Raw genomic sequence first — 112,531 nt, 5'->3', positions numbered from 1 at the left:
CTACGCGACCGGTACGGGCCGCCCGCCCCACACCGAGTGGTCCGAGCAGCGGTCCCCTCACCTTCGCGGGTTGGCAGCTTGGTGGCCGGGAACCCCGGAAGTCACCGCAATCGCGCGGAGAGGACGGAACGCGTATGGCCGTGAAGCATCTGCGTGAGGGACGGGACCTGGAGATCAACCCGGTGTTCCGCCCGGGGACCCATCCGTGTGCCCCTGGTACGCGTCGCCTGACGGCAGGATGAAACCGGACACCACCTGTCAGGTCGTCCCGGCCTGGGCCGAACCCCAGGCCCGCCGGCTCCGGCACGAACCTCTCCGCGACGACGGGGCCGGTGGCTCTGACCGCGGTGCCGAGACCAGGAATCCCCGCACGCCGGGACGCCACCGACCACCAACGACCACCCATTGCCGGGCACCGGCCCGTGCGCGTCTTCGCGGGAGACGGGCCGGCCGCCCGGCGAGCAAGGAGGAGAACGATGTGCCGTCTGTTCGGTCTCAGCGGTGCTCCGCGGCGCACCACCGCGACGTTCTGGCTGTTGGACGCCCCCGACAGCCTCAGTCGGCAAAGCCACAAGGACCCCGACGGCACCGGTCTGGGCTACTTCACGGCGGACGGTGCCCCGCACGTCGACAAAGCACCGATCGCCGCCTACCAGGACCGCGCCTTCGCCGAAGAGGCCCGACAGGTGGAATCGGCCACCTTCGTCGCCCACATACGCTACGCCTCCACCGGCAGTCTGGACTCCCGCAACACCCACCCCTTCGAACAGGACGGGCGGTTGTTCGCGCACAACGGCGTCATCCAAGGCCTCGACGGACTCGACGACCATCTGGGCCAGGACCGCTCCCTGGTCAAGGGCGACACCGACTCCGAACGGTTCTTCGCCCTGATCACGCGGGAGACGAGGGAACGCGGCGGTGACGTCGCCGCCGGCATCGAGCACGCCGCCCGGTGGATCTCCCAGAACCTGCCGGTCTACGCCCTCAACCTCGTCCTCATCACTCCCGAGCATCTGTGGGCGCTGCGCTACCCGGACACCCACGAGTTGTATGTCCTCCAGCGCCCGGCCGGCGGTCAGCACGGCAGCAGGCATCTCGATCACAGCGGCAGTCAGGGGCGCATGCGGGTGCACTCCGCGCACCTGGCCGACCACCCGGCCGTCGTCGTCGCCAGCGAATGCCTGGACGACAATCCTCACTGGCGCCGGATGGAGCCGGGGGAACTTCTCCACGTCGGTCCCGACCTGCACACCACTCACCGTGTGGTCCTGCCCGACGCCCCGGCGCACCGGCTCGGCCTCGACGACTTGGACCCCGGCGCCGCTGCCTCCCAGAAGGCCGCCTGATGCGGCTCGCCCGGCATTGAACGCCGTCCAGCAGGACGAAGTCCACCCCGGTCCCGCGTAGTACCTCCAGCAGGCCCGGCACTCGTTCGGCGAGCGGGTGGACGACCGCGCTGGTGCAGGCGTGGACGGTGGACTCGCCGGCCCCGAACCCGGCAGCGATCTTCGCCGGGGTGGTGTGCCCGCGCGGGTACACCAGCGCCGCCATCGCGCCGAGACGGGCGGAGCTTGCAGCACCGGTCGCCCCACGGGTGGCGATGAGCATGATGGTCCGCTCCACGAGCACACCGGACAGACCGACTGCGGCAGGACGGACGACCGACGAGGCCCCCAGGCAGCGTGATCGAGACGTCGGACATCTCGGTCGACGAGCCCGGGGACCTCGCTCGTTGCGGCTCGCGGACCGTCACCTGATCGGTGACCGGCGGTGGAACGGCCGAGGGCCGGCTCCCCGGGTGGGGAGCCGGCCCTCGGCGCGCTGTGCGGCGATGGTGCCGAGCTGGACGGTGGCCGGGCTGCCGGTCACTTCTGCGGGTCGAGCACGACGGGCAGTTCCGCCAGGCCGCGGAAGGCCGGGAAGGGGACTTCCAACCACTTCGGCCCGGCTTCGGGAGCGGCCGGAGCGATCCTGGGGAACCGGCCGAACAGGCTGGTGAGGGCCAGGTGCATCTCCAGCCGCGCCAGTGGCGCGCCGAGGCAGTAGTGGCTGCCGTGGCCGAAGCCCAGATGCGTGCTTTCCGGCCGGTTCACGTCGAATTCGTCCGGGGCGTCGAACTTCCGCGGGTCGCGATTCGCCGAGAGGAGCGAGATCTGCACCAGTGCGCCCTTGGGGATCCGCGTGCCGCCGATCTCCACGTCCTCGGTCGCGAACCGGAACGTAGCGCTTTCCACCGACCCCTCGTAGCGCACCAGTTCCTCCACCGCGGGGCCGATCAGTTCCGGGTTCTCCTGAACGGCCTGCAGCTGTGCGGGATGGGCCAGGAAGTGGTGGACGGCGTTGCCGATGAGGTACGCGGTCGTCTTGTGGCCGGCGAACATCAGCAGGAACGCCGTCGAGATCAGCTCGTTCTCCGTGAGACCGCCGTCCTTGTCCTGGGCCTCGGCGAGCGCGCTGAGCAGGTCGTCACCGGGGCGTTCGCGCTTGCGCGCGACGAGTTCGGTGAAGTAGGCGTGCAGGTCCTCCTCCGCCTTCTGCTGAGCCTGTCTGGCTTCCTCGGTGAAGCCTGTCTGCGCCACCGTGGTGGACAGGTGCTGCATGTGGTCCTGTTCCTCGGGCGGCACGCCGAGCAGTTCGCAGATCACGGTGATCGGCAGGGGGAACGCGAACGTGGGCAGCAGGTCCAGCGGTTCGCGGGTGGGGCAGGCGTCGAGGAGCCGGTCGACGATCGCCTGGATCTTCGGCCGCAGCGCCTCGACGCGGCGCGGGGTGAACTCGGCGCTGACGAGTTTGCGCAGCCGGGTGTGTTTGGGCGCGTCGGCGTTGAGCATGTTGTCGTCCAGCGAGACCGACGAGTCGCCGAAGATTCTCCGGTAGGCGTCCATGGCCCCGTACATGTCCTTGCCCAGCCGGGGGTCGGAGAGTGCCGCCCGGGCGTCCTCGTACCGGGTGATCAGGTACGTCTCGATGCCGTGCGGCGGCCTCATCGGACAGACGGGCGCCGTGTCCCGGAGGGCGGCGTAGACCGGGTGCGGGTTGCGCCGGAAGTCGGCGGTGCACTTCTCGGCCAGGGTGACGGGGTCCTGTGTGGTGGTCACGGGCGGCTCCTGAGATCGAAGAGGGCCTCGGCGTTGCCGCCGAGGATGAGCTGCTGGGACGCCTTGTCCAGGGGCAGCTTCTCGACCATGCGGATGAGGTCCCCCAGCGGCGCGGACAACGGCGGCGAGTCGCTGCCGAACAGCATCCGCTCGGGCCCCAGGACCTCCGCGTTGAGACTTAGGTGCGCGGGGCTGGACGGGCTGGTGTCGACGTACATGCGCCGCAGGGCCGCGACGGGGTCGGCCGACGGCGGGACGGAGGGCGGCGCGGCGGGGGCCGCCGGCCGGGCGGCCGGGGCGGCGGAGGGCGGCGCTCCGCCGCCCCAGTGCCGAGGGCTCGCCGCCGTCTGCAGGCGCTCCGGCAGCAGCGCCATCGCGCCGCCGCCGGTCGCGCCGATCAGCCGCAGGTCCGGGTACTTGTCCAGCCATCCCGCGAACGCGATCATGGCCATGCCCAGGGTGACGTCGCCGAACCGGCCGATCTGCTCGACGAAGCCGATGGTGTCCACCTTCTCCGTGCCGGCCGGTTCGGCCGGTGCGTGCACCAGGACCGGGACTCCCGCCTCCGCGGCCAGCGCGAAGAAGGAGTCCGCCCGCGGCGAGCCGAGCAGCTCGCCGTGGACGCTGGACGTGGTGATCAGACCGACGAACGCGGGGTCCGCCAGGGTCTCCCGCACCCCTTCCAGGTGATCGTCGTCACCGAACGGGTTGGCGTAGACGTACCCGCGCAGCTGGTCCGGGAACTGGGAGATCAGTCCCGACATCCAGGCGTGGAAACCACGCAGCCGGTCACGCGGCTGCTTGTAGTTGTCCACGCCCGGGACCCGCGCCATCGCGCCGGCGCCCACCGGGCTGCCGATGATCGTGAGGTCGATCCCGGCCTCGGCGCGGGCCGCGAGCATGCCGTCGACGTCGGTCAGGCTCGGGGGCATGGGGAAGCGGCCGGCCGCCTGGGGCGGGGACAGATGCCCGTGGATGTCGATGATCATGTGTGGGTTCCCGGTTCCGGTGTGAGCGCGCGGATCACCGCGGCACAGTCCTCGTCGCCGAGCCCCTGTTCGGTGGCACGGGTGTGGGTCTGTGCGGCCGCGCTGGTGAGCGGAAGGCGCAGGCCTGCCGCGGTCGCCTGTTCTGTGGCGAGCATGAGGTCCTTCGCCATCAGGCGCAGCCGGAAGTCCGGCTCGTCGAAGTGCTCGGTGGCCAGGCGCCGCGACTTGAACGACATGACCGGCGAGGCGAAGCCACTGCCCGCGATCGCCTTGAGGACGAGCTGCTTGTCCAGGCCGCAGGCGGCCGCCAGTTCGGCGGCCTCGGCCATGGCCTGCACCTCTATCCCCATGAGGAGATTGAGGAGGAGCTTCATCCGCATGCCGGAGCCGAGTGCGCCCAGATGGACGACCTCCTTGCCCAGCATCTCCAGCAGGGGCCGGCCGGCGGTGAAGACCCGCTCCTCGCCACCGACGAACAGCCGCAGTTCGCCGTCGCGGGCGTGGTCGCGGTTGCCGAGCATGCCGACGTCCATGACGGAGGGCGCGTCGTCGGCGAGGCGGACGACTTCCTCGGGAGCGACGGTGCTGGCGCAGATCAGCGCGCCGGGGTAGGTGCCTCTGGACAGGACGCCGTCCGGGCCGCGCAGCACGGTTTTGAGGGCGTCTCCGTCGGCGACGGTGCAGATGACGGCGCTTGTGCCTTCGGCGGCCTCGCTGGGGCGGCCGGCGCCGACGGCGCCGGCCCGGACGAGTGGTTCGGCCCGCTCGGGGGTACGGTTCCAGACCCGCACGGGTATGCCTTTCGCGAGCAGGCGTGAGGCGAGGCCGGCTCCCATCGTGCCGAGGCCGAGGACGGCGACGGGGCCGTCGGTGGTGTGCGTCATGACGTCTCCTTCACGGTCTCCTTGACGACCCGGAAGCGCAGTGACTGCGTCGAGTCGACCCAGTTGCGGAGCGGGGCCACCAGTTCCTGGTGGTCAGCGCTCTGCTGCCAGGCGAAGAAGTGTTCGGGGGTCTCCCACTCGCTGGTGATCACCCAGTGGCGGGAGCCGTCGACCGGCTCTCCCAGTCGTTCGACGATGTGCCCGGGGGTACGAGCGACGGATTTCCGCATCTGCTCGTACATCTCCAGGAACCCTTGCTCGCCGCCCTCGATCACACGGACCGCGAAAACGACGGACAGCCTCTCGGCCGTCTGGCTGCTTTGAGCAGTGCCCATGTCTCCTCCTGATGGTGAGATCTGGTAGGACACGCTTTCCAAGAACTCATGGGCCGAGTGACGACGCAACTCCAATGGGTGCACGGGCCAGGCGGGAGAAGGGCCGTGCTCTGTCGGTTGACCCATCCGGGTGTACGGGGAAGGGCTCCGGGCGAGGCGGATCCGAACGCGCGCGTGGAGACGGTGGATCGACGGGCCGCAGTTGTTCCCGATGCGGGCCGTCTCCTCCTCGGCACCGTGCCGACGGTGCGCTCGCTCGGACCGGTCCGTGGCCGGTGTGCACGAGCCGGGCAGGGCTTCACCGCTGCCGCCCCGGCACCGTCCGGATCAGTCGCATCACCTGTCCGCCGGTCGTCGAGGTCCGGACGGACTCCCCGTCACCTGCTGGAGGTGTGGCGAGAACCGGTGGCGCGACACTCGCCTGAGCGCCGTCACCGACCCGTGATCGTCAGGCAGGTGGAGTGCGGAGCACGGAGACGACCGCGACTGGCGTAGCAGCTCATGCGCCGCAGGGCTCCTCGCACAGCACCGCAGGATGAGCGACAACGCGAAGCCGGCCGTGTCTTCCTGGAACTGCTCCGCACCCTCTTCATGTCGTCCTCGGGCGGCGTCCGGACCTCGATCGGGTCTTCCGGTTCCCGGTCCGTCCGTCAGATGCCGGTGCGGTCCGGTCAGGAGGGGCGGAGACGTGACCGCGTGCGTGGTCCGCTGTCCGGCCGGGCCTGAATGCGCGGCGGACGAGCGTGATCAGGGACGGGCCTCCACGGAAGCACCACAGGGCGATGACCGGATCACAGATGGCACATGCCAGGGATGAGTCGTGGTGGAACGGCAGGATCGCATTGCCCTTGAGGTGGTGGGCCACGTCCCAGGCCGTGTGGAGCAGCCAGCCGACGCCGATGAAGGTCCAGGAGCCCAGGCCGCGGTAGGCGACGTAGGCCATGAGTGCGACGAACGGGAGTTCCCACGGGCCGAACCCGCCCCCGCTCAAATAGGCGGCGCCGGCTCCGCTCACCATGATCGCGTTGAAGTGGCGTCGGTGCGGTTCTTCGATCAGGGACATCAGCAGGCAGTAGACGATGCCGACGATCACCGGTGACACGAGGTTCATGAGGAGATGACTCCTTCCTCCCGGGGGCGGGCCGGGTCGCCCCGGTCGAGCCGTCGCAGCGCGAGCAGCCCGCCGGCGCCCGGCACGAGGACCAGGGCCTTGACGGCGGCCCGGGCCTGCTTGAGGCGCCAGGTCGTGATCACGACGAACAGATAGGCGCAGCCGTGGGTGGGGCCCGTCAGGGACGAGACGGGCTTGAGGTGGACGGTGAACACGTTGGCCAGCATCACGATCAGGGAGATCAGCTCGGCGTGGGCCGCGATGCGCAGGTGAGGCGCGGATCCAAGGTGCATGATCACGCCCCGGTGGTGGAGCCGGGACGGATGACCATCAGTACGGTGACGGTGGCCCAGAGGAGGTTGAAGATGCCGGTGACCATGGCAAGGCGGCCCGGGGGCAGGGAAGTCGGCGCCGGCGGCTGCGAGGCTGAACCCGTCGTCTCGGCCAGAGCGCTTTCCTGGGCGGGCAGGATCAGGAGGGCCAGTACGCCGGCGGCCGTCGCGGTCAGCAGGATCGAGGCGATCAGCCAGGCGTCGCCGAGGACACCGAGACTGCCGGCTGTGGCGAAGCCGAAGAGGGGGACCGCGATGCCGACGCCCGCGTAGATCCGGCAGATGCGGTGCAGCGTCCGCAGAGTGGTGCGGGCGTCGTTGTCGTCGGAGTCGCCGTGGGCGCGGCGCAGCGTTGCGGGAAACATGCTCGCGGCGACGGTGACCGGGCCGACGGCGATGATGGCGGCCAGGACGTGCAAGGACAGGAGAATCTTGGTCACGCCTGGTGCTCCAGAGTGGTCCGGTGTCCGCCGGTGCTCTTCGAAGACGGAAGACGGCCGGCCTCGGAGGTGCCCTGAAGGGGGTCGCCGTTCACTGTCACGTCGCCTGCCGTGTTCAGCCGCACGGGCTCGGCGGTGTCCTGCTTCCAGGTGGGTCGATCGCCGGCGCGGGCGAGGTCGGCGGGTGTTACTTCCTCGTCGGCTCCGTGAGTGACGCCGGCCAGGACGCCGTCCTGCCCACGGAGTTCGACCACGGCCTTGATCTTGTCGACCGGGGCGGAGACGGACAGCTTCCAGGTGCCTTCGACGGGCATGCTGATGTTCTTCCTGACTGTGCAAGAGGGGAAAAGGGGGGAGGGATTGATCTGCGAAAGGCCGGGGCCCGGAGGGGGGCGGGCGTCAGTCCCCGCGCGCGCCGGACGGCGCCGCGCCGCTCGTGGGAGAAGAGCTCTTCGACGGCGTGCGCGACGCGGGGCCCCTCTCGCGCTCCAGTGGGTACGGGCCCAGAACGAGACCGGAGATCACGCCGACGCCGGTGGTCTGGTCGTCGTTCACGATGCGGGCGCGGACCGCGTGGGTGCCGTTGGCGTGCAGCGTCAGTCCTCCGGCGCCGCTGACCGTCCCACGGGGCCCTCCGTGGTGACCGGTTCGGCGGTCACCGCGCCGCCCGACGCCGAGCCGCCGGCGTGCGGCACCTCGTAGGGGCGGCGGCATCGAGCGGGTCGACGCCGTCGAGCAGGGCGACCTGGATGTGCATGGATGTTCCTTCGGGGCCGTTCTCTCTCGGGACGCTCCGAAGTCAACCGGCTTTCCGCGAGCTCGCCCAGTGGCACTAGTGACAGGCTTCAACGGGATAGTGCCAATGCCTTCTCGGCGGGGGTGGACTGCGGTGACATGGGACTTCCGGAGTACCGGTCCGGATCCGCCAAGGTGATGGAGAGGTAGGTTCTGGCCATGCATACGGTTGCCGTTCTCGCGTTGGATCAGGTGATCCCGTTCGACCTGTCCACCCCGATCGAGGTCTTCTCCCGGACCCGCCTGCCCGACGGGCGGCCCGGTTACCAGGTCCGCGTGTGCGCGGAGCGCGACGAGGTCGACGCCGGAGCCTTCACCCTGCGCACCCCCTGGGGACTGGAGGGCCTTCAGGGCGCGGACACGATCATCGTGCCGGGCGTCACGGATCTCACTGCCCCGCTCCCTCCCGCCGTGCGCGACGCGCTGCGGTCGGCCGCTGCCGACGGCACCCGGATCGCCTCCGTCTGCGTGGGCACGTTCCCCTTGGCCGCCACCGGGCTCCTCGACGGGCTGCGCGTCACCACCCACTGGCGCGCGGCCGGACTTCTGGCCGCCACCCACCCGGACGTCGACGTCGACCCGGACGTCCTCTACGTCGACAACGGCCAGTTCCTCACCTCGGCCGGCGCTGCCGCGGGTATGGACCTGTGTCTGCACATGATCCGCCGTGACTACGGCTCGGCCGTCGCCGCCGACGCCGCCCGCCTGTCAGTGATGCCTCTGGAACGGGAAGGAGGACAGGCGCAGTTCATCCTCCACGACCACACGCCCACACCGCAGGGCTCCGAGCTTGAGGTGCTGCACACATGGCTACGGGAGAACCTGGCCCGCGACCTCACCCTCGCCGACATCGCCGAGCGGGCCGGGACCAGCACCCGAACCCTGATCCGACGCTTCCGCGACCAGACCGGTACCACCCCGCTCCAGTGGCTCCACCGGGCCCGCGTCCGCCAGGCGCAGCACCTGCTGGAAACCACGGAGCACTCCGTGGAGCGCATCGGCCATCAGGTCGGCTTCGGCTCAGCCACCGCCTTCCGTGACCGCTTCAAACGCACCACCGGCGTCAGCCCGCAGACCTACCGGCGCACGTTCAGCTGAACCGGTTGCCCGGAGCCGATGCCCACCCGGTCACCGAGGTTCTCGGGTTGTCGTCGGGTGGTGACGGTTCATGATCCCCGCGGTGTGCCGGTGGTGTGCGTCGCCCGGAGGGCGGGGGCCTGACCGTCGGGTGCCGGGCATTTCGGGAGCAGGCCCGGTCCCGGGCCGGTGAGAGGTTCGCGGCGGGCCGGAAGACCGCGGTGGCCGCGAGGGACCTGCGGGTGAGTGTCCGGTCGGTGGAACGCCGGCGCCGCGCCTGACGCGGGGACGGCACGGATGCCTTGCGTTCTGCGGACCCGGCCCGCCCTCCGACCGTCCCCCCATGCCCAGTCCGCCGTAGTCGAGGAGGTACTCGGCAGGGGCCCGGCAGCGCGCGGTTCCACCGCTGAGCGTCGGACTTCTGCCCGGGTCCCACCGCCGGGACGGCGCGAGCGGCTGCTGTCCTGCCCCGGAGCGGCACGCCCGCCTGGCCCTGAACGGTGATCGGCCTACCGTCGGCCGAGAGAGGGCTCGGTCTCGCGCTCGATGTCCCCGCCGTGCGACTGCGTCGGCGACGAGGGCCCCGCCCGCGCGGGAAGCGATCCGCCGCGACTCCAGCTGTCGGTCGCTGTGATCACCTGCGCGGCATGACGGCAGGTCACAGGGGTCTCGGTGGAGTCGCGTTGTCAGTGGTGAGCGCTACGTTCGAGGTCTTGGAACCGCTGTTGCACGACAGGAGTGGATGATGACCGAGAGCAGTGTGCTGCCCGCGTTCAGGGTGGTGCTGACGGACGTCAACGAGCGTGTGGTGGAGGCGTGGCGCGCCGCGTTCGCCGACACGCCTGGCATCGAGATCCGCAAGGGCTCGATCCTCGACGAGGACGTCGATGCCTGGGTCACCCCCACGAACTCCCGGGGCCGGATGGACGGCGGGGTCGACGCCGTCATCAAGCGGTACCTGGGGTCCGGCATCCAGGTGCGCGTCCAGCGGGCGATCCGCGACCGGTTCGCCGGACCCATGCCGGTGGGCAGCGCGGTCTGCGTGCCGTCCGGCGCAACCGTCCCCCGGTACCTGATATCGACGCCGACGATGGTGCGGTCCTCACAGAACGTGAGCGCCACGCTGAACGTGGCGCTGGCGTGCGCCGCGGCTTTCCAGGCCGTCCACCGGCAGAACCGGAAGAAGCCGGGCAGCATCCGGTCCGTGGCGCTGGTCGGGATGGGAGCGCAGACCGGCCAGGTACCGGCCCGGGTGTGCGCCAATCTGATGTGGACCGGCTACACGCTCTTCCACGACCACTGGTTCGAGGACGACGACGAGCTCCGGTCCACGATCATCTCCCAGCTCCACGGGATCGAGGACGCGCCCGTCGACCAGCGGGTGCGCATCGTGCCGCCCGCGGCCGCCGTACCCGTCGTCCCCGCACCGGTACCCGAACCCGCCGCTGCCGCTCCCTCCACCACCCCCTCCTCTCCTTCTGCCACGACGAGCGAAAGCGCCTCCGCCATGACCGGATCGACGACCGGCGTCCCGGCTGCGGCCCATCCGCCGCAGCCCCTCCCCGACACGAACGATCCCCTCGCCCTGACCGAACTCTTCGACGGCGGCGGCGAGGCCTGGCTCCCGCTGCTGAAGCCGGTCATCGAGGCACAGCCGGACGCCGCACGGTTCATCGGGAAGGACCGCGGCCACGAGGTGGTCCCGGTCCGCGAGCTGACGTTCCAGGCTCTCAAGCCGAACCCGCCGCACAAGTGGAAGGTCGTGGTCTTCGGCCAGAACCCGTACCCGCGGCCGGAGAGCGCCACCGGCATCGCCATGTTCGACAACACCTTCAGCGACTGGAAAGACAGCCGGTTCGGCCGGGTCGTCAGCATCCGGTGCCTCATCAAGGCGGCGGCGATGTGGAAGTACGGCATCGCCAAGAAGACCCCGATCGCCGACGTGCGGGCGCTGCTCGAGGAGCGGGACACGGTGCAGCCGCCGGAGTGGTTCCAGGCGATGCTGACGCAGGGCGTGCTCCTGCTGAACGCATCGCTGACCGCGAGCGGCGACGGGGCGATGGGCGCCGACCAGCACACGGCGTTCTGGCGGCCGGTCGCCGAGCGGATCGTCGAGGAGATCCTCAAGGCCAAGCAGGACGCGCCCGAGGAGGACCGCGGGGTCGTGTTCGCGTGGTGGGGGGCACACGCCCGCAGCCTGAAGCGGGCCGTCCTGCGGCTTCAGCAGAAGTACCCGGACGTCGAGGTCCGTCATCTCGACCATGTGAATCCGGCGGCCCAGGGTGACGTCTTCTGCGGGGGCGACCACTTCGCCCAGGTCAACGACGCCCTGGCCTCGCTGGGCGCCGACCGCATCGACTGGCTGCCGAGCAAGGGGTGGAACGTGCCGGCGGCCGGCGTGGGCGGTGCGGGCGGGGGTGACTCGGCGCGCATGGGCGCTTTCATCCAGTCGACCATGAACCTGCACCAGCTGTACCTGGAGCGCCTCACCAGCGTCAAGGACGAGGGCCTGGTCCTGCCCGCGATCACCGGTGTCTTCGACACCCCGCTGATGGACTTCCAGGAGGCCGTCGCCCCGGTCTCCGCGGCATTGTCCGGGCTCGCCGGGCACATCCGGCGCTCCCACGACTTCGGCAAGCAGCGTGCGGACCAGGCGGCCGGCGGCGGCCTGTCGGCCGACGCGATCGCCGCGCTTCATCTCTACACCTGTGAGTCGGCCTTCTACCGCGAGATCAACAGCGTTCTGCGCTCCCCCGACCGCACCAGGGTCACGCCTTACCTGCCGTACCTGCGGCTGCTGTTCTCGGCGGTCTCGGAGCTGCCGGCGTACACGCAGCCGTTGTGGCGCGGGGTGTCGCTGGACCTTCGGACGCAGTACCCGGTGGGCCGGACGGTGACCTGGTGGGGCGTCTCCTCGTGTACCTCCGAACTTAAGGTGGCCAGGGCGTTCTTGGGCAGTCGCGGCAAGCGGACCCTCTTCGAGGTGACCCCTGCCCGGGCGGTCGGGATCAAGAGCTTCTCCGCCTTCACCGGAGAGGAGGAGTACATCCTCACCCCGGGTACCCAGCTCAAGGTGACGGAGGTGAAGAGCTTGTCCCGCGGGCTGTGCACGGTCCGGCTGAGCGAGGTCACCGACGTCACCCCCGTGGTGTCCTGAAGCACCTCCCCCCACGGTGGCCACGGTCGTGGTCACCCGGAGCATGTCTCCTCGACGAGTGGGGCGGTTGGCCGGACGCGTCTGTCCAGTTGGTGATCACTGAGGTGATGTGGGGGGCGGACTCGGCTCAGCGCCGGACGGGTAGCCCGGCGCTGAGTCACGCAGGTGCCGGGGGGGCTCGACTTCCGGGGGCGGGACGCCGAGTGGCTGGGGGTCAGCCCGGCAGGTCGCCGGTGTAGCGGTAGATGTTCCCGGCCGAGTTCACGCCCCAGACGGTGCCGTCCACTCCTGCTCCGATGTCGGTGAGCCCTCCTGGGATCTGCACCCAGGGACTGGCGTCGTTGTTGGTGTGACGGTAGATGTTCCCGCCGGCGTTCGCTCCCCAGACCGAGGTGCGGGAGCCTGCCGAGATCGCTTTGAGCGCGCCGCTGATCTGCTTCCAGTGGCCGCTTTCCTGGTCGCCGGTGTAGCGGTAGATGTTGCCGGCCGAGTTCACGCCCCAGACAGTGCCGTCCGCGGCCGCACCGATGTCGGTGAGCGCCCCCGGGATCTGCACCCAGGGACTGGCGTCGTTGTTGGTGTAACGGTAGATGTTCCCGGCCGCGTTGACGCCCCACACGTTGGTCCTCGACCCGGCCGAGATCCGAACGAGCGCACCATTGATCTGCTTCCAGTGGCCGCTTTCCTGGTCGCCGGTGTAGCGGTAGATGTTGCCGGCCGAGTTCACGCCCCAGACAGTGCCGTCCGCGGCCGCACCGATGTCGGTGAGCGCCCCCGGGATCTGCACCCAGGGACTGGCGTCGTTGTTGGTGTAACGGTAGATGTTCCCGGCCGCGTTGACGCCCCACACGTTGGTCCTCGACCCGGCCGAGATCCGAACGAGCGCACCATTGATCTGCTTCCAGTCGGCCATTCCACGGGCTCCTTGTCGTCTGCGTTGCTGCACAGAGACGCTCCCGCGACGGAACGATTCATCATTCAAGCGCGCCCACGGAGTGTTCTTCCTCTTGTCCGGAAAATCGCGTTTATCCGACGTAGCGCGTACTTCGAGCTGTACTTGTGCGGTCGGCGACCCGTCGACGGGCGACCTGAACCGAGGTCCCACCTGCGGGTCATGTGCGGTTACCACGTTGACGCCGATGAGCGAGCAGGAGTGCGGGGAGGTCGGCCCAAGGGGGTCGACGTGCTGGAGCAGGCAGAAGGACCTGGTCGGCCCACCTGCTCCCGTCCTCTTACGCCGGGGAGTGCCTTCTACGATCCTGGGCATGGATCCTGAGCTGCCGGCACGGATCACCGCGCGGCGCGCAGAACAAGGTCCCCAGCCCCTCGTGGTGACGGAGAACCTGCCCCGCACGGCCTCCGGGAAGATCATCAAGTCCGCCGTGCGTGACACCCACGCGGCTGGTCCTGCCGCTCGCTCCCGCCCGTGCCGGACGGCAGGTGGGCGAGCGCGAGCAAGGCCTGGCGTCCGGCGCTCAGCCGCCGACGGGCGCCGATCACATGGCGGTGCCGCCGCAGCCCTTGAGCGAGGAAACGAAGGGCAGAGCCGGGCACGTCGATGCCGGGCGGGTGGACAAGCACGTGAAGCCTCTGGTGGAGACGGTTCCCCCGGCCGAAAACCCATCCACCAGGGGCTTCACTACATCGTCAGGCCAACTGCCGGGCTCTCCCCTCGGGTTGAGGAGGACTCAGCGGCGGCCCGTCGCTGCCGTGGTCCTCAGACCGCCACCGGCTCCGTCGCGAGGAACTCTTCCACGGCCTTCCTCGCGCGACGGTCGAACTCGGCGTACCGCGCCTCGCGTTCGGCTCCCGCGACCGCGTCGCCGACCAGCAGGTTCCCCTCCGCGTCGAGTCGCTGCGGGCGCTCCTCGGCGTCGGGGAGGAGAGCGACGGAGGAGTGGGAGAACCCGCAGTAGTAGGCGATGCCTTCGCTCAGGTTGGTCTCCAGCACGGCCCGCATCCCCTCCGTGACGGGATCGTCGGAGGTGGCACCGGCCAGGCCCAGCCACAGCACGCGCTTGCCGGCCAGGCGGGGCTTGCTGCGGCCGTAGGCGAATCCGTAGTTCCACACCCGGTCGATCCAGCCCTTGAGGAGGGCAGGCACGCTCTGCCAGTACACGGGGAACACGGCGACGACGACGTCGGCGTCGAGGATGCGCCGCATGTGGGCCCGGACCTCGTCCGAGTACGGCTTGTCCCGATCACCCCAGTCGGGCTGGTCCGCTGCGTTCATCCGCGGGTCGAACCCTTCGGCGTGCAGGTCGAGCAGGTCGACGTCATATCCGGCGCCCTCCAGTTGCGCGACGGTACGGCGGGCCGTGTGCGCCGTGAGGGAATCGGCGCGGTGGTGAGCCATGACCACGAGGGCGGTCCCGGCTGCGCTGTCGAGGTGCGGCATCGTTTCTCCTGACTGGTCTCCGTCGGTGCTGCCCGTCCAGTACACGGGTGATCGACTGGATGATCCATGGGAGAAACGCTCCATGGCATAGGAGTTCGTCTACGATGACCCCCGTGGATCCCTTGAGTTCTCTGCTCAGCGGCATCCGGGCCGAGGGCTCGGTGGTCAGCCACGCCGTGCTGGAAGCGCCCTGGACCATCCGTTTCCCCGACGGTGCCCCGCTCACCATGGTCAGCGTGCTGCGCGGCGGCGGCACCCTGCGCCTGCCCGACGGAACCGAACGAGCGGTCCGCGCCGGTGACACGGCCGTCGTACGCGGCCCGGACACGTTTCACCTCGCGGACGGGCCGGCCTCCTTCGACCGCCCCCACGCCGAGTACGAGATCGCCTGCTTCACGGAATCCGCCGAGTGCACCGCCCAGGACCTCGGCGGCATCCGCTGGGGCAACGATCCGGACGGAGCGACCGCACTGATCGTGGGCGCCTACCGCGCCTCGGGCCGTCGCCACGAGCGGCTGCTGCGCGGCCTGCCGCCGGTGCTGGTGGTCAGCGAGGACGCCGAGGTCTGCGACTGGCTGGAGCAGGCCGCCGCCGACGCCGCCCTGCGCTCGGCCGGCTCGCAAGCGCTGATGGACCGGCTCCTGGACTGGGCCCTGGTGTGCACGCTGCGCGCCTGGTTCGAGCAGGCGAGTTCGGACGCCCCGCACTGGTACCGCGGCCTGGCCGACCCGGTGCTCGCCCCCGCGCTCCACGCCTTCCACGCCCGGCCCTCCCGGAACTGGACGGTGGCCGCGCTCGCCGCCGAGTCCGGTGTCTCCCGGGCGCTGTTCGCCAAGCGCTTCACCGAGGTGATGGGCCGCCCTCCGCTGGCCTACGTGACCGAGTGCCGCATGGACGAGGCCGAGGCGCTGCTGTCCGACACCGACCTCGCCATCGCCCAGATCGCCAAGTCCGTCGGCTACGCCGACGCCTTCGGCTTCAGCGCCGCGTTCAAACGCCACCGGGGCCTGAGCCCCAGCGTCTTCCGCGCAGCGGCGGCCTGACTCCCCCACCCGCCGACGTGCGCCCGTCGCACCACCGACACGCACATGTCCGTGGAGGGTCTCTCAGCACTCCAGCCGGACTTCTGCACCTCTGCTGGTCAACGGCCTGGCGGTGGGGAGTGCAGCGGGACCCGGCACGCGTGGGGCGGTCCTGGACCGACCGTCCCACCCATGAGTATCCGCGTCGCACGCAGTGACAGCGCCGGGCTCGCACCTGCTGCCGACGCCGCCACCGGGGCCAGCTCATCGCATGGTCGCGGTGGGCAGACGACGGTGGGGTTCAGCCGCCGGCGGACGACGGACCGTGCTTCTCGAGGAACACCTTGGCGCAAGAGCGGACGGGGACGACTCGCCTGCCCGTCCTCCGCACGTCGCCGAGGACCTCGCCGACGAGTCGGGACGCCGGTTCCCGGCCGGAGAGCGCCCGGTAGGTCTCGGTGCGGCAGAAGACCCGCTGCTCACCGCGGTCCCGGCAGGCCGTGAGGCCGACGGTCCCGCCGTCGGCCTCCGTCTCGTGGCGGAACCTGTCCGGCACGTGGCGGACGGTGGAGGACACCTGCTCCGTCACCGCGCGTCCTTCATGACCGGGGCGGGGTTCCTGCGGGGGGTGAGGGTGGCGTTGGGGAGTGCGGGGGCGGGAAGGCGCTCGCCCGGATACCCCTCGACCCGGCCGAAGCGGTCGGAGGCGTTCTCCCAGTCCTCGCGGGCCCGGACGATGTCGTCGTGGGTGCGGCCGATGAAGTTCCACCACATGACGATCTCCTCGCCGAAGGGAGGCCCGCCCAGCAGTACCAGACGTGCGGTGCCGGGTCCCTCGTTGACGACGGTGAGCTCGGCGCATCCGGGGGCGGCGTAGCCGAGTTCGGCCGGCTTCAGGGCCGTGCCGTTCAGGAGGACGTCACCGGCGTCCACCAGGAGGCCGTGCTCGAAGCCCGGGTCGACGTCGAGGGCCAGTGTGGCGCCCGGCTCCACGGACAGTTCCGCGCCGAGCAGGGGCGTGAAGGTGCGCACCGGGGAGGTGTCGCCGGCGAGCGTGCCGAGGAAGACACGGGCGGTGCCGCCGTCGAGCCGCACCGGGCCGGGTACGTGGTGCTGGAAGTCCCGGGCGGCGTCGCGGTGCTCGTCGGGCAGCGCCACCCACAGCTGGACGCCGTGCAGGATCGTCGTGCGCGGGGTGGACACCTCCGTGTGGCTGATCCCGGACCCGCCGGTCATGAGGTTGAGTTCACCGGGCCTGACGAAGGCGTGACTGCCGAGGCTGTCGCGGTGTTCGATCTCCCCGCTGAAGAGCCAGCTGACCGTCTGCAGACCTGTGTGCGGGTGCGGTGCGACGTCCATGCCGCCCGTCGCGGACACGTCGTCGGGGCCGTAGTGGTCGGCGAAGCACCAGGCTCCGATCAGCGTGCGGCCGCGCTGGGGAAGCGTACGCCGTACCGGCATCGCCCGCGGGCCGCCGAGCGGGACCTGCCGGGCGGGGAGCACCTCGATGTCGCGGGAGGCGGTGTCGCCGGACGGTCCCCCGCACCTCAACTCGGCGGGCTGTGTTTCGGGGTTGCTCACGGTTCCGGCCCTCTCACCAAAGAATGTTTGAGTTTCAACAATTATGCATCGATGATGGGGCGGGCGGCGAATGATCGTTCGACGAAGGAGACGACATGACCGAGACGGCGACCGTGGGACCCGGCGACCGGGTCTTCATCGACAAGCAGCACCCCGACACCTACCGTGCGCTCACCGCGACAGCGCAGGCCGCGAAGGACGCGGCGGCCGCGGCCGGGCTCGACCGGGCACTCGTGGAACTGGTCAACCTGCGCGTGTCCCAGCTCAACGCCTGTGCCTACTGCCTCAACCTACACACCCGCGCCGCCCTGCGAGCGGGCGAGACCACCCAGCGGCTGGGCGTCCTGGCGGCCTGGCGCGACACCGAGCTGTTCACCTCCCGGGAGCGCGCTGCTCTCGCCCTCGCCGAGGCCACCACCCGTCCCGCGGACGCCGGCGCCCAGAGCGCGGCCTACGCGGAAGCCCGCGCCACGCTCTCCGACGACGAGATCTCCGCGGTGATCTGGGTCGCGATCACCATGAACGCGTTCAACCGGGTCTCGGTCATGAGCAAACACCCCGTCCGTGAGAGCCTGGCGGTGCCCGTGCAGTGATCCGTGCGCGACCGCGTACGTCCGCTCGGAGGATCCGCTCCGTAGGACGTGGTGGCCGGCCTCCGGGGCGGTGCACGCCCGCCATGGGGTGCGCGGCGGAAAGCCGAGGGGCGGCGCGCATGTCGTGCGCGCCGCCCCTGCGTGCCTTCGGGAGGACCGTGCTGCCGGCAGGAGGGCACTGCCCACTTGAGCTCGCCGGAATCCGGATCGATATGTGCGTTCGCCCTCGGGCGTTCCTCGGCACACGTGGTGGCGGCCTTCCCCGTGACGGGGCCGTTGCCGATGCTCTTGACGAAGGTGTGCGCGTCGACCGTCTTCTCGTTCGCGTGGTCGGTGCACCAGTGCCGGATGCCGTCCACGCTCGTGTCGGCCTCGTTTCCCTCGTTGAGGAGAGTCCCGACGTGCCGCCGTGCCGGCCACTTCCGCGAGACGGTGCCCTGGGGAGCACACGGCGGTGCCGTCGGCGGTGACGAGGACCTGCTCGCCGTAGAGACCGCTGGGGCGCCGCTCGTGGGGGTTCCGCCCTTCCACAGGGCGCCCCTTTCGAGGACGCATCCCCCACCGCGTGGCGGGCGTCGGGAAGCCGTCGCCGGTACGGCTTGGACCGGGCCCACACCATCGGGTTGCCGGAGTCCAGGAACTCCGGCGCCTCCTCCGCGGGGGGACAACCGCAACGGGGCCGGACGGCCGACCACGCGCGAAGGTGTCCTTCCTACGCCGCGCCACGGCCAGGCCGGGCCGGACACCGCGGTCCGCCGAGGCGCGCCCGCTCCTGCTGGACCGCGCGCTGGAAGTTCTCCCCGGCCGGGCTCCCGCTCCCTCGTCCTCCAGGTCGACGGCCGCCGCTTTCCCTCCGTCGCCTCCACCCTCCTCTTCCCCCTCCTCGGCACCTGACCCACCCCGCCCCTTCTCGACCCGATCGACCACCCCAAGGCCGCCGGCAATGCCCCTTGCGGCCCGGCCGGCGCTGCCCGCAACCCCCGAGGGAGTGATCCGCCCTGATCGAACGAGTTTCAGTATCGACAGCCCAGAGCCCGCACGCCTCACCCCCGGAATCAGAACTCACGTTCACCACACGGCCCCCCATCGGGCCGTGACGGGACCAGATCCAGCGCGTTTCTAGAGCATCAGTGCCACACCGACGCCCAGACGGAGGAACGCCATGCACCCCATCCCCGGCCCCTCGCAGCAGCCTCCCGGAATCGAACGGCGGCCCGGCGTGACCACGCCCAGCGTCGACGCCACGCCCACCGCGGCACGTCCGGACACGGGGTGGGCCGCATGAGCGAGCCCACCGGTGCAGCAGCCGGCAATGTTCCGGGACCGCGCACCACCCCCGCGGCGCCCGCCACCGCGCCGTCCGCGTCCGCCCCCTCCCCGGCCGGCGCAGTAGCCGCGCCTGCTCCCGAACCGCAGATGCGGTACGTCGACCTGACCGGCAGCCGCGAGGCGGCCGGCCGCTCGATCCGGATGCGCGACATGGCCCGACGTCTGCCGCAGCTGGTGCGCCGCTCGCTGGCTCTCGCCTGGCGCGTCGACCGCCGGGCGACCGTCGGCCTCCTGCTGTGTCAGGCCGTCGCCGGCGTGATGCAGGCCCTGGGCCTGGTCGCCATCGCCGGCACCCTGACCGCCCTCCTGCGGGACGGAGACGTCTACCACCGGCTCCTCCAGGCATGGCCGTCCGTCGCCCTGCTCGCCGGTGCCGCCGGCGTGCGCGCGCTCCTCGGCATCACCGTCAACTGGCTGTCCTCCCGGCTGGGCCCGCTGATGTCCCGCGAGGCCGAGCAGATGCTGCTGACCGGCTGCGCCGAGGTGGAGCTGTGCGCCTACGACGACCCCGACTTCAACCGCGACCGGGAGGCCGCCGACCGCGGCGCCCAGGTCACCGGCGACCTGATCAACGAGGGCCAGGATCTCATCGCCTCGGGCGCCGCGTTCCTCGCCGGGGCGATCGTCCTGACCGGCGTGCACTGGGTCCTGCTCCCGCTCCTCGTCGCCGCCAGCCTGCCGCAGGCCTTGGCCCAGGTCAGCGCCGCGCGCGTCCGGTACCTGGCGAACCTGCGCAGCAACGGGGACAACCGGATGCTGTCGGTGCTGCGCTGGCACATCTACACCAAGGACGCCGCCGACCAGATCCGCGCCGGCACCATGGCCGACTTCCTGTCCGGCCGGTACCGGCAGACGGTCGCCCGGATCAACCGCGAGGACCGGGCCGCGGCCGACACCGGCGCCCGCATGTCCCTGGTCGGCGCGGTGTGCGGCGGTCTGGGATCGGCGGTGGTGTGGGCGGCGGTCGTGTGGCTGCTCGCGACCGGCCGGATCACCGTCGGACGTGCCGGCACGGCCGTCTTCGCCCTGCAGACCGTCGGCATGTCGGTCCGGGGCCTGGTGGCCGTCGGCGCACGCGCCGTGCGGACCGGGCTGTACATGGACGACTGGAGCGGTTTCCTCGACAAGGCCGGCGGCTTCCGGATGCGCCGAGGCTCTCACCGTCCCGAGCCGCCGGAGACGATCGAGGTCGAGTCGGTCACCCACCGGTACGCCGGCAAGGACCGCGACGCCCTGTGCGACGTCTCCCTCACCTTGCGCCGCGGTGAGGTCACCGCGCTGGTGGGCTTCAACGGCTCGGGCAAGTCGACGCTGTCGAAACTGATCAGCGGCCTCTACCTGCCCACCGGCGGAAAGGTGCTCTGGGACGGCGTCCCCACCGGCGACTGTGACCCGCAAGCCCTGTGGCAGCAGGTCGCCCTCGTGCCGCAGGACTACGCGCACTGGCCGCTGACCGTGCGCGAGAATGTGACCCAGGGGCAGCCCACCGCGCGCGGCGACGCGGCCGTCCGTGAAGCGTGCGAGGCGGCCGACGCCGACGAGGTCGTCGCCAAGCTCGGCGCCGGCCTGGACACCCTCCTGGCCCGCGAGTGGCTCAACGGGGAGGAACTCAGCGGCGGCCAGTGGCAACGCATCGCCCTGGCCAGGGCGTTCTTCCGCCAGGCCGGTCTACTGGTCCTCGACGAGCCCACCGCGAACCTCGACCCCCGCGCCGAGTACCGCATCTTCCAGCGGTTGCGGGACCTCGCCCAGGACCGGGCGGTGCTGCTGGTGACCCACCGCATCACCAACGTCGCCATCGCCGACCGCATCGTGGTCCTCGACGAAGGCCGCATCGTCCAGAACGGCACCTACGCCCAGCTCTCCCAACAGCCCGGCTTGTTCCGGCAACTGCTGTCCTACCAGGTCACGTCCGAGCCGGACGCCCAGAAGCGCGAGACCCCCGCATGAGCGGCCCCGGCGCCACCCCGGTGCGCCCTGCCGGAGCAGCCGCTCCGACGACCGCGGACCTTCCCGCCCCCCTTCCGCCGTCCCGAGGTGATGACGTGCCGCTCATCCGTACCCACATCCGCAAGACCACCGAGGCGTACCCGGCGCGGCATCCGCACGAGCGGGAACCCCTCGCCGGACCGCGTCGATGACCGCGGACGCGACGCCGCCGGACCGTGGGCACGTGTCCGGCGAGGGTTCCTCACCCGGCTGCTGCTCGCCCGGTCGCTGCTGCCCGTCGGCGTCGGCCTGCTGTTCGTGGGGGACTTCGGGCCGCCCGCCCCGCAGAAGCAGTCCTTCACGGCGTACTCCGAGAAGCTCGCCCGCGCCCACGACGGCCGGCCGCCGAACTCCAGGAGGCCGCCGGCCGGTTCGTCTCCCCGCCGGAGATCGCACCGCACTGCGCCGGCGCGGCTGTCGATGTCGCCCTCGTCGGCCACCGGGACCGCGAGCCGGACATGGGTGCGCGCGTCAACCGGCGGGGAGGAGGCGGTGCCGGCCGTGCCGGACGCGTCCGCCGGCGAGACGCCGCCCGTGGAGCCGCGCAAGCGGATCGCGGAGCGGCTCGATCCGTGACGCAAGGGGCCGGTGCCGGACCTGCCGGCCCCTCCCCCGGCCCGTTCACCCCGAGGGTGCTCGCAGCGCTCGACTCCTCGCGCTCGTACGGGATGTCAGGCCAGGACCTCGCGGGCGACGCGCGCTTGACGCTCCTCCAGTTTCCGCCAGTCGTCGGCGATCTTCGGATTCTCGGCGAGCCACGCGCGCTGCGCCTCGGCGAGCGTCCCGTACGCGATCCTGAGGTAGTCGGTGGACTCCTTGCAGCGGAGATCCGCGCGCACGACGGGTGACGTGCGGACCTCCGTCGCGGACGACAGGTCGCGCAGCACTTCCGCGGGGTCCTTGTACCGGTGCCCGGCGTCCTGCATGCACGCGCGCCAGTCGGCGCCTGCCCGGTGGAACTGCGTGCTCTGGTCGAGCACCCGGCGCGCCTCCTTCTCCCCGTCCCCGAGCCGGATCCTGAGCTCCAGCCACCGGACCCGGCCGTCCCCCAGCAGGCGCCGCTCCGCGTCGGCCTGGCAGCCGGTCGCGGGGCGAGTGACCTTCAGCGTCGCGCCCGTCGCGGAGATCGTCCTGTCCGGGTCCCCGAAGAGGGCGCGCAGATATGCCCGGCTCTCGCGCCGCTCCGCGGGCACCGACTCGGCCGGCGCCGGTTCGGCCAGGTCGCCCGGTTCGAACCCGAAAGGCGCCGGATACAGGTCGGTCGTCTCCTGCGCCCTCATCACGGGCGGTGGCTGGTAACGGAACCCGCGGGCCGCCATGCAGCGCACGATGAGCCGTTGCTTCGCGTCGGAGACACGGACGTCGGTCGTGGTGTGCGTGTAGAGGAACGCGTACAGCGGCAGCTGTTGCTTGAGTTCTGTCACGGACGGTGTGCGGGACGGGGAGCCGGCGGTGTCGCCGCGGCCGGCCGGGCCGCAGCCCGCGATCGTCGCGATGGCGACGGCGGCCGCGGCGAGCCCGCGCGTGACCACACGGCCGCGGGACTGTCGGGTCATGATCGTGCTCCTTTCGACAGTGCTGCGGGTGCGGCGGCACCGGCGGGGCCGCCGCACCCGCGGCGTCACGCGGACGGGCGAATCAGTAGCAGCGGATCTGCGTCGTCCCGCGCAGCCGCAGCGAACTGGCCCTGTCCTCGAGGGAGTCCGGGAGCTCGCTCTCGTACACGGTGCTGCCGGGGTTCACGCAGAACAGGAAGCCCCCCCAGTCGGTGCCGACGCCGTCGTAGTAGTGGCTCTCGTAACCGCCCGTGCTGGAGTTGCTGGCCGCCCAGGAGTTGTTGTGGACGGAGTTTCCGTCCGGGTAGTAGTTGTTGCGGAAGTCCGTGTCGGTGTCGAAGAAGGAGTACTTCGAGCCACCGTTCACGTCGAACTCGAAGATGCAGTGGTACCCCGAGGCGCAGTTCGCCCCCGCGGACGCCGGGGCGGCCGTGGCCATCAGAGCACCGGCGGATGCGACGACCGCAGTCAGTGCGGTGACGACCACGCCCCTCTTTCCTCTACGCATGTCTTCTCCCTTTTCTCCGGTGAATCGCCGCGCTCTACGGTCCGGGCGGCACAGGAGAACGCTGTCAGAACGACCAAAGGGGCGTCATTAGGCCACAGCGCCCATTGATTGTCAGAGAGTGCACTGTTGATGAAGCGATCTCCATGGCACCCTCCTCCGACGAAGAGAGCCGATAGGGCGTCGCATGGAGAACCGGGGGGTCTACCGTGGAGACCATTTTCGAAAGCGCCGGAGAGACTGGGCCGCAGCAGTTGGAAGCCTGGGTCTCGGCCTGCTGCCAGGCCCTGTGCAGCCAGTACATCGAGGCCCTCGCACCCGACCGTTTCCACGCCAGGTTGCGCGCGAAGCAGTACGGAGCCGCGCAGTTGTCGGTCATGTCGTACGGGCCGTTGGTCGCTCGGCGTACACCCGCTCTCGTGCGCCGATCCGATCCCGAGACGCTTCAGCTCGCGCTCATCATCAAGGGAAAGCAGGGAATCGAACAGTTACGGAACAATGCCCTCCTGGCGCCGGGAGAGATGGTGCTCTACGACAGCTCCGCGCCCTTCACCGCCACCGCACACGCAAATGGAAGGGGAAAATCCGGGTCGGTGCTCGTGCAACTCCCCAGAGGGATGGTTCCCCTTTCCGAGCAGAAGGTGCGCCGCGTGATCGCCACGCCCCTGAAGCACGAGGGGACCATGGGGAGGCTGCTCACCGCCTTCCTCAAGGAGCTGTCGCGCCCCCACCCCGGCACGACGGTCCTCGACGAGGCCCGTCTCGGCAGCCCACTCGTCGATCTCGTGGCAGCCTTCCTCGCCCACCACATGGACTCCGAGGGAGAGCTGCCCTCCGGCCCCCGCCAACGGGTGCTCCTGCTCCGTGTCAAGGACTACATCCACCGTCACCTCACCCACGCGGAGCTGACACCCGCCGGCATCGCGGAGGCCCACGGGATCTCCCTGCGGTATCTGCACCGCCTCTTCGAGCAGCACGAGACGACCGTATCCGCGTACATCAGGCGGCTGCGCCTGGACCGCTGCCGACGCGATCTGTCCGATCCGGCATGGGACCACCTAACCGTCCAGTCCATCGGCGCCCGCTGGGGCTTCCCCCGGCCCTCCGACTTCAGCCGGGCCTTCCGCGCGGACACGGGGGTGCCCCCCGGTGAGTACCGGTCCAGGAGGTCGGGACGGAGCGGCGGGGAAGCGGACGGGCCCGGCGCGCACAGGCCGACGGCCTCGTCGCCCGGACCTCGCACCCAGAGGTCCCGCCCCGCGTCGGCCACACCCTGACCCCGCTGGGTGCCGACCCGGTCGACCACCTCACCCCCTGGTGTCCTGGATCGCCCGGCATGCCGAAGCCGCTGCCGGCTCCGTCGGGAGTGACTTCCCGACGGAGCGAGGGCTGCCCCACGCCCTAGCCCTGACCGGGAAGGAATGCGCGGTCCTGACCATCCGGCCCGCGGGCGGGCAAGCAGTCCCTGGCCGCAGTCCAGGAGGCCGACGGCTGCCGGGACACGGTCGCTCCCGTCGGCACTCCTTCAACAGTGCCCCGTCGTGTCGCTCTTCACCGCACGCGCCGCCGGTCCGCTTCCGGACCCCGTCCCGCACAGCACGACGGCGGTCCTCGAGACCGGCCTGCCACGGTGCGGCCGGCTCCCCGACCGGGCAAGCCGGATGCTGTCGAGGGACGCCGGTGAACAGTCGATGCGCCGGCACCGCCCGATTGATCATGGTCGCCACAGCCGGAACCTCCCACCGGCCAGGCACGACGCCCCACCCGCTGTCACGCACCGACTCGTAGGAGTCCCCAGGGATCGATCAGCCCCAGGTGAGGGGGTCGAGATGGAGGTAAAAGCGCAGGCGGTCGTGGTCGAGGGCGACGCCGTACCTCTCGGCGAAGGCCCTGTCCGCGGCCAGAGCCCGCTCCTCGTCGGGCCATGTCTCTCGCGCGTTGGCGAGCAGCAGTGCCAGGTCGGCGTAACGGTCGGCCAGTCCGAGTCGGCCCAGGTCGACGAAGCCCGACACGTCCAGGGTCTGCGTATCGAGGATGATGTTGGGCAGGCACAGATCCCCGTGGCAGACGACCGTGTCGGCGGCTTCCTGCTCCCGTCGCCGTGGGACCTGCCGGGTGAGGCGGTCCAGCAGCTCCGTGCTGGGCGTCTGCTGCTGGTCGACGGGGAGGAACTCGGGGTCGACGGCGTCCCGGGCCACGACGTCGCGCGCCACGGCGACCATGGAGTCCAGACCCCGGCGGAAAGGGCACTGGGACACCGGCACGTCGTGCAGTCGGCGGACCGCGTCCGCGATGCGTTCCCAGGCGTCCCGCAGGTCCTCCGCTGGCACCTGATCAGCAGGTATGCCGGAGACGGCACTCGTCACCAGACAGGCACCGGCGTCACCGGACTGCCAGTCGAGCACTCGGGGGCCAGGTACGCCCTGACCGCTCAGCCACGCGACCCGGTCGCGTTCGGCTTTCAGGTCGGCTGTGTCCGCAGCGGGCACGCACTTGGCATACCGGGTGGCGTCCGCGCTGCGAAAGACAGCCGCTCCCGACTCGCCCGCAGTGACGGGCGACCAGCCACCGTCGTCCACGCCGAGCAGCACCGGCGACATGGTCTGAGTTCCGCGGCGATCACTCATGGCGGCCACTCTAACCAGCCCGGCACACGGGATCGGGACCGCAGGATCACCGTCCGTACAACGCGCCCGGCGTACAGCGAGGCGCGATCCGAACGGAACAGCCTGAGGGAGGGATGCGTGCTCGACCCGCTCACCCTTGCCGGGAACCTCGTCCGCCGAAGTGGGCGCTGGAGTGCGAGATGCGCGGGTTCTCGAGTACGGACGCTGGAACCGGTGCTCTCGCGGGTCCGTCGATCCCCCCGGCACGATGGCTGGTCGTGCTGCTGCGACCGGCTTGCCCGACCGTGACGAACACGTTCGCCGTGCTGCGCCCGCTGCTCATGAGCGACCGGGACAAGGGCACGGAGGTCCTCGCCCTCCGGCATCGGATCACGGTGCTGGAGCGCCGACTCGGGGGCGAGAAGGTTCGACTCCCGGCCCGCGCACCAGCGTTGCGGCGGCTTCCCCTCCCCCGTCCGGGAGATCCTCCAGGAAGCCGGGACCGGTCCGGCGCCCGAGCGCGCGACGAGCGCATGGGCGGACTTCCCGTGCTCCCAGGCCGACGCCCTGCCGGCATGCGACTTCCTGGAAACGATCACCTCGTCCGGGACGCGGCTTCGTGCATGTGCGGTGGTCGAGCACGCCTGCCGCCGGATCCGGGTCCTCGGCGGCATACTCCACGAGTATCGGCATGCCGCCTGAACCGGACGGACGAGCTTTTCGGCAGGCGCGGCCCCGGCGTCGCCGCGGTGTCGTGACTGTCGCCGTCTCGGTGTGCGTCACGGTGTCCCGCCCCGGCCCGGGTCCTACGCCTCCCGTCGCGCCGTGACCAGGCCCGTCTCGTACGCGGCGATGACCGCTTGGGCCCGGTCACGGACCCGCAGCTTGGCGAAGAGGCCGGTGATGTGGTTCTTCACGGTGGAGGCGCTCACCCCGAGCCGGTCGGCGATCTCCGTGTTGTCCAGACCGCCGGCGATCAGCCGCCACACCTCCCGCTCACGCGGGGTGATTCCCTCGGCGCCGAAGGGAACCGGGTCCGGTGACGGGTGGGCCGGGGCCTTGACGTGCGTGGAGATGAGCCGGGTCAGGAGCCGTGGGGCGAGGATCGCCTCGCCGTCGTGGACCACGCGCAGGGCGGCGACGAGGTCCTCGGGCGAGATGTCCTTGGGCAGGAAGCCGCACGCCCCCGCCCTCAGGGCGTTCACGACGTACTCGTCCATGTCGAAGGTGCTCAGGGCCAGGACCCGGCAGCCGGGCAGTTCGGTGGTCAACCGTTCGGTGGCGGCGATGCCGTCCAGGACCGGCATGCGGATGTCCATGATGACCACGTCGGGTCGGCATTCGTGGGCGCGGCGGACCGCCTCGGCGCCGTCCTCGGCCTCGGCCACGACCTGGAAGCCGGGTTCGGGGGCCAGCATCAGGGCGAGGCCGCGTCGGACGAGGGGCTGGTCGTCGGCGATGAGGACCTTCACGATCGCGCTCACGCGTACGCCTCCTGACGGTCGGCGGGCAGGGGGAGGCGGGCGCGGACGGCGAACCCTCCGCCCTCCGGTCCGGCCCGCAGGGTGCCGCCGTGGAGGGCGACGCGCTCCCGCATCCCCACGAGCCCGTAGCCCGTTCCGCGCGCGGCGGGGCGGCCGGGACGCGGACCGTCGTCGGTGACGGCGACCCGCACCTCGCGGGCCGAGCAGGTGAGCCGCACGTCGACGCGCGCGCCGTCGCCCGCGTGCTTGCGGGCGTTGGTGAGGGCTTCCTGGACGATGCGGAAGACGGTGAGCGCGACGCCGGGCGGGAGCGAGCGGGGGTCGCCCTCGGTGGTGAGCGTGGTGGGAAGGCCGGCGCGGCGGCTGTCCCCGACGATGCGGTCCAGGTCGCCGACGCCGGGCTGCGGTGCGGTCGTCCCTCCCCCGTCGCCCTCCTCGCTCTCGTCGCCGGCCCGCAGCACGTCGAGCAGGTGACGCATCTCGCGCAGGGCGGAGCGGCCGGAGCCCTCCAGGGCGACGAGCGCCTCGCGGGCGGCCTCCGGGGACCGGTCCAGGTTGGCCCGAGCGCCTCCGGCGAGCAGCTGCATCGTGGTCAGGTGGTGGGCGACGATGTCGTGCAGCTCCCGGGCGATACGGCGCCGTTCGTCGGAGACGGCCCGCTCGGCGAGCCGCCGCCGCTGGGCCTCGGCGTTGCGCTGCCAGCGGCCGACGACGACGGCGGCGCCGGCCACGAACAACGCGGACGCGGCGTTGGGGGCGAGCTCGATCAGGGACGGCGCGGGCATCCCGGGGTGGACGAACTGGAGCACCGCGACGCAGCCGACGACGGCCGCCGCGCCGACCGCGGCCCTGTGGTGACGTACGACGGTGTAGAGGGCGACGATCATGGCCGCCCCGTAGTGCTGGCCCACGGAACTGAACCAGTTGACCGACAGGTTCGCCGCGAGGACGCACGCGAGGACCGTCAGGGGTGCGCGGCGGCGCGCCAGCAGGAACAGCGAGGCGACGACCACGACCAGGCACCCGGCCACCGGGACGTGGCCCTGGTCCATCTGGCTGGTGACGGTGAAGCCCACGAGATCGACGGCCGCGGCGCCGACGGCGACGAGCCCGTCGTGCTGGGTCCACAGTCCCGGCCCTCCGGTCCGGTTCTCCGTCGCGGCCCCGTCGGGACGCGGCCCGGTCGGGCGGTCCGGCAGCTCGGCACCGGGCGCGTCGGCCCCGTCCCGTGCCCGGCCGGGGTGCCCTTCGTCCACGCTTCGTCCCATCTCCGCCCCCTGTGCGCGTCCGCGTTTCCCCGCGGCCGTCGGAGCGGCCCGATGACCTGCGGTTCGTCCGTCGAGTGTCCCATGGTGCCGGTGCGCCGGGCCCATGGCGTCCGGACCGGGAGGGAGCGCGGACCGGGAGCAGGCTCCCAGTGGCGCGACGGGTCGGGGCCGTGCTCCCAGAGGGTTTCTCGTCCTCGGCTCCGAGGTCCGGGCCGCGCGGCGCTGATGTGCTGGACGAGTGCCGGGACGACCCGGCAGGGGGCCGCCTCGGACGTCCACGGTCCCGTGGCACCCGTTCCCCGCACTCCCCTACCCTTCCCGGAGGCTCTCCGTGATCCGTTCCCTGACCGGATTCTCGACCCGCAGACCTTGGCGGGTCATCATCGTGTGGGCGGTGATCGGCGTCTTCGTGGCGCTCATGGGTCAGACGCTCGTCTTCCGCGTGACGAACACCGACAGCGCCGGCTTCCTGCCACCGGAGTACGACGCGGCCGCGGCGCTGCGGATCGCCCGGGAGGAGTTCGGCGCGGAACCGGACGCCGACGCGGTGACGGTGCTGGTGGCGCGACGCGACGGCAAGCCGCTGCGGGAAGCGGACGAGCAGCGCGTACAGGACGTGGCGCGTGAACTGAGCGCCACGCGCCTGCGGATGCCGTGGACGGACGAGCAGATACGGGGGCTCTCCGAGGACTACTCCCAGGTTCCCCGCGTGGCGCTCATGACGACCGCCCCGGACAAGTCGTTCGCCCTGCTCGGCGCACGGCTGCGGGGCAACTCCACCGACCCCGCCATGCACTCCCTGTACCGGGTCTTCCACGACCGCGCACAGCAGGAGTTCGGCGAGGCCGGGCTGCGCACGGGGTTCACCGGCGGCCTGGCGGACGTGGTGGACCGCGCCGACGCGGAGGAGACCACGCAGACGGTGGTCGGTCTGGTGGTGCTCGGGCTGATCGTCCTGATCAACGTGCTCGTGTTCCGCAGCGTCCTGGCGGCGTTCGTGCCGCTGTTCGCGGTGTCCGTGGTGGGGGGCGCCGCCGCCGGCACGGTCGTGGGTGCGGCCCTCCTGACCGGTTTCGAACTGGACCCGGGCACCCCGAGCATGATCGGCACCGTGCTGATCGGCATCGGCGTCGACTACTTCCTCTTCCTGTTGTTCCGCTTCCGCGAGGAGCTGCGCCGGCGTCCGGAGGAGCACCACCGCGTGGTGGCCGCTGACGTGGCCGGGCGGGTGGGCACGGCGGTGACCTCGGCGGCGCTGACGATCGTGGCGGCCTTCGCGACGCTCGGCATGGCGACGTTCGGACAGTTCCGGGTGCTCGGGCCCTCGGTGGCGGTGTCGGTGCTGGTGATGCTGGTGGCGAGTCTGACCCTGATGCCCGCGCTGCTGGCGGTGACCGGGCGGAAGATGTTCTGGCCGTCGCGGACGCTCTCGCAGAAGACCGGGCGGACCGGCACGGCGGGCCGTGCCGGCGAGTTGGTGGCGCGCCGCCCGGTGCTGGTGCTCGTGGCGTCGGTGGTCCTCCTCGGCGCGCTGGCGGTCGGTGTGGCGGGCGTCCGCATGGACTTCGGCACCGGCGGCACCCCGCGCGACACGGCGGCCGCCGCGACGGCGCGGGAGATCGCCGGTGCCCTGCCGCCGGGAGTGTCCGACCCGACGACGGTGTACGTCACCACCGACGACGGCCGGGCCCTGGACCCCGCGGAGCTGGGCGTCGTGCACCGGGCGCTGTCGGAGGTGACCGGAGTGGGAAAGGTGGCCGCCCCCGTGTTCGACGCCGACCGCACCGCCGCCCGGCTGGACGCCTACTTGACGGTGGACGCCCAGTCGCAGCGCGCGCGGGATCTCGTGGCGGGCCCGGTGCGCCAAGCCGTGCGGGAAGCGACGCCCGCCGGACTCACCACGCACGTGGGCGGCACCGCGGCCGTGTTCGCCGATGTGGCGACGGCGGTCGACCGGGACCTGCGGACGGTGTTCCCGGTGGCGGCGGCACTGATCGCGCTGATCCTGGTGGTGCTGTTGCGCAGCCTGGCGGCACCGGTGGTGCTGATGCTCGCGATCGGGCTGTGCTTCGCGGCGACGTTCGGCGCCTCCGCGCTGGTCTTCCAGCACATCGGCGGCGAGGCGGGCGTGACCTTCGTCCTGCCACTGGTGCTGTTCCTGTTCGTGGTGGCGTTGGGCACCGACTACAACATCCTGGTCAGCGACCGTCTGCGTGAGGAGATGGCTCACGGGGGCCCGGTCCGCGCCGCCGTGGCCCGCGCGGTGCGGCACACGGCGCCGGCCGTCGCCACGGCAGGCGTGGTCCTCGCGGCGTCCTTCGGCAGCCTCGCGGTGAACGCGGACCCCTCCACCCGTCAGCTGGGCTTCGCCACGGCCCTGGGCATCCTCCTGTCCGCCTTCGTCGTGTCGCTCCTGCTGGTCCCGGCGGCCGCGGCACTGCTGGGCGGGGGAATGTGGTGGCCGATGCGTGGAGCACGAGGCCGGCGGGACGGGACCGGCCGCAGCACCTCGGAACCGCAGCCGTCCCGGATGGAGGCCCGGTCGGTGTCCGGACGGTCCTGACGGCGTCCACCTCGCCGGCGCCGATCAGCGCTTCGCGCAGCCGCACGGCGGCGCCGGGGCACTGGCCGGGCAGGGCGAGTGGCCGTGGACCACGGGAGCGGGGCCGAAGCGGTGTTCGTCGACCCCGTGGGGCAGCCGGTCCGGCGGCGGTGGGCGGATGCCGCCGTGACCGTGGTGTTCGGGGTGCGGTGACGGGACCGGCGCCCCCACCGGCATGGTGTCCAGGGTGGCGCGAACCTTGCATTCTCTCCCCCGGGAGCCGGGGCGGTACGGCTCTGCCGGCCTCCTGAAGCACAGTCCTTCGAGGCCGGCGGCCGTCCGGGGCAGCCGTTCGCGGACGGTGCCCGCATCCGTGGTCGACGAGCACGGCGGGAACCCGTCCCGTGCCCGCGAAGGCGACGGCGGTGACTCGGCCGACGCTGCCCCGCGCGCGTCACATGACCTGCATAGAAGCGGCCGAGCCGGGCAAACGATCCGCCTGGGACTTGGAGGGTGCCATGACGATGACACAGCAGCCGGTCGATTCGGCGAGGGAGGACGCCGCGTGCTGCGGACACGCCCGCGGCCACAGCCAAAACTCCGGTACCGAGGCACCGGAGTCACCGCGTGAACGGGTCAACCGCCGCTGGAACGAGATACTTCAGGAAACCCGGGTCACCCAGACGGGCGTGCAGATCCTCTTCGGGTTCCTGCTCAGTGTCGCCTTCACCCCCACGTTCAGACAGCTGGAGGCCCTGGACCGCGGCATCTACGTCATCACCGTGGTGCTCGGCGCGGCAGCCACCGCGTCCCTCATAGCGCCTGTGTCCATCCACCGGTTCCTGTCCGGTCAGCGCATGAAGGACGAGGTCGTGGAGGCCGCCGGCCGCTTGATGATGTGCGGCATGGTCCTCCTGGCCCTGACCATCGGCTGCACACTTCTGCTGATCCTCCGGTTCGTGGTCCCCGGCGTCCTGGCCGAGGTACTCGTCGGCACGGTCATGCTGTGGTTCGGCCTGTGCTGGTATGCGCTGCCGCTACGCCTGCGCCGCCGGGCCGCGCGCCGCTCCCGCACCGCCCACGACGCGTGACGCGGCTCGGGGACGCGCCCGCCCGCCCGGCTCTTCTCGCTCACCTCGTCGAGTCCGCCGGTCCCGCCTGTGCCGGTCCTGCGAGCCTGGAGGCGTGGTTCCACGCAGCCGGTCCGGGCGCGTCACGACCGGCCCGGCCGTGACACCGCGCAGGACGTCGGAGACGAGCATGGTGTGAGCCGGCAGCCGCTTCTCGGTGCCGGTGTCCTGTGGGCCGCGTAGCCGTCGAGGACCAGGGGACCCACCTCAGGCCGAGACGTGTGGAAGGGCGGCGACGGCCTTCACGGCGTCGGTGATCCGGTCGACCGGCAGCAGGGTGCTTCCCAGGACGTCGACGACGGACGGGCAAGCACGCGAAGCTCCTGGCGGACACGGGTGATCTCGGCCGTGGACCCGTCCGCCAAGAGTCTCTCCGCGTTGTACAGCAGCCCGCCTCGACGGCACCGCCCTCAGGTCGGAAAGGGGTGGACGAGCGGCTCTGACACACCGGTCTTTCGCTAACCCTTTGCCGGCGAACCGGGCGGGCCGCTAGATTCTGCGAGCCGTCCGCGTTGTCCCGGAGCGGCACCGTCGACGAGGAGGTGTGGAGCACATGCGCAGGAGTGCCCAGCGGTCGAGCCCGCGTACCGGTCTTTGCCACCTCCACACGACGGAGACACCTTGTCGCTTCGTATCACCCCACTGACCGACCCCGCTCACGGGCCGCACGGCCGGCGTCTTGCGTGGCTGGCGTCCGACGCCGATTCCATCCCTGTCGGGACGGCCTTCCTGCGGCTGTTCACCGATCCTGGACAAGAGCACCTGGCCGAGCTGACCCTCCACGTCCATCCCGGGGAGCGGCGCAAGCGCGTCGGTTCCCGGCTCCTGGAGGCCGCTGTGGTCACCGCCCGGGACGATGGCCGACGCTGCGTCACCGCACAGGCCGAGGCCGGATCGCCCGGCGACCGCTTCCTGGCGGCGCGCGGTTTCCGTAAGGTCCTCACTCTGAGGTTCACCCGCTTGCCCCTGGCAGGGGTGGACACCACCGCCCTCACCGAGACCATCGAGCGTCCGCATCCCGGCTACCGGCTGACGTCATGGCAGGGAACCGTCCCCGACGGCCTCGCCGAGACGTTCGCCGCCTCGCGCCGTGCCATGGACGACATGCCCATGGACGACACCGACCACGGCACCGTGACCTGGGACGTGGACCGCGTCAGGGCCGCGGCGAGGGCCGTCGAACAGCGCGGCGACCACCTGCACACCGTCGTCGCCATCGACGCCTCCGACGGTTCGATCGCCGGGTTCACCGAACTCGTCGTCCCCGGCGACGGCACGGGTGACGGCCAGCACTACGGCACCGGTGTGCTGCCGGAGCACCGCGGGCACGGCCTCGGCCGATGGATGAAGTCCGAGTCGATCCGACAGGCCCGCGAGCGCTATCCGAACCTCGGTGGCCTCCTGACCGACACCGCTGACAGCAACACGCACATGCGACGGATCAACGACAGTCTCGGTTACACGCCCACGCACGCGACACACCAGCACCAGCTCGACCTTTAGCGGCGGGTGGACGGGCCGGGCGCAGGAGCACCACCTCGTCCGGCCCGTCGACGCTCTCGACAGATACGACACGCCCCAGAAGAGGCCGCACTCCCCGTGCCGCTGACGGGGCTCCGGGAAACGGGCCCGCACTTCCCCGGCGGGCAGACCGCCCTCCGCCTGCGCCAAGAGGTCGGCCGACGAGTCGCGCGACTCCATGAAGACCCGCCATTTCTGCTGGGGTTTCAGCCACGTGCCGACCGCCGTCGTGATCGCCACGAACACGGAAAAGGCCGGCACTCAGGTGATCAGCCGACTCCCTTTCACATCAACCAGGTTCCGGTCGGCGGCCACGACGGCGCCGACAGCGACCAGGAGGATGCGCAGCCCGTGGCAGGCAACGCCGTACGCGTGCGTGCCCACCCGCCGACGGCACAACTCCCTGCCCTCACCGTCCTTTCCGTCCTCCTCGGCGGCGGGCCGCGCCCCTTCGACGACGGCCTGCCCGTCGGCAGGTGGACACTCGTCAGCCGGTCGGCAGGCGAAGACGGCACGCTCGCGCTGGTCCACGACCGCATCCGCCGAGCCGTCCTCCACCCCCAGGGGGCGGAGGACGGCTCGGCGGCCGGGCGCTACCGGGTCAGCCGGTGAAGCCGGCCGTGATGGAGGTGAACTTCCACTCGGGCCGGTCGCGGTTGACGGCCCAGAAGGAGAGCCTGCCGATGTGGTGGGCGTTGGCCCAGTCACGGATCTGTGTCCAGATCTGCGCGGTGGTGACCTCTCCCGTGTCACTGCTGTCGTTCATGCCGGAGATGCCCACGTGGGCGTAGGCCTCCGCCTCGGACCAGCCGAAGACGGACATGAGTTTGGTCTTCAGCCCCTCGGTGGCGCGCACCGTGCTGCCGTACATGTCGGCCTGGCCACCGAAGTTGAACGGCATGATGGTGAAGTTGTCGATGTCCGCGCCGAGGGCGTGGGAGCGCTCGATGAGGCGGTTGCCCCAGGAGTTGGGGCCGGTGTTGAGCGTCGGGAAGGTGAGGATCGTCCGCAGCCCCGGGTTGTTCTGCTTGACGATCTTCAGGGCGCCGAGGATGCGGTCCTGGACCGCCGCGTTCTCGAACTCGTCGGTGTTCTCGATGTCGACGTCGATCGCCTTGAGGCCGTAGGCGTCGATCACCTTCTGGTAGGCGCCGGCCAGCGCCTCGGTGGTGGAGCAGTTGGGGCCGAGCTTGTTGCCGCTCCAGCCGCCGATGGACGGGACGACGTCGCCGCCGGCCGCCCGGACGGCCCGGATGGTCGACTCGTCCACACCGCCGGTGAGGGGGCGCTGGCTGTCCCAGGCGGGGTTGCACCCGTTCTGCGCGAGGACGAAGGCCATCGTGTACCACTTGATGCCGGTGGCCCTCATGACCTCGGTCGCGCTGGGGGGATTGCCCCAGCCGAGGTAGAGGTACGGCGCGGCCTGGACGAAGCGGTCCCCGCCCTCGCCCTTGTCGCCCGTCCTCGCGGTGACGACCGCGGAATCCGCGGACACGTTGCCCGCCCGGTCCTTCGCCCGCACGGTGAAGCGGTACTCGGTGCTGGGCGTCAGGCCGGAGACGGTCGCGGTGGTGCCGGTCACCGAGGTGGCCAGGGCCCCGTCGCGGTAGACGTCGTAGCCGGTGACACCGACGTCGTCGGTGGAGGCGTTCCAGGCGAGCGAGACGCTGGTCGCTGACGTCGCGGTGGTCCGCGGGGAGCCCGGGACGGAGGGGGCCTCGCGGTCGTCGGTGCCGCCGGGGCCCTCCAGGCCGATGTCGTCGGCGTAGTAGGTGCCCTGGCCGTACCAGCCGTGCAGGTAGACCTCGGCGGTGCGCTGGGAGGCGCCGGTGGTGAAGGTGACCTTCAGCTGCTTCCAGTCGGGGGCGGAGGCGGCCCAGGTGGACGTGCCGCCGTTGACGCCGAGGTACACGTAGCTGCCGCGCACCCAGGCCGACAGGGTGTACTGGGTGTTCGGCTGGACGACGACGGTCTGTGCGCACCGGGCGTTGTCGGCGGCGCTCACCGCGCCCGCCAGCGCCTTGGTGCCGCCGTGCACGGGGTTGCCGACGACCGATCCGGTTCCGCCCGAGCAGGACCAGTCCTGGAGGCTGCCGGACTCGAAACCGGGGTTGGACAGCAAGTTGGCCGTCTGCGCGGCGGAGGGGGTGGCCAGCGCGCCGGCGCCGCCGAGCAGAGGGGCGACGGAGCAGGCGAGCATTCTGTGTCGGACTCTCATGGCGAGGGCTCCTGGTGGAGGTGGAGGACGCGGCCGGCGGAGCGGAGGTGCGGTCGGGGCACGAGGGTGCGCGCCGGGCCTGCGCGCACCCGGGTGGGCACGCGCAGGCCCGGCCGTACCTGACGACACGTCGGTGTCAGCAGGCCCCGAGGTCTTCCCAGACGCCCCACTGGCCGGTGGTTCCGGGCTCCTCGCCCGTCACCCACCACTTGGCGCGCCAGTTGCGGCCGTTGTGCGAGACGGTCTCACCGCCGTTGTAGACGGTGCCGGAGCTCCAGGGCGCCGCCGCGCAGTCAGTGGACCCGCCACCGCCACCGCCACCGCCGTCCCCGCCACCGGTGCCGCCGCCTCCGCCACCACCGCCGGTGCCGCCGATGTTGACGTCGATGCAGGCGTAGAAGGCGTTGGCGGTGTCCGCGATGTTCCAGACGGCGAGTACTTTCTGACGGCCGGTGAAGTTCCCGAAGTTCACCTGGTGGCTGACCTCCGCGGGGGGCAGGGCGCCCCGCCCGGGGAACTCGGCGATCTTCTGGTTGCCGATGAAGTACTGCCAGTTGGAGGTGGCGTGGCGTGCCTCGATGCGCCAGGTGAAGGTCTGGTCGGTGGCGACCGGCGAGACCCTCCAGGGCTTGCTGTCGTCGTCCAGGTCCGCCCACCGGGCGTCACCGCCGCTGCAGTTGCGGAGCCCCTTGGGACCCTCGACGCTCGCCGGCTCCCACTTGATCTGGCCGCAGTTGACCACACGCGACGCACACTGGTCCTGCCGGCTGTTCGGCGTGACCACCCAGCCGTGGGCGTTCGCCGTACCCGCCGGCAGACTGACGGCGATCAGCGGGGCGACCAGCGCCCCGACCGCGACGGCCGCTCTTCTTTTCATGTTCATGACATTCCTATCCCTTCGGTCCACGTCGAACCAGCCCGCCCCGGAACACGACGTTGCCGATCAGGCAACCCCACGCAGGTCTAGACCTACGCGCGCAGGTCTAGACCTTAGCGCCGCAGCAGGCGCCGTCAAGGGGGCCGACCGGCCAAGTCGGTTGCCACGACGGCCGGTTCCGTACGGAGGTTCAGGGGTGGGGGACGCGGAACAGCGGGACGGGGTGCCTCGCTGGAGGAGGACCGCGAACCACCGCCGCCCGGGAACGAGCGGCCGCGGCCGGCGTTCACCTGCCGGCGTCCGGCGCTCGCCCTCGACTCACGGGTCGCGCTGACCCTCCGGGCGGTCAGCGGGCTCACCACCCGGGCGATCGTCCGTGCCTCTCCGGTCGGCGAGAACACCGTGTCACAGCGGATCCCGCGAGCCACGCGCAAGATCGCGACGGCCGGAATCCCCTACCGGGTGCCGCCGGGCACACGCCGAGCGACGGCGGCATCGTCCGCGACGTCCCCGCCGAGGAGGCCGTCGGGCCGGCCCGGCACGGCCCGGACGGCGGGCTCGTGACACCGGACGTCAGGACCGGACGCACCGGGGTCATGGGCTCACCGGAGGAGCTGTCGGCGTACGGCGAGGCGTGTGCCGGGCTGCACGCGGCGCGGTTCGCGGTGGCGGCGGCGGTCGGTTGATCGGCTTCGCAGTGGCCCGTGCCGCATGCTGTGCGGCACGGATGACGCGGTCATGAAGAACTGCTGGGTTCCGTCGGTCGCCCTGCGGGTGGGGGTGGCGGACGTCGGTCCCGCCGCGCTGCCCCTCGACGCCTCGGGCCGGGTGCGCGCAGACGCGGACATGGTCTTCCACGGGCAGCTCCACCATCCGTCGGGGGCGGTGGGCTACGGCTCCTCGGGTCTGGCGCTCGCTCTCCACTGGGTCGAGCCGGTGGCCGAGCGGATCGTGACAGCCGGACCGGCGGACCGGCGGACGGCGGCGCGTTGAGGGCGGTCGCCCCGGACGGGACGGCTGTCGTCTCGTCCACCGTGGAGCGGACGGGCGGCGCGTCCACCGTCGCCTTCGGGGAGTTCTTCCCCGCCGCTGCTCCCCTTCAAGGCGGACGGCCCGTGGACGCTCAAGACCACGGAACTCGGCGGCCGGGAGAACCGACGAGATCGTGCACGGTAGGCGGTGAGACGTCGTGGGCCGCGGTGGGGCTTGCGGTGCCGTTCGCGCGTCTCCTCGCACCGGTCCGGGCGTTCCTCTTGAACGTGCGGTGCGGTGGCGTCACCAAGCGCCCGCCGGTTGGACTCCCAGGCCTTGGTGGCCGGCGTCCGCGAGGATCTCCCCTGCGGGCCCGCCGTCCAGGAGCCCGCCCAGCCCTGTCACCCGGGCTGCTGTCGGTGCCACCAGCGGTGACGCGGCCCGGTGCTCTCTTCAGAGCCGCTCAGGGGCCGCCTGCCGGACGCCGACGGACGGTGTGCCGGGGAGCAGACGGACGAGGTCGAAGGCGGCAGGGCGCAGGTCGGCGGCCAGGCGCAGCAGTCGTAGCGGCTGGGGGCGCAGTCCGGTCACGGTCGTCCGGCGGCCCGGGCCGCTCCCGGGCCGGAGGGGGGTGAACAGGAGGTGGAGGCCGGCGACGTCCATGAAGGCCGTGTGGTTCAGGTCCCACTCCAGGTCGGTCACCTGCGGCGGTAGCGCGTCGGCGGCGGTACGCAGCGGGAGCAGGGTGTCGTAGTCGATGTCCCCGCGCACCGTGATGCGTGCAGACGTGCCGTCGACGGTGGTGGTGATGTTCATGTTGGGCGCGCCCCCTTCCGGGGGTTGGTGAGCCCAAAGGCGAAACACCCCCGGAAGGGGGCGGACGACGATGGCGGGGAGCCGGGTGCCCGGGAGGGGGGCAACGCCCGGTTCCCCGAAAGGCCGCCACGCGCAGGCGCCGGCCGGTCTCGTTGTCGGTCCACCGTCGCACACTCCCGCCCCGATCCACGACTCCCCGCGAGGAGGAATATTTCACGCAGCCCGCGCCACCGGCTCTGTCGCCGTCCGTCGCGCGGGACGAGGCCACTGCGCGAGGACGGAGCCGATCTCGATGCCGGGAATGCGGATCGGTGAGTACCAGGCGACCAGGCCGGTCACCGAGGCGGCGGTCAAGGCGGGGGCGGTCACCGTGGCGGTGCCTCAGGGGCCGGCGCCGTCCCTGCGCCGCAGGAAGGTGGAGCAGCGCCGGGCGGGCCGTGTCGCGCGAGGCCCCGCCCCGACGCCACCTGTGACGCCGCCCCGCGGCACGGGCAGGGGCCCGGCGGCCTGACCGATCACGCTCCGCAGCGGCTGACACCCGACATGCGCGTTACTCCGTACGGCCGCACACTGAATGGTGCCGCGGAGTTCAAGCAGGTAGCTCCTTCCCACTCTCGCTGGGAGGTCCCGTGCTCTTGATCGCTCTTTGCACACCGCTTGCGATGTTCCTGCTGCTCTTCGGAATGGACGCTTACGAGGACTTCTTGGCACCACCTCGTGAGTCCGACGAGACGGAAACGCCCTGACGGCCCGCGACGGGCGCCACCGCGTCCACGACAGCCGACGCAACCGCTCGGGGACGGACGGACGTCCGTGCCGAGCTTGTGGTGGGCGGGGACGTCGAGGTGCCCGGAGGCGTCACCGCGGGCGTGGCCGGCGACGCCACGGACGAGAAGCCGGGGGTACGAGCGGGACGCCCGCTCGGACGAGTCCCGGTCGCACCGGCGCCCGGGCAGGAGGGTGGCCGCCGCCGCGCAGGACAGGTCGTGCTGCTTCGGGGTCCTCCCCCGCGGCTTCACCTTTCAGGAACCATGACCGGGGGCGACAAAGTCGCCGCGCTCTCTGTCCGCGTGCCTGCGGTGACCGTCGAAGCGATACTGGTGGCAGTCGGGGGCGCGGAGGAAGCCCGCGTCACCGCGAGGACGCCGCCGCCGTGGGAAGGGGCGTCACGATGTGCCGCTGGATCGCCCGCTCGGACACACGCATCCTCCTCGGTCAGGTCATGTTCCCCCCGGAGCACTCCCTGACCGGCCAGGGCCCGCGGTCCCGCACGGGTGCGGGGACGACCGACGGTGACGGCTCCCACACCGGCTGCTCCCCGCGGGAAACCTTCGGTTCGGTGGTCCCGCGGGGTGCCGGCCCGGCCCGGAAGGACCGCGATCCGCAGGAGGCCGCCCCTCACACGCGCGCGCTCCGCGGGTTCCGGCCCGTGCACGACGACGGCCCGCGTCCGATGCGGTGAGGACCGTGGAAGCGACCGGCGCCAGGAACCGCATACCGGCCGATACGGGCACCGACCCGCTGGGCGACCCGTTGCTGCGCACGCGGTTCGCCCTCCCCTCGCGGCCTGCCACGTTCTTGCGGCGACAGCGGCTCGTCGCGCATCTGGATGACGCCCTGCGCACTCCGCTGACGCTGGTCGACGGTTCGGCCGGCGCCGGCAAGACACTCCTGACGGCCGACTGGGCCGCGGGTCTGCGGGTGCCGGTCGCCTGGCTGACCGTCGAGGACGGGGATCACCGGCCCGGGGTCTTCTGGGCCTACGTCTTCGAGTCCCTGCGCGTGTGCGGGGCACGGGTGACCGCCGTCGGGGCGCCTGCGGACCCGGGCGGCGTGGGACGCGGGCTGCTGGCCTCGCTCGCCGCCGAACTGAACGCCCGCGACCGGCCCGTGGTCCTCGTGCTCGACGAGTACGACCGGATGACCGCCCCCGAGGTCGCGGAACAACTGGAGTTCGTCCTGCACCACGCCGGCCAGGGGCTGCGCCTCGTCCTCGTCACCCGCACCGAACCGCTGCTCCCCCTGCACCGTTACCGTGCCGCCGGCGAGCTGACCGAGATTCGCGGCGCCGAACTGTCCTTCACCCCCGAGGAAGCCGACGCGCTGCTGCGGCTGCACGGACTGCGCCTCCCCGCAAGCGCCACGTCCGCCCTGGTGGACCGTACCCGGGGCTGGGCCGCCGGGCTGCGGCTGTCCGCCCTGGCGGCCCGGGAGAGCACCGATCCCGAGCAGTATCTGAAGGAGTTCGAGGCGGACCACAGTACGGTCGCGGACTTCCTGCTGGCCGAGGTCCTGAAGTGCAGGACGGAGGAGGTGCAGGACCTACTGATGCGGGTCAGCGTCCTGGACCGCTTCTGCCCGGACCTGGCGGACGCCCTGACCCTGCGGACCGACGCCGAACCCCTCCTCGCCGGGCTGCACCGGGAGAACGCGTTCATCGAGCGGCTCGGGCACTCCTGGTACCGGCTGCACCCGCTGTTCCGGGAGATACTCCGGGCCCACCTGCGCGAACGCATGCCCGGTGCGGAACCGGAGCTGCACCTGCGGGCCGCACGCTGGCTGCGCCGTTCCGGCTTCCTCCCGGAGACGCTCGCCCATGGCGCCGCCGGCGGCGACTTCGATCTGGCCGCCGGCGCGCTCGTCGACAACCTCGCGATCGGCCAACTCTTCACGGGCCTGCGCGCGGACGCTCTGGCCCAGCTCTTCGCCGGCATGGGCCCCGGCGCCGAAAGCCCGGCGAGCGACCTCGTGCGGGCGGCCGGCGCGCTGACCCGGCGCGACCTCGCTCACGGCCTGCCCCGGTTGCGACGGGCGCAGGAGCAGCTCTCCGCCGCCGAGGACTCCCCCGGCCTGGCGGCGGCCCGGCTGAGCTGCGTGCTGCTGGAAGCGTTCGCCGCCCGGCTCACCGGATGTCCGAAGAGGGCCGAGCAGGCCGCCGCGGCCGCCGAGGAGCTGCGACGGTCCCTGCCGGACCGCCTGCTGGACGAGCACCCGGAACTGACCGCCCTGCTGATGACCCATGTGGGTTCGGCCCGGCTGTGGGAGGGGCGCTTCGACGACGCACGCTCCGTGCTGACCCGCGTGACCGGTGTACCGGGCGGGTCCGCCACCGTCCTGCCCCGAGCGGAGTCGATGGGGCACCTGGCCCTGCTCGACTACCTGAACGGCTGGCCCGGCCGCGCGGAGCACAGGGCTCTGGCCGCGGTGTCGGAGGCGGAGCGGGCGGGTCTGCCCCAGCCTCCCGGCGCGGGCCTCGGCCGGCTGGTCCTGGCCGCGGTGGCCGTGGACCGTCAGGAACTGGGCCGGGCCCGGGCCCTGCTCGACGAGACGGCCCGGCTGCCGGCGCGGGAGCACGATCCGGTGGCGACGGCGGGGCGGGCCTTCGTCATGTCGCGCCTCCTCCTCGACGACGGTGAAACGCACGCCGCCGTCGAGGCGGCGGAGCAGGCCGTGTCCACGGCCGTGGCCTCCCCTTGGGCGGAGAGTCACGCGGCGGTCGTCCGCTCCGCCGCCTGTCTGGCCGACGGACGTCCGGACGAAGCCGTGCGGCTCCTCCACGGCGTCTCCAGCGGCCAACCGGTGTGCGCCGTGGAAGCGGCGGCGATCCAGGTCGCGGCAGGACGTCCTCGGGCAGCGGCCGAACTGCTCGGCGCCATCCGTGCCGAGGGACGCGCCGGCCCCGCCGTGAGCGTGGGGGCGGCACTGGTGCGAGCCCGGGCAGCGCAGGAGTCGGGACACACGGCCACCGCCCGCACACTCGTCGCGCGGGCCCTTCTGGACGCCCGGCGCGAGCGTCTGCGGCGTCCCTTCCTCCAGGGAGGGGACTGGATCAAGCCGCTGCTGGCCGCAGCGTCGCTGCGCGAACTCGCCGAGGGCTGGCTCCTGCCCGGCCGGCCACGAGGGCACGGCGAGCCACCGCGGCCCGCGCCCGGTCCCGCGCCCCTGGTGGCGGTGGAGCTGAGCGGCCGCGAGCGTGACGTCCTGCGGCGACTGGCCCGCGTGATGACCACGGAGGAGATCGCGGCCGATCTGCACGTGTCGGTCAACACGGTCAAGACCCACCTCAAGAGCGTGTACCGGAAGCTGGCGGTGAACCGGCGCGGCGACGCGGTGCGACGCGCGCGCGATCTCGGCCAACTGTGAGAGGGCGCCCGGGAGGACGTGCGCTCCGGCCCCGCTCGCCGTGAGCACGCCATGACCGTGCCGGAGCGGACCTCCCCCGCGGGGGGTGAGGCGCGCGGCGCCGCACTCGGTTCCGATGGAAGGAGCGTACGCCGGAACGCGGTGACGGGAACGGTGCGGCACGGAGCCGCTTCGCGGCCGGAACGTCTCCGCCCCGGTGCACCGAGGTCGACTGGGCGAGGTGGGACGACGTGAAGCACTGGCGGGCTCTGGTGGTCCTCGGGACGGCCCAGTTCCTGATGGTTCTGGACACCTCCGTCATGAACGTGTCCATCAGTCAGCTGGTCGAGGACTTCGACACGGAGGTCACCGCCATCCAGGCCGTCATCACCTTGTACGCGCTGGTCATGGCGGCGTTCATGCTCATCGGCGGGCGGCTCGGCGACATCCTGGGGCGGCGCCGCATGTTCCTCGCGGGACTGACCGTGTACGGGACGGGATCGGCCGTGACCGCCGTGGCGCCCTCCCTGTGGGTGCTGACGCTGGGCTGGTCCGTCGTCGAAGGGCTCGGGGCGGCCATGGTGCTGCCGGCCATGGCGGCCTTGGTCGCGGAGTCGTACCGCGGACGGGACCGGGCCGTCGCCTATGCGGTCGTCGGCGGCCTCGCCGGAGCCGGGATCGCGGTCGGTCCGCTGCTCGGCGGCTGGATGACCACGTACCTCACCTGGCGGCTGGTCTTCGCGGGCGAGGTCCTGGTGGTCGTGGCCGTGCTGCTGTGCCGGCGGGCGATCGCGACACCCGCCCCGGCCGGCCCCCGGCCCCGGCTGGACGCGGTGGGCGCGGTGCTTTCCGCCGCCGGGCTGGGACTGGGTGTGCTCGGGGTGCTGCAGAGCAGCACCTGGGGCTGGGTGGAGCCCCGCAATCCGCCTTTCACCGTCCTCGGCTTCTCCCCCACCCTGTTCGTCGTCGGCGCCGGAATGGGTGTGCTGGCCGTCTTCCGGTTCTGGGAGCGGCGGCGCGAGGACCGGGGCGCGGACCCTCTGGTGCACCTGTCTCTGCTGGGCAGGCCGGTGCTCCGGGCCGGCCTGACGACGCTGCTGAGCCAGAACCTCATCCTCCTCGGTCTGTTCTTCGCCATCCCGCTGTACCTGCAGGTGGTGCAGGGCTTCGACGCCTTCGAGACGGGACTGCGCCTGCTGCCGGTGTCGGCCACCATGCTGGTGACCTCTCTGTGCGGGTCCTCGCTGGGGCGCAGGGTGGGGCCGCGCAGGGTGGTGCGGCTCGCCCTGACGATTCTGGCCGCGGCCGTCGTGTGGCTGCTGGCCACCATCGACCCGGTCATCGACGACGCGCAGTTCGCCGGAGCGATGGCCGTGCTGGGCGTCGGCGTCGGCCTCCTCGCCTCACAGCTCGGCAACATCGTCCAGTCCGGCGTCGGCGAGGACGAGCGCAGCGAGGCCGGAGGGCTTCAGTTCACGGCCCAGAACCTCGGCTCGGCGCTGGGCACCGCCCTCATCGGCTCGATCCTGGTCGGCGCGCTGGCAGGCGCCTTCACCACCCGGGTGGCGGACGACCCGCGGCTGTCCCCGGCGGTCCGTGAACAGGTCGGGATCCGCCTGGAGGCCGGCGTCACCTTCGTCTCCACCGAACAGGTGCGTTCCGCGGCCGAGCGGGCCGGACTGCCACCGGCTGAGGTCGACGCCGTCACCGAGTCCTACGCCTCCGCTCAACTGGCCGGGCTGAAGGCGGCGATCCTCGCCACGGGAGGCGTCGCGCTCGCCGGTTTCCTGGTCACCACGCACCTGCCGACCGCTCGGGCGGGCCGCCCGGCCGAATCCGCCCCCGGCACCGCTCCGGCGGGGACGACCGGGCCGGCGGACTGAGCCCGGAAGGGGACGCTGGTGTCCAGAGGGACGAACAGGGCCGGGCGGGCCACGGCCCGGCGGGAGCGCCGGGCCGACCGCCGGTCCCACGCGGACTACACCGGCGGCGTCTACGGCTCCATGCTCGCGGCCTCCGTCGTCATCGGCGCCGGCTCCCTGGGCTCCTTCCCCCGTGCCGAGCTGGTCCTGTTGCTGTTGCTCACCAGCCTGGTGTTCTGGGTCGCCCACGTCCACGCCGAGCTGTTCGGAGCGCGCCTCGCCCGGCATCCCCCCGGCCGTCGGGTGATCCTGCGCGTGTGCCGTGACGAGTGGCCGATCGTCAAGGCCGCCGTACCGCCGGCCGCGGCCATCGCCGTCAGTCCCCTGCTGGGGCTGGACGTCCAGGGCTCCCTGTGGCTGGCGTTGTCCGTCGCCGTCGCCGGGCAGGTGGGCTGGTCCGTCGCCGCGGCGCACCGCGCGGGCGCCTCACGACGGCTGATGGCCATCACCGCGACGGTCAACGTACTGCTCGGTCTGGTGATCGTCGTCCTCAAGATCGCGCTGACGCACTGAGCACCGCGGTCGAAGTCACCTGTGCCGGGTGAGGTCACCGGAGGACGACGGGGCGCACGATCGTCGCAGAGAGCACCGTCCGTCCCAAAGCCGCGGGCGGTGGCCCGAGCCCGGTCGGTGGAAGGACCGCTCGTGCGCTACGAGATCCGAGTCGAGGGACACCTGTCGGAGACGCTGACCAAAGCGTTTCCGGAACTGGAACACGTGGTGATGTCGGGCCAGACCGTCCTGTTCGGCACGGTGATCGACGAGGCTCAGCTGTACGGGCTGCTCGCACGCTGCCAGTCCCTGGGCCTGCGTGTGCTGGAGATGCGGCAGCTTCCGGAATGACGCCGGCGGACGGAGTGCGCCGGTGTGCTCGTTGCGCTCGGATCGGCCTCGCGGACCGGACCGTGATCCGGCCGGAGCGGCAGGCCGTCCGCAGGGCCCTGCGGCGCTGCGCCCCGGCGGGAACGGAGCCGGCCACGGGCCGGTCCGGACGGAACCCGGTCCCTGTCGTCCGTGGTTCTCCCGCTCGTCCCGACGTCCCTCCGTCACACAGGGCCCGGGGGACCCGTCGCTCCCGACGACCACGTCACCCTCCCGGCAGCACGACGGGATCACCCCTGGCGGGTGATCCCGTCCCTCGATGCCGGCCCCCACCGTGGAACGGACGGGTACCCGCGTCCCGGCGCTCACCGACCGTCCCGTCGGCGGTCCGGCGACGACCGGCCGATCCTCGAGGAGGCGCCATGACCGTGCCGCGTGACCCGCTGGAGCCCGAGGGGCGGGGAGACGAGTCCGGCAGGGCGGCCTCCGGAGCGATGGGCGATCCCGCACACGCCCTCGCCGGTCTGGGCCGTTCCTGGACCTGGCTCATGGGGACGGCCGTCGTCACGCTGGTGCCGGGCGTCCTGATCCTGGTCTGGCCGGAGGCGACGCTGCATGTCCTGGCCGTCCTGATCGGCCTGTACCTGCTGCTGACCGGAGCGTTCCGGTTCGTGGCCGTCTTCGCGCGCGAAGGACACGAGAGACTGCCCGGGCTGCTGCTGTACGTGCTGGCCGGGGTGCTGTGTCTGCGCAACCCGCTGCAGACCGTCGCCGCGCTCTCGCTGATCACCGGCATGGTGTGGCTGGTGTCCGGCATCCTCACCCTCTACACCGCCCTCGTCGCCGAGAACCTGCCGCACCGCGGCCTCGTCATGGGGGTGGCGGTACTCGCCGTCGTCGCGGGGATCGTGGTCCTCGCCCTGCCCGCCGAATCGGCCCGCGCCCTGACGCGGCTGCTCGGCCTCTGGCTGGTCCTGCTCGGCCTGGCCGAGGCGGTGGTCGCCCTGGGCCTGCGGTCCGCACTCCGCGGGGCAGGTCCCCCGAGGCCGGACGCACCCGCTGCCACGGCCTGACCGCGGACCCGCGCGAGGAACGACGATGGCCCCCACCGCCCCCTCCGGCCCGCACGGCTCCGCACGACGGCCGCCCGGCCGGGCCCTGCACCGGGGCGGCGCGGACACCGGGTCCGCCGGACGCCTGCCGGCGAAGCACCGGACGTGGGTCACCGGCGTCGTGACAGCGGCGGGAGCGCTGGCTCCGGTGCTCTGGAACCACCCCCACGGCCGCCGCCGTCGCGCTCGTCCTCGGGATCACCTCGGCCGTCCTGATCGTCCTGGCGGTCCTCGCGGCAGCCGCCGGTCCGGGGCGTCCGTCGACGCACCGATCGGTCCCGTGAACGAGCGCGGCGTTTCCGGGCAGGGCGCCCGTGGTGGCGACCACACTCACCCGTGCCGGGTGATGCCGGACGGCGGACTCCGTGACCACCCTGAAGTCGGTACGGCACGACGGCCGTGCTCTGCCGGGACGGAGAACGGACATGAGCGCACAGACCTACCTGGCGTACGACTACCCGCTGCTGGGTGCCTTCTGGACCATGCTGATCCTCTTCCTGTGGATCATGTGGTTCATCCTGCTCTTCCGGATCATCACCGACATCTTCCGCGACGACGGGCTGAGTGGCTGGGCGAAGACCGGCTGGCTGGTGTTCTGCATCCTCCTGCCCTTCCTCGGCGTGTTCGTCTACGTGATCGCCCGCGGCAAGAACATGGGGCGCCGGGAGACCGCGCGGGCCCGTGCCCAGCAGGAGGAGTTCAACGCCTACATCAGGAAGACCGCGACCGGCGGGCCCAGCAGCGTCGACGAGTTGGCCCGGCTCTCCGAGATCCGGGACCGGGGCGCCATCACGGAAGAGGAGTTCCGCAGGGCGAAGGAACTGGTCCTGTCCGGTCAGGGCCCGGCAGCACGCACGGACACGGTAGGCACCGGCACCTCCGCGCACTGAAACACCCGCATCACACGAAACGAGGTCCGAGATGACCGCGACACACACCCGCCCGGCACACACCGCGAGGCAGGAATGGGCGACCGGCCTGACCGTTTTCGCCGCCGTGATGCTCTTCCTCGCCGGTCTGCTCACTCTGTTCCGGGGCATCATGGCCATCGCCGAGGACGACGTCTTCGTCACCACGCCCAACTACGTCTTCGCGTTCGACCTGACCAGCTGGGGCTGGATCCACCTCGTCCTGGGCGTGCTCGCCATGATCGTCAGTGCCGGGCTGCTCAAGACGGCGACGTGGGCACGCGTCACCGGCGTCGCCATCGCGGGGCTCGTGATCATCGCCAACTTCCTCTCCCTGCCGTACTACCCGGTGTGGTCCGTCGTCATGATCACCATGTCCGGTTTCGTCATCTGGGCCCTGTGCGTGGTGCAGCGCGACGGCAATCTGTACGACCTGTCCGGGGAGCGCCGGCCGCGATAGGGACGGGGCAGGGAAGAAGGGCCGGCAGGTGGGCTCACGAGGTGACGGGCCGAGCGCACCACGAGCGGCGGGCGTCCGGGGCGAGGGCAGTGCCGCGCACGCCCGCGTCGCCCTGCTGCTCCTGCTGGGCGGCGTCCTGGTACCACTCGTCGCCGCCGGTCTGCGCAGCGTGCTGTGGGCGCTGATCGGCGTCGCGGGACTCGCGCTCGCAGCCGTCGGCGTGTGGTGGACCCTGGCGCATACCGGAATCGTCCGCGCGGTCGGAACGGTGCTGTCGGTGGCCGTACCGGTCGCCGTCCTCGTGCTCTACGCCACGGCCGGCCTGCTGGGCCCCGCCCTGCTGTCGCTGGGCCTGCTGGCACTGGCCGTCACCGCTGCACGCTCGGCCCAGGCCCCCGCTCCCACCGTCTCCGAACGGGTCGCCGTGGCACCCCGCCACCCCTGGGTGCTCATGAACCGCCGGTCCGGCGGCGGCAAGGTGGACCGGTTCCACCTGGTGGACAAGGCACGGGCCGCGGGCTGCCGCGTGCACGTGCTCGGCCCCGGCCAGGACGCCACCACGCTGGCCCGGCAGGCCGTCGCCGACGGAGCCGACCTGCTGGCGGTGGCGGGCGGCGACGGCACCCAGGCGCTGGTCGCCGATGTCGCCGCCCGCCACGACGTGCCCTTCGCGGTGATTCCGGCCGGCACCCGCAACCACTTCGCCCTCGACCTCGGTCTCGACCGCGACGACCCGGTGGGGGCCCTGGAAGCCCTGACCGGAGGTGTCGAGATCCGCGTCGACCTCGGATACGCCGCGGACCGCGTCTTCGTCAACAACGCCTCGTTCGGCACGTACGCGTCCGTCGTCTCCGACCCCGCCTACCGGGCCGCGAAAGCCCGTACGGTCTGGCAGACCCTTCCCGGACTGCTCACCGGCGAGAACGCACCCGCGCTGCGGATGACGGCCGACGGGCGGCGCCTCGCGGGCCTCCAGGCGCTGCTCGTCAGCAACAACCCCTACGGACGCGTCGTCGACGCGGCGCACCCGGGGCGCAGGGAGCGGCTGGACACGGGACTGCTGGGTGTGGCGTGCGTCCGGGTCGGCAGCACCGTCCAGGCCGCGCGCCTGGCGAGCCGACCGCGTTCGGGGGGTCTCGTCCGGCTCAGCGCCGGCGAGGTCGCCGTCGAGACCGACACCGCCACCATGCCGGTCGGCATCGACGGGGAGCACGTCGTCCTGCCGTCTCCCGTGGTGTGCCGTAGTGCGCCTGGAGCCCTCAGGGTCCGCGTGCCGCACCGGCGCCCCGGCAGGCCGAGAACGGAGGGGGTGGCGGCCGACTGGCCGCGTGTGGCCCGGCTGGCGATGGGACGTCCGCTTCCCGCCAGGAGGAACCGGGCGGACGCACGGACCGGGCGCCCGCGGCTCGCAAGCGGCCCGTAGCACGGACGGAGCCGCCGGAGCGACGGTCCGGACGGAGCCGCCGGAGCGACGGTCCGGACCGGCAGGGCGGCACGAGGGGGCGACGTCACCGTTCTCGACGAGGGGTCCTCGTGGGAGAACCGCGCACAGGCGCCGTTCCCGGCGTCGATCCGGAGCTGTCGTGGACCGCGCCCCCTCACCCCTTGCGGATGCCCCCGGGTCAGGGCTCGACGAGGACCTTGAGGCTCTTGCGGTCGGCCATGTCCCGGTACCCGGCGGGGACGCCGTCGAGGTCGGTGGTGGCGTCGAAGACCTTCCCGGGCTCGATGGTGCCCTCGAGGATGGCGGGCATCAGTTCCTCGATGTAGGCGCGCACGGGTGCGGGTCCGCCCGCGAGGCGGATGTTGTGGCGGAAGAGGCTGCCGAAGCCGATCGGTGCCTCCTCGTACTGGGGCACGCCGACGCGGCTGATCACGCCGCCGGGGCGGACGACACCGAGGGCCTGCTGGTAGGCGGGCATGTTGCCGACGGCCTCCAGGACCACGTGCGTGCCGTGCCCGCCGGTCAGTCCACGGACCGCCTCGATGCCTTCCTCGCCGCGGGCCGAGACGACGTCGGTGGCGCCGAACTCGCGGCCCAGGTCCGTGCGTGCCGGGTGACGGCCCATGAGGATGATCTGTTCCGCTCCCAGGCGCTTGGCCGACAGGACTGCGAGCAGGCCGACGGCGCCGTCACCGATCACGGTGACGCGGGTGCGATCGCTGACACCGCCCGTCACGGCGGCGTGGTAGCCGGTGCCGAAGACGTCGGAGAGGGTCAGCAGGGACGGGACGAGGGCGGAGTCCGCGGCGACGGGCAGCCTGACGAGGGTCCCGTCGGCCAGCGGCACACGGACCGCCTCGGCCTGGCCGCCCTCCTCCGCCTCGCCGTCCCAGAAGTTCGCCTGGGGGTGGGAGCAGGAGGTGTGCAGGCTCTCGCGGCAGAACTCACAGGTGTTGTCGGAGATCGCGAACGGGGCCACGACCAGGTCGCCGCGCTCGACGGTGCTCACCTCCGAACCGGTGTCCTCGACGATGCCGATGAACTCGTGGCCCATCCGTGCGGGTCCGTCCTCGGGCTTCATCGAGGCGTACGGCCACAGGTCGCTGCCGCAGACGCAGGAGGCGGTGATGCGGACCAGTGCGTCGGTGGGGTGCTTGATGACGGGGTCGGGGACGTTCTCGACACGGACGTCGCCGGCGCCGTACATGAGGGTCGCGCGCATGAGTGGTGCTCCGTTTCCAGGTGATGCGTCGATGTGGGTGGGTTGATCGTTTGCCGGTGGGGAACGGAACCTCGCCGGTGATCCGGCGTTCTTCCACCAAACGGTGCGCCTCCGCGGCACCGGCCGGGGGAAGGACGCGGCGGATGCGTGGCGTCAGCCGGCCGTTCTCGACCCCCTCCGTCACCGCCGGGTCTCCGGCGGAGGCGGCCGCCGCGGCGCCGCCCCGGTGACGCGGGCGCCGGGCGTGGGCACCGGACACCCGTCTCCAGGGCTGAGCCGAGAACGCGTCCTCCGCTCAGCCCGACGGGGCCCGGCGCAGGAGGAGCACGGCAATGTCGTCGGTGCGCTGCCCGCCGGGACCAGCCGTTCTGAGCAGGTCGTCGACGAGCGTGTCCAAAGGGCGGTCGCCGACGCGGGCGAGTTGCCGGGCGAGGCGGGCGATGGAGTCGTCGAGGTCCGCCCCCGGCTCTTCGATCAGGCCGTCCGTGTAGAAGGCCAGCACGGCTCCCGGGCCGAAGGAGACTCGGGTCACGGGGAAAACGGCGTCGGGCTCGATGCCCAGGAGAGGTCCGGGCAGAACGTTCACGGGAGAAGCGGCGCCGTGAGGGTCGCGCAGTACGGGTGGCGGGTGGCCCGCACTGGCGAGCGCCACCTGTCCACGAACGATGTCGACCTGTGCGTAGAGGCAGCTGGTGAACAGATCGTGACCCAGATCGGTCAGGAGCCGGTTGGTACGGGTCAGAACTTCGTCCGGGGTCGCACCGAGGGCCGCATGGGCGTGCACTGCCGTACGCACCTGTCCCATGAGGGCGGCCGCGGAGGCGTTGTGTCCCTGGACGTCACCGATGACGGCCGCGGCGCCGACGGTCCCGAGCGGGATGAGGTCGTAGAAGTCGCCGCCGATGTCCATGCCACGGGTGGTGGGAAGATAGCGGGCCACCACCTGCAGGCCGGTGAGCGCGGGGAGGGTACGGGGCAGGAGCGCCTGCTGGAGGCTGTGGGCGAGGTCGTGCTTCGTGTCGTAGAGGCGGGCACGGTCCAGAGCCTGGGCGATCAGCCCGGCGAGCGAGGTCAGCACGGCACGGTCCGCCGCGGAGAACACGTGCGGACTGTCGTACGACAGGACGCAGACCCCCACCGGCCGGCCGGAAACGATCAGCGGCAGGAAGGCCCAGGCTTCTTTGCCGCTGACCACGGGCGCTTCCGGGTAGATGCGCCGCATCTCGGCCGGATCCGAGAAGAAGGCGGGGACACCGCTCCCGAGGGCACGCCCGGCCGGCGTGAAGGCGGTGTCGAGGGGCAGGTGGTCGAGTTGTTCCACGGCACCGGCCGGGTAGCCGCGGTGACCCGTGATCCGCAGGCGGCCCGCCTCGGCCATGGACAGCACCAGGCCCTGTGCCCCGAAGGCCGGCATGACCTGGTCGGCGACCAGGTCGATGACGTCCTTGACGCCGACCACCTCCGTCAGCCCCGCCGCCAGGTGTACGAGCTGGTAGAGCTGCCCGGCACGGGCCGGCGCGGAGCTGCGCGGGGAGCCGGGGGACGCGGGCGCCGACGGCGGGCCGGCACCGGAGCGTACGATGCGCACGCTGATGCCGCTGGCGTCCGGGTACAGGTGGAAGTCCAGCCAGTGGTCCGGTGGGCGGCACGCCGAGAAGACGACGGGTTCGCGGCCGATGACGGCGGCGCGGTAACGGTCCTCGTAGGTGGGCTCGTCGAGCCAGCGCAGGGATTGCCAGGGCAGTGTGCCCAGCAGTTGGTCGGCGGGGCGGCCCAGCAGCTCGCAGGCCCCGGAGCTGACGTACGTGAACCGCCCTTCCAGATCCACGGAGCAGCTTCCGCCCGGCAGGCGCTCCACGAGGTCCGCCGCGGCCAGTTCGTGTGTCATGGACGGTAGGCCGGTGCCCACGGGGACGACGCGAGGTCCATCGGCCGGGGCCGTGCTCGAGCTGCCCGCCGCGGATTCCTCCAGGAGCCGGGCCAGGCGCTGGCAGCTGGACTCGATGTTGCCGCGCTCCCGGGCGGTCATGTACGGCGGCCGGCCGGCCGGCCAGATCAAGAGCATCGCCCCGTGCGGCCGGATCCCGATGACCGGAGCGGCGACCAGGGCCAGCGGGTAGGGAAGCGCCATGGCGGTGCGCGGATAGAAGCGGGCCATCTGCTCGTGACTGCTCACCCACACCAGACGTTCCTCGCGGACCGCGTCGGCCACCGGTGCCGACGCGGTCAGCGGCACCCGCGACCAGGGGGCGGCGAACTCGGCCGGGGCCCCGCTCAGCAGCTGCAGACGTAGCAGCCGACGGTCCGCTTGCAGGAGGAACAGAGCGCCGACGGAAGCGCCGGTCCGGCGGACCGTGTCGGCGAAAGCGATTTCCACCGATTCGTCCGCGGAGGATGGATCACCTGCGCTGACCACGGGACACCTCCTCGGTGAACGGGGAAGCCGACTACCCGAGCGTAGAGCCGCCCGTACGAGGACGTTACGCCGACGCGAACCGGTCGGCGCGCGGCCCAGCCCCAGGACGCGCCGCGGAAGCCGGGGGTACGGCACCCTTCCGCCCTCCGCTGGAGCCGGTCGCGCCGGCATCTCTTTCGACCTGACAGGCACCCGATGGGAGCAGTCGCCGTTCCGAGCGGCCGAGTCACCTGGCGGAAGAGGGCACCGCCTGCTGCCCGGACCACGACGGACACGGTCCGGGGCCGGTCAAGAAGCGCCCGAGCCGCCCGGTGGACGTCCCGGCTGCGCGGCAGTGTGCCGTCCCCCCGGTCCTTGCCGCGTCCGGTCCGTGGGACCAGGGGGTGACCGCTGCCGCGACGGGCTGCGGAACGAGCCGCGTCGGTCCGTTTCGGACCGGAGTCCCACGTCGTGGGTCCCGGATTCCCACGTCGTGGGTCCCGGATCCCTCTGCGGGGTCCCGTCAGCGGCTTCGTCGGCGTCCTGGTCGTTGCCGCCGGAGCCTTCCGCGCCTTCGCACGCCGGGTGTCGTACTTCTTGCTTCCGGGCTCGGGCATGTCCATCGCCACCCGGCCAGGACGAGCCCGACGGCTGCTCCGACGGCACACGCATCCCTCGTCCAGCACCAGCCGTGGAGCCCGCGCGCACGCGATCCCGGCCGCCTCACCCCCGTACCGCGAAGCCGCCGCAGCCGTCGAACCTCACCTCGCGGACCGCGTCGAACCCGTCCGCCGCGGTCGGCTCCCGCAGGCGTTTCGCCGTCGCCAGGACGCCGACGTCCGGGACACGCTCACGGCCCTCGCGGGCGGCGTTGCGGCGCAGTGAGCCCGCCACGTCCGGAGGGAACCAGTACGCCGTCGCCGTCACCCCCCGTGCGTGGGCCGCCTCCACCAGCGGGGCCCACTCGGCCGGTGACGGATTGGTGTTGTCCACCGCCACCGGCCGGGCGGCCGCGAGGTGTTCCGCCAGCAACCGCATCTGCCGCCGCTGCTTGTTCCTCGCTCGCGGCGGGAACAGGTCCTTGCTCACCAGCGCGTACCGCCCCGACAGGCAGCGCGCGTAGAAAGTGGACTTGCCCGACGCCTGCAGGCCGATCAGCACGGCCACGTCCAGCCCGGTCGCCATGCCCACCACGATGCCACGACGACCGGGACGGCGTGGACGGAAGCACGGGGGGTGCGGCACTCACCGACCCGCCGTCTGCGCGGGACGGGCGCCCGTTTCGGTGTTCCCGACCCTCCGACGACGGGGGTTCACCTCAGCATCCCCCGTACCGCCCGGCAGGCGGCCGGGACCGGGCCGACGACCGGGACGGGGAAGCGGTGCCGCAGCGCCTCGGCCGCCTCGCCCAGCGGTCCCCCTCCGATGACGACGGCCTCGGCGCCGTCCTCGGTCACGCAGGCGCCGACCGCCTCGGCCAGCCGCTCCCGCATGACGTCCGGGTACGCGGCCAGGCGCAGGGGGTCGCCGGGGGTGAGCCGGAGACCGGTGTACCGGTCGGACCACCCCAGCCGGTCGACCCGCGCGGCGATGGCGGCGGCCAGACCGGGGGTGGTCGTGGCGATGCCGAACCGGCGGCCGTCCGCCGCGGCCTCGGCCATGGCGGCCTCGGCGATCCCCACGACGGGAACACCGGCCCACGCGCGCAGTTCCTCGACCCCGGGGTCCCCGAACGCCCCGACCACGAAGGCCCGTACGCGCCCGCCCGCCGGCCCGTCGAGAACGCCCCGCGCCGCGGCGAGGACGCGAGGTGCCGAGGCGAGCAGCGCGTCCTCGGCGACCAGCATCGGCGGCCCCTCGGCCACGGTGACGCCGAGGACCTCGTATCCCTCGTCGGGGCGGAGGGTCCGCCGGGCGATGGAGGCCATCATCCGGGTGGTGGCCTGCGAGGTGTTGGGGTTGATCAGGGCGACGGTCGTCACGTGGGGTTCTCCGCTGTCTCCGCTGTCGGCACCCACCATGATCGGCGCCTCGCCCTGCGGTGCGGGACGCCCCCTACGTCGGCGTGGGGTCCTCGTCGGCGCGTTCGGCGCCCCGGGCCCGGGCCGGCGCCCCCTCCCGCGCCCACGCCAGCACCTCCCCGGTGTCCAGCCCCGTGATCCAGACGTCGGCGTGCCCGCTGTCACCGCCGTTCGGCAGCGGCCCCACCCCGATCACCCGCAGACCCGCGCGCCACGCCGACTCGATCCCGGTGAGGGAGTCCTCGACGGCGAGGGCGGCCGCTGGAGGGACGCCGCACAGGCGCGCCGCCGTGCTGTAGACGTCGGGCCACGGTTTGGGCCGCACCACCCGGCTGTCCTCACCCTGCGCCAGCGCCTTCGCCGCCTCCTCCGCGCCGGGCTCGCCCGGCATCACCGTGGGCACGACGACGTGGCGGAAGTACCGGCGCAGTCCGGCGCGGCCGAGGCTCTCGTCCACCACCTCCAGCGGGCAGTTGCTGGCCACCGCCAGCGGAACACGACGGGCGCACAGCCTTACGAACTCGGCGGCGCCCGGCATGGTCAGCGGGTCTTCCGCGACGAGGGACAGGAAGTGCCCGAGGAGCGCCGCCGTCAGCTCCGTGGCCAGTTCGGGCTTGTTCGTCTCCTGGGCCATGAGGCGCCCGCAGTCGACGTAGTGCACGCCCTTGGCGCGTTCCGCGAAGCCCGGCGGCGGCAGCAGTCCGAACTCGCGGAAGGCTCGGTTGCGGGCGTCCTGCCAATGACGCTCGGTGTCCATCAGGGTCCCGTCGCAGTCGAAGACGATGGCCTCGGGGAACCAGTTCGGGAGAAAACGTGACGTCGGTGCCACGGTGGCCTCCTGGGGGGCGAGCGGTCACGCGCGTCGCGGAACCGCGGAGCGAAGTGCTGCGGCCCCCGGGACGGGCCTCCAGGGCCGTCGCCGTTCCGTCGTCGATCCCTTCGAACGGAACGATTCGCATTTCGGGGCATCAGCCACAAAAGAAAAACATTGCGACGGCTACGTTATTTCTGTCCCGAAAGGCAGCGCAATCACCATTTCGAGTGCTCGACCACGACACGGAAAGGGTGTACGCGACCCTTGGCGTTGAGACCGGATCCGCGTTTCCGGGCCCGTCAACGCCTCTCGGGAAAAAGGGACTTGGCACAGTCCCCGGCGGCGCGCGCACTCCACCGACGTGCAAGGATGCCGTCGTCCGACGGAGCGGGAATCAGCCCTGAAGAGTCACTTGCCACTCGCGCGCGTGCGCATTCGAAAGAACGTGCAGTAACGGCGCGCGGTTGACGTCTGTTTGCTCCAGGCGTACGCGGGCGCACTACATTTTCCGTCGTTCATCCCACAACGAGCCGAGGGGCACGGGACCGTGCAGGAACGGGCCAGAGAAACCCGCAGATCACTCCTGGAAGCGGCCGCCTGGCTCTTCGCCCGGCAGGGATACGCGGGGACCAGCGTCAACGAGATATGCGCCCGGTCCGGACGGACCAGCGGCTCCGTCTACTTCCACTACACCAACAAGGAGGGCATCGCCCTCGCCGTCGTCCGCGACGGCTTCGCCACCTGGCCCGGCCTCGCCGCGCGGTACGACGACCGGACCGTGCCGCCGCTCGACCGCCTCGTCGACCTGAGCTACGAGATCGCCCGCGCCCTCTCCGAGGACCCCCTGACCCGCGCGGGCGCCCGCCTGTGGGCGGAGCGCAACACCATCAACGTGCGGCTTCCCGACCCCTTCGTCCTCTGGACGGCCGCGGCCACGCGGCTGCTCGCCCAGGCCCGCAACGAGGGTCAACTGGCCGCCCACGTCCGCCCTGCTCCCACCGCCCGCACCCTGGTCCGCGCCTTCTTCGGCTTCTGCGCCCTCACCGAGGCGCTGGAAGGGCCGGACGCCCTCACCCGCCGCCTCGCCGACTGGTGGCACCTGACCCTTCCCTCACTCCAGCGGGATCCGCGTCCGGCGCGGATCCCGGCGTCCACCGCCGCCGGACCGACCCGGTGGTGATCGGCCCGGCGGCGGCCTCATCGTGCGGGTGACGAGACCGCGTCCCGGGTCCGATCGCTGTCGGCCGCACCCCGGCCGTGGTGGCCCCGTTCTCGTACAGCTGCCGCCATCGGACAAGCAGTTCTCTGTAGTCAGAGTGTCGCTCGGTCAGGATGAGCAGTGCGAGGTCCGGGAAGTTCGCCGGCCTGAAGGGCGGCGAAGTCGGCGTGGGCTCGTTCGACAGCTTCGGGGTACGTCTCGCGCTTGGCGTGCTCGGCGAGCGCCCGGTAGATGCCGGCGACGGAGGGATCCTGTCCCTTGCGCTTGCCGGTGGGGGTGATCAGGTCGGGCTGGATCCGCTCGACGGACTCGCCGCCTGCCCGGCGCCGCAGCACGGTGTACAGCATGTCGTCGGTGATGACTGGTGGTCGGCCGCCGTGCCCGCCCTTGCGGGCCGCGGTGTCGAGTCCCTCCGGGGACGACTCCCGGGTGTCCTCCCGCTCGGTCTCCGCCAACGCCGCGAAGAACGCGAACAGCAGCCTCCCCGGGCCGGTGGGGCCGTAGATGCCGGGCAAGGGACCGGCGGGCATCTCCAGGACCAGGCCGTGGGCGGTGAGTCGGTCGGCGAGCGTGGTCAGCTCGGCGGCGTCGCGCCCGAGCCGTTTCATCTCGTACACCGTGAAGATGACCCGGCAGTGCGGGGCGCGCGCCTTGACCTCCCGCGCCGTCCTCAGCGCCTCCTCGAACCGGGGGCGGACCCGCACCCGGGTGCCGGTCTTCTCGCTGAAGATCTTGTCCCTCGGGATGCCGTGCTTGCCGAGTGCGTCGAGCTGGGAGTCGAGTTCCTGGCCGAGGGTCGAGCATCTGGCGCAGCCGAAGCGGATGTCCGCGCTCGGCAGGTCCGGGTCGACCGGCGCCGAGGGCGGGGGCCCGGCCGTCACGGCCGGCCCGGTCCCCTGTCCGCCGGGGCCAGCACCCGCAGCACCTTCTTCAGCCGGGGGGCCGTCGTGAAGCGGCGGGTGTGGCAGGCGGAGGCGACCGCGCCGCCGCGCGAGCGGCAGGGCGGGCCGGGCTGTGCGCCACACTTCGGACAGGCGTGCTGTTCGACGTCGCCCGCGTCCGACCGGTCGGCCGGGGAAGTCTGCCGAGGGCCCGTCATGGGCCTGGTTACTCGCGTGGCGCAACTCTCAGAACAGGGTCCGCCCCGCTTTTGAGCGAGAGCAGGTCATGAGAACCGAACCAAGATCAGCGGGGGTCCGACGGCCCGTTGTCGATCTTGCTCCGGCAAAGGAACGTCTGTGAGAACTCCTCCGGTGGATCGAGAGCATCCTGGCCGGCCTGACGCCATTGCCCTGTCCACGCCGACGGCACGGTCGAGCATCAAGCGCCAGAGCGGAACCGACCGGGGGTGAAAACGGCCTGGCGATCGAGGTCAGCGGATGGCGCGGATTCGCCGGGTGCGACGAGTCCCGTCTCGTAGGCGAGAACGACGGCCTGGGCCCGGTCCCGCAGGGCCAGCTTGGCGAAGATCCGGGCCACGTGGGTTTTCACCGTCGCTTCGCTCAGTGTCAGTTCCTGGGCGAGTTCGGCGTTGGACAGGCCCTTGCCCATGAGTGTCAGCACCTCGCGTTCGCGTGGTGTCAGTACAGCAAGGTCGCGGTGGACGGCGGGGAGTGTCGAGGTCGGAGCGGTCCGTGCGGCACTGGAGGCGTAGCGTTCCACCAGGCGGCGGGTGATCGAGGGGGCGAGCAGTGCGTCACCGGTGTCGACGAGGCGTACGGCGGCTGCCAGGTGTGCGGGCGTGACGTCCTTGAGGAGGAAGCCGCTGGCGCCGGCGGCGAGGGCGGCGTAGACGTAGGAGTCGAGGTCGAAGGTGGTCAGCATGATCACTCGACAGTCCGGGACCTGCGCGAGGATCTGGCGGGCGGCTTCCAGGCCGTCCATGTTCGGCATGCGGATGTCCATGAGGACGACGTCGGGACGTAGGCGGCGGACGGCTTTGACGGCCTCGGCTCCGTCCGCGGCTTCGCCGGCCACGTTGATGCCGCGTGCGGTCAGGATCAGGCGGAAACCGGTGCGGACCAGCTCCTGGTCGTCGGCTATCACGACGCGGGGGGCGGGGTCGGTCGGTGTGGTCGGTGTGGTCATGGCCGGTCCAGTGGGATCCGGGCGCGGACACGGTAGCCACCGCCCAGACGGCGCCGGGCGTCCAGGTCGCCGCCGTAGACGGCGACCCGCTCGCGCAGGCCGAGCAGTCCCCGCCCCGCTCCGCGGGCCTGGCCTGCAGCCGGACGGCTGCGAGGCCCGGCAGCGTCGCCGGTCAGGACGCTTGGTCCGCTGTTCAGGACTTCGACGCGCAGGTAGTGCTCCGCGTACCGCACCGTCACCTCGGCTTTCACTCCGCCGCCGTGTTTGAGGGCGTTGGTCAGCGCCTCCTGGATGATCCGGTAGGCGGTGACATCGATCCCGGTCGGCAGCGGCCGGGGCTCCCCGGAGATCCGCACCTCCACGGGCAGGCCGGCGAAGGCGATCCGGTCGATCAGCGGGCTGAGTCGGCTCAGGCTGGGCTGGGGTGCCAGGTCCTGACCGTGGGGTGGTTCGTCGTCGCCGCCTTGTGCGGGGGCGAGCAGGCCGAGCAGGTGCCGTAGCTCGGTCATGGCGGTCCGCCCTGCGCTCTCCACGGCGCTCATCGCGGCCTCGGCCTCGTCGGGCAGGGTGGCCAGCACCTCGCGGGCGGCCCCGGCCTGGACGACCATGAGGCTCACGTTATGACTGACGATGTCGTGGAGTTCGGCCGCGATCCTGGCCCGCTCGGTCTCGACCGCGGTCCGCGCCGCACTCTCGCGCTCCCGCTCAAGCAGCCAGCCGCGCTCTTCCATGCCTGCTCGGTATCGCCGCCGCGCCCGGATGAGCGCCGCACCCAGAACGACAACTGCGGCGTACGCCGCCACCAATGCCGCGCCCAGCCAGATCAACCCTGAACTCCCCACCCGCACAAGCCTCGCAGCTCGGCATGCCCATACGCCTCATGCTCCGGATCCAGTTTCCCTACATCCCCAGGATGACCTGCGGGGCCGGTTACATCCGGCGGGGGACGTCATACCCGTCGCGCCGCTTCTAGGTTCATGCCATGACAACTGATCTGGACAGCTCCCAGCAGGTCGTCGTCCGGCTGGACGATGTCCACAAGGAGTACGGCGACGCGAAGGCCCTGGACGGCGTCTGCCTGGATATCCGCGCCGGGGAAGCGGTCGCGGTGATGGGGCCCTCCGGGTGCGGCAAGTCCACGCTGCTCAACATGGTTGCCGGTCTGGACCGCCCGACGTCGGGAACGGTGCAGGTCCACGGCCAGGACCTGGGAAAGCTGAACGAGACGGGGCTGGCGCTGTTCCGGCGGCGACACATCGGCATGATCTTCCAGTTCTTCAATCTGATCGACGACCTGCCCGCCCTGGACAACGTCGCGCTGGCCGCTCAGCTGACCGGCACGTCCGCCCGGCAGGCCCGCCGCCGCGCGCTGGAACTCCTCGGCGAACTGGGCATCGCCGACCGCAAGGACACCTACCCGGCCGCATTGAGCGGAGGCGAGCGTCAACGAGTGGCCGTGGCCAGGGCGCTGATGAACCGTCCGGCCCTGCTGCTGGCCGACGAGCCGACGGGCGCGCTGGACAGCCGCTCGGGAGAGCAGGTCATGGACCTGCTGATCGACCTCAACCAGATCGGGCAGACCTTGCTGATCGTCACGCACGACCCGCATCTGGCCACCCGCTGCGCCAGCCGCCTGATCGAGGTCGCCGACGGCCGAGTGGCCCGCGAGAGCACGCTGGAGCCGACCGCATGAGCGCCGTGTGGAGGGCCTCGCGGGCGGCCGTCGAACGCCGCAGGCTCCAGACGATCGTCATCGGGCTCGTGGTCCTGTGCTCCACCACGACCGTCCTGCTCGGGCTGGGGCTGCTCACCGCAGCCTCAGCCCCCTTCGACAAAGCCTTCGACCAGCAGCGCGGCGCCCACACGGTGGCGGCGTTCGACCTGGAGAAGGCCTCGCGTGCGCAGCTGGCGCAGACGGCCCGCCGCCCCGGCGTCGAGGCCGCCGCCGGACCCTTCGGACAAGCCGTCCTGGAGATGCCCCACGACTGGCTGTGGATGTCGGCCGGTTCTCTCGCCGTCGTGGGCCGGGCCGACCCGGACGGCCCGGTGGACCGCATCCGTCTCCTCGAAGGCCGCTGGGCCACCGCTCCCGGTGAAATCGTCGTCAACTGGCCCGTCGACGGCACGCCCGGCCCTGACCGGCTCGGCACCAGGCTCAAGGCGCGCGGCGCCCCGGCCCTCACCGTCGTCGGGTTCGCCACCAGCATGAGCAAGTCGGCCGGGGCCTGGGTCTCACCCGAGCAGATGGCCCAACTGCACCCGGTGACCGTCCAGATGCTGTACCGCTTCACGAACGCCGCGACCGACCAGGAGCTGCGTACCGGCCTCACCACAGCCACCGCCGAATTGCCCGCCGGTTCGCTGACCACCACGCAGTCCTACCTCACCCTCAAGCGGGCCTTCTCCGCACAGGCCGATGCGTACCTGCCGTTCATGACGCTCTTCGGCGTCCTCGGCCTTCTGGTCTCCGTGCTGATCGTCGGGAATGTCGTCAGCGGGGCAGTCGTCTCCGGGCACCGGCACATCGGCGTACTCAAGTCGCTGGGCTTCACCCCGAACCAGGTGGTGGCGGTCTACCTGACGATGGTCTCCGTCCCCGCGGTCATCGGCTGCGCCATCGGCACCCTGATCGGCAACGCGGTGGCCAGCCCCATCCTGAAGGTGGCCTTCTCCGGCATCGAAACGGGCAGCGCCTCCATCGGTATCAGTTGGTGGCCGTCCGCCGCATGCCTGGTGGGCATGCCCACCCTCGTCGTCGTTGCCGCCCTGGTCCCCGCCGTGCGCGCACACCGACTGTCCGCGGCCCAGGCGATCACGGCAGGCAGCACACCACGGACCGGACGCGGACTGAGCATCCAGCGCCGACTCAGCGGAACCCGGCTACCGCGTGCCGTGAGCCTGGGGCTGGGCCAGCCGTTCGCCCGGCCGGGCCGCTCCCTGCTGACCATGGCGGCCATCGTCCTCGGGGTCACCACCGTGACCCTGACCACCGGTCTGGCCAGCACCATGGTCGCCTACGGGAACGCCGGCAAGGGCGACGGTTCCGACCGGGTCGATGTGCAGGCAGACGTGCCCGCGCGTGGCCGGAACGCTCCGGAACCGGGCGACCGGCAGGCCGAACAACGACTGCGCTCCCTGCCCGGCGCGGACCAGGTGACCGCTCGCGCGCTCACCAAGGTGGGCCTCGCCGGATACACGCAGACCGTATTCGCGAACTTCTACCGCGGGGACACCCAGGACCTCGCCTCCGAGATCGTCAAGGGGCACTGGCCGACCCGCGCCGGGGAGGCCGCAGCCGGCCCGGCGTTCCTCAACCAGCACGGGTTGTCGGTAGGCGACCGGGTCACCATCCAGATGAACGGCAAGCAGGCGCCCGTCACCATCGTGGGTGAGCTCATGGAAGGCAACGCCCAGGCACTGGACTCCAACTGGCAGACGCTGACACGACTCGACCCGACCACACAGGCGGCCGAGTACACGGTCCGGCTCGCGCGTGGCGCCGACGCCCAGCGCTACATCACAGCGGTCAAGGCGGCCGATCCGGCCCTCCGTCCCGCACTGCGGCACTCGGACGACACCGCCACCACGACCGTCGTCGGCTTCGCGTCGGTGTTCACCGTGCTGCTGACCGTCGTCGCAGCACTCGGCGTCTTCAACACCGTCCTGCTCAACATCAGGGAGCGGCGCCGCGACCTGGGCATGCTCAAGTCGATCGGAATGACGCCGCGGCAGGTCATGGTGATGGCCGTGTCATCCGTCGCGGCTCTGGGAGTGGCCGGCGGGTTGCTGGGGATCCCCCTGGGGATCGTCGCGCACCGGCTGGTGGTGGATCACGTCGGGGTGATCTCGTTCCCGGAATCCATGAAGCAGGTCTGGCACGTGCCACAGCTGGCCGCCCTCGTTCTGGCGGGCGTGACGATCGCCGTCCTCGGTGCGCTGATCCCGGCGAGGTCGGCAGCGCGGCTCACTATCGCCCAGGTGCTGCGCAACGAGTAGCTCTTCTTCCCTCGGCGAGTACCTCCGCCGGGCCGCCCCCGTCCTCCCTCATGATGCTGATCGGGCGTACGGTCCGGTGCCGGCTGCCCGGCCTGCGCGCCTGGCACGCTGCGCGGGCCGGGCAGCGTGGCCACTGGGGTGAGGTCGAGCCGGTTGTCCATGTCGAACTCGAACCGGCCGTAGGGGTTCACGTGGGTTCAGAACAGCGGGGACAGCGCCCGCCGGGCGGCGCCGGTGAGCCGGTCGGCCCACTCCGGGTCAGCAAGGATCTGCCGGAGCAGCGGGGTGTTGACGTGGACCAAGGCGGACCGGAGGAGGTGGAGGGACAGCATGGACACCTCCTGGCTGTCCTTGTCCTGGCCGGTCAGATCGCCGTCCTTGCCGTAGAAGAGGCCCTTGTCGGCGGAGTTCCGGTTCTCCACCACCTGGAGCCCTTCGTGGATCTCCCGGCGCGTCCCGGCATCCGCAAGGTAGTCGCAGCTGAACGAGGTACGCACCGCGCGCCCCAGTTCCTCGGGGGAGCGGCTCAGGTTCTCCGGCGGACCGCGCGTCGACACATCGTTGCCGCCGTCAGCATCGATGGATCGAATTGCCTGCGGCAGGTGCGGTCGAGCCGCGCGGTCGCTTCACGGGATCGTCCCGGTCGTCGGCACTCGCTCTGTCCTTCAGGTGCTCCGTGGCTCAGCCGCGCACTGCTTCGGTCGGCCCCAGGATCTCCCAGGCGGTGGCGAGTCGGGAGGGACGCAGGTTGCGGCCGTCGCCGTAGAACTCACAGAATTTCATGATCAGCGGATCCCACCGGTCGGCGTCGATGTGACGCCGGTTCTCCGGCACCAGAAGATCCTCCTCGACGTGCACCCGTACGATCCGGGTCTCGACGGCCACGAGTCCGGAGTCCTCGTCCTCGAAGGGATGCGTACGCGTCACCCGGGCTTCGAGCTGGACAGGGGATTCGGCCACGCGCGGCGCACGAACCACCTGGGAGGGCACCGGTGACAGTCCTGCCGCGGCGAACTTGTCGGGCTCGTACCGATAGCCCTTGCGCACCTTGTGTCCGGGCACGACCGGACTACCGGTCAGCAGAGCCATGCGGTCGACCGCGCCGGCCAACGCGGACGAGGCCAGATTGAGCACGCACTCTCCGGTGCGGGTCAGGTTCTCGGTCGTCCTGGACGTCTGGTCCAGGCCGAGCATGCACGACCGCCCCACCCACCAGGCGGACGACATCGGCGCGAGATTGGCGGAGCCGTCCTCGTTGCACGTGCTCACCAGGACCACGGGAGTGCCGAAGTACAACACCCTCGGTTCGATCGTGCGGTGCATGCGGTTGTTTTCCTTCTTTCGGCAACGGATCGCGGACAGGCCCTCGGGGACGTCCGGAAGGCACCGCTGGTCCACTGTGTCCGCCTCGGCACTGCGACGCTTGCGGAAATCGGACATCACGTTCCGCCCCTCTCGGCGCGGACGTGGACCGACCACCGCACAGCCCGGTCCGACCCGGACCGCGTACAGCACCGCCCCGCTCACCCCGGTCCACGACGCGCTGCGACTGCCGGCCGCCTGGGCCGCCACCGGGGGCGCCCCCGCAGCCGGCGACCACACCAGCAGCCGAACGGCATCCCGTCCTCCTCGCCCCGGCCCCACGCCGCTGGGGCGCGCGCGTGTCTCAGCAAGGGCGCAGGGCTTCGAGCTCGTCCGCACGGCGGTGGTCTTTGGGGCGGCCGAGCGAGCGCCGCATGAGGATCAGATCGTCCAGGCCGACGTAGTGGATGGCGAAGCCGGCCGGATCGCGGGTGCCGACCGCACGGACGAGGCAGGACGCGACGTCCATGCCGCCCCAGGGCAGGGCGGGCGTGCACAGGTCGCCGCTGACGCCGGTCACCCGGTAGGCCACCTGGGACCGGGTCAGGTCGGGCAGGTCCGTGCAACCCGTGCCGGCAAGGGCGTCGTACAAAGCGTGCGCCTGCTCGGGTGTACCGTCCCACAGCAGGTCGAGGTCGCCGGTCAGCTCGATCGAGCCGTGCATGATGCCGGCGACCTGACCTACGACCACGGCTCGCGAACCGGCCTCGTGCAGGGCCTGAAGGAAGGGGAACGGATCGAAGCCGCGCGCACCGTCCGTGGCGAAGGTGCCGGCGGTGTCATCGGCGTCCTCCGGTCCGAGCCCCGTAGCGGCACGTTCTCGGGTGGCCTCGTGGATACGCCGGACGGCCTCACGAAGTCGCAGGGCGGCAGTCTCGTTCACCCGGCCCATTCAACCGCAAGCACAGCGAGCCGCGTGCGGGGCAGCGGGCTCTGCGGAAGACGCGCCAGGGCTTCAGTTCCACGGCGCTCCGTTCGACCGGCGCCCGCGCCGCCGACCGGGTCCGGCCGGTCGTCCGCCGGGTCACGGTGAAGTCCCGGCGCGGGAGTCGTCTGATCGGCGCTGTCACCTACGACGGCGGCGCCGGCGCCTTCCCCACCACGTCCGGGGAACGGGACCGGACGCGCGATCGGCGTGCCGGCCGGCTTTCCCGTCATCCGTCGGGTCTCCGACCGGTTCGGGTCACCGCTCCACTCAGAATGGTCTTCACCGCGCGTACCGTCGGCCTGGGCACGGTGGCCCTCCTGGTGGGCGGTGCGGGGGTGGCCGACACCATGGTCGTCCCGGTCCTGGAACGGCGTCAGGAGATCGGCCTGCGCCGCTCGTCGGGTGCGACCCGCAACGCCGTCCGGCTCCAGTTCCTGACCGAGTCGCTGCTGCTGTCGGCGTTGGGCAGGGCGGCGGGCGCGCTGCTGGGAGCGGCGGCGACGTACGGTTTCGCGCGGGCCCGGGGATGGACCGCGGTGGTCCCTCCCCGGTCCGCGGCGGGGGGCCTGGGCGCCATCCTCCTGATCGGCGTGCTCGCGGGGCTCTCTCCGGCGATCCGCGCCTCCCGGCTCCATCCGACGAAGACCCTGCGAGCCGTGTGAGGGGGCGTACAGCGCCGTTCCAGGCGGTGCCGGCCGCCGCCCCCTCCCGCGCCGTGATCGGCCCGGCTCGGGAAGGGAACACCACGGCTCTGCGGCGACAGTCCTGGTCAGCCCTTCAGCGCATAGAACCGGAGGGGAGAGTTCGGTTCGAAGCCGATGCGCGGGTACACCGGTGCGCCGGCGACCGTCGCGTGCAGGGTGGCGCGGGTGAGCCCCGTGGCCCGGGCACCTTCGTACAGGGCCTTACGCGTCACCGCCTCCCCGTACCCCCTGCGCTCCCACTGCGGGTCGGTGGCGACGAGCGCGACGAAGAGGCGGCCCTCCGCCTCCACCGAGGCCGCACAGGTGACGGGGACCTCGTCCCGCAGCCCCAGGTAGGCGTGGACCCGCTCCTTCCACAGCGAGGAGCCGGCCAGGCCGTCCCGTCCGTCCTCCAGCGGGAAACCGTAGGCACGCGAGTTGATGTCCGCGTAGGCCTGGAGCTGCTCGTCGCCGGTGACGCGCACGAACGTCAGGTCGGGGTGGAAGGGCTCGGGAACGGGCAGCAGGTCACCCGCCATGCCCGTGCCGGGGAAGGCGTGTTCCAGACCGGCCTGCCCGGCCGCCGTGTCGAGCACCGCGCGTGCTTCCTCGTCCAGGAGGTCTTCGAACACCCACAGGAAGCCCGGGTGTTCCTTCTCCCGCATGATCTCCGCCGCCTCGTGCAGGCGCTGCTTCAGGAGCAGGGCGTCCGCGCCCACATCGGTCAGCGTGACGCAGTTCCAGAAGGCGAAGCGGCAGTCGGCCCAGCGGACGGCGACGCCCGGAAGGTCCCGTACGTCCGCGTCCGGTTCCCGGTCGAGCACCATGAGCCGCCAGACCGTGGCGAGCTGCTCCATCGATTCGATCGAGTCCGCGAGACTGTGCACCGGCACTCCTTGAGGCTGTGTGGGGAGAAGCGTCGCTCGATGATGCCCGAAACGGTGCCGCCCCCGCCCTGTCGACGAAGGCGGCGACGACCCCGGCGGGCTCTTCGGCCGCCCGGGGAACCGGGTCGCCGGCCTTGTTCACGGACGACGGCTCCGGTTCGGCTCCTGCGGCGCGGCCGCTCCCGTCACGCCGGATTGTCGCGGCCGTCCGGGGACACACGGGAAGGGGACGAACCCGACCGGGACGAATCGAGGTCCTCGTGCGACGACGCCGACACACCGCGCACTTCACACGGACGAACGCTCCGGCGAGTCGCACTGGGCGCCTGTGCGCCGGCGCGGCGCTCCGTGCGGACGTCGCCGCGGAGGCGAGAAGGTGACCGGTGGCCTGTCTCCCCTGCGGAACCGACACGCTGCCGCGGTCTTCATCGTCGTCATGTACTCGCTGCTCGGGGCCCTGTTGTCCGCCCTGTTCGCTGTGGGGCTCTCACGCAGCGACGCCTGGGGAGGCGTGGCGGCCGGCGTGGGCGGGGCCCTGGGAGCCGCTCTCGGCGTGTGGCGCATCCGACGCACCCCCGAGGACGAGCGTGCCGATGAGAACACCCGTTAGCGCGGCGGGGTTCGGCCCTGGAAGCCGGGTGTGAGTGGTCGGCGTACAGAAAGTGCCGCCGAGATCGATCTTGCTGGAGTCGGGCTGCTCCGTTGGCGCCTCGATCTGGCGGGGCACAGCGCCGACGCGTAGCTCGCGCAGGTCCGGGACGTGGTGGTAGAGGGTGCCGAGGGAGACGCCCAGCAGCTTGGCGATCGAGGTGATCGAGCGGCCAGGGCCGGGCAGTAGGCCGCGGGCGGCGCGTATGACCTCCTCGGTCGCGACGCTGGGGCGGCCACCGGCGCGGCCGCGTTCGCGGGCGGCGGCCAGGCCCTCGTCGGTGCCGACGACGATGACTTCGCGGACGAACTCGGCCAGGGCGGCTCGGTACCGGTTCCGGCCGCCGTTACGGGCGATCTCACGGGAGACGGTCGAAGGGGATCGGCCCAGCCGCTCGGCCACCTGCCGGGCCGGCTCCCCGGCGCCGGTGCCGCGGGATATCTCCTCGCGCTCGCTACCGCTCGGATGCCGCTGCGAACACGTCTGCGGGGCGAGGCGGACGCCGCCACTCTGGTACAGGAAGCGACGGGCGTGCTGCATCGGCGCCCCCGGCGCCCGCCCGATCAAGCTGAACGACTCCCCCTCACGCCAGCGTCTCCACATCTCGTCCTGCTGAACCGGCGAAAACCCGTGGTCACGCACCTGTGCCTCCACGACCACACGATCATCCGAAGGTGGTACGTCGATCACTTGAGGGCTCCTTCGTTCTCCGAAGATCACCTCGCGAGACCGCCCGGACCCCGCAGAGCCTTCAAGAACTCCTTCAAGAACCTCGCGTACAGCGCGTATGCGGGGTACGAGTCATGGCTGGAGCGGGACCCGCTGATCCCGCTCGGCTTCCACCCGGGCCATGGTCGGGATCGCTTTCCAGCCGGTCTGGCCGCACCGGCGTCTCGATGTGACGGAGCGCTTCGGTTGGTGCGACAGGCCGGCCCCGAAGAACTCGCCCACGCCTGCCCGGGGGCATGCCGATGTGTTCAGCCGTGCTCGGGCTCCACCGGGAGCCACAGTTCGGCGTCGGCCTCGGTCTTCTCCGGCGACTGGTGGGTGCGCAGGATTTCGGGGCCGGTGCGGGTGCGGTACGGGTTGGAAGGGAACCACTCGGTGAACACGTCCCGCCACAGCTCCTGGATGGCCTGTGGTGCCGGCCCGGAGGTGGTGAAGACCGCCCATGTGCCGGCCGGGACGGCCAACGTGGTCGTGCCCTCCGGAGCGGCCGCGGAGGTGATCACGCCATGGTGGTAGTCGAGTTCAGTGCCCTCGGCGCGGCTGGGGTCCATGCCGTCACAGACCGCGACGATTCCGTGCGGCTCCTGGTCCGACAGCTTCTCCAGGCGCTCCAGAGCCTGTGGGGCGATCCCACGGACAAAGTCCATGATCGCCTGGTTCGGGCCCGCGTGCACCAGCGGTACCCGGGTCTTGAACCCGACGACGGTGAAGTCCGCCCTGTCCACGACGCGGTACCGCATACTGCTGCTCCCTTCGATGACGAGGCGGAAGGCCATCCGGGACTGGGAGTTGAGCGCGGCGCCGGTACGCCGGGCCTCGCCTGGTCCGATGCCGTGCATGGCACGGAACGCCCGTGCGAACGCCTCACCGGAGCTGTAGCCGTAGCGCATCGCGATCTCCAGCAGCGTTTCACGCTTCGCGAGTACTTCGGCGCCCGCGAGGGTGAGCCGACGGCGCCGGACGTACTCCGACAGCGGCATGCCCGCGAGCGCGGAGAACATCCGGCGCAGGTGGTGCTCCGAGGTGGCCGCGATGCGTGCCAGCTCCCCCGTGTCGACGGCCTGGTCGAGATGGCATTCGATGTGCTCCATGGCCTGGTTCAGCCGCTCCAGCATGCCCGGCCTCCCTCCTCCCTCTTCACGGCCACCTTGCCGACGGTACTCGTGAAGCACTTCTACCCAGCGCTGTGGTCGGTTCCGTCCCCGTCCTGGCCGGGGGTACCCAGTCCCAGACCCCGGCGGATCGCGATCTCCACGGGCGAGTAAGCGCCGTCGGCCCGCTCCAGTTCGTACGGCGCAGCCGGCATCAGCGGCGGCTGGGCCATGAAGCGCGGCCGCACCCCATGGTGCGGTTGCGCAGCGTGCACCAGGAACGGATGGCACAAGAAGACGTCGCCCGGGGACCCGGTGGCGAGGGCGAGTGGCCGGTGGTCGGACGCCGCCACCAGATCGGGTCCGAGGGTCAGCCCGCTCGCCCCCTCATCCCCGTACTTCTCCAGCACCTTCGGCACGTCGAGGTGTGAGCCGACCCGGATCCGGGTCGGGGCGTCCTCCTCACCGACCTCGCTGAACAGGAACAGCATCAGCAGTGCCCGGTCCTGGGAGCGCAGATTCGTGAAGTACCAGCTCTCGCCCTCCGGCAGATAGCTCCCCTCGATGTGCCAGCCCGCATCGTCCGGCTCCTCCTCGTGCGGGAAGCGCAGCGGGAACGTGCCCAGCGAGTAGCGCGGCTCCCAGCGTCCCGCGCCGACCAGCAGGTCGTACGCGTGCTGCAGGGACGGGGAGTTGGGCGCGGCGGCGAACGGTCCCTGCGCCATGCCGCCCACCCAGTGCACGGGCTGCGTCCACGTCGACGGGTCGTCCGGGTCGCAGCCCGTCTCCCGCCACAGCAGCCGCGCGCAGTCCGCGGCCACGCGCGGCGCGACGGCGCCCTCCAACTTCACGAAGCCGTCGCGAAGGAAACGGGATACCAAGGTCGTGTCATCCATGCCCCCATCGTGCGGTGGTACCGGCCCCGATCACCCGACATTCTCCGCACCGTCTTTGTCGGGTATGAGGATGGGCGTGTGGCCCCCGGTCACGCCGCCCGCCTGAGCTCGTGCCCGGAAGAGGTGGCGCGTCGGCCGTCAGCCTTCGTCGTCTTCGCAGGCGTCCGGGTCCCGGAAGGGACGGAGGTCCTGGCCGGGGCCGCTGGCCTTGATGTTGAACAGGTGGCGGCCCAGGAAGTTGATGCGCCTGTCCTTCGGTGGGGAGAGCCGGGCGACGTCCTCGCCCTTGACGTCGTGGCCCCCGGCGCGGAGCTGGGCGACGGCGGCGTCCAGGCAGCGGGTGTTCCCCAGCACGACGGCATGGAGAACGAGACCCGCACCGGCCAACTGATCCTCCTGGCCTTCGCGGCACGCCCGACAGGTGGGCCAGCCGACCAAGTTCAATCTCAGCGGCACTTTATGTACCGCAACTCCTCGCATCCGGAAGCTGCGACGGCTGCCCCTGCGTGCCGGGGGCGAGTTCCTCGGGAGCGCGGTCCTCGTCCGGCCGGAGCAGACCGTGACGGCAACCGTCCGGGCGGTCCGGGGCCGGCTCGATCCCCGTTCCCGGTGCCGAACCGAACCGTCCTCCCACGCCGCCCGGCGACGCCTGATCCCCACGAACCCTCCGCGAGCCGGGCCCCGTCGCGCGGGCCGAGCCGGGCCCCTCGTCACCCGCGCCGCACGTTCGACTCCCGTGGCACACACCGTCGAGGCGATGCGCTCAGGCGGGCCATGCCCGCAGGGCCGTCTCCACCGTTTCCCGGAGCTGCTCACGGGGCACACCGCTCGCCGCCTGTACGGCCACCCCGTAGGCGACGGTGAAGACGTAGCGCGTCAGGGCCGCGGGATCGCTGTCGGGTGGCAGGTCGCCCTCGGCCCGGGCGGCCCGGAACCGTTCGCAGATCCGCCTCTCGCCCTGCTTCCGCCATTCGGCGAGCAGCTCGTGCGCTGCCGCGTCGGGCGTGCCGGGCGCCAGGGCGCCCTGCACCGCGAGACATCCGGCGGGGCGGTCCGGGAGCGTACCGGCGACGGCAGCACCGTGGAGCACGTGCTCGGCGACGGCCTTGGCCGTCGGTTTCCGCACGGCTTCGAGGAGGTAGCCGGCCGGCCCCTCCCCGTAGCGGTCGAGGACCTTGCGGAACAGTTCCTCCTTGTTGCCGTAGGCGGCGTACAGGCTGGTCTTGGTGATGCCCATGGCTTCGGTCAGGTCGGACAGCGCCGCGCCTTCGTACCCCTGGCGCCAGAACACGTCCAGGGCCTTCTCCAGCGCCTGGTCGGCGTCGAAGGAGCGGGGACGGCCTCTCGCCATGGCTCCCTCCGAGGATTTCCGCACCGGTCGGTCCACATCATACGAGCCGCCTACCCGGCCGCACGTCGGCTCTCCCAACCAAGGCCTTTTCCGTCGAGGGGTGTTGACGCCGGGCGGTGGCGTCACTCTAATCTGTACCGGTCGGTACTTAAATAACCGCGGCCCGCGCCGCGGACCTTCCCTCCAAGGAGTCGCTCCTCCATGGCGCGTCGGTCAACACCACCCCTCCTCCCCCGCCTCCGGACGCTGCGCTTGCTGCTCCTCGCGCTGCTGGTGGGCGCGACCACCCTGTCCGGAACGGCTTCAGGAGCCCCTGCCACTTCGGCGGCGCCCCCGTGCGTCGCTCCGGAAACGCCCAGGAGCACCGGCTACGACGCGGCGACGCGACACGACTCGGCGTTCAACCGCGCCTTCCGGCACTGCTTCACCACCGTCCGCGGAACACAGATGCACTACGTCATCGGGGGCACGGGGCCACAGACGACGGTCCTGCTGCACGGATGGCCGGAAAGCTGGTTCGAGTACCGCGAGGTGATGCCCCGGCTCCTCGCCGGGCGTACGGTCATCGCGGTCGATCTGCCGGGGATGGGGGATTCCACGGGCCGCCCCGCGCGGTACACCAAGACCGTGCTCGCCGGCTACGTCCACGACCTGCTGGTCCGGATCGGCGCGCCGCGGGACGTACGGTTCGTCGCCCACGACTTCGGGGTCGGCGTGGCCTATGCGCTGGCCGCCCAGCACCGCCGGCAGGTGGCCGGGCTGTTCCTGATGGACTTCCCGCTCGCCGGGAAGAACCTCTCCTTCACCACCGATGTCCGCCCCCTCTCCTGGCACTTCGCGTTCAACACGCAGGACCCGCTGGCGGAGCGGCTGGTCACGGGACGCGTCGGGACGTTCCTCGACCACTTCTTCCGGCACAGCCAGATCTCCGGCCCTCCGCAGCCGGGTGCCGACGCACCGAGCCCGGTCCCGCCGCGATCGCTGGCCGAGTACACCAGGGTCTTCTCCCGCCCTCAGGTGCTGCACGCGGGTTTCGAGCTCTACCGCACCTGGACGCGGGACGAAGAGGAGAACAAGCGCCTGCAGCGGATTCCGCTCACCGTTCCGGTCCGGCTGCTCACCCAGGACGGGCTCACCGGCCTGATGCTGCCCCCGGTACGGGACGCCGCCCCGGCGGCGACGGGCACCGACGTGGACGGAGCCGGGCACTGGCTCCTCGAGGAGCGGCCGGACCGCGTGGTGGCGGAGATCGACGCCTTCTACCCAGCGCGGTGAGGGGCTTGGTCCGCTCGCGCTTGTTGAGCTGCTGAAGCTCTCCGGGCCGTCCGCTGCGCCCGCCGCACCGGCAGGCCCGGTCCCTGGGCGGCCCGCGACGTGTGATCGGCATCGCCTCCCGCCGGGTGGCCGGCCGGGCCACCCGTGGGGGGTGTCCTCGGCCTCGCGGCCGTCTCGGGGCGGCTCCGACAGCGCAGGCTCGAGCGCCCGGGCACAGGGGACGGATCCTGAGCCGTACCTGGGCGAAGGGCGCGGGCACCGCCGGTCAGACCTGGTCGACGAGGCCGAGAAACACGGCGAGTCGCTGCCGCACGCCGTCCCCGCCGGGGTCACCCGGCCGGCCGCGGACCCCTGGACCGGGGTGGGGGTCGGCCTTCCTGGTCAACCTTCCCGTCATCGCCCTGTTCCTGCTCTTCGCGCCGGTCCTGCTCGGCGAGGTGCGCGCGTCCCGGCCCGGGCGGGTCGACGCGCTCAGCGTCGCGACCTCCGCGGCCGGCCTCCTGCTCACGATCTACGGTCTCAAGCACGCCGCGGCCGAAGGCGTCTCCGCCGTCCCCGTCGTCGCGGTGCTGGCGGGAGCGGCGTTGCTGACGTGGTTCGCTCTCCGGCAGCGGCGCCTCGAACATCCGCTGGTGGACTTCTCGCTCTTCCGTGACCGCGTCTTCACGGTCGCCGTCATCACCGGCCTCCTGCCGCTGGCCGCGTGGTCGGCGACCGCCTACCTGGCGGGCGTCTACCTCCAGTCCGTCCTCGACCTGGCGGTCCTGCACGCCGCGCTGCTCGCGCTGCCCGGAGCTGTGGTGCTCACCACCACGTGCATCGTCACACCGATGGTGGTCGACCGGATCGGCAAGCGGACCGCCCTGATCATCTGCCACTTCTCCATCGCGGCGGGTCTGCTGCTCCTGCTCCCGACCACGATCACCGGCGGCGTCGGCTGGTACGTCGCTTCCACGGTCGTCGCGGGCCTCGGCTACGGCATCTCCTTCGCCGTGGTCGCCGACACCGCCGTCGGAGCCGTTCCCGCGGAACGGGCCGGCTCGGCGGGCGCGATCGCCGAGACCAGCAACGAGATCGGCAACGCCCTCGGCATCGCGCTCCTCGGCTCGCTCGCCGCGCTGATCTTCCGGATCCAGGGACCCGGCCTCGCACCCACCCTCGACGAGACACTTCACGTGCCGGACCTGGCACCCCCGGTCGTCGAGGAGGCGGAGTCGGCCTTCGTCGCCGGCCTGCACGTGGCCGCCGTCGCGGCCGGCGTCCTGCACCTGGCGCTCGGTCTCCTCGCGCTGCGCTGGCTCACCGGGCCGACGACGCCGAAGGGCCCCGCCGACGCCCCTCCCCAGGACGCACCGGAGCGAGCGGTGAACCCGGTCTGACACGTCAAGGCCGGTGCCTTCACGGCTGATCCGTGGACGGAGTACCTGGGCACGCCGAACGAGGAGTTCACCGCCTGTTGCGAAGGCCGCGCGGAACCCGCAGGCCGGGCATCTTGAGCAACAGCTTCGTCGGTGTCCGGGCGAGGGACGACGCTGTATCGCTTCGGCGAACTGGTGGAGCAGCTCGCCTGCTCGTACGAGGCCGGCATCGAGAGTGCCTGACCTGGTCGCGTTCGAGGCCATCTGCGCCGGCTGGGACGTGCGGCCGGGCAACCGCCTGTTCCTCGACGATGTCGCCGTCGACGTCGACGTCGACCGGGCTGCGGGCGTGCAAGCGCATCCGTTCGAAGACAACGCCGGACCATCACGCGCGCCAATGCCCGTCTCGGCGCCGGGCCCTCGGCCCCGGGCCGTGTCCCGCCCGGGTGACGTCGGCCCGGCCGGCCTTCTGTCATCGCCGTCGACGACCACGTGCCGAACCACGGTTCGGCACCGTAGGCCTCAAAAGCTCTCCCCCTCGGTGAATCCCGGCCTCGCCGTGAGACGCATCGAGCGGGCGTCGGCGGTCCGGGTGGCGAGCATCACCGGCTCGCCGGGAAGGGTGCCGGCGAAATCCTCAGCGTTCCTGCCTGGACCGGCGGCGGCCCGGGCGCTGGGAGGTGCCTCGGGAACGCCGCCCGGGAACGCCGGCGTCCTCGGCGGGCGCCGCCACGGCAGGCGAGGAGAAGCCGACCGCCACGCCCGGCCGGGCCGTACCCGGAACCTGCGCGGCCTTCGCAGCAGGCGGCTCGGCAGAACGGCCGGGGCGGGTGGCGCGGGCCAGGACGGTGGCGTTGGGGATGAGCGGGGCGCAGGTCTCGCAGACCTCTTCGACGCTCCAGACGCGGCGCATGACCGGGTCGTGGCGCAGGATGAGCAGGACGGCGCCGGCGCAGTGGGTCTTGGTGTCGGGGTGGGCGCCGCAGTGCTGGGCGCCGCAGTGGCAGAAGGCGTGGGGGCGGACGGTGGCCGCCTTGGCGTGGGCGGCGGCGTGCCGGGCGGCGAACGCGCGCAAGCCGGCGAGGTCCTCGGAGCGGGGCGGCATCCGGCACGCTTCGGTGCTGCAGGTGACCGAGGCGGAGGTTCGGCCGTGGCCGACGATGCGGACGGTCCAGGACCGCCCGGGGACGCGCTCGGTGGAAGGTTCGGTGTGCACGGTCGTCACGGCCGCTTGCTCCAGGGTTGCTTGAGTCGATCAGTGCTGTGGGGCTCCACTATGTGCTACCCCCTATGGCGTCGCGCAGCAGGCCTCTGCTGCCCGCGGTGTCACGGCGCACTTCACCGGGCGTCGCCCCGGCGCTCCCTCCACACCTGCCACCATGCCGCCGCATACGCGCCCAGGCCACCGCACGCACCACCGACACCCTGGCTCATCGCCTCGCCCCAGGAGTCCGCGAACCACCACCACGCCGGCACCGACGCCGGCCCCCAAGCTCCCCACGCCCAACCGGCAGCCAGCAGAACCCACTTCACCCCTCCCATGACGCACCACTATCCGCAGGAGCCGGGACGACGGCGGATGCGGGCCGCGGCCGGAGGCTCGGGCCGCGGTCGACGAGGTCACGAGCCCTTCGTGAACGCGGTGGCGTGGTCGGCGACCCACTGGCGAAACGTTCGCGGCGCCGTCCCGAGGATGTCGGCCACCGCAGTGGTGGTGTACGCGGGCTGTCCGACCGCCGCGCTCCACGCGGCGAGCAGCATGTCGACGACCGAGCCGGGCGCCGTGTCCTCCCACAGGCTCCGGAACTCGTCCGGCGCCATCTCCTCGAAGGCGATCCGGCGTCCCAGCACGTCACCGATGGCGTCCACCTGCGCGGCTTGGGTCAGAGATTCGGGGCCCGTGAGGACGTAGTCGCCTCCGATGTGTCCGTCCTGACAGAGCGTCCGCGCCGCGACGGCCGCGACGTCGCGATCGTCGACCGGTGCCGACCGGGCAGCGCCGTAAGGCCACCGGACGACCTCGCCGGCCCGGATCGCGGGCGCCCACCAGGCCGACGCGTTCGACGCGAACATCCCCGGCCGGATGATCGTCGACTCGAGACCGGTGGCCGCGATGAGCCGCTCGATGCCGGCGTGCAGCGCCGCCATGGAATTGGGCTGCTGGAAGAGGGGGTGCGGCGTCCGGTGCGGGGAGGAGAGGAAGACGACCCGCCGCACGTGGGCTGCCAGCCGCTCGACGACCGCCTCGGCGGTCCGGGGCGGGGCGGTCCAGACGAGGAAGACCGCACCGGCGCCGTTCAATGCCGGGTCGAGCGTCTCGGGCACGGTGAGGTCCCCGGTGAAGACCTCGGCTCCCGCCGGGAGCGTCGCCGCCGCCTCGGGACGACGGGCGAGGGCGCGGACCGGCACGCCCGCGTCGAGGAGCTGGTCGATGACGACGCGGCCGACCCGGCCCGTCGCCCCGGTCACGAGCACGGGAGGAACGTTCATCTGATCCATGCCGCCCATAAAAACGTTACCGGGTTAAAAAAGCAACCCGGTTACGAATGTTACAGTGATCGGATGAGCGAGTCGACGGGCCTGCGCGCCCGCAAGAAGGAGCGGACGCGCGACGCCATCGCAGACGCAGCCGTCTCGCTGTTCCTGGAGCGCGGCTTCGACCGCGTCTCGGTCAACGACGTCGCCGCGGCGGCCGAGATCTCCAAGCCGACCCTCTTCCGGTACTTCCCCACCAAGGAAGACCTGGTGCTGTACCGGTTCGCGGACCACCAGGGCGAGGCGGCACGCGTCGTACGTGACCGCAGGTCCGGCACCGATCCGGTGACGGCGCTGCACCGGCACTTCCGGGCCGGCCTCGATCGGCGCGACCCCGTCACCGGCCTCAGCGATCATCCCGAGGTGGTGGCGTTCCACCGGCTGGTGTTCACCACACCGAGCCTGGCGGGGCGGCTCACGCGGTATCAGCTCGAGGACGAGGAGGCGCTGGCGGACGCCCTCGGCGAAGGGATCCGGGGACGCCTGCTGGCCGCCCAGGTGCTCGCGGTCCAACGGGTGCTCGCCCGGACCAACTGGCAGAAGATCGCGGACGGTCGCACCGCCCACGACGTCCACCCCGAAGCCGTGGCCGATGCCGACCAGGCATTCGGCCAACTGCAGTGACAGACGGCGCTCCCGGCCGAAGAAGGCCCCGCGGCCCGGTGCGGACGCGGCCGGGCAGCTCCCCGCGGCAGCCGAGGGGAATCTGAACCGGCCGCTGCCGTCAAACCCTCCCTCCGGCGGATCCGCGGCGTCGTTCGCACAGACAGCGAGGTGGTCCGCCCGGCCGCCCCGGGCGAACCGGGTCCCGCGCTTGCCGATGACCTCGTCCGCCCTGGCCGGAGCTGGTGTGCGGGACGACGGACGGTGAAGTCGTCGTCGCGCGGTCCGTACGGGGATCGACATGCCGCAGGAGCGCGGGGTCGGGTGGCGCGAGGCGGGGAAGGCCCGGTCGGGCTCGCCGAGGTCGTCGTCCTCCCGGGCGGAGGGCCGGGCCGTCCGCATGCGCGGGAGGGCGGCGTGTCTTCCAGAACGTGCCGTCCGGTCCCGCATCCGCCGGCGTGCCTCCGCGTCGCCGGGCCGGGCTGCCGTGAACGCCTTGGTCCGGGCCGGCCGTTCGTCGACGCCGGGAACAGCGCGTCACCGTGCCAGTGCCGTGCCGTAGGTTGCCGGGCATCACGTGTTCCGGCGACGAGGGGGATGAGGGTGCGCAGGCCGGTCGAGGGCGAAGTCCACGTTCACTACGGCCAGATCTACGTCGAGAGCGATCCGGACAGCTCCGGCCCGGACCTCGCGCAGGCGTTCGCCGGTCAGTCTGCCGGGCTGTGCGGGGCGGCGATCCCCGGCGCGTTGTGGCTGTCGACCGGGCTGCACACGGGCAGCGTCGGCTTCACCGTCGAGGTGCACGACCAGGCTCCGCCGCTGGATCCGGCGTGGGAGGACGTCGTGGAGGTCTCCTTCCGCCCCGTCTCGGCCGGCAGCGCTCTCGTGCAATGGGCGGGAGAGGCCTCCTGGGACCTCGGCCTGGAGGAGACCGACTACCGGGCGCGCTACTGCGCCACAGGCATGGACGAGGCGCGCCGGCAGGACACCCGTCTGGACGACGAGCCGCGACCGGACTGCTACCTGCTGCAGTTCTGGCCCGCCCCGCCCGCTCCGGACCGCGTTCTGAGGCAGACCTCGGCGATCGCCGCGTACTGGCACGACTACGCCCGCCGGCAGCCCGCCCCGCCCACCCCCGCCGAACGTGCCGAAGCCGAACGCCAGGCCCGTCTCGCGCAGGAACAGGCCGAGGAGGAACACCGGCTCGCCCACGAACGGTGGCAGTGGGGCGGGCGGTCACCGAGCCGGGCCCTGCGCGAGGCCGGTGGCAACGTGCGCGGCCTGCTCGCCTTCGACCCGGCCCTCGTGCACGCCATCGGCGCCGCCACCCCCGAGGTCCAGCGGGCGACAGCGCTGCTGGCCGCGCGCCGCGCCTGTGAGGCGGCCGGGCTCACCGGCCTCGACTGGATCGCCGCAGGTCTCACCGCCCTGGCCGAGGGCCGTCCGCTGCCGCCGCCCCTCGACGATCCGGACCGGGCCTGGCGGGCGCTGGAGTCCGACCCGCGCGTCCCCGACAGAACCGTCGGCCGGGCCGTCCCGCCCGAGCGGCCCCCCTTCCGGCCGCCCGCCCGCGGCGACGCGCGCACGCCGATGCGCGATCCCGTGCCTACCCCGGGGATCGCTGGTCCCGCGGCCGCAAGGGTGCGGCCGTCGGCTCCCGCACCACCGGCGCCGCGACCCGGGGAAGCGGCGCCGTACGCGGTGAGGGCCACGCTCGGCGAGCCGGACCCGTCCCTGCGGATGTCCCAGCCCCACATGGCCCTGCCCGCACTGCTCGGCGCCGCCGAAGCCGACCCGCTCCGGGCGGCCCTGGACGCGGTGCACGCGGCCGTGGCCACTTACGGTGAGGAACACCGGACACTCCTGCAGGAGATCCGCTCCGGGTGCCAGGAGGTGGGGAGGGACGCCGGCCCCGTGCCGCCGCCCGGACGCGGGGAGCCGGGCCGGCTGCGCCGCTCCTGACGTCACGCGCCGCGCATCGACCGGCGGTACGCGGCGATTCCCCGCCGCGGCGTCCGCCGGCCGGTTGTGCGCCGGTGCGCCGCGGCCGGAACGCCCGTGCTCAGCCGACGGGCGGCATGTCCGTGGGCGTGGAGTCGAGGCCGGCTCTGCGCTCCCGCCAGGCACCCCGGGTGAAGTCCGGGATCTCCACCGGACGGCCGCCCTCGGCCAGCGACGTGACGCTCAGGGGGACGGGCGAGCACCAGGCGGCCGAGTCGTAGACGTCGATGTCCGGCACCAGCCCGGCCCGCATCAGCTGGACGGTGCGCCACTGCAGGACGTAGTCCATGCCGCCGTGACCGCCGTTGTTCGCGGCGTCGTCGCCGACCTTCCGCCACAGCCAGTGGTCGTATTCCTTGCGGTAGGTCTCGAAGTCACGCCAGCTGTGGCCGCCGTGGTCCGGTTCCACGTAGATCCGGGCGCCCGTCGGGGCGGGTCCCGCGTAGTCCTCGACGATCCCCCGGCTGCCGGCCAGGGTGTTGATCCTGCTGTACGGGCGGGGCGAGCTCACGTCGTGCTCCGCGCGGATCGTCCTGCCCTTCGCCGTCTCGATCATGCAGGTGACCAGGTCGCCGTTGATGTACGTCTCTTTCCAGGAGGGGTGGTCCCGGGGGACGAAGCGGGCGCGGTAGTCGGCCAGCCCCTTCGGGGCGGTCGCGGTGGCGCGCAGGGTGGTCATGCGGTCGCCGCGGTTCACGTCCATGGCCGCCGCGATCGGGGCGAGCCCGTGCATGGCGTAGAAGGAGGCGGTGCTGCGGGTGTGCCACAGCCGTCGCCACGAGTCGGTGTAGTAGGTGTCGGAGAAGAGGAGTTCACGCAGGTCGTGGAGGTAGCCGCCGTGGCCGTTGGTGATGTCTCCGAACAGGCCGTCGTGCGCGGCCCTGAGCATGGCCAGCTCGTTGCGGCCGTAGTTGCAGTTCTCGGAGAGCCACAGGTGTCTGCGGGTGCGTTCCGAGGTGTCGACGAGGTTCCACAGCTGACGCAGTTCCGTCGCGACGGGCAGCTCGACCAGGGCGTGCTTGCCGCTGAGCAGCGCCGCGCGGCCCTGCTCGTAGTGGAACTCCCAGGGCGTGGCGATGTACACCAGGTCGATGTCGTCCCGCTGGAGCATCCGGGCGTAGGAGTCGGCGGAGCCGCCGTACTCGGCGGGGCGCGGGTGGCCCTTGCCCGCCAGGCGGTCGGCGGCGCGCCGGGCGCGGTCGGGGCGGATGTCGCAGACGGCGGTCACGGTGCAGCCGGGTACGGCCGCCCAACCCGTGATCATGCCGCCGCCCCGGTTGCCGAGGCCGATGACGCCGACGCGGACGGTTCTGTGGACCTCGAACGGGACCCCGATCATCGACTTCTGGCCGGGCCTGCGGCGTGGCGCCTGCTCGGCCGCCGCCGACGCGGCCGGGGCGGACGCGGTCATCCCGGCCGCGAGCGCGCCGGTGGCGACGGCACCGCCCAGAAGCAACCGGCGTGAGACAGCGGGAGTTTCGGACATGACGGCAACACTCCTCGTGGGGCGGGCGGCATCACGTGCGGGGCTGTCGAACACTTTCGGGACACGACTCTGCGGCGTCAGCGGTTGCATGTCAATAAGCGCTCGATACACAGCAGTTCCGAGCAGTTCCGAGCACCAGGGCGTTGTCACACTCCGTCCTGCACGACTCCGCGCATCGAGAGCGTGACGGGGTCCCCGTTCGTGATGTCACCCGGCAGGACGGCCGGATGGTGGTCCCCGGGCGAGGGCGGGGGCCGGACACACGGACCCAGGGCGAGCCGGGAGAGGGTGCGGTAGCGGTCGCCGCGGTGGGACGGGGCCCTCCGCCGGGCCGCCCGCCGCGCCCGCACGGAAGGGAGCCTCGGGGGAACCGACGTCGAGGCACTGCCGCTGTGCGCCGTCCCGACCGTCGCCGCGCCCGGCCGCACGGCCGTCCGCGGCCGCCCCGCCCACAGGACTCAGGGCGGCGTGATCCGCCGCTCCCCCACCGGCGAAACGAGAACGCTGCCGGCAAGCGCCTTCACGCCCTCGTGAGCAGGGCCGGCGCAGCTTGAACCACAACGACGGTGGGCGGCGCCACAGACGCAGGAAGCTCCGGATGCCGTCATGGCCGTCCTGGCCGAGCGTCCACGACCGTCGGGTCCGCCTCGGCCCGAGCAGCGGACTGCCCGACACGACCCGCGGGCCGGCCGCCAGTACGCCGCGCCGATGGCGCACGTCGTCATTCCGGTGTCGGGGGCTCCTGCTCAGCGGTGTCTCCGCGCCCCACGGTGATCGCCCAGGTGACGGTCGACGGCGCCGTGACGGTCACGGTGCCGGCCTGCCTGGCGGCCTGCACGGCGAGCTGGTTGTGGGTGACGGCCGGCTCCCCCGTGCTGCACCGCAGCGGGAAGTCCGTCCCCAGGACGGGCACCGCGACCTTGACGGTGCCCCTGCCCAGGCAGCTGACCGCCACGATCAGGGCCTTGCCCCCGGTGCCCGCGGGGTAGGAGAAGCTCGCGTTGCCGCGGGTTTCGCCATGCCGGCCCGCGACGACTTCGCCGGCCTCGGGGACGAGCGCCGGTGGCGTGACCGTGACGCCGCCCCGACCGGGTGCGGGGCTCGACGTCCCGGGCGCCGGGGACGTGGCGGCGTCGTCCGTGTCGTTGCCGGAGGTGCACCCCGCCACCGCCAGCAGCAGAAGAGCCCACGCCGCTGCCCGGCGGCGCCTGCTCACTCGGTTTCCCGCGGCGCCCGGCCGGCCCGGCGGGACGTGCAGGCGGTCACGTCGTTCTTCGCGCCCCTGGTGCAGTCGGCGTACGCGTACCGGCTGCAGCCGTAGGACGTGAGCCGCCGACAGACGCCGTAGCGGGTGTGGGTGCTGCGCGTGGACGGGGTGTCGACCGCGAGCGGGAGCGCCGTTCGGTTCGGCGATGACCGTCAGGCAGGCAAGGGCCGGCACGTTTCCGGCTGAGCGGGCGCTGTTCATGGAACGACCAATCCCTGGTGGATCGCCCCGTGGCGATCAAGTGCCCCGCACACTACGAGCAACGGCATGTACACCATCGTCGAATGCGGGTTTCCTGAGCATCGTCCGAGCACCTCCCGCGGGGCGCAGGGACGACACGGACAGCCGCAAAAACCCCGTGGCTTCCTCGAACCCACCCTGACGGCACGGGGACGTTCCGGAGCACGGTCCAACTCCCCCCGCCCGTCCGCCCTCCCCGCCCCCTGGTGCCCATCGAGCAGCATCTGGCGAGCCCGCGCCGGAAGGGTGGCCCGGGGAAGGAACCGGAGCGGGCCGCCGTGCGCGCGGCGCAACTGAAGGGGGCCGCCCCGGGCTGGGACCGCCGGTGGCCGCCGTACCGGCAGCGCCACCACCGCGACCTCGCGGATCCGGTCGATGCCGACGGCAGCCTGCCGGTCGTCGAGTCCGGCGTGCTGTCCGAGGGTGACGACGCAGAACCGCCTGCACCGCAGACCCCGGTGCGCCCAGCGCCGACGGTCTCGCCCTGCCGGCGACCTGGGCCGGACCACGGAAACAGCCGCAGGCCGTCAACGACGAAGCACGTCGTACTCGCCCCCGTCACCCTTGGGTACCCGATCTGCTCGGCCGGTCACCTCCCGCCCGTCGTGGTCCACCGCGTCGACGTCGGAGGGGGTCTTCACCAGGGCGTCGGCGGCCTGGGGCACGCGGATGGCCTCGGCCTGGCGGCGGACGCACCCGGCGGTCCGGCTCGTGTCGTTCGCCGATGCCGGTGCGTACGGCGCGGCCGTCGTCAACGCGACTCGGGGTGCGGCGCCCCTGGTCGCCGTCGAGGCGGCCGGTGCCGTGAGCCTCGCCGGGAAGGCGCTCCTGGACACAGCTCCTGACCGCTGCCGCAATCCCTGAGACGCGAATACGCCCACCGGTTCGTCTTCGCTCCTACGGTGAGGTGAGGTGCTGTTTCTGCGTTGCCGAGGAGGAAGGGCCGATGACGGCGAGCATGGACGCAGACGTGACCCGGGTCCGCGAGGTGCGCCGCCGTCTGCGGCAGGAGGGTCCGCCGCAGACGCGAGACCACGAGGGGGACTTCGAGACCGTCACGGTGCCCGAGCAGCACTGCGATCAACTGCGCGATCTGATGGTCTCCGAGGGAGTCGAGAAGGTTGTGGAGGTCGGTCTCGCCTACGCCGGTTCAGCGCTCGCCATCGGAGAGGCGCTGGTGACCGTCGACCGTCCGCTTCCCCAGCACGTCATCATCGACCCGTTTCAAGAACGCGAGTACTCCAACGCCGGCTGGGATCTGTTGCGCTCCGCGGGACTGGACTCGATCGCCACGCTCATGCTCGCTCCTTCGTCGATCGCGCTCCCGCACCTGCTGACCGAAGGGTTCGTCGCCGACGCGGCCTTCGTGGACGGCAGTCACCGGTTCCACGAAGTCTTCGTCGATCTCTACTTCCTGCGCAAGATCGTCCGTCCCGGTGGCCTGATCGTCGTCGACGACGACTGGTGGCCGTCCGTGCACACGGCCGTGCAGTACTACGAGCGGAACCTGGGATGGGCGGTGATCTCGGACGCCTTTCCCGGCGAGGTGGCCGGCGTCGGACCTCAGGGCGGACAAGGGGCCCGGTGCAAGGCCTACCGCTTGCCTGACCCGGCGTTCGAGCCCTCTTTCGAGGACTTCCAGCCGTTTTGACCCGACGTGGAACACGTTCCGGCCGGGACGACGGACAGACGACTGCCGTAGAACGATTCCGGGCGGGGTGCGCAGGAGCTGTCCACACCGGCGTCGGCCGCGAAGCCGCCGGCCCGCGGGGAAAACCCGTTGCGGGTGCCCCGCAGCGGGTGTCGGATGGGTCGGCCACCGACCAGGGAGGGAACATGAGGGCGTCGCTGTCCGCCCCCTCGTTGCACACCGCTCGTCTTCGACTGCGCGCCTTCGAGGACGCGGATGCGGACGACCTCTTCGCGCTGCAGAGCAACGCCCACATCCTGCGCTACTGGGACTCGCCGCCGTGGACCGAACGCTCGCGCGCCGAGAAGTTCATCACTGCTTGCCGGCGGATGGAACAGGAGGGCACCGGGGCACGATGGGCCGTGGACCGTGTCTTTGACGGGGCGTTCATCGGCTGGTGCGCCCTGAGCAGTTGGAATCCGGACTTCCGCAGCGCGTCGCTCGGTTACTGCTACGACGATGCGGCGTGGGGCCGGGGTTACGCGACCGAGGCCGCGCGCGCTGTGCTGGGGTGGGCGTTCGACACCCTGGACCTGAATCGCGTCCAAGCCGAGGCTGATACGCGCAATGCCGCTTCCGCCCGCGTGCTGGAGAAGCTCGGCTTCGTGCGCGAGGGGACGTTGCGGGAGGACTGCGTCGTCAACGGCGACGTCTCCGACTCGTGGGTCTACGGCCTGCTCAGACGGGAGTGGCAGCCGCCGTCCGAGCCGGTTCCCGCCCACTGAGAGGGTGTCCACGCGGGTCCGCCGCTGTACGCCCCTCTCACATGGCCCCTGAGCGAGTTGACGCCAACGACCTGGGGAAAGGGCCGGCCCGACCGCAGACCCACCGGGCAGCCGGTCGAAGCCGATCTACGCGACGTCTTCGACGCGATCCCCGCGTGAACCGCACGGGAATCCCTCGGAAGCGCCTTCCGCGGGCCTTCCCGGACCACGGCACCGTCCATGCCTGACGAGCTCGCGCACGAGCTCGTCAGCGGAAGGCGCCTTCGGGCCACAGGACGCGCACGGGGGTGCCCTGGCGGTGCGCGTAGGCGACGACGTCGGCGGTGCCGCCGTGGCCCCGGGCCGGTTCGCCGTCCCAGACGGCGAGGAGTTCGTCGACGAGGCCGACGAGGATCTCGCCGCCCGCCATGTGGGCGTGGGAGTCGGAGGTGGACAGGCCGGTTTCGTGGGTGTCGGCGGCGAGGTGGAGCAGTCGGTCGTAGGCGGGGTGGTGCCAGGCGGGGAGGCTGTCGCGGTACGCGGTGGCGGGGACAACGGCCTCGATGCGGCCGCCGTGGTCGAGGACGGTTTCGGCGAACCAGGAGTCGGGGCCGTCGGCGAGGCAGGAGACGCCGACCAGCTCGCTCGGGTCGCATGCCCTCACGGCCTCGGTCAGCAGGGCGCGTACGCGCCCCTCCGTCCGCCCGTCCAGGCCGCGGTGGCCGGTGATCCCTACGCGCATCCCGTGGTTCCTCCCTACAGGTAGACGCCGTGGAGGCGCTCGTCGAAGTCCCGCACCACGCGGGGCGGGGACGACAGTGCCAGCGAGCGGCGGACCGCGCGGGCCCGTTCCACGATCCGCCCGGAGCGGTAGTGCAGGCCTGCGTCGAGGGCTCGTGCGGCCAGGGCGAAGGCTCCTTCGACGCGTCCGGCCGCCAGGTGGCCGGCGGCGATGTCGAGCAGGAGCAGGGCCCGCTGCTTGGCGTGCCCGGTGGTGAGGGCGCCGACGTCGTCGCCGAGGACCCAGTCGGGCAGGCCGAGCCAGGCGCCGCAGGTGACGCGGTGGGCGGCGACCTTGTCGGTGGTGAAGGAGAACACCCAGGGCCACGGCGGCGGCACCTGCTGCTCGGGCAGGCTCTCGGCCGCCGCGCGGGAGCGGGTGAGTTCCCGGTCCGCCGCCCGGCGGTCGCCGGCGGCCGCGTGGCCGAGGGCTTCGATGCCGGACAGCCAGGCATCAGCGACGGCGGGGCTGTGGTCGCGCAGTGCGCGGCGGGCGCGGGCGGCCAGGTTGAGGGCCTGGGCACCGTTGCCGGTGTGGGCTTCGAACTGGGCCAGCGATCCGAGCTGGTAGGCGGTGAGCAGGGGGTCGCCCGCGGTCCTGGCGGCGTTGACGGCGGCGCCGTAGTGGGCGCGGGCGGAACCGTGGTCGCCCATGTCCCAGGCCAGCCACCCGGCGAGGCCGGCCGCTTCGCTGCCGACCGCCGCGAGCCGCACGCGGTGCTCGTCGCCGGCGGTGCGGGCGGTGGTCCGGATGAGCCTCAGGTGCGCCTGGACGGCGTCTTCGAGGTCCTGGGAGGGGGTGGAGGCGTCCAGGCGCCGGTAGGCGGTGGTGGACAGGCGCAGCGCGGCGGCCTGGCCGTCGGGGGCGTCGGTGGGGGTGGGCAGGGCGGCCAGGACGGGTGCCGTGGCTGTGGCCACCGCTCCGCCGAGGAGGGCACGTCGGTGCATGTCGTCGTCTCCCGCCCGTGGCGTCGGCCGGCCGCTGGACAGCCCGACGAGGTCGGGCCGGATGTCCAGGTGCGCGGCGGCCGCCGCCAGGACGTCGGTCTGGTAAGGCCTCGTGCCGCGCTTCTCCAGACGGGAGACGGCCGGCTGCGACAGGCCCAGCGCATCACCGAGCTGGGCCTGGGTCATCCGCCGCGTCCTGCGCGCCAGCTCGATGACCCTGCCGTAGTCGCCGCTTTGGGACGCAGCCCGGATCTCCGCCTCCTGCCGCACGGCTCACCTCCCACGCTACGCGTCAACGCGGCCCCTACCGCTCACGCGTATGCGCTCGGCGGATACGCGTATGCGGGTACCGCATGGTCGATGGTCCCACAGCCACCGGTGATCGTTGACTGACTGTCAGCGGCAACTCTCGCCATCCGACGCCGGGTTGCCGCCGCGCCCGGGGCGTCCCCGCGCCCCCGTCGGGGACGCCCCGGGCAGCCCGACGTCCACGACCACCGCGAGGTTCCGATGGCCACCACGCAGCAGGGGAAGCGGAAAGCGTCCGGATCCGTGCGGACGGTGCTGTACGTGCGCTGCTCCTGGGCACCGCTGGTGCGGGCCGGCCGGTCACGGTGACCCGGACGAGCATGCTGCACCACACGCACCCCCTGCTCGGCCGTCTGGTCCGTGACACGGCGTCCGGCCGGACCGGCGTGCTGCGGGCCATCGCTCCCGACGGCGACGCACCGCAGCCGGTGGCGTGGCTGCGCCCCGAAGGCGGCGGCACCGAATGGACGACCTCGCTCCGCGCGATCGAGCCCGTCACCGTGCCCGATCCCCCGCCGGGCGGGCCCTCCGGCCGCGGGAGCTGACGGGCCGGGCGGCGGGGAACGAGCCGTGGTGCGGCGGGGCGGGGCCCGTCACCCCGCGGACCCGGGCGCCGGGACCGGGGGCGAGCGGGGCGCCCGCTCGGGTGAACGCGGACGTCCGGGCGAACTGCGCCGTAGCGGGGGGCGTCATGCCGGTCATGGAAGCGATCAACGATGTGCACGTGTCCGAGCCCGGCCTGGTCGTCGTCGACATCGCCGCGGCCGACGACGAGACCGCCTTCGCCTTCCACGCGGCCCTGGCCGCACGATGGGCGACGAGATCCGTGGAACGCGCCACCCGGAACGCCGGACAGCCGGGGGTGAGGCTGCGCTGCTACCTCGACCTGCGCCAACCGCTGGACCCGCCCGGCTCCCCCGAAGGTCCTTGGTGAGGGACCGCCGGTCTGTGGTGCCGGCGCACGCCGCTCCCCCGCCCGCCGGAATCCGAGGTGTGACTCGGTCCCGGTCGGTTCTCCGCCGACGGCCCACAAGAGCGGCCGGCGGGCGCCGTCGCAGTCCGGACGCGCGCGGCGACCACGTGGACGCGGTGGGCAGGCCGGCGGGTGACGCCCTGCCCTCGCTCGGCATCGAGCAGCGGGGAGGGCGGGCGAGGCCGGTCACCGCGCTTGGCGGACCTTTGAGGCAACCACAGGACTGGAGAGCGATCACACGGCAATGAGCTAGTGGTGACACGCATCGCAATCGTCGTTCTCGTCCTCGTCGCAGGCGTACTGGCGGCCCTGGCCGCGGCCCTGGCCTCCCCCTGGTGGTTGTTCGCGGCCGTCCCGGTGCTCCTGCTGGGTCTGCTGGCCGTGCGGGATCTGGTGCAGCGCCGGCATTCGGTGCTGCGCAACTATCCCGTGCTCGGCCATGCCCGCTTCCTCCTGGAGCGCATACGTCCGGAGCTGCAGCAGTACTTCGTCGAGCGGAACTTCGACGGCCGTCCCTTCGACCGGGACGTGCGCAGCATCGTCTACGAGCGGGCCAAGGGCACCGACGCCGAGGAACCGTTCGGCACCGAACGGGACGTGTACCAGCCCGGCTACGAGTTCCTGGTCCCGTCGATGGCGCCGTGCCCGGTGCCCGACTCCCCGCCACGCGTACGGATCGGCGGGCCGGACTGTTCCCGGCCGTACGACATGGCCCTGCTGAACGTGTCGGCGATGAGCTTCGGCTCGCTGTCGGCCAACGCGGTGCTGGCTCTCAACGGCGGTGCCGCGGCGGGCGGGTTCGCCCACGACACCGGCGAGGGCGGCCTGTCGGAGTACCACCTGCGTCCGGGGGGCGACCTGGTGTGGGAGATCGGCACCGGGTACTTCGGCTGCCGCACCCCGGACGGCGGCTTCGACGCGGCGCAGTTCGCCGACAAGGCCGCGCACGACCACGTCAAGTGCGTGTCCCTGAAGCTGTCGCAGGGCGCCAAGCCCGGCATCGGCGGTGTGCTGCCGGGCCCCAAGGTGGACTCCGAGATAGCCCGGGTCCGGGGCGTGCCCGAGGGGCGTACGGTCGTCTCACCGCCGTACCACCGGGTCTTCTCCACCCCCCGCGAACTCGTGCGCTTCGTCGCGCGCATGCGCGAGCTGTCCGGTGGCAAGCCCGCCGGGTTCAAGCTGTGCGTGGGCTCGCGCCGGCAGTTCCTGGCCGTGTGCAAGGCCATGCTGGAGGAGGGCACCGCGCCCGACTTCATCGTGGTGGACGGCGCCGAGGGCGGGACCGGCGCGGCACCGCTGGAGTTCGCCGACCACGTGGGCGCCCCGCTCACCGAGGGCCTGCTCACGGTGCACAACGCCCTCGTGGGGACGGGCCTGCGCGACCGGATCAGGGTCGGCGCGAGCGGCAAGATCGCCACGGGCACCGACCTCGTCAAGCGCATGGTGCAGGGCGCCGACTACGGCAACGCGGCACGGGCGATGATGTTCGCCGTCGGTTGCATCCAGGCGCAGCGGTGCCACACCAACACCTGCCCCACTGGTGTCACGACCCAGGACCCCCGCCGCGCCCGTGCCCTGGACGTGCGGGACAAGGCACCGCGCGTCCGGCGCTTCCAGGAGGCGACCGTGGCGAGCGCCCTGCAGATCATGGCGTCCATGGGGGTCACCGACCCCGCGGAGCTGCGCCCGCACATGCTCCGCCGGCGGATCGACCCCATCACCGAACGCTCCTACGAGGAGCTGTACGAGTGGCTCGAGCCGGGGCAGTTGCTCGTCGAGCCACCGGTTTCCTGGGCGGCCGACTGGAAGGCCGCCGATCCCGATCGTTTCACCGTGTGACCTGGAGGACTCACGTGGCCCGTACCGTTGCCCAAGTGATCGTGGACGCGCTGAGCGAGCTCGGCGTGCGCCAAGTGTTCGGCGTCGTGGGAGACGCCCTCAATCCCCTGACGGACGCCATCCGCACCACCGACGGCCTGGAGTGGGTGGGCTGCCGGCACGAGGAGGCGGCCGCCTTCGCCGCGAGCGCCCAGTCGCAGCTCACCGACACCCTCGGCGTGTGCATGGGCACCGTCGGGCCCGGCTCCGTGCACCTCCTCAACGGGCTGTACGACGCGGCCAAGAGCCATGCCCCGGTGCTGGCGATCGCCGGCCAGGTGCCGCTGTCCGAAGTCGGCAGCGACTACTTCCAGGAGGTCGACAACGACGCCCTCTTCAGCGACGTGGCCGTCTTCCGCGCGACCGTCACCTCGCCCGATCAGCTGCCGCAGATGCTGGAGACGGCCGTGCGCCACGCACTGGGCCGCAAGGGCGTGGCCGTCCTCACCGTGCCGGGCGACCTGGGCGAGCGCGAACTGACCGCCGACCGACCGGCCCGGTTCTCCCTGAATCCCCCGCTGAGCCGCCCGGACGAGTCCGCCGTCCGCCGCGCCGCGGAACTCCTCGACCGGTCCGGGCGTGTCACGCTGCTCGTCGGCAACGGCGCCCGGGCCGCCCGGCAGGACGTTCTCGCCCTCGCCGACCGCCTGGCCGCGCCCATGGTGCTCACCTTGAAGGCCAAGGCCGGCTTCGAGGGCGACGCCAACCCCTTCCAGGTCGGCCAGACGGGGCTGATCGGCAATCCCGCCGCGGCGGAGGCCCTCCAGGACGCGGACACGCTCCTGCTGCTCGGCACGGACTTCCCCTACCGGGACTGGTATCCCGAGGGCCGGACCGTGATCCAGGTGGACACCGAGGCGACCCACATCGGACGCCGCGTCCCGGTGGACGTGGGGCTGGTGGGGGACGCCGGCTCCACCGTGCGCGACCTGCTGGAGCACCTCGCCGCCGCACCCGCCGGGTCCGGGGGACCGCGTGACCGCTCGCACCTGGAGAAGGCACGTGAACGCTTCGACCGGTGGCGTGCGGGCCAAGCCCGGCTCGCCGACCCGTCGCACGACAAGGGCGTCGTGGGACGCCTCCGCTCCGCACTGGACAACCGTGCCCACGGCATCCGGCCGGAGGCCCTGGCCGCGGCCGTGGACCGCCTCGCGGCCGACGACGCGGTCTTCACCTCCGACACGGGCATGGCCACGGTGTGGCTGTCGCGCTTCGTCGAGATGCGGGACGAGCGACGCCTCATCGGCTCCTACAACCTGGGCTCGATGGCCAACGCCATGCCCCAGGCCCTGGGGGCCCAGTTCCTGGACCGCGAGCGACAGGTCGTCGCCTTCTGCGGTGACGGCGGACTGAGCATGCTCCTCGGTGACCTCATGACACTGAAGACGTACCGGCTGCCCGTCAAGCTGGTCCTCTTCGACAACCGCCGGCTCGGCATGGTGAAACTCGAGCAGGAGCAGGCCGGCCTGCCCGAGTTCGGCACGGTGCTCGACAACCCCGACTTCGCCGCCGTGGCCGAGGCCATGGGCATCACCGGCATCCGCGTGACGGACCCCGCCGACGTGGACAGCGCCCTGGAACGCGCCTTCCGCACCCCGGGCCCGGTGCTGCTCGACGTCCTCACCAATCCCGACGAGATCGCCGTTCCGGCCAAGCCGACGGTCGAGCAGGGCTGGGGTTTCGCGCTGGCCAAGGTCAAGGAGGTCGTGCGCAGCCACGGAGCGCCGGACGGAGACTGACCGGCGCCTCGCGGGCGTGCGCGTCGTCGTCCGGGCGGACGTGCGCCACCGCCGCCTCGACACCGTCTTCACCCGGGGCGGGGAGGAGGCCCGCGCCGAGGATCCCGTGCCCCGCCCCAGGCGGGGCACGGACGGCCTCACGCCGCCGTGGTCTCGCACGAGCCGGAACGGCGCGCCTCCTCCCGGGGCAGGGGCCCTCGGGGCCTCCGTACGGGCGGACCGGCCCGTACGGTCCTCACCGACCGTTTCAGGACGAGGTTCAAGGGCGTCGTGAGCGGGTGACGCCGCAGGCGAGACGGAGCGGTCCGTGGCGGGGCCGGCGCGTGTCTCGTAGCGGGTCCGCGGGCGTTCGGACCGGTGGAGCCGGACGAAGGCCCGCTCGACGACCCACCCGGCCCTGCCCGGGCGGATCCGTGGGTGGTGTCCCTGCGGGCGATCGAGGCACCGCGCCGGCGGGTGGCGGCGTGCGTCCGCCGCCGGCCGACACCGCCCTCGGCGTCCTCGGCCAGGGCGCGCGAGCGGCGGGGCCGCAGGGCCCCGGCCGCGTGCCCGTGGGACGGGGCGTCAGAGCATGGCGAGCCGGTCCACCAACAGCTCCACCCTCGGCTCGGCGTACTCGGGCAGCAGGCGGCCCGCGCGCGTCAGGGTCGCCAGGCCGTGCAGGGACGCCCAGAACACCTCGGTGAACAGCCCCGGGTCGACGCCGTCCCCGGCGACCTCGGCCAGGCTCTCCATCAGCGCGGCGAAGGCGTCCTTCAAAGGCTCCGGGGTGTCCTCCTGCGCGTACGCCAGACCGCCGTCGAGCTGGAACAAGGCGTCGTAGACCGCCGGGTTGCGCGCGGCGAAGTCGAGGTAGGCACGGGCCAGGGCGGCGACCCGAGCGCGCGGGTCGTCCTCGGCGGAGGTCGCGGCCCGCACCGCGGCGGCCAGCTCGGCGGCGCCCTCCAGGGCGACGGCGCCGATGATCTCCCGTTTGCCACGGAAGTGGCTGTAGAGGACGGGCTGACTGTATTCGATGCGCTCGGCGAGCCGGCGGGTGGTGACCGCGTCCCAGCCCTGCTGCTCGGCGAGTTCGCGGGCTGTCCTCACGATGAGGCGTTCGCGCTCCGCCCGTTCGCGCTCCTTGCGCTCCTTCACTGACATGAAGCGATCCTAGCATCGCTAGACAAGCGAGCGGCAGCAGCGCTAGCGTTGATTCATCTTCTAGCAGCGCTAGTTCAACGGAGGGATCGTCGTGCTCGACACACTCGGAGTCGTCACCACCGTGATCGTCGGCCTGATGGTGGGAGTGGAGTTCTCCGTCGCCTTCATCATGAGCCGGATCCTGGACGCCCTTCCCGAGGACAGCGGCCAGCTCGGTCACGCCCACGGCGGCCGGATGCTCGGCACCCTGATGCCGTTCTGGTACACGGGCTCGCTCGTCCTCAGCGCGATCTGGGCCGTCGCCGGGCGGCACCACCACGGCGCCGGACTCGTCGTCACCGCCGCCGGACTGCTGACCCTCAGCGTGGTCATGTCGGTCCTGCTGCTCGTCCCGATCAACAACCGGAACAGGACCTGGACCCCCGACAACCGGCCCGCCGACTGGAAGCAGCAGCTGCACCGCTGGAACCGCTACCACTACGTCCGCGTCGCCGTCATCATCGCCGCCTTCACCCTGCTGGTCGTCGCCCTCGCCTGACACCGCCGCCGCCCTGGCATGCGCTGGTCCGCCCCTGCGCGTCGACGGCCCCCGCCCGTCGGAGCGAGCCCGGGAGGGCGTCGGATCCCTCACCCCGCGGGCCGGCGCCGCGCCGGCGGCACACGACCGGCACTCCTCGAAGGCGACCGGCCACCGGCATCCCGGCGTTCGGGAACGCGTCTGCCGCCCGCCGGTGACGGGTCACCGCCGGACGCCGGGCCGGGTACTGCCGGCGGAGGCCCTTGCCGCGTACGGCGACGGTGGTGACCGGTGGGTGACCGGGCTCGATGACGTCGTCTCCACCCGGGCCGACTCGGACGGCGGGCCACGGCGGACAGCGGCACGTCCGCCGACAGCACCGCGACGTCCGCCGCGACGGCCGCTGCACGGGACCCGCGCCGGAACCGCCGTCCGTGGACGAAACCGGCCGTCGGTGGTGCGGCCCGGTCGGAGCCGGAGACCCTGGACCTGCCGTCACCGTTGTCGTCCGTGGTGCCTGGTGGTGCTGACACCAGGCTCATCACACTCTCTTCGCACCACCCGCCCTCCGCTCAGGATGACCGACATGAGCCGACGCACCATTCTGATCACCGGCGCGAGCCAGGGCCTGGGCCGTGGCATCGCCTTCGCACTCGCCGAGCGGGGCCACACCGTCCTGCTGCACGGCCGCGACCGCGCACGCATCGAGGCGGTGGCCTCCGAGGTGAGGGACACCGTCGCCGGGGCCTCCGTGCGCACCTACCTCGCGGACCTGGCCGACCTCGACCAGGTGCACGACATGGCCGCCCGGATCCGCGCCGCCGAACCCCGCCTTGACGCACTGGTCAACAACGCCGTCGCCGGCGGCGGCGCGGAGCCCCTCCGCCGGGAACTGAGCCGGCAGGGACACGAGCTGCGGTTCGCCGTCAACCACCTCGCCCCGTACGCCCTCACCCGCGACCTGCTGCCCCTGCTCACCGCCTCCGCGCCCGCCCGCGTGGTCAACGTCGCCTCGATAGGGCAGGAGGCCGTCGACTTCGACGACGTGATGCTGGAGCGGGACTACGAGGGCCTGCGCGCGTACTGTCGCAGCAAGCTCGCGATGATCACGGCGACGTTCGAGCTGGCCGCCGAACTGGAAGGGACCGGCGTCACGGTCAACACCCTCCACCCCGCTCATCTGATGGACACCGCGGGAGTGCGCGCGTACGGCCTGACCCCGGTCACCGGCATCGAGGAGGGCGTGCGGCCCACCGTGCGGCTGGTGCTCGACCCGGAGCTGGAAGGCACCACCGGGCGTTACTTCGACCGGTTCACCGACGCGCGCGCCCACGAGCAGGCGTACGATCCCGAGGCCCGCAAGCGCCTGATGGAACTGACCCACTGTCTCCTGGACCTGCGCCCGCCCCTCGCGTAACGCCCCCGGCCCGCGGCACGGCACGCGCGGAAGGCGGCGGTCAGCGGTCGGTGCGCCCTGAGCCGTGCGGGTGGCGGACGCGAGGCCGCTCTCCGCACCCGGGCGCCCGGCACGGGGACGGCTCCTCGTGCCGCGCGTCGCCGGCCCCGGGGCCGGGGTCACCTCCGCGGGCGCGGAGACGACCCTCGCTCGTCGGCCCAGCCGTCGTCCCGGTCCCGAGCCCGGTCACGCCGCCCGCGTGTCATCGCGAGTACGCCTCCCACCACGGCGATCAGGGCGATGGCCAGCGCGATGCTGACCCAGCCCTCGGTGTCCCAGTACACGTCCTCCAGGCTGATCAGCAGTGCCGCCTCGTCGACGACCAGGGCCATGCCGACGCCGTAGGCGAGCCCCATCCAGGCACGCGCGCGTGCCGAGCGTTTCACCAGGCCCGCCGCCCCCACCACCGCGAGCAGCAGGATGCCCCACACGTAGTGGTGGATGTGCACGCCACCGGCCTGGACGTCCCCCACTCCGGCCACGTCGATGTGGATCAGCCAGGTGAGCAGGCGCATGCCGCCGAAGGTGAGGGCGAACCCCCACCACGCGAGGACGAAGCCGCGGCGTTCGGAGGAGATGCCGGGCAGCAGGCGCACCCACGGCGACCGGCGGGCCGTACGGGTGGAAGGCGGACGGCGGGCCCCCTGCGAGGACGGGGAACGTTCGGGCGGGCCGGACGGGGCCGGTGGTTTCATGGGTGCTCCCCTGCCGCGAATTCCTCGATCAGCTCGGCCACGGCTTCCGGCGCGCTGTAGTGCGCCGCGTGCGCGGCGCCCGGTACCTCGGTCGCGCGTCCGTCGGCGACCAGCCGTGCCACGCGCCGGGTCCAGGCCTCGGGGGCGATGGTGTCACCGGCCCCGCGTACGACGAGCGTCGGCACGACGACCCGGGCCAGGTGACCCTCGAATGCCGAGGCGGCGTCCCGCAGCGCGTGGCGCAGGGACACGGCGAAACGCAGGGGGCCGGTGAGCAGGTAGTCCGCCGCGGCCACCCCGGTCAGGGAGAGCGGCTCCCGCAACGCGTCCGCGAGCAGTCGACCGCCCTGGCGCCAGGCGGACGCCCCCGGTGTGAGCGCCGGGCCGAGCAGGACGAGCCGGCGGACCAGACCCGGGTGGCGGGCTGCGAGAGCCGCGACCACCTGGCAGCCGACCGAGTTGGCCACCAGCAGACTCGGCCCCAACACGAGCTGCCGGTGCCAGCCGGCAAGGGCGTCGGCGGTCCGCACCACGTCGGGCACCCGGCGTACGGCGGTCCGTGACCGCGCGTTGCCCGGCAGGTCCGGCACGAGCACGGTGACCCCCCTCGCCGCCAGCCGCCGCGCCAGCGGTACGAAGTAGCGCCCCGAGAGTCCGAGTCCGTGCACCAGCACCACCGTCGGCGTGCCCGGGCACGGAGGGGGGCCGAAGACACGGGTGAAGAGACCGGCGTGGATGCGCTGTTCCATCCGTCCACTATCACCCCTCCGGGGGCTCCTGCACGGTCGGCCCCGGCCCGGAAGCCGACGAGCGCGACGCGGTGCGCGACGGTGCCTTCCGCGACGACGGCCGTGGCCGGCTCGACGGCCCGCGGCTCGTCCGGCGTGAGGTCCTTGGCGGTGGTGCTGCCGGTGCGGGGACGACGCTTCGTGAGCCTCCTCGCACCGCGGTGGGCCGCGAACGGAAGAAGCCCCGCCCCCGCCGTGACGGGGGCGGGACCGGGAGGAGCGCCGGGGCGGCCCGGGTCCGTTCACCTGACCGGTGGCCGCGGACCGGCTCCAGTGGGCGACCGCCGTGTCCGACAGCCCCGCCCGCGTGACGTCGAGCGGCTCGAACGGTTCCGGGCAAACGCCACCCGATGCGACGAGCGCGGTTGCATCCGCCTCGGCGCCACCACAGCGGCGGCACTGGTCACGCGGCTTTGGACATGCTCGGCCGGGCAGGCCCTAGTTGATGATTTCGGCGCGGTCGTCCAGGCGGATCGCGGCCAGTCGGTCCCGCCACATCTGAAGGGCTTCGGGTGTCTGCCGCGTCCAGTCGGTGATCTCGCCGACGATCCGGAGCGGTTCCCTGCTGCGATAGGAGCGGGTGGGATTGCCGGGGAACTTCTTGTCGGTGACGTTCGGATCGTTCTCGAACTCCCCCGTCGGTTCGACGACGTACACGCGCGGGGCCCCGTCGCCGGGGGCGAGTTCGGCGGCGAGCCCAGCGCCGTCGCGCAAGGCGGTGAAATAGATGTGGTTCATCACGATGTCGGGCCGGTAGTTGGAACGGAAACCGGCGGTGAGGTGGTCTCCGACCCGCAGTTCGGCCTTCGTGCCGTGGAAGAAAGGTCCCTCGTCCAACGCCTCGTTCATCGCCGCAGATTATCAAACCGGGCTGTTCCGCCGGCATGCCACGAGCCGGTCGCGTCACCGTCCGGGCGGGACCGGGCTACGGCTACGGCACCTGTCCGCGTCCTCGGAACGTGGCGGGGCGTCACCATGAGCACGACCTTTCGCGTGTGAGGGAGCCGACGAGGGCCGGGCCGTCGAGGCGCTCCGCGTCGTCGTCGGTCGCCCGGCTCACCGTGGGCCAGGAATGTGGAGGCGGCCACCGGGCGGGGGGATGACATCGACCGGCCCGGGAGACGGCCGGGACGACGGGGTCCGAGGAGCCGGAGCCGCCGGCGCACCCGCGCACGGCCGGCGCAGCGCGAACGGCGCGTTGCGCGGGGCGTGGGCGCCTCGTGACAACGATCCTTTCGTCACTCCGCGCGCCCTGCCGAGGACCGACGACCGCGGAAATGATGTGCGGACCGCACGTGAGCCAGGCGAATCCGCGCATCCGCCGTGGGCGGGTGGGCGTGCCGGGGAAGGATCTCACCTTGTTGCTTCTCATCTCTCCCGACGGCGTCGACGAAGCCCTCGACTGCGCGAAGGCGGCCGAGCACCTCGACATCGTCGACGTCAAGAAGCCCGACGAGGGCTCGCTCGGCGCGAACTTCCCGTGGGTCATCAGGGAGATACGCGACGCGGTTCCGTCGGACAAGCCGGTCTCCGCCACGGTGGGGGACGTGCCGTACAAGCCCGGCACGGTGGCCCAGGCGGCGCTCGGTGCGGCCGTGTCCGGAGCCACCTACATCAAGGTCGGCCTCTACGGGTGCACGACGCCCGAACAGGCCGTCGAGGTCATGCGAGGGGTCGTCCGGGCCGTGAAGGACCACCGGGCGGACGCGTTCGTCGTCGCCTCGGGCTACGCCGACGCCCACCGCATCGGCTGCGTCAACCCGCTCGCACTGCCCGACATCGCCGCCCGTTCCGGCGCCGACGCCGCCATGCTCGACACCGCGGTCAAGGACGGGACACGGCTGTTCGACCACGTCCCGCCCGACGTCTGCGCCGAGTTCGTGCGGCGCGCTCACGGCGCCGGGCTCCTCGCCGCGCTGGCGGGCAGTGTCAAGGCCGGCGACCTGGGCGAGCTGGCTCGTATCAGAACGGACATCGTCGGGGTGCGCGGGGCGGTCTGCGAGGGGGGCGACCGCAACGCGGGCCGGATCCGGCCCCACCTGGTGGCCGCCTTCCGGGCGGAGATGGACCGGCACGTCCGGGAACAGGCGGCCGCCGCCGCGGCGAGCTGACCGCCGCCGTGACGACCGGACGTCCCCGTCACGCGCCCGGTGACCGGGGCGGTCGCTTCACCGTCGTCGATCCGGCGACGGGCGAGGGATTCGACGAGGTTCCCGACCGACGGCCGAAGGAGCTGGACGCGATCGTCGGCCGGGCCCACGCGGCCTGGTACGGCTGGCGGACCGACCCGGCCGCCCGCACGAGCGCGCTGCTCACGGCGGCGGACGCCGTCGAGGCGGCCGCGGCCGAGCTGGCCCCCCTGCTCACCCGTGAACAGGGCAAACCGTTGACCGAGTCGCACGCGGAAGTGGCCCGTACGGCCGCCCGGCTGCGCTACTTCGCCGAGCTGGATGCCGGGACGCAGCCGATCACGGACGGCCGCCCCGTGCGCAGCGAACTGCGGTGGCGACCGCTCGGGCCCGTCGCCGCGATCGTCCCGTGGAACTTCCCCCTGCAGCTCGCGGCGGCGAAGTTCGCGCCTGCGCTCGCCGCGGGCAACACGATGGTGCTCAAGCCCTCTCCGTTCACGCCCCTCGCCACACGGCTGCTGGGGTCCGTCCTCTCCGGCGCCCTGCCCGAAGGCGTGCTGACGATCGTCACCGGACGGGAACCCCTCGGCGCACGTCTCGCGTCGCATCCGGGCATCCGCCACGTGACCTTCACCGGTTCGGCCGCCACGGGACGGGGCGTCGCCGCGAGCGCGGCGGCCTCGCTCGCGCGGGTCACCCTGGAACTGGGCGGCAACGACGCCGCCGTCCTGCTGGACGACGTCGACGTGGAGAAGATCGCGGACCGGCTGTTCTGGGCCGCGTTCCGCAACTGCGGGCAGGTCTGCATGGCGGTCAAGCGGGTCTACGCCCCGGTCCGCCACTACCCACGGGTGGTGGAGGCGCTCGCGCACCGGGCGAGGACGGTCGTCGTCGGACCCGGGCTCGATCCGGACTCGCGGCTCGGTCCGGTGAACAACGCCCCCCAACTGGCCCGCGTCGAGCACTACACGGCCCGGGCCCTGGCAGACGGCGCTCGAGCCGCTGCCGGCGGGCACCGTCTGGACCGTCCGGGGTACTTCTTCGCTCCGACGGTCCTGGCCGATGTGCCGGCCGACAGCCCGGTGGTGACGGAGGAGCAGTTCGGTCCCGTCCTGCCGGTGCTGCCGTACGAGACGCTCGACGAAGCCGTCGGGGCGGCCAACGGCACGGGCTTCGGCCTGGGCGGCTCGGTGTGGGGGACCGACCTCGACCTGGCCGCGTCCGTGGCCGACCGCCTGGAGTGCGGAACCGCCTGGATCAACCACCACGCCGAACTGTCCCTCGCCCAGCCCTTCGCGGGCGCCAAGGACAGCGGTGTCGGTGTCGCGGGCGGCCCTTGGGGGCTCTACGGGAACCTCAGACCGTTCGTCGTGCACCGACCCGAGGAGGCGTGAAGTGAAGTTCGGCGCGGCGGTACTGCGTTCGTACGGGGGCCCCTTCACCGTGGAGGAGGTGACGCTGGCGGAGGGGCCGGCCGGGGGCGAGGTCCTGGTCCGGATCGCGGGATGCGGGATGTGCCGCACCGATCTCGCGGTCCGGCGGTCGGCGGGCCGTTCCCCCTTGCCGGCCGTCCTCGGGCACGAAGGGGCCGGAGTCGTGGTGGAGACGGGGAGCGCGGTCACCGGCCTGCGCGTCGGCGACCACGTCGTGCTGAGCTTCGACTCCTGCGGACACTGCCGCAGCTGCAGGGGCGCGGCCCCCGCCTACTGCGACTCCTTCGCCTCGCTGAACCTCTTCGGCGGGCGCGGGGAGAACGCCGCGCGATTCACCGACACGGCCGGTGCCGCCCTGGCGCCTCGCTGGTTCGGCCAGTCCTCGTTCGCCGAGTACGCGGTGGTCCCGGCCCGCAACGCCGTCCGGGTCGATCCCTCCCTGCCCCTGGAACTGCTCGGGCCGCTCGGCTGCGGCTTCCTCACCGGCGCCGGAGCGGTCTTCAACTCCTTCGGTGCCGGCCCCGGTGACACCCTCGCGGTCTTCGGCGCGGGGGCGGTGGGCCTGGCCGCGGTGATGGCGGCCCACGCCTCCGGGGCGGTGACGGTGGCCGTCGACCGGCATCCCGGCCGGCTGGCCCTCGCCGAGAGTCTCCACGCCCTCCCGCTCCCTGCCGCATCGGACGGCCTGCCCGACCGCATCCGGCGGCTGACCGGGGGCGGGGTGATGTACGCGCTGGACACCACGGGATCCGCCAGGCTGATCAACGACGCGCTCCGGTCACTGCGTCCGACCGGCCGCCTCGGCCTCGTGGCACGGCTCCACACCGCGCTGCCGCTCGAACCGGGAACACTGGACCGCGGACGCGGTATCTCCCACATCTGCGAGGGCGACGCGGTGCCCGGACTGCTGATCCCGCGGTTGACCGCGCTCTGGCAGGCCGGGCGGTTCCCCTTCGACCGGCTGATCCGCACCTATCCGCTCGCCGACATCAACAAGGCCGAACACGACTGCGACACGGGCCGCGTCGTCAAACCCGTACTGATCCCGGACGGACGGGGGCGATGAACGAGGTGTTCCACGGAACCACCCGTCCGAGCTGCCGTCCCCGAGCGACGTCAGCCCCCACTCGAACCAGGGAGAACGCATGGTCGACACGGCACCGCGCGGCACCGTCGCGGACGGCGTGGAGGGAGGGGTCGGCCTGACCGCCCTCCTGGTCGCCGCGGCACGGGCGATCGAGACCCACCGCCCGGACAGCCTCGCCCAGGACGTCTACGCGGAGCACTTCGTGCGCTCCGCCCCGGCGTCCGCGCACTGGCCGGTCCGCCTGGACCAGGCCCCGGGCGGGGACGCGAACCCGTTGTGGGGACGCTTCGCCCGCTACTTCGGTCTGCGAACCCGCGTCCTCGACGACTTCCTGCTCCGGTCGGTCCGGACAGGTGGCGTCCGCCAGGTGGTGCTGCTCGGGGCGGGGCTGGACGCACGGGCGTTCCGACTCGACTGGCCCCCCGACTGCGTGGTCTTCGAGATCGACAGGGGCGGCGTCCTCGGGTTCAAGCACGAGGTGCTGGGCGCGCTGTCGGCCGTCCCCAGGGCGACGCGCGTGCCGATCGCGGTCGACCTGCGCGCCGACTGGGCCGGTGCGCTGAGGGCGGCCGGCTTCGATCCGGCGGCCCCCACCGCGTGGCTGGCCGAGGGGCTGCTGTTCTACCTCCCCAACGCGGCCGAGACCAGCCTGATCGGCACGGTGGACCGGCTGAGTGCGGCGGGCAGCGCCCTGGCGTTCGAGGTCAAGCTCGAGAAGGACCTGCTGGCGTACCGGGACAGCCCGCTGTACACGTCGACCTACGAGCAGCTCGGCATCGACCTGCTCGACCTGTTCAGCAAGGAGCAGCGGCCCGACTCCGCGGCCCGTCTGGCGAGCAGCGGCTGGTCCACTTCGGTCCGCACTCCCTTCGACTTCACCCACCGGCACGGACGCGGTCCGCTGCCCGAGGAGAACGACGCACTGGCGGGCAACCGGTGGGTGTTCGCGGACAAGCCGGAGCGGTAGCGGCCCGGCCGTGATGACGGCCGGGAGGACGACCGCTCGGAAGGGTTCCACCGGGCCGGCGGCGAGCATCGAACGACACGGGGTGGGACTGCCGACATGAGACCGGTGCGCGGCTGCGCGCTGTCCTTCTCGAGCCGGGCGGGAGAACCGCCCGGGCCGCGACGGGCTCCCGCGCCCGGGCACGATGATGTCCGCACTCACCCCGCTCCATGCGCGGACGCTCGGATTCCCTCCCTTCGTGTGGGAAGTACCGCGCTCTCCCGCCGGGGCGGGCGAAACGCCTGGATAGTGGGTCAGCCGCCGGGGCGCCGCCCTCGGCGCGTTCATTCACAGCAACGTTCCACAGCAAAGGCAGGGATGCGTCATGATGCCCACCACCGAGGCGACCGACCGCGTCGAGCTGGTCTTCTCCCTCTTCGACGCCGACGGGAACGGGTACCTGGAGCCCTCCGACTTCGACTTGATGAGCGAGCGCGTCGTGGCCGCCGTACCGGCTGCCGGCGAGGCCGCGAAGAACAGGCTCGCCGGCGCCTTCCGCCGCTACGGCGAAACGCTCCTGAACGAGCTGGACGCCAACGGCGACGGCCGTGTCAGTCCCGCGGAATTCACTTCCGTCGTCCTCGACCCACAGCGGTTCGACGCCGCCGTGGACGAGTTCGCCGAAGCGCTCGCCGCGATGGGCGATCCGGACGGCGACGGCTTCGTCGCCCGCCCCGAGTTCATCGCGCTGATGATCGCGATCGGCTTCGAGCGGCCCAACATCGAGGCACTCTTCCAGGCCTTCGGCCCGGACGGGGAGGACCGCATCCGCGTGTCCACCTGGGCGGACGGGATCAGGGACTACTACCGGCCCGAGAAGTCCGGTATCCCCGGCGATCACCTGGTCCCGGCCGGAACCCGGTGACGGCGGCAGGCTGACCGGGAAGCCCTCACCACCTGCCCTCAGGACTCGCCCGTCCGTCCCCTGCGCCGTGGACGCCGGGGACGGACGCCGAGCGGGCCGCTGCGGACGCCGTCAGGGACTCCGCCGCCCGGCCGCGCCACGGCACCGTGCCCGCGGACCACCGGCGCGCAAGCAGCCCCCCCCTGGCCGGCACCAGGCTGTCCGCCTCCACCGACCGGCGGCCGGTCAGCCGGCGTGGGACCGTCGCTGCTCGCGGCGGGCGTCGTCCAGGACGTGCCGCCAGGAGGCGACATGGGGTCGGCGGCGCAGCAGTGCGCGGCGTTCGCGCTCGGACATGCCTCCCCACACTCCCCATTCGATGCGGTTGTCGAGTGCCTCCACCAGGCACTCGACGCGCACCGGGCAGTTGCCGCACATCGTCTTGGCGCGCTTCTGGCGGGCGCTGTCCGCGAACAGCTCGTCCGGGTCCGCGCCACGGCAGGCGGCGTCCTCGTGCCAGTAGGCCTTCACGGTCGTCATGTCTTCCTCCCCCGTCGCGGATCGGCGACGGCACCGAGCCTATTGCCCAGGTCACGGCCGATCAGTCCTCACGCTTCCGCAAGGGTGGCGATCGGGTGGGAGGACGGCCGCCGGCGGCTTGTGCAGCCTTCGGGCTCAGTGCTGGTGCCACACCAGTGTGTAGCGCCAGAACAGCCGGCGGCGCAGTCGTGCACCGGGCAGTGTGCGTCGGGCTTCGCGGACGATCTCGGGGTAACTCATGGCCGCCGGCCGGACGGTTGCCGTCATCGAGGCCGGTAGGCATGGAGTGCGGCCCTTGTTCTTGATCCAGCCCATTGCGGCGTTCAGCGGAACGGCGGCGGCACCGAGCAGGTGGTCGCCGGGGGTCTGCGCACGCCAGAGCCCGACGACCGCCAAAGTCCCCCCGGGTGCCAGGCGCCGGCGGAAGTGGGCGAGGGCGTCGGTGAACGGCAGGTGGTGAAGGGCGGCGACACAGGTGATGACGTCGTAGGAAGCGGCGGGGGTCCCGGTGAGCGCGTCCGCGGTGATGAAGGTCACCGGAGCATCCGCAGGGGTCATTCCCTGCGCCCGGGCGACGATCGCCGGATCGGAGTCGATCGCGTCCACCGCCGTGGCACGTGTGGCCAGGAGTCTGGCCAGGTCGCCGGTGCCGGAGCCGACGTCCAGGGCCGTTCGGAAGGTCTCGGGGAGCTGCCGCATGATCCACCGGTGGTAGTGGGCGTTGTGGTCCCAGGGGTGGACGGCGTTGAACCGGTCGAGGGCGGGGAGGAAGCGGCGCGGCGGTGTCGTCATGCCGTGAGTCCATCAGGCTCGCCTCCTCACCGGCGACCCCGGCGTCGGGGAGGCGCCGCACGGGCCTTGGAGAAGCGCTCCGACGGATGGCTCCCCTTCTCGGGTTCCGGCCCGGCTTCGTACCGGCCGGGGATGCGGAGCCTGCTCGACCAGGGCTCACAGCTCCTGCCCGCGGGGTCCCGCCGACGTTCCGAGCCCCGGACGAAGCGTCATCCTCATCCGGTGTCCGACCGGGGGCGGTCGCGCCCTCTCTACCGCAGCCGGTGTCCGGCGGCGGTACCGCCGGGAGCGTCCAGCAGGGGGATGCGGGCGGTGATGCGTTTGCCGGACGGTACCCGCTGCGCTTCGAAGCCCTGGGAGACGGCCATGACGATCTCCAGGCCGTGCTGCCCCACCCGCCCCGCGTCCGCGGCCCGGGCCACGGGCAGTACCGGGTCGGAGTCCCACACCGCGATCTCGACCGCCTCGCCGGTGATCCGCAGGTCCATCAGCACCGGGCCGGGCGCGTACTTGCGGGCGTTGGTGACCAGCTCGCTGACCACCAGCTGCGTCAGGTCCATGGCGCGGGCCGAGACCACCAGTCCGTGCTCGGTCCGTGCCCGGGTGAGGAAGCCGGCGGCCAGGTGGCGGGCCTGGGCGATGTCCGCGCCGTCGCCGTCCAGGGCCACCGTGGTCCGTATGGTCTGCTCCTTCGGTGCGGCGCTGTCCTCATCCGCCGGTGCTGGTCCCATGCGGCCCGCCTTCCCTGCCCCGTTCACACCCTCGCGCGTACCCACACGTCCGCGGCACACGCTGCATGCCCCTGCTGGTTCCGGTTCCTTCCGGAGCAAGGGCACCACCCGCACCGTGCGGGGCGGCACTGCGGGTGAAGGTCCAAGTGTGCCAGTATCACCGGTATGGCAGAGGGAGAGATCACGGACACCGAACAAGCCGAGCAGACACTGCAGACCGACGGGCTGACGGTCGCGTCCACCGTCACCGACGGCATCCGCGTGATGACCCTGGCCGGAGAGATCGACCACCACACCGGCGAGATCCTCCACCGGGCCCTGGAGGCGGCCGGCGCCGCGGGTCCCCGTGTCGTGGTCGACATGCGCCAGGTGACCTTCATGGACTCCAGCGGCATCAATCTCTTCATCGCCGCCCACCACACCCTCACCGAAGCCGGCGGTTGGCTGCGCCTGGCCGGAGCGGGCGGCACCGTGATGCGCACGCTGCAGATCGTCGGCATCGACACCGTCATCGAGTGCCGCGAAACCCTCCACCACGCCCTGGCCGACTGACCGGCGCCCCATCGGTCCCGTCCCTGCCGTCCCGGGCGGCCGCCCGGGACGGCAGGGACGGGACCGCGGGCCATCACGCCGGGCCGCGACGGCTGGGCCCGCTCGGGCAGCGAGCGGGCAGCGGGCGTCGGGACGAGGTCCGCATGCCCGCTCGGCGGCTCGATCCGGAGAGGCCGACGGCCGGATCCCCCGCGGGCGTCCCGACCGTGCCGGGTGTGCGCCTGCCGAGCACTTTCGGCCAGGTGAGAGGATGGTCGGTATGGATGTCCCCCGCAGGAACAACGTGACGGTCACCGGACGCGAGGACGGGCCGGTGGTGGTGCTGGCGCACGGGTTCGGCTGCGACCAGAACATGTGGCGCCTGATCGTGCCGGCCCTGGCCGCCCGGTATCGGGTGGTGCTGTTCGACTACGTCGGTTCCGGCGGCTCGGACCTTACGGCCTGGAGCGAGGAGCGGTACTCCTCGCTGCACGGCTACGCACGCGACGTGGTGGACGTCTGCGAGGCGCTCGACCTCCGGCGGGCGGTGTTCGTGGGCCATTCGGTCAGTGCCATGGTCGGGGTGCTGGCGGCCCAGGCCGCGCCGGAGCGGATCGGGGCGCTGGTGATGGTGACCCCCTCGCCCTGCTACATCGACGAGGACGGCTACCGCGGCGGCTTCAGCGCGGAGGACATCGACGAGCTCCTGGCCTCCCTGGAGTCGAACTATCTGGGCTGGTCCTCCGTCATGGCCCCGGTGATCATGGGCAACCCGGAGCGGCCTCAGCTGGGACAGGAGCTGACCAACAGCTTCTGCGCCACCGACCCCGACATCGCCCGCGTCTTCGCCCGCACCACCTTCCTGTCCGACAGCCGCCAGGACCTGAAGTCCGTGACGGTGCCGACACTGGTGCTGGAGTGCGCCCAGGACGTCATCGCGCCCCGGGAGGTCGGTGCCTTCGTGCAGGCCGCGATCCCCACCTCCCGGCTGGTCACTCTGGACGCCACCGGGCACTGCCCACAGCTGAGCGCCCCGGAGGTGACCGTCACGGCGATACTCGACTTCCTGGCGGACCTGCCGTGATGTGCCATACGGGCGAGGTTCCGGAGCCTCCCGGGCGCAGGAACGGGACGGGGACGGACGCGGAGTTCACCGCGCTGCTGGAGGACAGTGCCGAAGAGCTGTACGAGTCGGCGCCCTGCGGGTATCTGTCGACGCTGCTGGACGGCACCATCGCCAAGATCAACAGCACTTTGCTGGGCTGGCTGGGGATGGAACGCGAGGCCGTGGTGGGGCACAGGCGTTTCGCCGATCTGCTCACCGTCGGCGGCAAGCTCTACCACGAGACGCACTTCGCGCCGCTGCTGCGCATGCAGGGCGCGCTGAGCGGCATCGCCCTGGAGCTGAAGACCGCCGACGGCGGCCGGCTGCCGGCGCTGATCTCCTCGGCGCTCAAGTACAGCAGCGAGGGTGAACCGCTGCTGATCCGCACCACCGTCTTCGACGCCTCCGACCGCCGCGCTTACGAACAAGAGCTGCTGCGCCGCCGGCAGGAGGCGGAACGGGCACGCGAGCAGGCGGAGGCCGACCGGGCCCGCCTGGCCGAAGCCCTCGCCGTCCTGCAAAGCTCCCTGGTGCCCGACTCCCTGCCCGCGGTCCCGGGAATGGAGAGCGCCTTCTACTACCACACCGCCTCCGTCGACCGGCTCGGCGGTGACTTCTACGACCTGTTCCCGGTCGACGGCAGGCGGTGGGCGTTCTTCCTCGGCGACGTGTGCGGCAAGGGCCCGCAGGCCGCCGCCGTCACCTCCCTGACCCGCTACACCCTGCGGGCCGCCGCCCTGCACGACGCCGAACCGGCCACCGCCCTGACCACCCTGAACCAGGTGCTGCACGAGCGGTACGCCGCCACCGGCGACCCTCGCTACTGCACCGCCATCTTCGGCACCGTCGAACCCGACCCCGTGACGGGCAGCACCAGCGTCCGCCTGGCCTCCGGCGGCCACCCCCCGGCTCTCACCCTGCGCGCGGACGGCCACGCCGACTTCCTGCCCACCCCCGGCGGCATGCTCGTCGGGGCCCTGGCCGGTGCCCAGTTCTCCACCGCCGCCACCACCCTCGCCCCCGGCGAAACCCTCCTCCTCTACACCGACGGCCTCACCGAGGCGCGCACCGGGCCCCGCCGTGACAGCCTGTACGGCGAAGACGCCCTGCTCGACTTCGCCACCCGCCACGCCCCCGCCGGCGCCCGGGAGGTGATCACCGCGCTGACCGGACTGCTGGCCGGATTCGGCGACGGCCTCGACGACGACACCGCCCTCCTGGCCCTAGGCGTCCCCACCCCCGCGACGGATCCACCACGATGAGCCCGCTGAACATCACCCGCGAAGACACCGCCACCGGCCCCGTCGTACACGTCGCCGGCGACCTCGACTACGCCCACGCCACGGCCCTGCGCCAACAGGTCGACGCCCTCGACCTGGCTCCGGGCCGGCGCCTGGTCATCGACCTGGCGGGCATGGAATTCTGCGACTCCAGCGGTATCACCGCCCTGCTCGCCGCCCGTCAGCGGGCCCTGGCCGCCGGCGCCGGCATCGCCCTGGCCGCGGTCCCGGAGAACACCTTGCGCATCCTGGCCATCGTCGGCCTCGACCAGGTCTTCACCTTCCACCCCGACACCGCCACCGCCACCGGTCGACCCGCCCGACCGGTCGGCCCGGCCCCGGGCCCCTCCTCCTGACGGCCGGTGCGGCTGTCGAACCCCTCGGGGAGATCGAGCCGTCGTGGCAGGAGCGTCACCGGGTCAGGCTCGCCACCCGGCCTCCGCCATGGAGCCGCCCACGACGGGCCGGCCCGCCGGTTCGGCGTGGACCGCTCCACCCTCACCCGGACCGGCGGTGAGGCGCGGGCGAGGCTTCGCCAGGCGTCTCGGCCACTCCGGCCTCGCCGCTACCGGGGAAGGCTCTCACCGGACCGGTCTGCTCTGCCTCGTCGGTCATCGAGCCGGACCTCCAGGTCGGGCCAGTGCGCGGTCCACCGTGTCAGTTCGTCCGCGTTCAACGGTCCCGGCGGGCAGAGCGACTCGGCCGGCAGAAAGCGGACGAGCGTCCCCGTGGTTCCGTCGGCCTCGAGGGGGATCAGGTCAGTCACTGGAACACCGCGCTCATAGCGCCGGCTCCAGGCCCCGTTGTGGCGACGGTTGGTGTGGATCAGCCACTCGCTGAGCGCCGCCACGACGGACATGCCGCGACGCGGATGCCCGTCCGGAAGCCGCTCCGCATCCGGGGCGTCGAAGAACCTCAGGTCCTTCGTCGCCATCACCGGCTTCTTCACGATCCGGCCGTGGCCGTCGACGCGCGTGTCGGTGCCTCGCCCGTCGTCCCCTACGGACACGGAGCCGTCGTCGTGCAGAGTGATCAGGCATCGGCCCCCCGCGCGGCTCGACGCCTCATCGGCGGCGTAGGCGACGACTTCGAGGACGAGGTGTCCTGGGCCACAGGGGGCGAACCGTTCCGGCTCCTGGCGAATCCGGGCGAGATGGCCCAGGTCCACCTCACGGGTCCAATCGTGGGTGGTGTTGATCCAGTCAGCCCTTGATCCGTCCATCCCGCGAGTATCCAGCATCCCGTTCCGCGCCACGAGCGCAGCAGCACCCGGCCGTCGGTCCAGCGGGCGAAAGGCGCAGCAGCCGTCCCCCTCGGGTTCCGCCGCGCGGCCGGAGGGTCGGGCGTTGGGCGGCCTCATCACCGAACGCCTCGGCCGGGACGAGGAATTCGCGCGGCGGTGGGCCGAGCGGGGAGAACGGGCCGGGTCAGGAGGCCGGCACGCAACGCGAGGAGCAGCCGGGGGAGGAGCACCCGCGTCGGGCACTCGTGCTCAGTTCTTGCTCAAATGCCCTCCCGGACGGCGGGTTGCACGACGATGATCAAACACAAGTCGAGCAGCAGCGACGGGGTACTGACGGCCCGGCCACGGCGCCGGGCATGGCAAAGGGGATGCAATGGCCAAAGCGGTACGGGCCTCGTTGGGAGAGATGTGGATCACGTGCCAGGTCTGCAAGAGTGATCTCTTCCGCGAACGGGGGGTGAAACTCAACAGCACGGGCGGGGAGTTGTTCAATCTGGCCTGGGCTGACGAGACCGCTACCGGGCTGATCTGCCTGCGTTGCGGTTTCGTGCACCTCTTCGTCAACCGGCAGATACAACTGCATCGCGCCAAGGACTGATGCCACGCGCTCGTGCCGGTGCACCCGTACGAGCACGACGCGGAGGTGATGAACGGCCGGGACGCCCCTGTCGCCCGCCTTGCCGCTCCTCCGGCGTCCGGCCCGCCGATCCGCTTCGGGCCCCGGTGCCACGACGGCTTCAGCGGCATCGAAGAGGCCACCGGGCCTTCTCGTCCGGCGGCCACCACCGCGGTGGCATGCGCCGGCGGGAGCGCCGAAGCCGGTGACGGTGAAGGGGCGGAGACCGTGCCCGGCCGTCACCGACCGGACGGTGCGCCGGCCCGGCCGGCCGACGGACGGCTCGCGGCGCCCGTCAGTCCGGCAGGTCGCCGTCGCCGCCCAGATTGGCGACCATGCGGCGCAGGACGTTGATCGTGATCACGAAGTCGGCCGGGTCAACGCCTTCGTGCGTCTGCTGATGCACGCGCAAGTTGCGCTCCCCGGCCCGAGCGCGCCCCTCCTCCCCCGCCTCGGTCAGAGTCATGAGCCCTGCGTCCTCCACCAGCCAACCGCGGGCGACGAGGTCGTCGAAGACACCGTGGAAGTCGATCCCGAGGTCGTCCCACTTCGCCAGCCGCTCGATCAACGCTGCGCGGGTCCACCTGCCCGGCTCCCCGGCGACGTGGTTCAGCGTCCACCAGTGAGGCTGTGTGAGGCCCTCCACCGCCAACTGCTCACGGAGGGCTCCGACCACCAGCCGGCTCGCCATGCCGGCCCATGCGCCGATGGGCTGGGCAGCCAGCTCCTCCTGCGAGTACTCCCTGAGCGTCACGCTCACGTGCCTCTCCTCCTCGTGACCGACGGAACGCGATCACCGTAGAACCTCGAGTTCGGTCGAGGTCAAGGCGGTTTTGCCGGCCGGCTCCCGGCAGCACGCGGCAGGACGAGTCCCGCGGGACCCGGTCCCTTCGGAGCGCGCCGACGGGACAGGCCTCACGAACTCGTGCACGGCAGACGGGGAAGGGTCGCCGAGGCGGCCCTCGGGCACCGCCCGCAACTCCCGCCCGACGAGAGCGGACAGCACGGCTGCAGGACGGGAAGCCACTCCCACGGCCTTCTCGCCTCCGGGCGCCGGAGATTCCCGCGCCGCGCCACCGGGACGCCTCACCCGATGCCACTCCTTCGCACTCCGCCCCGCGAAGACGCACGGCATCCGGATGAGGACCACCGGCGGCACCGAGACGAGGAGTCGCGGGATCGCCGAGGTGACCGCCGCAGGAACCGAGGTGGCCCGCCCGTCCACCGGTCCGACCGGGACGGGGGCCGCGCCGGGGCCGCCGAAGAGCATCCATCGGGCCGCAGCCGACGGGTGTGCCGAGCCCGGTGCCGCGCGGGCCGAAGCGCAGGACGGCGGGGCCGCGGCCCGGGCGGGACGGGGCAGGACGGGACGGGGCGGGGCGGCGGGCAGGACGGTCACGGCGGTCGCCGCCGGGTCGCACAGCGGGGCCGAGCGGTGGACACGAGGGATCACAGGGCCTCCAAAGGGACGGAGCGGAAGAAGAGGTGGCCTGAAAGGGTGACAGATGAAAATGATTACCGTTAACGTGTTCGTCGGCGAAGCCCGGTCGCCGCCCGACGGCGGTACCACCGGGCTGTCCTGACGCATGTACCGCAACGCAACGGCACGAGAAGGGGAGCTGTGGCTCATCTGTTGATGGTCGAGAGCTGGGTCGGATCGATGAGCAGGCTGCTGCCACGGGCGGTCCGGGAGAGCGGGCACGAGTTCACGTTCCTCACCCGCGATCTCCACCACTACCTGCGCTCGGCGCCCGAGGGCACGGCCCACCCGCTGCTCGGGGCACGCCATGTGATCACGGCCGACACCAACGACACCGAGGCGCTGCTGCCCCAACTGGAGCGGCTGCACGCGGCGCTGGAGTTCGACGGAGTGCTCACGTGCTGCGACTACTACCTGCCGACGGTGGCGGCGGTGGCCGAACGGCTCGGCCTGCCCGGGCCGAACGCGCAGGGGATCCGCGACGCCTGCCGCAAGGACGCCACCCGCCGGGTGCTGGCCGACGCCGGGGTACCCGGGCCGCGCTTCGCGGTGCACGAGGAGTGGGCCGGGCTCGCGCGGGCGGCGCGGGAGATCGGTTATCCGCTGGTCGTCAAGCCCGTCGACCTGTGCGCGGGCATGTACGTGCGGCGGGTGGACGACGAGGAGCAACTCGCCGACGCCGTAAGGGCGCTGTCCGGTTTCCCGGTCAACGCGCGGGGACAGCGGCGGGCGCCCGCGGTGCTCCTGGAGGAACTCCTGGACGGCCCGGAGGTGAGCGTCGAGACCGTCTCGCACGCGGGCGTCGTCCAGGTGGTGGGAGTGACCGACAAGAGTGTCGGCGGGACTCCCGCGTTCATCGAGACCGGCCACATGTTCCCCGCCGCCCTGCCGGCCGCGCAGGCCGAAGCGGCGGAGCGGACCGCGCTCGCCGCCCTCGAGGCGCTCGGCCTGAGCGAGGGCGTCGTCGCGCACACCGAGATCAAGTTGACCTCCGCCGGACCGCGCGTGGTCGAGGTCAACCCCCGGCCCGCCGGCAACCGCATCACCGAGCTGGTCCGCCACGTCACCGGAATCGACCTCGCCGCGGTCTTCGTCGACGTCTCCCTGGGCCGCGCCCCCGACCTCAGGCGCACCGGTACCGGGCTGCGCAGCGCGGCCGTCGGGTTCCTCGTGCCGGACCGCGCGGGCACCCTCGAGGCCTTGGACGGCAGTGGCCTGCGCTCCCTGCCGGACGTGCTGGAGGTGCAGCTCGCCGAGCCCGGCCTGCAGGTGAAGGAGGCCGGCAGCAACAACGAGTACCTCGGGCACGTCATGGCCGGCGACACAGGCGGGCCCGGCGCCCGCGCCCGGGTCGAGACGCTGCTCGCCGAGGTGCGCTCCGGGCTGGTGATCCGATGACCTCCGCCACCGCCGCGCCCGCCGGTGCGACGACGTACGACGCGCTCGTGGAGCGGGCCCTCGCCGGTGAGCTGGGCCCGGACCCGGCCGGTCTGCGGATCGCCGTGGCCTTCACCACGCGGCAGGCCGTACGGCACCACGGACGCGGCACCGGTTACCGCAACGAGGTGCTCAGCCTGCGTCTG

At 72.2% G+C, this 112,531-nt stretch carries 102 protein-coding genes and 4 pseudogenes (1 of these 106 cut by a window edge); 50 read left to right on the top strand and 56 right to left on the bottom strand.

Features of this window, described 5'->3' with window-relative positions:
- Window positions 1-476 precede the first annotated feature (476 nt).
- A complete protein-coding gene (locus ACZ4V6_RS05655; protein ID WP_467822763.1) occupies window positions 477-1,346 on the top strand; it encodes a class II glutamine amidotransferase in 870 nt (289 codons plus the stop codon).
- Window positions 1,347-1,865: 519 nt separating this feature from the next.
- On the opposite strand, the gene ACZ4V6_RS05650 is transcribed toward ACZ4V6_RS05655, so the two are convergent.
- From ACZ4V6_RS05650 to ACZ4V6_RS05610, 9 genes and pseudogenes are all read right to left on the bottom strand, one after another.
- A complete protein-coding gene (locus tag ACZ4V6_RS05650) occupies window positions 1,866-3,098 on the bottom strand; it encodes a cytochrome P450 family protein (RefSeq protein WP_467822761.1) in 1,233 nt (410 codons plus the stop codon).
- The gene (locus ACZ4V6_RS05645; protein ID WP_467822760.1) at window positions 3,095-4,087 is read right to left on the bottom strand and encodes an amidohydrolase family protein; all 993 of its coding nucleotides are present in this window, start codon (window positions 4,085-4,087) and stop codon (window positions 3,095-3,097) included. The genes ACZ4V6_RS05650 and ACZ4V6_RS05645 overlap by 4 nt, the downstream gene beginning before the upstream one ends.
- Window positions 4,084-4,971, bottom strand: coding sequence for an NAD(P)-dependent oxidoreductase (locus ACZ4V6_RS05640; protein ID WP_467822758.1), 888 nt, complete (start codon window positions 4,969-4,971; stop codon window positions 4,084-4,086). Before ACZ4V6_RS05640 ends, ACZ4V6_RS05645 begins: the two co-directional genes overlap by 4 nt.
- Window positions 4,968-5,306 (bottom strand): antibiotic biosynthesis monooxygenase family protein, encoded by a 339-nt coding sequence (locus ACZ4V6_RS05635; protein WP_467822757.1) that lies wholly within the window; start codon window positions 5,304-5,306, stop codon window positions 4,968-4,970. The genes ACZ4V6_RS05640 and ACZ4V6_RS05635 overlap by 4 nt, the downstream gene beginning before the upstream one ends.
- A gap of 589 nt (window positions 5,307-5,895) precedes the next feature.
- Window positions 5,896-6,417 (bottom strand): DUF6010 family protein, encoded by a 522-nt coding sequence (locus ACZ4V6_RS05630; RefSeq protein WP_467822755.1) that lies wholly within the window; start codon window positions 6,415-6,417, stop codon window positions 5,896-5,898.
- Window positions 6,414-6,710: a DUF3817 domain-containing protein gene (locus ACZ4V6_RS05625; protein WP_467823141.1), complete on the bottom strand. Its 297-nt coding sequence runs from the start codon at window positions 6,708-6,710 to the stop codon at window positions 6,414-6,416. Before ACZ4V6_RS05625 ends, ACZ4V6_RS05630 begins: the two co-directional genes overlap by 4 nt.
- Window positions 6,711-6,712: 2 nt before the next feature.
- Entirely contained in the window at window positions 6,713-7,189 is a 477-nt protein-coding gene (locus tag ACZ4V6_RS05620) for a DUF2269 family protein (RefSeq protein WP_467822754.1), read from the bottom strand.
- Complete coding sequence (locus tag ACZ4V6_RS05615; RefSeq protein ID WP_467822753.1) at window positions 7,186-7,503, bottom strand: hypothetical protein; 318 nt, start codon at window positions 7,501-7,503, stop codon at window positions 7,186-7,188. The genes ACZ4V6_RS05620 and ACZ4V6_RS05615 overlap by 4 nt, the downstream gene beginning before the upstream one ends.
- 71 nt (window positions 7,504-7,574) lie before the next feature.
- Window positions 7,575-7,946, bottom strand: a pseudogene (locus ACZ4V6_RS05610) (hypothetical protein); the annotation flags it as partial.
- 197 nt (window positions 7,947-8,143) lie between these two features.
- Between ACZ4V6_RS05610 and ACZ4V6_RS05605 the strand changes: the two are divergent.
- Together ACZ4V6_RS05605 and ACZ4V6_RS05600 are read left to right on the top strand one after the other, a co-directional pair.
- A complete protein-coding gene (locus ACZ4V6_RS05605; protein WP_467822751.1) occupies window positions 8,144-9,082 on the top strand; it encodes a GlxA family transcriptional regulator in 939 nt (312 codons plus the stop codon).
- A 724-nt stretch (window positions 9,083-9,806) separates the two neighbouring features.
- Window positions 9,807-12,218: an ADP-ribosyltransferase domain-containing protein gene (locus ACZ4V6_RS05600; RefSeq protein WP_467822750.1), complete on the top strand. Its 2,412-nt coding sequence runs from the start codon at window positions 9,807-9,809 to the stop codon at window positions 12,216-12,218.
- Window positions 12,219-12,432: 214 nt separating this feature from the next.
- Here ACZ4V6_RS05600 and ACZ4V6_RS05595 read toward each other — a convergent pair whose 3' ends face one another.
- The 3 genes and pseudogenes from ACZ4V6_RS05595 to ACZ4V6_RS05585 form a co-directional block, all read right to left on the bottom strand.
- Entirely contained in the window at window positions 12,433-13,131 is a 699-nt protein-coding gene (locus ACZ4V6_RS05595; RefSeq protein WP_467822748.1) for a tectonin domain-containing protein, read from the bottom strand.
- A 515-nt stretch (window positions 13,132-13,646) separates the two neighbouring features.
- A pseudogene (locus tag ACZ4V6_RS05590) lies at window positions 13,647-13,799 on the bottom strand (IS5/IS1182 family transposase); the annotation flags it as partial.
- A gap of 136 nt (window positions 13,800-13,935) precedes the next feature.
- The gene (locus ACZ4V6_RS05585; protein ID WP_467822746.1) at window positions 13,936-14,616 is read right to left on the bottom strand and encodes an NAD(P)H oxidoreductase; all 681 of its coding nucleotides are present in this window, start codon (window positions 14,614-14,616) and stop codon (window positions 13,936-13,938) included.
- Between the two features lie 113 nt (window positions 14,617-14,729).
- On the opposite strand from ACZ4V6_RS05585, the gene ACZ4V6_RS05580 reads away from it, so the two are divergent.
- Window positions 14,730-15,659: an AraC family transcriptional regulator gene (locus ACZ4V6_RS05580; RefSeq protein ID WP_467823138.1), complete on the top strand. Its 930-nt coding sequence runs from the start codon at window positions 14,730-14,732 to the stop codon at window positions 15,657-15,659.
- A 280-nt stretch (window positions 15,660-15,939) separates the two neighbouring features.
- Here the strand turns inward: ACZ4V6_RS05580 and ACZ4V6_RS05575 are convergent, their stop codons facing one another.
- Together ACZ4V6_RS05575 and ACZ4V6_RS05570 are read right to left on the bottom strand one after the other, a co-directional pair.
- Entirely contained in the window at window positions 15,940-16,227 is a 288-nt protein-coding gene (locus ACZ4V6_RS05575) for a GNAT family N-acetyltransferase (RefSeq protein WP_467822744.1), read from the bottom strand.
- Window positions 16,224-17,219, bottom strand: a complete 996-nt coding sequence (locus ACZ4V6_RS05570; protein ID WP_467822743.1) for a pirin family protein — start codon at window positions 17,217-17,219, stop codon at window positions 16,224-16,226. The genes ACZ4V6_RS05575 and ACZ4V6_RS05570 overlap by 4 nt, the downstream gene beginning before the upstream one ends.
- Before the next feature lie 95 nt (window positions 17,220-17,314).
- Here ACZ4V6_RS05570 and ACZ4V6_RS05565 point away from each other — a divergent pair, with 95 nt between their 5' ends.
- Entirely contained in the window at window positions 17,315-17,812 is a 498-nt protein-coding gene (locus ACZ4V6_RS05565; protein WP_467822741.1) for a carboxymuconolactone decarboxylase family protein, read from the top strand.
- Window positions 17,813-19,228: 1,416 nt separating this feature from the next.
- A complete protein-coding gene (locus tag ACZ4V6_RS05560) occupies window positions 19,229-21,091 on the top strand; it encodes an ABC transporter ATP-binding protein (protein WP_467823136.1) in 1,863 nt (620 codons plus the stop codon).
- Window positions 21,092-21,801: 710 nt separating this feature from the next.
- On the opposite strand, the gene ACZ4V6_RS05555 is transcribed toward ACZ4V6_RS05560, so the two are convergent.
- Together ACZ4V6_RS05555 and ACZ4V6_RS05550 are read right to left on the bottom strand one after the other, a co-directional pair.
- The gene (locus ACZ4V6_RS05555) at window positions 21,802-22,686 is read right to left on the bottom strand and encodes a hypothetical protein (RefSeq protein WP_467822739.1); all 885 of its coding nucleotides are present in this window, start codon (window positions 22,684-22,686) and stop codon (window positions 21,802-21,804) included.
- An 82-nt stretch (window positions 22,687-22,768) separates the two neighbouring features.
- Window positions 22,769-23,194 (bottom strand): hypothetical protein, encoded by a 426-nt coding sequence (locus ACZ4V6_RS05550; protein ID WP_467822738.1) that lies wholly within the window; start codon window positions 23,192-23,194, stop codon window positions 22,769-22,771.
- A 206-nt stretch (window positions 23,195-23,400) separates the two neighbouring features.
- Here ACZ4V6_RS05550 and ACZ4V6_RS05545 point away from each other — a divergent pair, with 206 nt between their 5' ends.
- Window positions 23,401-24,468: a helix-turn-helix domain-containing protein gene (locus ACZ4V6_RS05545; RefSeq protein ID WP_467822736.1), complete on the top strand. Its 1,068-nt coding sequence runs from the start codon at window positions 23,401-23,403 to the stop codon at window positions 24,466-24,468.
- 528 nt (window positions 24,469-24,996) lie between these two features.
- On the opposite strand, the gene ACZ4V6_RS05540 is transcribed toward ACZ4V6_RS05545, so the two are convergent.
- The 3 genes from ACZ4V6_RS05540 to ACZ4V6_RS05530 all read right to left on the bottom strand — a co-directional run bounded on the left by ACZ4V6_RS05540 (window position 24,997) and on the right by ACZ4V6_RS05530 (window position 28,549).
- Window positions 24,997-25,818, bottom strand: a complete 822-nt coding sequence (locus ACZ4V6_RS05540; protein WP_467822735.1) for an APH(3'') family aminoglycoside O-phosphotransferase — start codon at window positions 25,816-25,818, stop codon at window positions 24,997-24,999.
- Between the two features lie 785 nt (window positions 25,819-26,603).
- Window positions 26,604-27,281, bottom strand: a complete 678-nt coding sequence (locus ACZ4V6_RS05535) for a response regulator (RefSeq protein WP_467822734.1) — start codon at window positions 27,279-27,281, stop codon at window positions 26,604-26,606.
- Complete coding sequence (locus tag ACZ4V6_RS05530) at window positions 27,278-28,549, bottom strand: sensor histidine kinase (protein WP_467822733.1); 1,272 nt, start codon at window positions 28,547-28,549, stop codon at window positions 27,278-27,280. The genes ACZ4V6_RS05535 and ACZ4V6_RS05530 overlap by 4 nt, the downstream gene beginning before the upstream one ends.
- A 331-nt stretch (window positions 28,550-28,880) precedes the next feature.
- Between ACZ4V6_RS05530 and ACZ4V6_RS05525 the strand changes: the two genes are divergently transcribed.
- From ACZ4V6_RS05525 to ACZ4V6_RS05510, 4 genes are all read left to right on the top strand, one after another.
- Window positions 28,881-31,112 (top strand): MMPL family transporter, encoded by a 2,232-nt coding sequence (locus ACZ4V6_RS05525; RefSeq protein ID WP_467822732.1) that lies wholly within the window; start codon window positions 28,881-28,883, stop codon window positions 31,110-31,112.
- Between the two features lie 497 nt (window positions 31,113-31,609).
- The gene (locus ACZ4V6_RS05520) at window positions 31,610-32,182 is read left to right on the top strand and encodes a DUF6328 family protein (RefSeq protein ID WP_467822730.1); all 573 of its coding nucleotides are present in this window, start codon (window positions 31,610-31,612) and stop codon (window positions 32,180-32,182) included.
- A gap of 660 nt (window positions 32,183-32,842) precedes the next feature.
- Window positions 32,843-33,724 (top strand): GNAT family N-acetyltransferase, encoded by an 882-nt coding sequence (locus tag ACZ4V6_RS05515; protein WP_467822728.1) that lies wholly within the window; start codon window positions 32,843-32,845, stop codon window positions 33,722-33,724.
- 369 nt (window positions 33,725-34,093) lie between these two features.
- A complete protein-coding gene (locus tag ACZ4V6_RS05510) occupies window positions 34,094-34,354 on the top strand; it encodes a hypothetical protein (RefSeq protein WP_467822726.1) in 261 nt (86 codons plus the stop codon).
- Here the strand turns inward: ACZ4V6_RS05510 and ACZ4V6_RS05505 are convergent.
- Window positions 34,344-35,960: a carbohydrate binding domain-containing protein gene (locus tag ACZ4V6_RS05505; protein WP_467822724.1), complete on the bottom strand. Its 1,617-nt coding sequence runs from the start codon at window positions 35,958-35,960 to the stop codon at window positions 34,344-34,346. The genes ACZ4V6_RS05510 and ACZ4V6_RS05505 overlap by 11 nt on opposite strands.
- 136 nt (window positions 35,961-36,096) lie before the next feature.
- Window positions 36,097-36,843 carry a lytic polysaccharide monooxygenase gene (locus ACZ4V6_RS05500; protein ID WP_467822723.1) on the bottom strand — a complete coding sequence of 249 codons (747 nt, stop codon included), beginning with the start codon at window positions 36,841-36,843 and terminating at the stop codon, window positions 36,097-36,099.
- A 554-nt stretch (window positions 36,844-37,397) separates the two neighbouring features.
- Here ACZ4V6_RS05500 and ACZ4V6_RS05495 point away from each other — a divergent pair.
- Together ACZ4V6_RS05495 and ACZ4V6_RS05490 are read left to right on the top strand one after the other, a co-directional pair.
- Complete coding sequence (locus ACZ4V6_RS05495) at window positions 37,398-37,523, top strand: hypothetical protein (RefSeq protein WP_467822721.1); 126 nt, start codon at window positions 37,398-37,400, stop codon at window positions 37,521-37,523.
- 52 nt (window positions 37,524-37,575) lie between these two features.
- Window positions 37,576-37,830, top strand: coding sequence for a hypothetical protein (locus tag ACZ4V6_RS05490; protein ID WP_467822720.1), 255 nt, complete (start codon window positions 37,576-37,578; stop codon window positions 37,828-37,830).
- 432 nt (window positions 37,831-38,262) lie between these two features.
- Here ACZ4V6_RS05490 and ACZ4V6_RS05485 read toward each other — a convergent pair whose 3' ends face one another.
- Window positions 38,263-38,625: an STAS domain-containing protein gene (locus tag ACZ4V6_RS05485; protein ID WP_467822718.1), complete on the bottom strand. Its 363-nt coding sequence runs from the start codon at window positions 38,623-38,625 to the stop codon at window positions 38,263-38,265.
- A 1,467-nt stretch (window positions 38,626-40,092) separates the two neighbouring features.
- Between ACZ4V6_RS05485 and ACZ4V6_RS05480 the strand changes: the two genes are divergently transcribed.
- The 8 genes from ACZ4V6_RS05480 (at window position 40,093) to ACZ4V6_RS05445 (ending at window position 49,394) form a co-directional block, all read left to right on the top strand.
- The gene (locus ACZ4V6_RS05480; RefSeq protein WP_467822717.1) at window positions 40,093-42,768 is read left to right on the top strand and encodes a winged helix-turn-helix domain-containing protein; all 2,676 of its coding nucleotides are present in this window, start codon (window positions 40,093-40,095) and stop codon (window positions 42,766-42,768) included.
- 230 nt (window positions 42,769-42,998) lie between these two features.
- On the top strand, window positions 42,999-44,630 hold the full coding sequence (locus tag ACZ4V6_RS05475; RefSeq protein WP_467822716.1) for an MFS transporter: 1,632 nt from the start codon (window positions 42,999-43,001) through the stop codon (window positions 44,628-44,630).
- An 18-nt stretch (window positions 44,631-44,648) separates the two neighbouring features.
- Window positions 44,649-45,182, top strand: a complete 534-nt coding sequence (locus ACZ4V6_RS05470; protein WP_467822715.1) for a hypothetical protein — start codon at window positions 44,649-44,651, stop codon at window positions 45,180-45,182.
- Window positions 45,183-45,314: 132 nt separating this feature from the next.
- Window positions 45,315-45,512, top strand: a complete 198-nt coding sequence (locus ACZ4V6_RS05465; RefSeq protein WP_467822713.1) for a hypothetical protein — start codon at window positions 45,315-45,317, stop codon at window positions 45,510-45,512.
- A gap of 401 nt (window positions 45,513-45,913) precedes the next feature.
- On the top strand, window positions 45,914-46,564 hold the full coding sequence (locus tag ACZ4V6_RS05460; RefSeq protein WP_467822711.1) for an HdeD family acid-resistance protein: 651 nt from the start codon (window positions 45,914-45,916) through the stop codon (window positions 46,562-46,564).
- A gap of 464 nt (window positions 46,565-47,028) precedes the next feature.
- Window positions 47,029-47,493, top strand: coding sequence for an SHOCT domain-containing protein (locus ACZ4V6_RS05455; RefSeq protein WP_467822710.1), 465 nt, complete (start codon window positions 47,029-47,031; stop codon window positions 47,491-47,493).
- A gap of 31 nt (window positions 47,494-47,524) precedes the next feature.
- Window positions 47,525-47,971 carry a DUF7144 family membrane protein gene (locus tag ACZ4V6_RS05450; RefSeq protein WP_467822708.1) on the top strand — a complete coding sequence of 149 codons (447 nt, stop codon included), beginning with the start codon at window positions 47,525-47,527 and terminating at the stop codon, window positions 47,969-47,971.
- A gap of 28 nt (window positions 47,972-47,999) precedes the next feature.
- On the top strand, window positions 48,000-49,394 hold the full coding sequence (locus ACZ4V6_RS05445; protein ID WP_467822706.1) for a diacylglycerol/lipid kinase family protein: 1,395 nt from the start codon (window positions 48,000-48,002) through the stop codon (window positions 49,392-49,394).
- A gap of 199 nt (window positions 49,395-49,593) precedes the next feature.
- Here the strand turns inward: ACZ4V6_RS05445 and ACZ4V6_RS05440 are convergent, their stop codons facing one another.
- From ACZ4V6_RS05440 to ACZ4V6_RS05420, 5 genes are all read right to left on the bottom strand, one after another.
- The gene (locus ACZ4V6_RS05440; protein WP_467822704.1) at window positions 49,594-50,637 is read right to left on the bottom strand and encodes a zinc-binding dehydrogenase; all 1,044 of its coding nucleotides are present in this window, start codon (window positions 50,635-50,637) and stop codon (window positions 49,594-49,596) included.
- A 295-nt stretch (window positions 50,638-50,932) separates the two neighbouring features.
- Window positions 50,933-53,014: a SpoIIE family protein phosphatase gene (locus ACZ4V6_RS05435; RefSeq protein WP_467822702.1), complete on the bottom strand. Its 2,082-nt coding sequence runs from the start codon at window positions 53,012-53,014 to the stop codon at window positions 50,933-50,935.
- A 741-nt stretch (window positions 53,015-53,755) separates the two neighbouring features.
- Window positions 53,756-54,217, bottom strand: coding sequence for an AAA family ATPase (locus ACZ4V6_RS05430; protein WP_467822701.1), 462 nt, complete (start codon window positions 54,215-54,217; stop codon window positions 53,756-53,758).
- A 128-nt stretch (window positions 54,218-54,345) separates the two neighbouring features.
- Complete coding sequence (locus ACZ4V6_RS05425) at window positions 54,346-55,014, bottom strand: aspartate/glutamate racemase family protein (protein ID WP_467822699.1); 669 nt, start codon at window positions 55,012-55,014, stop codon at window positions 54,346-54,348.
- A 73-nt stretch (window positions 55,015-55,087) separates the two neighbouring features.
- On the bottom strand, window positions 55,088-55,882 hold the full coding sequence (locus ACZ4V6_RS05420) for an HAD family hydrolase (protein WP_467822698.1): 795 nt from the start codon (window positions 55,880-55,882) through the stop codon (window positions 55,088-55,090).
- Between the two features lie 532 nt (window positions 55,883-56,414).
- On the opposite strand from ACZ4V6_RS05420, the gene ACZ4V6_RS05415 reads away from it, so the two are divergent.
- Complete coding sequence (locus ACZ4V6_RS05415; RefSeq protein WP_467822696.1) at window positions 56,415-57,047, top strand: ScbR family autoregulator-binding transcription factor; 633 nt, start codon at window positions 56,415-56,417, stop codon at window positions 57,045-57,047.
- 131 nt (window positions 57,048-57,178) lie between these two features.
- On the opposite strand, the gene ACZ4V6_RS05410 is transcribed toward ACZ4V6_RS05415, so the two are convergent.
- From ACZ4V6_RS05410 to ACZ4V6_RS05395, 4 genes are all read right to left on the bottom strand, one after another.
- Window positions 57,179-57,967, bottom strand: coding sequence for a recombinase family protein (locus ACZ4V6_RS05410; protein ID WP_467822695.1), 789 nt, complete (start codon window positions 57,965-57,967; stop codon window positions 57,179-57,181).
- A complete protein-coding gene (locus ACZ4V6_RS05405; protein WP_467822693.1) occupies window positions 57,964-58,185 on the bottom strand; it encodes a zinc finger domain-containing protein in 222 nt (73 codons plus the stop codon). The genes ACZ4V6_RS05410 and ACZ4V6_RS05405 overlap by 4 nt, the downstream gene beginning before the upstream one ends.
- 221 nt (window positions 58,186-58,406) lie before the next feature.
- Entirely contained in the window at window positions 58,407-59,174 is a 768-nt protein-coding gene (locus tag ACZ4V6_RS05400) for a response regulator (protein ID WP_467822692.1), read from the bottom strand.
- Entirely contained in the window at window positions 59,171-59,905 is a 735-nt protein-coding gene (locus ACZ4V6_RS05395; RefSeq protein ID WP_467822690.1) for a sensor histidine kinase, read from the bottom strand. The genes ACZ4V6_RS05400 and ACZ4V6_RS05395 overlap by 4 nt, the downstream gene beginning before the upstream one ends.
- 251 nt (window positions 59,906-60,156) lie before the next feature.
- On the opposite strand from ACZ4V6_RS05395, the gene ACZ4V6_RS05390 reads away from it, so the two are divergent.
- Window positions 60,157-60,867: an ABC transporter ATP-binding protein gene (locus ACZ4V6_RS05390; RefSeq protein ID WP_467822689.1), complete on the top strand. Its 711-nt coding sequence runs from the start codon at window positions 60,157-60,159 to the stop codon at window positions 60,865-60,867.
- A complete protein-coding gene (locus tag ACZ4V6_RS05385) occupies window positions 60,864-63,170 on the top strand; it encodes an ABC transporter permease (protein WP_467822688.1) in 2,307 nt (768 codons plus the stop codon). The genes ACZ4V6_RS05390 and ACZ4V6_RS05385 overlap by 4 nt, the downstream gene beginning before the upstream one ends.
- 197 nt (window positions 63,171-63,367) lie before the next feature.
- On the opposite strand, the gene ACZ4V6_RS05380 is transcribed toward ACZ4V6_RS05385, so the two are convergent.
- From ACZ4V6_RS05380 to ACZ4V6_RS05370, 3 genes are all read right to left on the bottom strand, one after another.
- Window positions 63,368-63,727 carry a Tn3 family transposase gene (locus ACZ4V6_RS05380; protein WP_467822687.1) on the bottom strand — a complete coding sequence of 120 codons (360 nt, stop codon included), beginning with the start codon at window positions 63,725-63,727 and terminating at the stop codon, window positions 63,368-63,370.
- 124 nt (window positions 63,728-63,851) lie between these two features.
- Window positions 63,852-64,493: a flavin reductase family protein gene (locus ACZ4V6_RS05375; protein ID WP_467823134.1), complete on the bottom strand. Its 642-nt coding sequence runs from the start codon at window positions 64,491-64,493 to the stop codon at window positions 63,852-63,854.
- A gap of 343 nt (window positions 64,494-64,836) precedes the next feature.
- Window positions 64,837-65,415 (bottom strand): hypothetical protein, encoded by a 579-nt coding sequence (locus ACZ4V6_RS05370; RefSeq protein ID WP_467822685.1) that lies wholly within the window; start codon window positions 65,413-65,415, stop codon window positions 64,837-64,839.
- Window positions 65,416-65,675: 260 nt separating this feature from the next.
- Between ACZ4V6_RS05370 and ACZ4V6_RS05365 the strand changes: the two are divergent.
- Window positions 65,676-66,122 (top strand): annotated as a pseudogene (locus tag ACZ4V6_RS05365) (ABC transporter permease); the annotation flags it as partial.
- A 107-nt stretch (window positions 66,123-66,229) separates the two neighbouring features.
- Here the strand turns inward: ACZ4V6_RS05365 and ACZ4V6_RS05360 are convergent.
- The 6 genes from ACZ4V6_RS05360 to ACZ4V6_RS05335 form a co-directional block, all read right to left on the bottom strand.
- On the bottom strand, window positions 66,230-67,030 hold the full coding sequence (locus ACZ4V6_RS05360; RefSeq protein WP_467822684.1) for a GNAT family N-acetyltransferase: 801 nt from the start codon (window positions 67,028-67,030) through the stop codon (window positions 66,230-66,232).
- A 487-nt stretch (window positions 67,031-67,517) separates the two neighbouring features.
- Entirely contained in the window at window positions 67,518-68,369 is an 852-nt protein-coding gene (locus tag ACZ4V6_RS05355; RefSeq protein WP_467822683.1) for a helix-turn-helix domain-containing protein, read from the bottom strand.
- A 287-nt stretch (window positions 68,370-68,656) separates the two neighbouring features.
- Window positions 68,657-69,523 carry an AraC family transcriptional regulator gene (locus tag ACZ4V6_RS05350; RefSeq protein ID WP_467822682.1) on the bottom strand — a complete coding sequence of 289 codons (867 nt, stop codon included), beginning with the start codon at window positions 69,521-69,523 and terminating at the stop codon, window positions 68,657-68,659.
- Window positions 69,524-69,582: 59 nt separating this feature from the next.
- Window positions 69,583-70,395: a phytanoyl-CoA dioxygenase family protein gene (locus tag ACZ4V6_RS05345; protein ID WP_467822680.1), complete on the bottom strand. Its 813-nt coding sequence runs from the start codon at window positions 70,393-70,395 to the stop codon at window positions 69,583-69,585.
- A gap of 138 nt (window positions 70,396-70,533) precedes the next feature.
- Window positions 70,534-70,875 carry a Tn3 family transposase gene (locus tag ACZ4V6_RS05340; RefSeq protein WP_467822679.1) on the bottom strand — a complete coding sequence of 114 codons (342 nt, stop codon included), beginning with the start codon at window positions 70,873-70,875 and terminating at the stop codon, window positions 70,534-70,536.
- A gap of 283 nt (window positions 70,876-71,158) precedes the next feature.
- A complete protein-coding gene (locus ACZ4V6_RS05335) occupies window positions 71,159-71,746 on the bottom strand; it encodes a TetR/AcrR family transcriptional regulator (protein ID WP_467822677.1) in 588 nt (195 codons plus the stop codon).
- Between the two features lie 201 nt (window positions 71,747-71,947).
- On the opposite strand from ACZ4V6_RS05335, the gene ACZ4V6_RS05330 reads away from it, so the two are divergent.
- Both ACZ4V6_RS05330 and ACZ4V6_RS05325 read left to right on the top strand, forming a co-directional pair.
- Window positions 71,948-73,021 (top strand): alpha/beta fold hydrolase, encoded by a 1,074-nt coding sequence (locus ACZ4V6_RS05330; RefSeq protein ID WP_467822675.1) that lies wholly within the window; start codon window positions 71,948-71,950, stop codon window positions 73,019-73,021.
- A 101-nt stretch (window positions 73,022-73,122) separates the two neighbouring features.
- Window positions 73,123-74,400 carry an MFS transporter gene (locus ACZ4V6_RS05325; RefSeq protein ID WP_467822673.1) on the top strand — a complete coding sequence of 426 codons (1,278 nt, stop codon included), beginning with the start codon at window positions 73,123-73,125 and terminating at the stop codon, window positions 74,398-74,400.
- Window positions 74,401-75,016: 616 nt separating this feature from the next.
- Here the strand turns inward: ACZ4V6_RS05325 and ACZ4V6_RS05320 are convergent.
- Entirely contained in the window at window positions 75,017-75,604 is a 588-nt protein-coding gene (locus ACZ4V6_RS05320) for a hypothetical protein (RefSeq protein WP_467822671.1), read from the bottom strand.
- A 395-nt stretch (window positions 75,605-75,999) separates the two neighbouring features.
- The gene (locus tag ACZ4V6_RS05315; RefSeq protein WP_467822670.1) at window positions 76,000-76,878 is read right to left on the bottom strand and encodes an SDR family oxidoreductase; all 879 of its coding nucleotides are present in this window, start codon (window positions 76,876-76,878) and stop codon (window positions 76,000-76,002) included.
- A 63-nt stretch (window positions 76,879-76,941) separates the two neighbouring features.
- Here ACZ4V6_RS05315 and ACZ4V6_RS05310 point away from each other — a divergent pair, with 63 nt between their 5' ends.
- The gene (locus ACZ4V6_RS05310; protein WP_467822668.1) at window positions 76,942-77,538 is read left to right on the top strand and encodes a TetR/AcrR family transcriptional regulator; all 597 of its coding nucleotides are present in this window, start codon (window positions 76,942-76,944) and stop codon (window positions 77,536-77,538) included.
- Between the two features lie 576 nt (window positions 77,539-78,114).
- The gene (locus ACZ4V6_RS05305) at window positions 78,115-79,479 is read left to right on the top strand and encodes a hypothetical protein (RefSeq protein ID WP_467822667.1); all 1,365 of its coding nucleotides are present in this window, start codon (window positions 78,115-78,117) and stop codon (window positions 79,477-79,479) included.
- 100 nt (window positions 79,480-79,579) lie between these two features.
- Here ACZ4V6_RS05305 and ACZ4V6_RS05300 read toward each other — a convergent pair whose 3' ends face one another.
- From ACZ4V6_RS05300 to ACZ4V6_RS05290, 3 genes are all read right to left on the bottom strand, one after another.
- Window positions 79,580-81,004 carry a Gfo/Idh/MocA family protein gene (locus ACZ4V6_RS05300; protein WP_467822665.1) on the bottom strand — a complete coding sequence of 475 codons (1,425 nt, stop codon included), beginning with the start codon at window positions 81,002-81,004 and terminating at the stop codon, window positions 79,580-79,582.
- A gap of 721 nt (window positions 81,005-81,725) precedes the next feature.
- Complete coding sequence (locus ACZ4V6_RS05295) at window positions 81,726-82,220, bottom strand: hypothetical protein (protein WP_467822664.1); 495 nt, start codon at window positions 82,218-82,220, stop codon at window positions 81,726-81,728.
- Window positions 82,221-83,038: 818 nt separating this feature from the next.
- The gene (locus ACZ4V6_RS05290) at window positions 83,039-83,347 is read right to left on the bottom strand and encodes a hypothetical protein (protein WP_467822662.1); all 309 of its coding nucleotides are present in this window, start codon (window positions 83,345-83,347) and stop codon (window positions 83,039-83,041) included.
- A 122-nt stretch (window positions 83,348-83,469) separates the two neighbouring features.
- On the opposite strand from ACZ4V6_RS05290, the gene ACZ4V6_RS05285 reads away from it, so the two are divergent.
- The 3 genes and pseudogenes from ACZ4V6_RS05285 to ACZ4V6_RS05275 all read left to right on the top strand — a co-directional run.
- Window positions 83,470-84,162, top strand: a complete 693-nt coding sequence (locus ACZ4V6_RS05285; RefSeq protein WP_467822660.1) for a class I SAM-dependent methyltransferase — start codon at window positions 83,470-83,472, stop codon at window positions 84,160-84,162.
- A gap of 185 nt (window positions 84,163-84,347) precedes the next feature.
- Window positions 84,348-84,926, top strand: a complete 579-nt coding sequence (locus ACZ4V6_RS05280; RefSeq protein WP_467822659.1) for a GNAT family N-acetyltransferase — start codon at window positions 84,348-84,350, stop codon at window positions 84,924-84,926.
- Between the two features lie 24 nt (window positions 84,927-84,950).
- Window positions 84,951-85,147: pseudogene (locus ACZ4V6_RS05275) on the top strand (IS5/IS1182 family transposase); the annotation flags it as partial.
- A 26-nt stretch (window positions 85,148-85,173) separates the two neighbouring features.
- Here the strand turns inward: ACZ4V6_RS05275 and ACZ4V6_RS05270 are convergent.
- Window positions 85,174-85,647, bottom strand: coding sequence for a hypothetical protein (locus ACZ4V6_RS05270; RefSeq protein ID WP_467822658.1), 474 nt, complete (start codon window positions 85,645-85,647; stop codon window positions 85,174-85,176).
- Window positions 85,648-85,661: 14 nt separating this feature from the next.
- Window positions 85,662-86,903 carry a helix-turn-helix domain-containing protein gene (locus ACZ4V6_RS05265; RefSeq protein WP_467822656.1) on the bottom strand — a complete coding sequence of 414 codons (1,242 nt, stop codon included), beginning with the start codon at window positions 86,901-86,903 and terminating at the stop codon, window positions 85,662-85,664.
- Between the two features lie 359 nt (window positions 86,904-87,262).
- On the opposite strand from ACZ4V6_RS05265, the gene ACZ4V6_RS05260 reads away from it, so the two are divergent.
- The 4 genes from ACZ4V6_RS05260 to ACZ4V6_RS05245 all read left to right on the top strand — a co-directional run bounded on the left by ACZ4V6_RS05260 (window position 87,263) and on the right by ACZ4V6_RS05245 (window position 91,532).
- Entirely contained in the window at window positions 87,263-87,487 is a 225-nt protein-coding gene (locus ACZ4V6_RS05260; RefSeq protein ID WP_467822655.1) for a hypothetical protein, read from the top strand.
- A 155-nt stretch (window positions 87,488-87,642) separates the two neighbouring features.
- Complete coding sequence (locus tag ACZ4V6_RS05255) at window positions 87,643-87,876, top strand: DUF6207 family protein (protein WP_467822653.1); 234 nt, start codon at window positions 87,643-87,645, stop codon at window positions 87,874-87,876.
- 294 nt (window positions 87,877-88,170) lie between these two features.
- Window positions 88,171-89,754 carry an FMN-binding glutamate synthase family protein gene (locus tag ACZ4V6_RS05250; protein WP_467822652.1) on the top strand — a complete coding sequence of 528 codons (1,584 nt, stop codon included), beginning with the start codon at window positions 88,171-88,173 and terminating at the stop codon, window positions 89,752-89,754.
- Between the two features lie 14 nt (window positions 89,755-89,768).
- Complete coding sequence (locus ACZ4V6_RS05245) at window positions 89,769-91,532, top strand: thiamine pyrophosphate-dependent enzyme (RefSeq protein ID WP_467822651.1); 1,764 nt, start codon at window positions 89,769-89,771, stop codon at window positions 91,530-91,532.
- Between the two features lie 564 nt (window positions 91,533-92,096).
- On the opposite strand, the gene ACZ4V6_RS05240 is transcribed toward ACZ4V6_RS05245, so the two are convergent.
- Entirely contained in the window at window positions 92,097-92,675 is a 579-nt protein-coding gene (locus ACZ4V6_RS05240; RefSeq protein ID WP_467822650.1) for a TetR/AcrR family transcriptional regulator, read from the bottom strand.
- A gap of 91 nt (window positions 92,676-92,766) precedes the next feature.
- Between ACZ4V6_RS05240 and ACZ4V6_RS05235 the strand changes: the two genes are divergently transcribed.
- Both ACZ4V6_RS05235 and ACZ4V6_RS05230 read left to right on the top strand, forming a co-directional pair.
- Window positions 92,767-93,213 (top strand): anthrone oxygenase family protein, encoded by a 447-nt coding sequence (locus ACZ4V6_RS05235; protein ID WP_467822649.1) that lies wholly within the window; start codon window positions 92,767-92,769, stop codon window positions 93,211-93,213.
- A gap of 565 nt (window positions 93,214-93,778) precedes the next feature.
- Window positions 93,779-94,609: an SDR family NAD(P)-dependent oxidoreductase gene (locus tag ACZ4V6_RS05230; RefSeq protein ID WP_467822647.1), complete on the top strand. Its 831-nt coding sequence runs from the start codon at window positions 93,779-93,781 to the stop codon at window positions 94,607-94,609.
- A 158-nt stretch (window positions 94,610-94,767) separates the two neighbouring features.
- Here ACZ4V6_RS05230 and ACZ4V6_RS05225 read toward each other — a convergent pair whose 3' ends face one another.
- The 3 genes from ACZ4V6_RS05225 to arr form a co-directional block, all read right to left on the bottom strand.
- Window positions 94,768-95,343, bottom strand: coding sequence for a hypothetical protein (locus tag ACZ4V6_RS05225; RefSeq protein ID WP_467822646.1), 576 nt, complete (start codon window positions 95,341-95,343; stop codon window positions 94,768-94,770).
- Complete coding sequence (locus ACZ4V6_RS05220; RefSeq protein WP_467822645.1) at window positions 95,340-96,092, bottom strand: alpha/beta fold hydrolase; 753 nt, start codon at window positions 96,090-96,092, stop codon at window positions 95,340-95,342. Before ACZ4V6_RS05220 ends, ACZ4V6_RS05225 begins: the two co-directional genes overlap by 4 nt.
- Window positions 96,093-96,569: 477 nt before the next feature.
- Window positions 96,570-96,980 carry an NAD(+)--rifampin ADP-ribosyltransferase gene (gene arr, locus ACZ4V6_RS05215; protein WP_467822644.1) on the bottom strand — a complete coding sequence of 137 codons (411 nt, stop codon included), beginning with the start codon at window positions 96,978-96,980 and terminating at the stop codon, window positions 96,570-96,572.
- A gap of 509 nt (window positions 96,981-97,489) precedes the next feature.
- Here arr and ACZ4V6_RS05210 point away from each other — a divergent pair.
- From ACZ4V6_RS05210 to ACZ4V6_RS05190, 5 genes are all read left to right on the top strand, one after another.
- A complete protein-coding gene (locus tag ACZ4V6_RS05210; RefSeq protein WP_467822642.1) occupies window positions 97,490-98,242 on the top strand; it encodes a (5-formylfuran-3-yl)methyl phosphate synthase in 753 nt (250 codons plus the stop codon).
- A gap of 8 nt (window positions 98,243-98,250) precedes the next feature.
- Window positions 98,251-99,654 carry an aldehyde dehydrogenase family protein gene (locus ACZ4V6_RS05205; RefSeq protein ID WP_467822641.1) on the top strand — a complete coding sequence of 468 codons (1,404 nt, stop codon included), beginning with the start codon at window positions 98,251-98,253 and terminating at the stop codon, window positions 99,652-99,654.
- Between the two features lies 1 nt (window position 99,655).
- Entirely contained in the window at window positions 99,656-100,759 is a 1,104-nt protein-coding gene (locus ACZ4V6_RS05200) for an NAD(P)-dependent alcohol dehydrogenase (protein WP_467822640.1), read from the top strand.
- A gap of 79 nt (window positions 100,760-100,838) precedes the next feature.
- Entirely contained in the window at window positions 100,839-101,747 is a 909-nt protein-coding gene (locus ACZ4V6_RS05195) for a class I SAM-dependent methyltransferase (RefSeq protein WP_467822639.1), read from the top strand.
- Between the two features lie 364 nt (window positions 101,748-102,111).
- Window positions 102,112-102,651 carry an EF-hand domain-containing protein gene (locus ACZ4V6_RS05190; protein WP_467822638.1) on the top strand — a complete coding sequence of 180 codons (540 nt, stop codon included), beginning with the start codon at window positions 102,112-102,114 and terminating at the stop codon, window positions 102,649-102,651.
- A 225-nt stretch (window positions 102,652-102,876) separates the two neighbouring features.
- Here ACZ4V6_RS05190 and ACZ4V6_RS05185 read toward each other — a convergent pair whose 3' ends face one another.
- The 3 genes from ACZ4V6_RS05185 to ACZ4V6_RS05175 all read right to left on the bottom strand — a co-directional run bounded on the left by ACZ4V6_RS05185 (window position 102,877) and on the right by ACZ4V6_RS05175 (window position 104,693).
- A complete protein-coding gene (locus tag ACZ4V6_RS05185) occupies window positions 102,877-103,170 on the bottom strand; it encodes a WhiB family transcriptional regulator (RefSeq protein WP_467822636.1) in 294 nt (97 codons plus the stop codon).
- A gap of 135 nt (window positions 103,171-103,305) precedes the next feature.
- Window positions 103,306-103,962 carry a class I SAM-dependent methyltransferase gene (locus ACZ4V6_RS05180; RefSeq protein WP_467822635.1) on the bottom strand — a complete coding sequence of 219 codons (657 nt, stop codon included), beginning with the start codon at window positions 103,960-103,962 and terminating at the stop codon, window positions 103,306-103,308.
- A 251-nt stretch (window positions 103,963-104,213) separates the two neighbouring features.
- Window positions 104,214-104,693, bottom strand: a complete 480-nt coding sequence (locus ACZ4V6_RS05175) for an ATP-binding protein (protein ID WP_467822633.1) — start codon at window positions 104,691-104,693, stop codon at window positions 104,214-104,216.
- A 165-nt stretch (window positions 104,694-104,858) separates the two neighbouring features.
- Between ACZ4V6_RS05175 and ACZ4V6_RS05170 the strand changes: the two genes are divergently transcribed.
- The 4 genes from ACZ4V6_RS05170 (at window position 104,859) to ACZ4V6_RS05155 (ending at window position 107,965) form a co-directional block, all read left to right on the top strand.
- Window positions 104,859-105,245 carry an STAS domain-containing protein gene (locus ACZ4V6_RS05170; RefSeq protein WP_467822632.1) on the top strand — a complete coding sequence of 129 codons (387 nt, stop codon included), beginning with the start codon at window positions 104,859-104,861 and terminating at the stop codon, window positions 105,243-105,245.
- 259 nt (window positions 105,246-105,504) lie between these two features.
- Complete coding sequence (locus tag ACZ4V6_RS05165; protein WP_467822630.1) at window positions 105,505-106,308, top strand: alpha/beta fold hydrolase; 804 nt, start codon at window positions 105,505-105,507, stop codon at window positions 106,306-106,308.
- Window positions 106,308-107,591 (top strand): PP2C family protein-serine/threonine phosphatase, encoded by a 1,284-nt coding sequence (locus ACZ4V6_RS05160; protein ID WP_467822629.1) that lies wholly within the window; start codon window positions 106,308-106,310, stop codon window positions 107,589-107,591. The genes ACZ4V6_RS05165 and ACZ4V6_RS05160 overlap by 1 nt, the downstream gene beginning before the upstream one ends.
- Window positions 107,588-107,965: an STAS domain-containing protein gene (locus tag ACZ4V6_RS05155; protein ID WP_467822627.1), complete on the top strand. Its 378-nt coding sequence runs from the start codon at window positions 107,588-107,590 to the stop codon at window positions 107,963-107,965. Before ACZ4V6_RS05160 ends, ACZ4V6_RS05155 begins: the two co-directional genes overlap by 4 nt.
- 209 nt (window positions 107,966-108,174) lie before the next feature.
- Here the strand turns inward: ACZ4V6_RS05155 and ACZ4V6_RS05150 are convergent, their stop codons facing one another.
- Entirely contained in the window at window positions 108,175-108,831 is a 657-nt protein-coding gene (locus ACZ4V6_RS05150) for an ATP-binding protein (RefSeq protein WP_467822625.1), read from the bottom strand.
- Between the two features lie 394 nt (window positions 108,832-109,225).
- On the opposite strand from ACZ4V6_RS05150, the gene ACZ4V6_RS05145 reads away from it, so the two are divergent.
- Complete coding sequence (locus tag ACZ4V6_RS05145) at window positions 109,226-109,450, top strand: hypothetical protein (protein WP_030182720.1); 225 nt, start codon at window positions 109,226-109,228, stop codon at window positions 109,448-109,450.
- Between the two features lie 313 nt (window positions 109,451-109,763).
- Here the strand turns inward: ACZ4V6_RS05145 and ACZ4V6_RS05140 are convergent, their stop codons facing one another.
- Complete coding sequence (locus tag ACZ4V6_RS05140) at window positions 109,764-110,228, bottom strand: MarR family transcriptional regulator (RefSeq protein WP_467822624.1); 465 nt, start codon at window positions 110,226-110,228, stop codon at window positions 109,764-109,766.
- An 861-nt stretch (window positions 110,229-111,089) separates the two neighbouring features.
- On the opposite strand from ACZ4V6_RS05140, the gene ACZ4V6_RS05135 reads away from it, so the two are divergent.
- Together ACZ4V6_RS05135 and ACZ4V6_RS05130 are read left to right on the top strand one after the other, a co-directional pair.
- Window positions 111,090-112,346: an ATP-grasp domain-containing protein gene (locus tag ACZ4V6_RS05135; protein ID WP_467822623.1), complete on the top strand. Its 1,257-nt coding sequence runs from the start codon at window positions 111,090-111,092 to the stop codon at window positions 112,344-112,346.
- Window positions 112,343-112,531: the 5' end (the start) of a Rossmann-like domain-containing protein gene (locus ACZ4V6_RS05130; protein WP_467822621.1), read on the top strand. It continues 660 nt past the right edge of the window; the window shows 189 of its 849 coding nt (coding positions 1-189); the start codon lies at window positions 112,343-112,345; its stop codon lies off the right edge, out of view. The genes ACZ4V6_RS05135 and ACZ4V6_RS05130 overlap by 4 nt, the downstream gene beginning before the upstream one ends.

The sequence above is a fragment of the Streptomyces sp. NPDC029152 genome, assembly GCF_055564355.1.
The sequence above is the reverse complement of the archived record's forward strand: the minus strand, read 5'-3'. Positions and strand labels throughout refer to the sequence as shown.

Excerpts from the sequence above, each read along its gene's own strand:
- ACZ4V6_RS05655 (WP_467822763.1), top strand. The coding sequence starts at position 477 with ATGTGCCGTCTGTTCGGTCTCAGCGGTGCTCCGCGGCGCACCACCGCG.
- ACZ4V6_RS05645 (WP_467822760.1), bottom strand. The coding sequence starts at position 4,087 with ATGATCATCGACATCCACGGGCATCTGTCCCCGCCCCAGGCGGCCGGC.
- ACZ4V6_RS05640 (WP_467822758.1), bottom strand. The coding sequence starts at position 4,971 with ATGACGCACACCACCGACGGCCCCGTCGCCGTCCTCGGCCTCGGCACG.
- ACZ4V6_RS05635 (WP_467822757.1), bottom strand. The coding sequence starts at position 5,306 with ATGGGCACTGCTCAAAGCAGCCAGACGGCCGAGAGGCTGTCCGTCGTT.
- ACZ4V6_RS05630 (WP_467822755.1), bottom strand. The coding sequence starts at position 6,417 with ATGAACCTCGTGTCACCGGTGATCGTCGGCATCGTCTACTGCCTGCTG.
- ACZ4V6_RS05625 (WP_467823141.1), bottom strand. The coding sequence starts at position 6,710 with ATGCACCTTGGATCCGCGCCTCACCTGCGCATCGCGGCCCACGCCGAG.
- ACZ4V6_RS05615 (WP_467822753.1), bottom strand. The coding sequence starts at position 7,503 with ATGCCCGTCGAAGGCACCTGGAAGCTGTCCGTCTCCGCCCCGGTCGAC.
- ACZ4V6_RS05605 (WP_467822751.1), top strand. The coding sequence starts at position 8,144 with ATGCATACGGTTGCCGTTCTCGCGTTGGATCAGGTGATCCCGTTCGAC.
- ACZ4V6_RS05600 (WP_467822750.1), top strand. The coding sequence starts at position 9,807 with ATGACCGAGAGCAGTGTGCTGCCCGCGTTCAGGGTGGTGCTGACGGAC.
- ACZ4V6_RS05595 (WP_467822748.1), bottom strand. The coding sequence starts at position 13,131 with ATGGCCGACTGGAAGCAGATCAATGGTGCGCTCGTTCGGATCTCGGCC.
- ACZ4V6_RS05585 (WP_467822746.1), bottom strand. The coding sequence starts at position 14,616 with ATGCCGCACCTCGACAGCGCAGCCGGGACCGCCCTCGTGGTCATGGCT.
- ACZ4V6_RS05565 (WP_467822741.1), top strand. The coding sequence starts at position 17,315 with ATGACCGAGACGGCGACCGTGGGACCCGGCGACCGGGTCTTCATCGAC.
- ACZ4V6_RS05560 (WP_467823136.1), top strand. The coding sequence starts at position 19,229 with ATGCGGTACGTCGACCTGACCGGCAGCCGCGAGGCGGCCGGCCGCTCG.
- ACZ4V6_RS05555 (WP_467822739.1), bottom strand. The coding sequence starts at position 22,686 with ATGACCCGACAGTCCCGCGGCCGTGTGGTCACGCGCGGGCTCGCCGCG.
- ACZ4V6_RS05550 (WP_467822738.1), bottom strand. The coding sequence starts at position 23,194 with ATGCGTAGAGGAAAGAGGGGCGTGGTCGTCACCGCACTGACTGCGGTC.
- ACZ4V6_RS05540 (WP_467822735.1), bottom strand. The coding sequence starts at position 25,818 with ATGAGTGATCGCCGCGGAACTCAGACCATGTCGCCGGTGCTGCTCGGC.
- ACZ4V6_RS05530 (WP_467822733.1), bottom strand. The coding sequence starts at position 28,549 with ATGGGACGAAGCGTGGACGAAGGGCACCCCGGCCGGGCACGGGACGGG.
- ACZ4V6_RS05520 (WP_467822730.1), top strand. The coding sequence starts at position 31,610 with ATGACGATGACACAGCAGCCGGTCGATTCGGCGAGGGAGGACGCCGCG.
- ACZ4V6_RS05505 (WP_467822724.1), bottom strand. The coding sequence starts at position 35,960 with ATGAGAGTCCGACACAGAATGCTCGCCTGCTCCGTCGCCCCTCTGCTC.
- ACZ4V6_RS05500 (WP_467822723.1), bottom strand. The coding sequence starts at position 36,843 with ATGAACATGAAAAGAAGAGCGGCCGTCGCGGTCGGGGCGCTGGTCGCC.
- ACZ4V6_RS05490 (WP_467822720.1), top strand. The coding sequence starts at position 37,576 with ATGAAGAACTGCTGGGTTCCGTCGGTCGCCCTGCGGGTGGGGGTGGCG.
- ACZ4V6_RS05485 (WP_467822718.1), bottom strand. The coding sequence starts at position 38,625 with ATGAACATCACCACCACCGTCGACGGCACGTCTGCACGCATCACGGTG.
- ACZ4V6_RS05460 (WP_467822711.1), top strand. The coding sequence starts at position 45,914 with ATGACCGTGCCGCGTGACCCGCTGGAGCCCGAGGGGCGGGGAGACGAG.
- ACZ4V6_RS05455 (WP_467822710.1), top strand. The coding sequence starts at position 47,029 with ATGAGCGCACAGACCTACCTGGCGTACGACTACCCGCTGCTGGGTGCC.
- ACZ4V6_RS05450 (WP_467822708.1), top strand. The coding sequence starts at position 47,525 with ATGACCGCGACACACACCCGCCCGGCACACACCGCGAGGCAGGAATGG.
- ACZ4V6_RS05440 (WP_467822704.1), bottom strand. The coding sequence starts at position 50,637 with ATGCGCGCGACCCTCATGTACGGCGCCGGCGACGTCCGTGTCGAGAAC.
- ACZ4V6_RS05430 (WP_467822701.1), bottom strand. The coding sequence starts at position 54,217 with ATGGCGACCGGGCTGGACGTGGCCGTGCTGATCGGCCTGCAGGCGTCG.
- ACZ4V6_RS05405 (WP_467822693.1), bottom strand. The coding sequence starts at position 58,185 with ATGACGGGCCCTCGGCAGACTTCCCCGGCCGACCGGTCGGACGCGGGC.
- ACZ4V6_RS05400 (WP_467822692.1), bottom strand. The coding sequence starts at position 59,174 with ATGACCACACCGACCACACCGACCGACCCCGCCCCCCGCGTCGTGATA.
- ACZ4V6_RS05395 (WP_467822690.1), bottom strand. The coding sequence starts at position 59,905 with ATGGAAGAGCGCGGCTGGCTGCTTGAGCGGGAGCGCGAGAGTGCGGCG.
- ACZ4V6_RS05390 (WP_467822689.1), top strand. The coding sequence starts at position 60,157 with ATGACAACTGATCTGGACAGCTCCCAGCAGGTCGTCGTCCGGCTGGAC.
- ACZ4V6_RS05385 (WP_467822688.1), top strand. The coding sequence starts at position 60,864 with ATGAGCGCCGTGTGGAGGGCCTCGCGGGCGGCCGTCGAACGCCGCAGG.
- ACZ4V6_RS05375 (WP_467823134.1), bottom strand. The coding sequence starts at position 64,493 with ATGCACCGCACGATCGAACCGAGGGTGTTGTACTTCGGCACTCCCGTG.
- ACZ4V6_RS05350 (WP_467822682.1), bottom strand. The coding sequence starts at position 69,523 with ATGCTGGAGCGGCTGAACCAGGCCATGGAGCACATCGAATGCCATCTC.
- ACZ4V6_RS05345 (WP_467822680.1), bottom strand. The coding sequence starts at position 70,395 with ATGGATGACACGACCTTGGTATCCCGTTTCCTTCGCGACGGCTTCGTG.
- ACZ4V6_RS05340 (WP_467822679.1), bottom strand. The coding sequence starts at position 70,875 with ATGCGAGGAGTTGCGGTACATAAAGTGCCGCTGAGATTGAACTTGGTC.
- ACZ4V6_RS05335 (WP_467822677.1), bottom strand. The coding sequence starts at position 71,746 with ATGGCGAGAGGCCGTCCCCGCTCCTTCGACGCCGACCAGGCGCTGGAG.
- ACZ4V6_RS05330 (WP_467822675.1), top strand. The coding sequence starts at position 71,948 with ATGGCGCGTCGGTCAACACCACCCCTCCTCCCCCGCCTCCGGACGCTG.
- ACZ4V6_RS05315 (WP_467822670.1), bottom strand. The coding sequence starts at position 76,878 with ATGGATCAGATGAACGTTCCTCCCGTGCTCGTGACCGGGGCGACGGGC.
- ACZ4V6_RS05310 (WP_467822668.1), top strand. The coding sequence starts at position 76,942 with ATGAGCGAGTCGACGGGCCTGCGCGCCCGCAAGAAGGAGCGGACGCGC.
- ACZ4V6_RS05305 (WP_467822667.1), top strand. The coding sequence starts at position 78,115 with ATGAGGGTGCGCAGGCCGGTCGAGGGCGAAGTCCACGTTCACTACGGC.
- ACZ4V6_RS05300 (WP_467822665.1), bottom strand. The coding sequence starts at position 81,004 with ATGTCCGAAACTCCCGCTGTCTCACGCCGGTTGCTTCTGGGCGGTGCC.
- ACZ4V6_RS05285 (WP_467822660.1), top strand. The coding sequence starts at position 83,470 with ATGGACGCAGACGTGACCCGGGTCCGCGAGGTGCGCCGCCGTCTGCGG.
- ACZ4V6_RS05280 (WP_467822659.1), top strand. The coding sequence starts at position 84,348 with ATGAGGGCGTCGCTGTCCGCCCCCTCGTTGCACACCGCTCGTCTTCGA.
- ACZ4V6_RS05270 (WP_467822658.1), bottom strand. The coding sequence starts at position 85,647 with ATGCGCGTAGGGATCACCGGCCACCGCGGCCTGGACGGGCGGACGGAG.
- ACZ4V6_RS05260 (WP_467822655.1), top strand. The coding sequence starts at position 87,263 with ATGCTGCACCACACGCACCCCCTGCTCGGCCGTCTGGTCCGTGACACG.
- ACZ4V6_RS05255 (WP_467822653.1), top strand. The coding sequence starts at position 87,643 with ATGGAAGCGATCAACGATGTGCACGTGTCCGAGCCCGGCCTGGTCGTC.
- ACZ4V6_RS05240 (WP_467822650.1), bottom strand. The coding sequence starts at position 92,675 with ATGTCAGTGAAGGAGCGCAAGGAGCGCGAACGGGCGGAGCGCGAACGC.
- ACZ4V6_RS05230 (WP_467822647.1), top strand. The coding sequence starts at position 93,779 with ATGAGCCGACGCACCATTCTGATCACCGGCGCGAGCCAGGGCCTGGGC.
- ACZ4V6_RS05225 (WP_467822646.1), bottom strand. The coding sequence starts at position 95,343 with ATGAAACCACCGGCCCCGTCCGGCCCGCCCGAACGTTCCCCGTCCTCG.
- ACZ4V6_RS05220 (WP_467822645.1), bottom strand. The coding sequence starts at position 96,092 with ATGGAACAGCGCATCCACGCCGGTCTCTTCACCCGTGTCTTCGGCCCC.
- arr (WP_467822644.1), bottom strand. The coding sequence starts at position 96,980 with ATGAACGAGGCGTTGGACGAGGGACCTTTCTTCCACGGCACGAAGGCC.
- ACZ4V6_RS05195 (WP_467822639.1), top strand. The coding sequence starts at position 100,839 with ATGGTCGACACGGCACCGCGCGGCACCGTCGCGGACGGCGTGGAGGGA.
- ACZ4V6_RS05190 (WP_467822638.1), top strand. The coding sequence starts at position 102,112 with ATGATGCCCACCACCGAGGCGACCGACCGCGTCGAGCTGGTCTTCTCC.
- ACZ4V6_RS05185 (WP_467822636.1), bottom strand. The coding sequence starts at position 103,170 with ATGACGACCGTGAAGGCCTACTGGCACGAGGACGCCGCCTGCCGTGGC.
- ACZ4V6_RS05180 (WP_467822635.1), bottom strand. The coding sequence starts at position 103,962 with ATGACGACACCGCCGCGCCGCTTCCTCCCCGCCCTCGACCGGTTCAAC.
- ACZ4V6_RS05175 (WP_467822633.1), bottom strand. The coding sequence starts at position 104,693 with ATGGGACCAGCACCGGCGGATGAGGACAGCGCCGCACCGAAGGAGCAG.
- ACZ4V6_RS05170 (WP_467822632.1), top strand. The coding sequence starts at position 104,859 with ATGGCAGAGGGAGAGATCACGGACACCGAACAAGCCGAGCAGACACTG.
- ACZ4V6_RS05165 (WP_467822630.1), top strand. The coding sequence starts at position 105,505 with ATGGATGTCCCCCGCAGGAACAACGTGACGGTCACCGGACGCGAGGAC.
- ACZ4V6_RS05160 (WP_467822629.1), top strand. The coding sequence starts at position 106,308 with ATGTGCCATACGGGCGAGGTTCCGGAGCCTCCCGGGCGCAGGAACGGG.
- ACZ4V6_RS05155 (WP_467822627.1), top strand. The coding sequence starts at position 107,588 with ATGAGCCCGCTGAACATCACCCGCGAAGACACCGCCACCGGCCCCGTC.
- ACZ4V6_RS05150 (WP_467822625.1), bottom strand. The coding sequence starts at position 108,831 with ATGGACGGATCAAGGGCTGACTGGATCAACACCACCCACGATTGGACC.
- ACZ4V6_RS05145 (WP_030182720.1), top strand. The coding sequence starts at position 109,226 with ATGGCCAAAGCGGTACGGGCCTCGTTGGGAGAGATGTGGATCACGTGC.